This window comes from Peijinzhouia sedimentorum (genome assembly GCF_049340005.1).
Taxonomy (GTDB): Bacteria; Bacteroidota; Bacteroidia; order Cytophagales; family Cyclobacteriaceae; genus CAXBDP01.
On record NZ_JBMPIY010000001.1, the window covers coordinates 1 to 115,110 of the forward strand.

The following is a 115,110-nucleotide window of genomic DNA, read 5'->3' on the forward strand; positions in this document are numbered from 1 at the left end:
TAACAGGATTATTTTAAATTTGTAAATCTATTCTAGGACTTCATTTCAAACCTGTAAACTTATTTCAGGACGACACAATCTGTGAAATCTTTTAATCCGTCTAATCCGTGATTCAGACAGTTTTCCTCTTCACTGTTACACTTTTGCAATTGTGCCGATCTATTTTCTTTTCTACCTAATCACTGTAATTAGCTAAATAGAATCTTCCTCGCGCACATCAAGCTCCTGATTACAAATCCTGCAATTAAATGATCAGGTTATGCAAAAGTGCGCTAGAGGGTAGGCGACTGCGTTGCACTTCCCTGTCAAATAACAGAAAAGTTGAAGCGGGCTACAACCCTTGAAATTACTACTGTTTCGGCTATGATTTTTATAGATTTATTATCCTGCGTTTGATTTCATCAAGCATTCAATTGTTTTTTATTGTTCTTTCTTTTACGCCTTCAGTTGTCATTTTCACTGGCTTGATGCTACCGTCATTATTAAATTCAAGAATATCTATACAAGTTACCCGATGATCACGTCCTTCGTTTGGGATAGGGCGTCTATGATAAATAATATACCAATTGTCGGTATTCGGTGTGTTAATTACAGAGTGATGTCCTGCTCCAGTTGCAATACTCTTATCCGATTCCAGAATGGTACCAATTCTTTTAAATGGTCCAGTCACTTTTTCTGCCATTGCGTATGCTACTTTATAAGAGTCATTTCCCCACGAACCTTCAGACCACATGAAATAGTAAATTCCGTTTCTTCGGAACATAAACGGGCCTTCCACATATCCTTCGGGTGTAACTTCTTTAAATAATTCACCGTCAGTCCAGGGAATAAATCCTGTAAAATCATCATTTAGGATGGTCATATTGCAATGCCTCCAGCCTCCGTAAAACATATAATAAGTATTGTCAATATCTTTAAATACAAACTGATCGATGGGTTGAGCACCATTATGAAATTCACTTAATAATGGCTTTCCAAGGTAATCTTTAAATGTTCCTGAAGGAGAATCTGACACGGCTATGCCTATACCTCCGTAATGATTAATGGTATTCTTTTCGTCCCAGTAAGGTCCATCGGGATTTTGAACATCATTTGCTGAAAAAAACAGATAATACTTATCGTTTTTCTCTATGATTGAGGGTGCCCAAAGCGCTTGTTTTGCCCATTTAATAATTGATGTATCTAAAACATGGGAATGTTTTTTCCAGGAAATCAAATCTTTTGATGAGAATGCATCGAAGAATACTTGATTCTTATATTCAGCTGAATAGGTAGGAAACACCCAGTATTCATCATTAAAAACAATTCCTTCCGGATCGGCATACCAACCAGAAAATATCGGATTCCCTGAATAGGCTAAGCTTTCATCTTGCTTTTTCTTGAAATGACAAGATGTAACAATTAAACCTAAAAGAATAAGTGCTAACGACTGTATTTTCATATAATCTATTTTTGTCCTTAATGAGCTATAACGGTCAATATGAAAAGAAGCGGATTTTTGAACACTAACTCTTCAGTTTATAACCGACCTCTATTTTATTAAATATCTTTCGTTTAATCACCTAAACCGCTATTTTTTATATACGTTGTGTGTGCTTTCGTATTTTTCCAATGTAGAAGCTCTACTGTTTCATTTCCACTCTAATCAGACGTATTGTTTTAGTATCACTTAAATTTTCTACGGAATGTGGCGCTTCTGGATTTTTATACATTGTCAATGGAAAAACAAGAGGTTCAGGTATCTTTCGAGTATCCATAATTACATTACCGTCTGCATCACGGTCAATGAAATCTCCTGCTTCCATAATATAAAGTACACTTGGCCATTGATGATGGTGAACAGGTTCTATTTCATTTGGCGCAATAGTTACTTCCAAAACTCTAACCTTATCGTTTTCCAACAAAATTTTATGATTATTCGGCGCAGAAACTACTGCATCTTGGTCTTTTGGCCAATCCGCTGGATTTCCTGTTTTGTACAAGAGTTTTTGTTCTTCAGTTTTTTGTCCGAAAACTGAAATAGTCGAAAATGCTGTCAAGAAAACCACAGCCATCAGAAGTTTAAAAGTTGATTTCATATTTGGTCAGTTTTAGTTTTATTGCTTACTCTAATCGGTTTTCAGCTTTCCCGTTTTCTTTATTACGGCTACGAAGAAAAGGATATGAATCGATGCTTTCCTATTATCTTAAAACCTGCCATGCCGGCAGGCTGGCACAACCAATAATCCAATGAACCGCCGTATACGATAATGAACAATTGTGTGAAATTACCAAGCGTAGCTCTCGTACGGTGGTCATGCCTTCGGCAGATAAATGTAAGACTTGACTGCCGATAAGGCAGTGGCGCACCGTAGGCTTATGGCTCACGGCCGTCTACTCGATTAGTGGCTGGCGTTCTTTTGTTTATTAATAAATTTCTAATTGTCGAGCCTGTTGTCATTTCCAAATAATATTGCTATTCCGTCTTCATTCATTGCCAAATGCCGAAGTTCTTTTTGAAAGTTGTCGATAGCACTTGGTTCAACAACTATTTCAATTTTTAGCTTGTTTTTTTCTTCAGGTCTGTAAACAGTTGATACGTTACTTTCAATATTTATTTCAACTCCAATATGTCCACTATTGTCAATAGGATAATATTTCATTGAAAAATATGAGTAACTGTCTTTTTCTCCTGCTTCGTAAAATAGTACTTTGTCGTTTTTCGGATACTCAATCAATTCTTTTGCAAAGTCAGAAATACATTCATATTGGTCGTAAACTTCTGTTTCTCCTGTAAATTTATTGTTTGATACTGTCACCTTTAATTCAAACATATCTTCGTCTTTCCAAATAGATTTTAGCTCAAGAAAAGATTTACGATTGTTTGATGTCATATTGTAATTTCCTGTCAATTGTTACGGTCTGTTTTACGCTTGCCATTAACTAGTTCATTAACGCAAAGTTTGCGTCTATTTCCCATTTGATGGAGTGTAAATTATCAATTTTTTTCCTTCTTTGCTTATAAACCTACACATACTCAACTAATTTTCCAATCTGCGTACTTTTAATTTTTAAGGCGGTACTAAGTATTTATCCTCCCGTCGTATTTGCCTAATCTTGTTTAGAGAAAATCACAAGCACACGTTCGAACTGTTGAGCTAGTCAACTAGTGTGCTTTTGTAAAGCGTGCTGTTTTAATTTGAGGATTTGTAATCCGAGGGTCGATTGAAACGATAAATGAAAAATGGTATTAGGTGGCTAATTGCATTTATTATATAGGAAAATAGATGGGCACGCTTTATAAAAGCGCGCCAGTGCGGGTAGCCTTATCTTAGAAGTAGCGGAAAGAGGTTGTTGGTGTAAAGAGCGGCAGCTTTTGGCTTTACGAACCCCTATACGAGACCCGTACGTACGGTGATGTGAGAGCCTCAACCTGAGCCATTTGGCTCAGGTTGGGCTACTCGAGTGTGCGGTCGTTTTTTCCCTAAGTTTATATCGCATCAGATTTATTTAGGTCTGAGTAACGTCAATCAAGTAAAGTTCCATAAAACTCTTTGCATTTCAAGTTCATTTGGGATTCAAAATCCGTAATGAAAATTGCACAAACCTCTCGCATTGTTACTCCTTTTGCCTTGATTTCAATTCCTTTCTCAACTTTTTATGGTCCAAAATAAAGGTTATTAACATTGGAATAAATGCGAATGGTAATATCTTGGAAGCAATAGATGTTTCTGGTTTAATTACAAAGGCAACCAGGAACATTACGACAACAATTACAGTTAGTAGTCCGTTTATAAATCTATGGCTTTTGATCTTTTTTTTAAGCTCTACAACATTCATTTTAGCTAACTGTTCCTCTTTCATTCTATCGTTTTTATTATTTAATATGATTTTTGGAATTTCCATATTAAAAAAAATTAGTGTCAATTTTTTATCCATGTAATAACTATGAATAGTCCGAATTTTTTTTGTTCAAAATGCCGCACAACTAGTTCGTTAACGCAATTATTGCATTAACCCCACCATTTTAGAGGGATTAACGCAAATGTTGCGTCTATTTCCCAATTGTCTGTGGTGGTATTTTTATTAATTTTCATTGTTTGCTTATAAACATACGTTATTCCAACAAATTATCCAATCAGCTTGATTACAATTTCTTATGGAGAGAAAAACCTACAGCCTCAAAATATGATATTTTGATAAAAATATGCTTAAGATTATTTATAAAGCAATAGATAATATAGTTTATATGATGTTTTCATTTCGCTTTTACCTCCAATATCAAGGTATAGGCGAACTTTCACTGAATTATTAATTAGTTTCATGAAAGAAAACAAAAAGAAGTTCCAATTGCTTTGAGTAAGGCATATTTATCCTCCCGCTAAATTTGTCTAATCTTGTTTAGAGAAAACTTCAAGCACACGTTCGAACTTGTGAGCTAGCCAACTAGTGCGCTTTTGTAAAACGTGCTGTTTTAATTTTAGGATTTGTAATCCGAGAGTCGATTGAAGCGATAAATGGAAAAAGGTTTAGGTGGCTAATTGCATTTATTATATAGATAGGAAAATAGATGGGCACGCTTTATAAAAGCACGCCAGTGGGTCTTTTCAGACTGATTTTATTATGTCACCATGGACTGACTTATGGATCAAAGTCACTTATGCGCTGGGAGTATCAAACTTCAATTGAAATATTGACTTTCCCACCTAAACCTTTTTCTACGATGTCAAATAGGGTTTTTAGGGTTAAGTTGCTGCCATTGTTTTCCACCCGTGAAATGTAGCTTCTCTTTTTGTCTAAAAGTGTGGCGAGCTGTTCTTGAGTCAGCTGTTTTTCTTCCCGGGCTTTCTTAAGGATCAAACCAATTTTAAATGATTCAAAGTCTCTCTCCAATTCATCTCTGCGTGCTGTGCCTTTTTGTCCATACACATTATCTTTTATTTCTTTCCAACTTTTAGTATTCATGGTTTTTTCGTTTTTCTAATTCCTTTTCTTCAAAATAGACATCCATTAGCTTACTTGCCTTATCGATCTCTTTTTGCGGTGTTTTTTGTGATTTCTTTTGAAAGCCGTTAAGTAAAATCACTAATTGTCCTTTGTCAAAGAAGCAAAATACCCTCCATATGTTTGAGCCAAGTTGAATTCGAGCTTCATAAAGTCCTTTTTGGGTCTTTATTGGTTTCATGTAGTTCTCAGGTACTCGCTCAAGTGTTTCAATTGCTTCAATCACTTTAAAGATTTTGTTCTGGACTTTCTCGGTCTGTTTTTTCAGAAATTTCTCAAAGTGATTTTTATACGCTATGACTTCCCTGACTTTTTGCATCAACGCAAATGTAACTTAAAAGTTACTAATGTCAAATTTTAGAAAGGTGATTTTTTAGTGGTATGAGTTTATCGATATGCACTCCATTGGTTTATTGCTTGTATAATAGGAGCCGTAAGAATTGAGAGGTTCACCTACGGTTCTGTGAGAGGTTTAGGGGTGATATTCCCCTTTACCTACTCGATTGTGGCCAGTTTTTTCATTTTTATTTCGGTTCTATTCCAATGTTTTTCTTGAATAGTACACAAAAGCTCTCTTCTGCTGTTCCGTAAAATTTCTCGTATTTGTCTATTTCGCTTAGATAGTGGTTCAGATCTTGGTTAGTCAAGGTGCTCTTCTTTTTCAAGCTGTCGTACTTGAAGGGAAAATTCTCTTTGTTTGGGTTTGGTGTGTGTAGGAACAAAGCGTCACTCGCACTATCGTAGTCGAGAACTACTGCATATAGTTGAAAGTCCTTTTCAAGCTTTTTAGTTTCTTCTTCAAGGAGGTCAAAGTGACGGAAAAGTTTGTCCAAGTGCGGTTTTCGTCTTTTGAAACTGTTATTTCCAAATCCTTTCCAGTCAAAGTGTAAATGCCAGTTGTCGAACCAAGCTTTCGGGTCGTCAAGGACCAACCAAGTCGCTTTTTCTAAGTCATTCTCGGTTTTGAGTCTTTTGTAGTACTTTTTAAGTCCGCGTTGTTTCTTCATTTTTAAATTGGCCACAACTAGTTCATTAACGTAATTATTACGTCTATTTCCCATTTGATGGAGTGTAAATTATCAATTTTTTTCCTTCTTTGCTTATAAACCTACACATACACAACTATTTTTCCAATCTATTCACTGCCGCAATTTGCAATTGTGCCGATCTATTTTCTTTTCTACATAATCACTTTGATTAGCTACATAAATCCTTCGTCGCGCACATCAAGCTCCGGATTACAAATCCTAGAATTAAAGGAGAACGCTTTGTGAAAGGGTGCTAGAGGATAATTGAAAGGTTCATTTACGTTTCTGTGAGAGGTTTAGGTGTGAGATTCCCCATTACCTAATTTAACTAAGCTTAGTCTTAATTAAATTCCAAACTCCAAAAACTATGAATAGTCCGCCACCAATAGCACCATATAAGCCATTCATTTTTCTTGAGTTATTCCTTTTGGTTTGGTCTATATATGAAACTCCTTGATGTGTCAGTTGAGCGATTTCATTTGAGTCTTTACTATTGACCAAATACAATTCAATCTTGTCTCCTTTTTCCACTTGAGCAATAAACGCTTCATAATTAAAGGATTTCCGAGTAAAACTTAAAATCTTGTATTCAACACTTTGCTCAATAGTTTTTATACGATATTCTATTCTTCCACTCTTTTGATTTTCTTTTCTGATGTAATCAAAGATACCTGATTCAAATATAGTATTGTCATAAAAACTCCTTGCTTCATACTGCTTTAATCCGGAATAAAGAAGTATTAATCCAGTGGTCAATAGGAGTATTGATAATAGGGGAGTTTTCATTTTAAAACTAAGGGCAACTGTTTGCAGTGTTTGGATTGTAAATCCAAATTATCTGTGAGTTCGACTTTACAAATGTTGAAAAGGTGCTAATGAAAGGTATTTTCAGAGCTGCTTACTTGCCAAGAGGGTCATAGCTTCCTGAGTACCCTTAGCTTGTTAAAACCAAACTTTCCTAAATGTTTTACTTCTGTTGTCATGTGCAGAGTTTTATACTGTTTTGGCTTTCAGTTCTCTAACGAAAATTTGTTTAATATTTTTATTCAAATCCCTCATATTTTTAAATTTTGTCACATTAATTTGCCTGATAACTTCATATTTGAAGTTGTCATCTAAAACATTAGCAACATTTTTATTAAATTTTCGAGTTATGCTATTCAATCTAAACTCAACAAATTTTCTTTTGTCCTCTGTTTTTAGAATTGAAAAATATCCTTTGTAATCAAATCGTGAGCGTAGTTCAGGTGAAATAACCTTTTTGAAATTTTCCTTTGACACATTTGAAGTGAATATAATTATGAAACCATTTAGGTCAATTTCGTGAGCTAAAGAACTAATCATTTTTCCATTTTCTAAAACATCAAGAAAATAATTGAAAAGTGTTGAGTTAGATTTTTCAAACTCGTCAATTAATATTATTCCTGTATCAGCTTCCGCAACTCTTATAAAAATCTCCCCATCTTCACTACCAATATAACCTCTGGGGCTACCGATTAATGAGTTTAAAGAATTATCGCTACTGTAATTTCCAAAATTTATTTTAGCCATTTTGGTTTCACCTCCAAGTGCTTTATGAATGGCTCTAGCTACTTCGGTTTTTCCGACACCAGAATCACCCATTAAAAAAAGTGACAATATCAAGTGTTCACCTAGTTTATTAAAAACTCTAAAATTTGTGATTAATCTTTTAAAGTCATCTTTAAACTTTTGATGACCATAAAGAGACTGATCAATTTTTTGAAAAAACAAATTCAATTGATCTTGCCCAATATCAATAATTTTTTTGTGTTTTTTTATGGATTGGTTTTTTCTAATGTCAGAATCCTCTTCCTCGACATAATCGCTAAAAACTGTAAATTTCTTAAAGCAAAATCTTAATTCTTCTTCAAAAAATCGTGTGTTTTTTATATTTCCTATAAATGTGTAAGTGTTATCAAATAAGTTTATTATTGTTTCGGTGTTAAACTGATTGATGTTTGTTAAAGCAGTAACATCTATTACATATTCAAATCCATTCAATTCTGCAAATAAGGATTCTTTATGAATGAAATCAGTTATGCTTAAAATCTCCTTTCCTTGCTCAGAGTAATAAGACTTTAGTTCTTTGTATTTTGAAAGGTCATACAAATACAATTCTTCTTTACTAATCATCCTTTTTTGGTGTATTTATAATTTGAATGATAGATAGAATGTCTATGTAATGATATTGCTTATCATCTTGTAAGCTGCTCAAAAAAGGATTGTACGTGCTAGTGTTTTTCATATCCTCATATTGACTATTTTGGATTTCATCGTCTTCACTTTGAGGATTTAACATATTTTGCATATTTCCAATTTCTTGAAAAAATTCTAGTGAATTTTTCAATTCTCTAAGTTTGATTTTACCCTTATAAAGACCAACTAAAGAAACCTTTCCGATAAATAAATCATCTACACTGTAAGAGCTTTCAAATTCATTCTCAAATGTCATCGGAATTTTAATAAGGATATTTTCTTCCAAACTTGAAATTGTACCTTTTAATTTATATGCATAATCTTTAAACATTGAATTGAAAAGATTATTCATATCAAATCCTTGCACACCTGGTACCGTCATCCCTTTAAAAGCATCACTTGTAAATAATTTTACAACTCTTAATTCAGGTTCGTTTTCTAAAGCCAAAGAAACATTATCTATTCTAACAAGTTCACCTTCGACAACTTTGTCAAATGAATTAATTGCTTTAGAATTTTCTATTACATCATTTAGAATAACTGATTTAGTAGTTTTAACTTCAAAAGTTTCAAGTACTTTTTGTGCTGAACTTCCAGAAACCCGACCTTTTCCTTCGCCTTCTAAATTAAATAATTTGAAAAATTTATTTCCAATATCAATTTTGGCTCCAAGTTCAGCTTCTCCTTCAGTGGTTTTATTTTTCTCTAATTCTTTATTGAGTAAAATGATATTCCCTAACATCATTTTAATTTCATATACTTTAGGAAAATTTATGTAGTAAATGTTGAATATCATTTTTTTCGTTTAGAGGGTCATACAAGACAAAACCTTTTTTCAAGAACCTTAATTTAGCATATAAAATCTTTAGAAGAAGTAGACTTAACTATTGCAGCTGATCCCCCATTTATCAAAAATTGAATTATCAACTTTTTTCCTTCTTTGCTTATAAACCTACACATACTCAACTAATTTTCCAATCTATTCACTGGCGCACTTTTGTACTTACGCCGATCTATTTTCTTTTCTCCATAAATTCTTCGTCGCGCACATCAAGCTCCCGATTAAATTCCTACAATTAAATGATCACGCCTAGCAAAAGCGCGCTATAGGAATGTTGGTGTAAAGAGCGGCATTCCTATGCTTTGCGAACCGCCGTATACGAGACCCGTACGTACGGTGGTGTGAGAGGCGCACCGTGGGCTTATGGCTCACGGCCGTCTACTCGATTGGTGTTTCGTTGTTTTTTCTGTAAAGGAGTCTTTATGCTCTTTACGTAAATTTGGAGGTGCGTTAGGTATTTGTATTTACTTAATATGCATGGCTTAGGATTCAGGCAAAACATTTAATGCAACAGGGCCTTTATAGTTAAAACCTATATTAAATTTAACTCGTGTGCCCCTCCGATATGTTGAAAAACGAGAATCATCAGCTGGCATTCCTTCGTCTTCAATTCCGAATCTGTTGTGTACAAAGAAATAAATCGTATCACCCAAACCATCTCTTTTTACAAATCCATAATTTGTGTGCAAACTATAAATTTCACCTTTAAATATTTTCATATCCTGAGAATCCTTTATGATACCACGTATACTTGTTTTAATTTTAGGATCTAAATTTGCACTCGTAAGTTCTTCAAAGAACTTTTTTGATTCAGGAAACTCATTATTCAAATACAATATTCTTGCAAACCAAAATTGAGCATGATACCTATTATCTCTTGGTGAAAAACTTCTTCTTAAGTAATGCTTAATATTATTAAGTTCACTTTCCTCATTCTTCTTTGCCAATAAAAGAGCCAATTTAAAGTTTAAATCCTTGTTGCCTGCATTCGTATTTAAGGTATCTTTTATTGTTATTATAGCCTTTTCAATTTTATCTTGCGATTCATATACAGATGCTAATCTTCGAGATAAGTATGGGCTGTTTTTATTTATCTCAAAAGCTTTTTCTAATAAGCTTATTGCCCGAGGTTGATTATTAATTAATTCATTAAAATTTGACTCTGCTTCAATAATATGCGGCTCATCAGGAAATTGTTGAATAGCGAATGATATCAAACTTTCCGTTTCCTTAATTAATTTATCAAATGCGTAATCATCCGAATTTTCAATGTATTCACTTAAAAGCATTAGTTTAGCTTTTATTGCTGTATGAAAAGGGTGAGCTGAGAAATTTCTCTTTTTAATCAAACTGTTACATATTTTATCAACTTCTATAAGTAGTCTTTTTTTCTCAATCAATGATTTGGCGCTTGTTGCTTTCGTAAATAGTAGTTCCGAAAGTGAATGTCTTATTAAATTATCTTTATGGTCAGTAAGTTCATCAGCCTTAAATAGTAGAGATTCTGCTTTATCAATACTACCGCCATTGCTTTCCATTTCAAAAATAGCTTCTTGTTGAAATAGTTTTGCATCTTCATAACTAAGTTCTTTTGCGGTTTTATAAATTTCTCTTATTTTCTCAGGATTTCTGAAGAATTTTAAAAGCTTTTTAGCGTTAGTCAGATATAAAAAAACATTCCTATCAGAGTCATAGTCAATATCTAAATTGCTTAACAAAGAAATGTATTCATCAAAACGCATTTGTTCTGTTGATAATACACTTTCAACAACAAATTCTGCAATTAAGGGATGCCTCGATTCATAAACATAGTCATTGATATAATAATCACGTCTATCAAAAACTAGAAATTCTAAAGGTTTAAAGAACTGATCTTTAAAATCATTGAAATTAATTCCGTGAACCCTAGCTAGTAAACCAGCTCTCGTATATGAACCTAGACTATGAAGTAAACATACAGTTAAATAAAGTATTTTTGCTTTTTCGTCTGGTATGGATAAGTATTCATCATGAACAATTTCTTGAAAAGACCTGCCCTGTGTTGCTTCATATAACGCAACCAATAATTCTCGTCCAGCCCGTTCCTCAAATTCCTTAATCTGAGTTTCTCTAGTTTTTCCTTTTAAATGGTTTAAACAATCATATATCTCCAATAAGTCCAATAAATCTTCTATTTCTTTTCGAGTCAAATATTTTAAGTAATACGAGTGCGATAAGTAATTCTTGATTCTATTGCATTCAACATTCCAAATATTAGTTCTTTCGCATGTTAATATGGTTAACGGAATACTTTCCTTATGTGCTTTGTCAACCAAATTTGTCAATTCAATCTCATTGTTGTTTGCATTGTCTACACACAAATAAATCCTCTCTTTTAGAAAAGAATATAGTTCAATTAATGCATCTGTATTAATTAAAACATCCTTTTTAAGTATATAACAAGATTTCCCCAAGGAATTTGTAGCTTCCCACGCAAGTCGATTTAGAAAGACAGTTTTACCTGAACCTGCATGACCAAGTATTGAATAAAGTTTAACACTATGGTCTTCCTTAGATAAATCTACAAATACTTCTGACAATACTCCTGATTCAATATCCCGCCTTACATCAAGTTCATTCACAATTGGATTCAAACCATTCATGTAGCCTTTGTAAAAGTTGATTGGAGAAATTGAATCTATATCAATGTTGCTAATAGAAGGATAAATTACATCGTTAGATAAAAAATTAATTAATAATTCACTTGGTTTGTTTGAAGATTCAAATAATCTCTTAATTATTGGGTGGCTATTATTTTCACTAATGTTCATTGAAATACCATCCGGTATAGAATTCACATCAATTCTCCCAGCAATTTCATCAATAAATTCAGAAAACTTACAGTTTATAGTTGTTATCTTTTTAGTGCCCCAAAGTCTTTCCATTGCAGGCTTAACATTTGGAGCTATAATATATGACCTCATTCTTGCTGCCAAATCATCACCGAGATTAAGTAATATTTCTCGAATATCACTATCCTCGAGACTATGGCCTGCAAAAATGAAAGTATGTTGTTTCGCTAAATCATTCACTCGCTCAAAAAGTCGAGTTCGATTTTTCTTATGTGTGACATATTGGTCTATGGTCAATATTAAAGGTAAATTTTTATCATTAATCTCCGCAATACAACCATGAAGTTTAATGTAAGGTAAATCATTCGTAGTTTTAATTTTATCATTTATCCTTTCATCTCTGATAAACTTTACTAATGTCTGTTTAGGTGTCGTACATTGGCTATATGATTTCTCAACAACCAAATCGTAATTAGTAGTTATTATTGCTTTCCAGCGAAATAAAGGAATAAATTTATGATGGGTATTTGGCTCAAATCCATCAAATAAATCAGCTATAAATTGTTGTACTGGTAAAAGTCCAGTATCTGACATTGCCATTTCCGATATGACAGATAAAGAAGAATCTGAATAACCCTCATCTAAGAACTTATTGGCAATTAATTTACCAAGTTGAACACCTGTAGGAGCGTCAATATTATTTCTATGAATTGCACCTTTTAATGCTCCTGAGCCTAAAAAAAGAACAATATTACCTTCCTTTATTTGTTCAATTAATGCTTTGGGTATGTCTATCATATCAAGTTGTTTTATGTTTGTAAAATTTGGCTCTTTTGCAGGTTTTGGTTGTGTTTCAAACTATGCTACCTTTAAATGTGCCAAATATGTGTCGGCTATCTTTTACAATGAACGCCAACTAGTTCATTAACGCAACTCAGTTGCGTTAACCCCTCCAGTTTATAAGGATTAACGCAAATGTTGCGTCAATTTCCCATTTGTCTGTGGTGGTATTTTTATTAATTTTCATTGTTTGCTTATAAACATACGTTATTCCAACAAATTATCCTATCTGTACACTTATAATTTATTGGGCGGTGCTAAGTATTTATCCTCCCGCTATATTTGCCTAATCTTGTTTAGAGAAAATTACAAGCACACGTTCGAACTGGTGAGCTAGTCAACTAGCGCGCTTTTGTAAAGCGTACAGTTTTAATTTTAGGATTTGTAATCCGAGGGTCGATAGAAGCGATAAATGGAAAAAGGTATTAGGTAGCTAATTGCATTTATTATATAAATAGGAAAATAGATGGGCACTCTTTATGAAAGTGCGCCAGTGCGGGTAGCCTTATCTTAGAAGTAGCGGAAAGAGGTTGTTGGTGTAAAGAGCGGCAGCTTTTGGCTTTACGAACCCCTATACGAGACCCGTACGTACGGTGATGTGAGAGCCTCAACCTGAGCCATTTGGCTCAGGTTGGGCTACTCGAGTGTGCGGTCGTTTTTTCCCTAAGTTTATATCGCATCAGATTTATTTAGGTCTGAGTAACGTCAATCAAGTAAAGTTCCATAAAACTCTTTGCATTTCAAGTTCATTTGGGATTCAAAATCCGTAATGAAAATTGCACAAACCTCTCGCATTGTTACTCCTTTTGCCTTGATTTCAATTCCTTTCTCAACTTTTTATGGTCCAAAATAAAGGTTATTAACATTGGAATAAATGCGAATGGTAATATCTTGGAAGCAATAGATGTTTCTGGTTTAATTACAAAGGCAACCAGGAACATTACGACAACAATTACAGTTAGTAGTCCGTTTATAAATCTATGGCTTTTGATCTTTTTTTTAAGCTCTACAACATTCATTTTAGCTAACTGTTCCTCTTTCATTCTATCGTTTTTATTATTTAATATGATTTTTGGAATTTCCATATTAAAAAAAATTAGTGTCAATTTTTTATCCATGTAATAACTATGAATAGTCCGAATTTTTTTTGTTCAAAATGCCGCACAACTAGTTCGTTAACGCAATTATTGCATTAACCCCACCATTTCAGAGAGATTAACGCAATTGTCGCGTCTATTCTCCATTTGTCTGTGGTGGTATTTTTATTAATTTTCATTGTTTGCTTATAAACATACGTTATTCCAACTAATTTTCCTATCTGTGCACTTATAATTTTTGAGGAGGTGCTAAGCATTTATCCTCCCGCTATTTTTCTATAATAAGCTTCAAGGATTTCCTTTAATGCCAATCACCCTCAAAATCAAATTTAAAAAAACTCCATTCCCTTTTTCCATGTTACCTTTGCGCAACCAGATTATCGATTTAGATGCGTTTATTAATAGCTGTTATATTTAGTTTTTTGTTAATTAGTTGTGGCGAGACGCCGGACACCAAGAAGCAGCGTTTTTTGCTGAAAGGAAACGAAAAACTCAATGAAAGAGAATATAGAGAGGCTATTCGCTATTATGATGAGGCGATATTGATTGATCCACAATATGCGGATGCGCTGAATAATCGTGGAGTAGCTTACAGCAGATTGGGCCAAGATGCACAGGCTGTTGCGGACTTCACCAATGCCACGATGGCCGAGCCGGATAGAATGGATGTGCTGTACAATCGGGCATTGTCTTCTATACAAATAAAGGAATATTACAGCGCATTAGCCGATTTGGAAGTGATCAAAAAAGTGTATCCAGATACGCCTACGGTGCATTTTACCGAAGGCTTGGCGCAGTGGCAGCTCAAGCAATATCCTGAGGCCATTGCGGCATTCGATATTGCCGAGAGTCAGGATCCATACAATGCCGAGATTTTTATCAATAGAGCCACACTTTTTTATTATTTGGGCGATTTCGAAAAGGCACAAATAGATTTGAACAAAGGCTTGGTGCTCAACCCAAATGAAGCCAATGCTTACAATGTAAAAGGGCTAATCGCCGAAAAACAGGGCAAAATTGATTCGGCTTTTTATTGGGTAAACAAAGCGCTGGATTTAGCGCCCAATCAGCCGTATTACTTAAATAATAGAGGCTATTACCATATAGTGCAGGAAAATTGGGAAGCTGCCGAGAAGGATATTAATCTGAGTATTCGTGGCGATTCCGAGAATCCTTGGGCATATCGCAATAAGGGTATTTTATACTATTATGAAGGTCGATATAATGAGGCAATGAGGAATTTGCAGGTTTCCCAACAGATGGATCCTGAGGTGGAAGAGTTGGACAATTATATTGGTTTGGTCTTATGGCGTTTGGATAGACAAACAGAAGCATGCGAAACCTGGCGGGAGGGAGCTGCTAAGGGCGACCAAAAAGCAGCTGAAGCTTTGGCTGCTAATTGTAACTAGTCTGTTTTATTTCTTAGTAATATAAATAATCTGCATCGAGTCTATTTGAACACTTAGCTTCAGATTACGGATTTGAGGGTCATTATTTACTGCATTCTTTAGCTGCTTAGGATCATCCATTTGGGCAAGCATAAATCCTTCAAACTGATCGCTCACGAGCCATTGAGTGTTTTCTATTTGTGAATTCAGCCGATCTCTAAACGCACTTCCATCATCTGCTGGATCGATCATTTTGATGCCATATTCCAAAAAATGATAGCGCAGCGTTTGGATTGTATCTCTTTCGGCTAGGTGTACATTGCCAATCTCATGTACCTGAAATAGCTCGGTTTGATTATCCACTTCTACAGAATTGCTTATAGCAGATTGTATTTTCTGCATCTCGTCCCAGCTCTTGGCGTGTATCAGCCACCAAGATTCGCTGTTGGAATTATGCGCAATCCATTGGATATTGGGAAGGGTCTCAAGCTCATTATCAAAAGTCCATTCAGCTTCGGTTTTCAGAATTAGCAAAAACTTCAATTCCTGTCCATTGGCTTTTTGGCCAAAGGAGAATGAAAATAAAATGCATAAAAGGCTAATGAAAAGGTTCAATCGGCTATTTTTAGATACAACAATAAAGCTATGAAGGATATTTTAGATAAAGTACTCAACTAGCGCGCTTTTGTAAAGCATGCTGTTTTAATTTTAGGATTTGTAATCCGAGGGTCGATTGAAGCGATAAATGGAAAAAGGTATTAGGTTGCTAATTACATTTATTATATAGATAAGAAAATAGATGGGCACGCTTTATAAAAGCGCGCCAGTGGGAAGAACGAGTACTCATAGACCAAGATGGGCACAGGTGAAAAATGCTCTTGAAAATGGAAATCTATTACCTATAAACTGTAATTAAGATGAGAAAGTCGATTAAAGCGTGGCTACATGAGGTGCTTCTTCTTTGGCCTGCATTCACAGTTTTACTATTGTTTATTGGATTAGTAGTTAATAATCATTGGGTAGACACTTGGCAAGAGTTGATTGGTTACATGATTTTCTACGGGGGTGGGTCAATGATAGGGCATTTCTTTCTCTATTTACAAAATGCTCTAGTATTGCTAATATTGAGGCGTATATTTTTTCGATTTCTAGCTTTATCAAGCAAGGGTTATGTGTTTTTGTTCGGGGCAATCTCAGGGACTTTCTCCTTCTTTTTTTGTAATTGCTTTAACAAATCAGTTAAAAGGCTTTATGAAATTGTTTTTGAGGAATATTATTACATATTTGGATTTGCCCTTATTGGCGGCCTTTTTTTCCTTTTGGGGCATTGGAAAAGGCGTAAGACGCTAAAGTGTGGAATGAGTTCATAAAAAGATGTCGCTGAAGAAGTGAATAGGCTAGGAGGTGTGGCAAGTAAAGGAAGCACGATTACTCATAGACCAAGATGGGCACAGGTTGAAAATGCTCTTGAAAATGGAAATCCATTACCCATAAACTGTAATTAAATGAGAAGGTCACTCAAATCTAAGATAATAGAATGCCTCCTTTTATGGCCTTTTCTTTCAATGAGCTTATTTTTGGTAACGGTTATTTTTAAGCCTGACCCATGGTGGTTTGAAAGTTGGGATATTACATTGACAGCTATATTATACTATACACTATTATCAATGTACCTTCAGTTTTTTCTTTATCTACTCAATGCTTTAGTAATGATTTGTCTAAGAAGTATTTTCTATCGTTTTTCATATTTGACAAAGCCAATCTACACTTTCTTTTTTGGTTCATTAGCAGGTAGTTTCTCTTACTTTCTTTGTCAATGGTTTAATAAATCTGTTATTGGGCTTTACGAAAGTATTTTTGATGACAATCATTACATCTATGGTTTTGCGCTAATCGGGGGACTCTTTTTCCTTTTGGGTCAAAAGTTTAAAAAATGAGAAAGTTGTGATTTGAAATCGATAAGATGTAAAATTACAGGAAGCAGTTTGAAGAATTTCACAAGCTCGCTTTTTGAAATTTAAATTATGGAAAAAAGCATCATTACTGAACTCAATAACTCTACAGAGCAAACTTGGGCATATCTTGTCCACATTCATTCTGGATTAGTAGGGCTGTGTTTTTATGAAAATATTGGTTCTTATGAGAGTTCAATTGAAGGTCTTTTTCAGGACTTTTACTTTCTTGAACTCTTAAATAATGAATGGGGAGACTGCTTAAGTGATAAAACGCGTGAAAGCCTGAGTATATTCTACAAAAGTTGGAGGGAATACATCAAGAATACGCCCTATGGAGAAAGCAGCTTTGTGTTTTTTGATCCGGATTATCAAAAATTGGTTCGAGCTAAATTAATACCTGCTATCAAATTGTTAGAAGGTGATCTCGATGAATTAGAAAGAAATAATGATTTTGTATCGAAGCCAATAAAAAGAAAGCCAATAATCGAAATCTTTCAGCCTGAGAATCGTCCTAAGGATGAAGATCTACTATGGAGGGTTTCAAATTTGTATTCCTTGCTTCTAAAGCATGATATTATTGAAAGAAAAGTTCCTGATGTAAAGTAGAATTAAATTCTTTGATTTATGAAGATAGCCGATCAGTTAGAAAATTTCTGGCTTGTTTATAGTAACCTTTGTGACCTTAGGAAGTCCTATGTCTTTCATGACATGGTTATGGAGGATGTTTATGATGTGGACATGCTGTCTGGGTTCAAGACACTAGATTTTGTTAACTCGAAGACTATCGAACGTATGAATGTCTTTCAAAATAAGTTTAACCATTTTATTAATACTAAAATTTATAGTAAAGACAGAGCTTTTGCTTACTTGGATAAAGAGTTTATTTCCATTCTTGACAATGAGTTAAAAGATTTTCTTGAATCTCTCAATGCTGATTTACTTGCAGCTGGTTTTACTGATGTTGAATCTTTGGAAGTAAAGGAGAGAGAATTTCCTAGTAATGAGCTTATACTTGAAAGGGTAAGCATATTGTTCGAAATGACCGAGAAAAAAAATAGATTCATTTTCTAATTGTCCACTAGCGCGCTTTTATAAAGCGTGCTGTTTTAATTTTAGGATTTGTAATCCGAGGGTCGATTGAAGCGATAAATGGAAAAAGGTATTAGGTGGCTAATTGCATTGATTATATAGATAGGAATATAGATGGGAAACGCTTTACAAAAGCGCGCCAGTGAATGAAAATAAAATGCACAAAAGGCTAATGAAAACTTTCAATCGGCTATTTTTAGATTTACCAATAAAGCTATGAAGGATATTTTAGATAAAGTACCCCCTTGTTTTGAATTTCTAAAAGCAACCATGCTGGAATATGGTGGCGGCAAAGCCAAAGTGAAATTCTTGCCTACCGAGGAAATGTTAAATCCCTTTGGAATTATTCAAGGGGGCATTTTGGCTGGGATGCTCGATAATATTATTGGCCCGGCCATATTTACCCTTGCGCCTAAGCGACCTACCAGTACGCTACAAATGAATGTGAATTACCTAGCTGCTGTAAAAGTGGGAGATGAACTAATCGGCACTGCCGAAGTGATCCATATGGGCAGAAGCCAAGTGTATGTTGAGGCGCAATTGATGCGTGGAGATAAATTGATTGCCAAGGCTACTTGTACCAATCTATTTTTGGATATAGTGCCTAAGCAATAGCGTCTTTTCTAAAGCGTATTTGCTCAGGGTAAGGGAAGGCATGAAGAAATTGACCTTCCTTTATTTTATTTTGCATATCTATCCAATAGCCTGCTTTGAAGAGATCGCCGTGAGTTTCTTCAAATGTGGCTTTTATATCCTCCCGCCCAATCATAAAGTAGCGAAACTCTTCAGGGAAAATATCATCAGGCGCAATCTCATACCAAGGACTTGAAGCATAAATTTGCTCGTAGGTTTCTGCTTTTGGCTTATCTCTAAAATTACATTGGGTGAGCAAAGTGATTTCATCATAATCGTAAAATATACATCGACCATGCCGTGTCAAACCAAAATTTTTGGTCAGCATATCTCCAGGAAAAATATTCGCAGCAGCCATTTCTTTGATGGATTGCCCATAATCAAGTGCCGCTTTTAAGGCGGTTTCCGTGTCAGCTTCCTCCAATAATATATTTAATGGAATACTTTTTCTCTCTGAGTATAAGTGCTTGAATATAATTTGATTATCTTCTATACTAAATTGACTGGGAATGCAATCTCTCAACTCTTGCAGCAATTCCTCTGAAAAGCGATTGGCGGGCAACACGAAATTTTCAAACTCATGTGTATCTGCCATTCTGCCCACTCGATCAAGCTTTTTCACCAGTTTATACTTCTCCAACACTTCTCTTCTTGTAATAGCTTTTGGCGGCTCAAAGGTGTCTTTGATAATCTTGAAAACGATATTGTAGGAGGGAAGCGTAAAGACCGTCATCACCAAACCTTTCACTCCCGGAGCTAATTCAAATTGATCAGTGGAATGCTCGATATGCTCTAACAAAAGTCGGTATTGTTCGGTTTTGCCATGTTTATGATAGCCGATAGAATTATAAACTTCGCCCAAATCTTTGCCCGGCATTAATGACAATAAAAAAGCAATCATCTGTGATGGAGCTTCCGTTTCCACCATAAAATAGGAGCGGGTGTAGCTGAAAATAATCCGCACATATTCGGGATTAGTTACCAGCGCATCTATATACAAACCCTCTTTGCCATGAATAACAGGCAGTATAAACGGGATCACCTGATTACCACTCAATATTCGCCCAATGACATAAGCTGCCTTGTTGCGATAGAATAAAGTATCAATAATTTGCAAATGGGAATTCGCGGCGAGTTCCGGCACGTTTTGAGCGAAAGCTTGCTCAATAAATTGCCCATCTCGCTCAATATTCTCGAAGGAGTAGTTTGGGAAAAAGTCTTTTAAAATGCTTTTAATTAAGTGGTTGAGCTTCGAATCTAAACTATATTCCTTCCAAAGATTGCTGTCATTGGCAATTTGACATGAGCCGTATCCTGCCTTTACAAACATATAATCATCATCTACCGGTTGGTTTAGGAAGATTTTTCGGCTTACGGAATTGAAATAAGTTTCGGCTAATTCCTTATCATCAGATTGCTCACTGATTTCACTAAAGGCGCTTTTGATTTCCTTCCAAAAGGCTTTTTGAAAAGTGATTTCCGGAAATGAATTTTCAAGATGAGAAAGTGTGTTTTTTAGCTTTTTCTTATACAAATCGAGCCGTTTTACACTGTCCATTTGCAGCTTTCGCCATTCACGTTTGAAAAAGCGGGAGGATGCCTTCCTTGTAATTTTCTTAAACTCTCGATGATATTCTTCGAAACCATCTAATATGATGGATGCAATTACAAGTGACTGTTTCGGCTCCCCCATCTACTATTTTCCTAATTTACTATCCAAAGAAAATTTGCCTGGCCCTGCAAAGAAAATAGCCATGAATGATGCTAAATATAGCAAAGGCAATTCTTGTCTTGACCAACCATCATCAGCATGAACAATTAGTGCAATTACTGCCATAGCAATCATAAGTGGAATAGTTGCCAATCGGGTAAATAGTCCGAGTATTAATAAGATTGCACAAAAGAACTCGGCAAATATGGCCATTTGCAGGGATAGGGCAGAAGATCCTAGTCCTAATGGATCGCGAAAACTTTCGGCTCTGCTAGCGTAAGATGAAAGCTTCGGCCAGCCGTGAGTCATAATCATGGCGCCGGAGGCTATTCTCAAAATCAATAGACTTATGTCTAATGAAATGGATTTTGTGTTGAAGAGTAATTTTTTCATGATATGTGAATTTGAATAGAATGATACGAAATTTTAAGCTAAAGCCATTACCGAACAATGGAGATATAAAAAAGAAGCCTCCAATTAGGAGGCTTCTTTAATAAAATTCAGCCAAAAGGCCGGTTACTCTCTTTTTTCTAAGTCAATCTTTATTGCATCTGGTCCTGCCAATTTCGCATTAATTTGGGCAAGTTCAGTTTCAATAAAGTCCTGCAACATTCTAGTTACCATTTTGGTATCTGCTTGCAATTCAACTATTCTTCCAACCTGCTGATCTGTAGGACGAGCTGTTGCTCCATCAATGGCATTCATGATAGCCATGATTTCCTCTCTCAGTCTAGGCTTCGTACGATAGGTCATGGAGTTTGGCGGTCTGCGTAACTCCTCATCCAAGTCAAGTACCTTTTGTAGAGCTGATTTCACATCACTAAGCACATTGCTGCGGTTTTCAATCGAGCCAGCTTCAAGACCTTTGTTCAGTTCGCCCAATTGCTCATTAATAGCTGTTGTCGCATTTATCATTTCATTGGCGGAACCAAGCAAAATCATAAACTCCTTTAAAGTTTGATCTTTTTGAGCATAATAGTTTGGCTGCAAATTGATACGAGGATCAGCTTTCACTTCAATTTTCACTGCTTGGCTTTGACCATTTGCAGTCAATTTAGCTGTATACATTCCAGGTGGCACTCTTGGACCTGATGTAAATGAACCCCATCCAGTGGTAGGTGCTCCAGATAATGGCGTCGGACCATTGTATCTCAAATCCCAAATCACTCTATTGAGTCCAGCATCACCTTTATCAAAGGTCAAATCTCTTACCAATTCACCTTTAGCATTGGTGATACTTACAGTTACATCTTCGCTTGGTTTATTCGCTAAATAGAAATTGATATAAGCACCAAATTCAGGGTTTGGAGCTCTATATACCTTTTCACCCAAATCCTCAATTTGTGTATAATAGTGCCATAATGTAGCTGGCTTTGGATCAAATACATGCAGTGACTTGTTGCCAACATTATTGTAGTTTTCAAGTGCTTTCGCATCATCCAAAATCCAAATGCCACGACCGTGAGTTGCTACTACAATATCACTTTCTCTTTTCTGGAATTGTAAATCATGTACTGAAGCAGAAGGAAGATTGTTATTCATTTTTACCCAGTTTTTGCCATAGTCCCAGCTACCGTAAATTGCTGTTTCCATTCCGGCAACAAGGAAGTTTGGATTGTTAGGGTTTTGTCTAACTACACGTACATAATCATCTTCCGGCAAGCCATTTACAGCTTTCGTCCAAGTCTCACCAAAATCAGTCGTGATGAAAATATATGGTTTGAAATCGTCTAATCTGTGTTGATCAACCGCAATAAATGCTGTACCTGGCGTATGAACAGAAGCATCTATTTTGCTGATCCATGAGAATGCCGGTAAGCCTGGGATTTTATCATTTAGCTTCGTCCAGGTTTTACCACCATCTTTCGTTAGTTGGATATTGCCATCATCTGTACCTACCCAAATTACATTTTTATCTAGTGGAGATTCTGCAATTGCTAATATGGTACAATGGAATTCGGCTGCGGTGTTATCAGAATAGATTTCACCACCAGAGGATTGTTGTTTGCTCTTATCGTTGGTCGTCAAATCAGGACTGATTTCCTCCCATGTATAACCTCTATCCGTAGAGCGGAAAAGTACGTTACCACCGAAGTAAACGGTGTTTGGATCGTTAGGAGAAACGTGAATAGGAGAGTCCCAATTGAAGCGATACTTGTGATCGAAAATGGCATCACCTGCAGAACCAATGATTTTTGGATATGGGTGTATATTTCTAATATTACCATAGCGAGTATCCACGTGGAAGATCACACCGCCTTGTAAGTTGGAGTAAACTTCATGCTCTTCGCCCGGAATTGGCACAGCGTAATATCCATCACCTCCCGCTAATTTTCTCCAGTGGCGTTTCATGATACCAGCATTATCTAGCGAGTTGCTTGGGCCATACCAGGTACCATTATCTTGCAATCCACCATAAATATTATAAGGCTCTTTATCATCTAAGAATATCTGATAATACTGTGAAAGCACTACATTATTAATAATATCGAAAGTCTCACCACCATCAAATGATAGCTGATATCCACCGTCACTTCCACTGATTATTCTGTTGGAATTTGTTGGGTCAATCCAAAGTGCTTGGTGATCTCCGTGAACGCTTCCACCAATTCTTTCGAAGGTTTTTCCTCCATCAACACTTTTTGAAAGCCTTCCGGATAAAGTGTAGAGCACATCAGGATTGTTTGGATCTACGCGTACATCTGAGTAGTAGAATGGACGGAAGTTCAAGTTTGGATCAGGATTTACCATGGTCCATTCTTCGCCTCTATTCTCAGATTTGAATAGAATACCAGCGTCTTTGAATTCGGTAATCATATACACGATATTCGGGCTGCTTTTAGAAACTGAAAAACCTATTCTAGCCATAGGCTGATCTGGTAATCCATTCATGATTTTCTTCCAAGTTTCACCGCCATCAGTTGATTTGTAAGCAGCAGTTTGGTGGCCACCATCAGTAAATAACCAAGGCTTACGACGGAAATACCACATGCCAGCATACAACACATCAGGATTGCCCGGCTCCATTGCTACATCGGAGCAACCGTGATCTTCATCAATGTGAAGTACTTTTTTCCAGTTTTTACCTCCATCAGTTGTTTTGAAAACACCTCTTTCTGGGTTTGGTCCCCATTCTCTACCCAAGGCACACACACAAGCCCAATCTGGGTTAGTAGGGTGCACAAGGATTCGCTTAATACGCTCTGTTTTAGGAAGGCCACGATGATCCCACGTTTTGCCACCATCATCAGAACGATAGACGCCATTGCCATACTGCACACTATTACGAGGGTCTCCCTCGCCAGTGCCAATATAAATGATATCAGTATTTGAAGGAGCAAGTCCGATCGCACCTACAGATAGTACTCGCTCATTTTGGAATAGCGCATCGAATGTGACACCACCATTTGTTGTCTTGAAAATACCACCATCGGCACCTGCAAAATAGAAAGTGCTATAATCGCCTGGGATACCTGCTACATCGGTGACTCTACCACCCATATTTGCTGGCCCAACGGATCGCCATTTCATGGATTTCATTGCCTCTTGAGGAGGAATGCTTTGTGCATTTATTAATGTACCTGAAAAAATCAGGATAATTAATGTGCACCATTTCATTGAATTTTTCAGCATGATTGAAATAGTTTAAGGTTATGGATAATAAGCTATTTCAAAGCCGATTGGAAAGCAAATAAAATGTGATGGGAGGATGAAATGACCAATATTTCGGAAGTGGAATTGAATTTTGACCAACAATATTTTGATCGATCAGTTATTTCTGGGGCCAGATATTTGAAGTATTTTCCAAGAAAGATGAAGGAGCTAGCAGGGTGTAGCTCAAAATTGGGCATAAAAAAAGGTGGAAACTTTCGAGTCCACCTTTTTAAGAAATTTATATAGAACTTAATCTGCTACTACGTCAAAAGGAATAGTAGATTTCACTTCTTTATGTAGATCGATTTCAACTTCGTAAGAACCTAAGAACTTAACTTCTGAGTTGAAAGCAATTTTCTTTCTGTCAATCTCAATACCTTTTTCTCTCAAAGCGTCAGAAATTTGAAGAGTTGTCACCGCTCCAAATATTTTACCGCTTTCTCCAGCTTTAGCTTTGATAGTAAGCGATACTCCGTTCAGCTTGTCAGCGATATCTTGCGCATCTTGCTTAACTTTTTCTGCTTTGTGAGCTGCTTGTTTTACGTTTTCAGCTAACATTTTTCTGTTAGACTGATTTGCCAAAACTGCAAAACCTTGAGGGATTAGGTAATTACGACCATAACCAGGCTTTACTGATATTACATCATTTTTATAGCCTAGCCCTTTGATGTCATCTTTAAGAATTACTTCCATTGTGTTTCAAATTTTAAAAGGGTAGACAAATTATTTCAATGAATCAGTTACGTAAGGAAGCATACCCAAATGGCGCGCTCTCTTTACGGCAGTAGCTACTTTCTTTTGGAATTTAGCACTTGTACCTGTTAATCTTCTTGGAAGGATTTTACCTTGCTCATTTACAAATTTCAACAAGAAATCGCTGTCTTTGTAATCGATATACTTAATGCCATGCTTGCGAAAGCGGCAGTATTTCTTTTTGATTTCACTTCCGTGAATTGGTTCGTTTACGAGTGTCATTATACTTTTTCCTCCTTAACTGCTTTTTTGTTAAAATCACCATTTCTTCTTCTTTTGTTGAAGTCAATTGCATGCTTATCACAAGCAACCGTCAAGAAACGAAGTACTTTCTCATCTCTGCGGAATTCAGTTTCCAACGCATTCACAATGTTCGTAGGAGCTGCGTACTCAAACAGATGATAAAAACCAGTTGATTTCTTTTGAATAGGGTAAGCTAGTTTGCGAAGTCCCCAGTTCTCGTCGTTCACGATTTCAGCGCCACGCTCTGTAAGCACTGTTTTGAATTTTTCAACGGCATCCTTCATCTGAGCGTCAGATAAAACGGGAGTTAAAATGAATACCGTTTCGTAATGATTGTTCATAATTTAATTTAAAATTGAAAAGAATAATTTTTCGAGTCGCAAAAATAGCTATTTGTATTGATTATGCCAAAAGCTACGACAAATATTTACTTGATAATAAAGCTTTGTCTGCCAAGTAGATAATCATCTTCGAATATAGAAATAGTGTATGAGCCAGGATCCAAATTGTTCATCCTGTCCAGTTCTATTTCAATTTTCATTTCATCGAGATCATAGTAAATGTCTTTTTTGGCGGTATAAAACTGCTCTAGTCCTTCGTACATAAATGTGCCTGAACCATGATTAATATCAAAAACGACCTTATTTTCTGGGTTTTGTACCTGAACAAGGATGGTTTTGTTTTCGGGAATAGCTACGTAATTTGCTGCGATAGTAAATCGGACAATTAGCTTTTCAATTTGTCTCTCACGCAAATCGGCACTTTCTGCGCCTCTTCTATTCACCCCAAAAAGAGAGATTTCCTGCGTTTTTAATCGACCAGCCAATCCTGCTTTTTCTTTTAGCTCTTCTTGCGCTTTTTCATATTCTGATACAGATTCTTCTAAGCGCTCTTTCTCAGTTTTTAAATCTACATTTTCGCTTGATAACACTCGTGTAGCCGTTTGTAAGGAATTTATCTCATTTTCCTTTTCTCTAATAGTGGCTTCAAAGGTTCTGATTCTTCTATTTAAATCAGTGATTTTTAAAAGGTTTATGGTATTGTTTTCTTGCAGGTTTGTAATTTCTTCTTCAAGCTCTTCCTTAATCTCAAGCAGCGTTTCAACCCTCCCGCCCAATCTGCGGATGTTTTCTATTTTCTCATCCAATTCGCGACTTATTACCAATAAGTCATTGCTTATATTGGCAACTACCAAGGCATTTTCATTTTTCTCCTCTATACGCTCAGTTTTTTCTTCATTCAAATTGAAAAACAAATAAGCTATAACTAATGCTAAGGCTACATTTAAAATGAAGCTTATAATAAATTTCAAATCATTCATAGATGTTACCTTTATTAATAATTTTACAAAAATAGATCAAATACCAAGCTTTCACAAAGGTTTGGGAATTTTGGCAAATGCAATTAAATGAACAAGAATAAACTAGACTCTAGCTATTGGAGCGAGCGATACCGCAGCCAGCAGATTGGCTGGGATGCGGGAGGAATTACCATACCGCTAAAGGCATACTTCGATCAGCTGAAAAATAAGGATATTGAGATTTTGATTCCGGGCTGCGGTAATGGCTATGAAGCCGAATACCTGTTCAATAGTGGTTTTCGCAATGTTTGGGTAATTGATTTGGCCATTGAACCATTGCAGAATTTGAAGCTTAGGTGCCCATCATTTCCAGAGAATCACTTGATCCAAGGAGATTTTTTTGAATTGGAAAAGCGCTTTGATTTGATTGTGGAGCAAACTTTTTTTTGTGCCTTGCCACTAACAATGCGCTCTGACTATGCCAAAAAGATGCATCAATTGTTGAAGCCCAATGGAAAATTGATGGGATTGCTTTTCAATTGTCCGCTCAATTTGGAATTCCCGCCTTATGGTGGTTCAGCTGAGGAGTACGAGAAATATTTTGCTCCATATTTTGAATTCGAGGTTTTTGATGAAGCTTATAATTCCATAAAACCGAGAGCAGGTAGAGAGCTATTTATCTTGCTTCGGAGAATCTGATTGTCTGCGCAACTCCCAAACTTGTTGTGATTTGGGCAATTCAGGATTGGTAAATATCAGCCCAATCTTAAAAAGATCAATACTAAGCTGAGCTTTTGGATGCTGGACGATTTCCTGCCAAGCTCTGTGCATACCACTTGACCAATGTATATCATCAAAAATCAAGATTGAATCGGCAGTTGAATTCGAAATTATTAGCTCGAAATATCTCTTGGTTGCTTCGTAAGTATGGTTTGCATCGATATAAAAGAAGCTGCAATCCGCTTGCTTTTGCAATAATAGCGGGAGGGTTTGGTCGATATTCCCTTGGATGATTTGGATATCCAAATTGGGAAACTTATTGAAGTTACTTAGCGCTATTCTCGCAATTTCCGGACAACCTTCGAAGCTGATGGTTTTTGCATTTGGATTAGCTGAAGCAAGATACAGCGTATTTATGCCAAGGGAAGTGCCTAGTTCTACAATAGTCGAAGGCTTGAAATGCTCAATTAGGTTGAAAATTGTCTCACTCCAAAAAGCCGTATTAAGACTGCTCTTCGCGATGCTGCTTATTTTACGTTTATTCGAAAGCTTCATTTTGCTTCCGGCGCCGAGGTCAGTTACTTCAATTGTTTGCTTATCCTCGCGTAGTTGTTTTCTGATTTTTTCTATCTCATCAAATGAAGCAGAATTCTTTTTTGCGAGAATTTGGTAGAGCTGAAATAAACTCGGACTGTGTAGAGACTGCTCATCAACAGCCTTTAGCCAATGCTGAATACGGTATTGGAGAACTTCAAAGGCCATTAATTGAGCAAATGTGGAACAAACATGACGAATTCCGGTATTTGCACTTCAAATTGCTTTCCATCTACCAATCGCTCCATTACAAAATAGCCGTACATTTTGCCCATGCCTGAATGTAAATTACAACCGGAAACGTACTGATGTATTTGTCCACTTTCAAGTATGGGTTGTTGGCCAACGACTCCTTCGCCTTCTACCTCTCGCTTTGGCCAATTGGTATCGTGAATGTACCATTGTCTTCTGAGAAGCTGGATGGTGTTGTCACTATGATTTTCGATGGTTATCTTATAGGTAAAAACATGATGATTCTGAGCCGGGCTGGAATATTCAGCTTGGTACTCGGTTTCTACACTTACTTTTATGCCATTTGTAATTTGCGTAACCATTTTAATCCCGATTATTGTATCCTAAAACTAGATTTACAGCTACTAAGTTTATCAGCGACAAAAGATATTTGAAATATGAATGTAAAAATAGCAGAATCGTGGAAGAACAAGCTAAATGATGAATTTAAAAAAGACTATTTCCTTCGTCTGGCCGAATTTGTGAAAGCTGAGTATAAAACTAAAACGGTTTATCCTCCAGGAAATGCCATTTTCAAAGCATTTGACGCTTGTCCATTCGATGATGTCAAAGTCGTAATTCTTGGACAAGATCCATATCACGGGCCAGGTCAGGCGAATGGATTATGCTTTTCGGTAAAAAATGGAGTTCCTTTTCCGCCATCATTGGTTAATATTTTCAAAGAGATTAAGAACGATTTGGGAATTGAAATCCCAGCCAATGGAGATTTGGAGCGTTGGGCAAAGCAGGGAGTTTTGTTGCTAAATGCTACGCTCACGGTGCAAGCTCATCAAGCCGGTTCACACCAAAATAAAGGTTGGGAGACCTTCACTGATTCAGCCATTCGCCAATTGGCAGAGCAAAGAGAAAATCTAGTATTTATGCTCTGGGGAGCGTATGCACAAAAGAAGGGAAGCTTTATTGATAGACAAAAGCATTTGGTGCTCGAATCACCTCATCCATCTCCGCTTTCAGCTCATCGAGGTTTTTTTGGAAATGGCCATTTCAGTAAAACCAATGCTTATTTAAAGCAAAATGGGTTTACTGAAATAGCTTGGTAAATCCTTAACGGATGATATTAAATAGTCTTTCAAATCTGATTTTCTTGAAGAAACTTTCATTTGCATCTATGGACATCCAAATGAAAAGTGCTTTGCCGACAACGTGATCTTCAGGCACAAATCCCCAGAATCTTGAGTCTTCAGAGTTGTGGCGATTGTCACCCATCATAAAGTAATAGTTCTGCTTGAAGGTATATTCTGTAATCGGCTGATCATCAATCCAAAGCTTATCACCTTCAATACGGACATTTTCGTGGCCTTCGTATTTGGTGATCACCATTTCATATTTCACCAAATTCTCCTCGTTGATTTCAATCGTAATTCCTTCACCTGGAATCATTAATGGACCATAGTAATCCTCATTCCAATTGAAGCTTCGTGCACTTGGGAATATACGCGGATTTGCTTCGCCTTCAGGCCACTTATCTACCGTCACATTTTCAATAAATGGTAACGCCTTCAGTTGATCTGCAGTAGAGGGTAAAGAAGAAATCATATAGCCGCCAGGCAATGTTCTTGTTTCAGCCAAACTGATATCGTACGAATTAAACACACGCTGATTAATCTGATCTTTGGTCTGTAGGAAATACCTAAATTGTAATTGTGGCGGAGTTTCTCCTAGCTCGCCGTTGATATACACTTGCATATCTTTAATCTCAATTACGTCGCCCGGCACAGCTACACAGCGCTTTATGTAATGGGTTTTCAAGTCGGTGGGGTGCTCGAATTCAACTGGATAATTGAACACAACCACATCATTTCTTTTTACTTTTGACAAACCAGGGACTCTCCAAGATGGTAATTGAATCCAATCTAAATAAGAAGGAATTTCTGTTCCCCAAATATATTGATGAGTGAGAGGCACTTGTAATGGAGTTTGTGGTGTTCTTGCTCCATAATGCATTTTACTTACAAATAGGAAATCACCTACTAGCAGGGATTTCTCCATAGATGGTGTAGGAATGGTGTATGCTTCTAAAAATAACCAACGGATAATGGTAGCGGCAATTACTGCAAATAAAATAGCGTCAAGCCATTCTCTTGCTGCCGACTTTTTCTTCTTGTTATTTTTTGTACTCATCTATTTCAAGTCTTAATTGGGTCTTTTTAATTTTTTACAACGATAAAGCTAAGGCTATTTGTTGAAAATGGTATCAATTAACAAGAAAATCAGAATGAAAGGAAATTTTCCATGCTAAGCATTCCCTTTTTGTCTTTGATCCACTCAGAAACTAATACAGCACCCAAAGCGAATCCTTCTCTACCAAATGCCTCATGCTCTATGGTAATTTGGTCTATGCGGGAGGTATAAGTGATGCTATGCGTTCCAGGTACTTTTCCTTCTCTTATCGATTCTATTGGCAGTTTATCTGTTGGTTTTTCATGTGTTTCAACCCACCCGCTCAGTTTTGGCTGATGCGGCAAAATATCGTTTATCAATGTCAACGCAGTTCCACTAGGAGAATCCTTTTTCTCAGTGTGATGAATTTCCTTCATACTCACATTGTAGTCGCTTTGTCCATTCATCAATTTGGCTAAGTACTTATTTAGCTTGAAGAAGATATTTACCCCAATGCTGTAATTTGAAGCGTAAAAGAAGGTTCCATTATTCTCTTTGCAAGCTTGTTCAACTTCGGGTAATTTATCCAACCAACCTGTGGTGCCGCTAATGATAGGTACACCTTGATGCAAACATGACAAAATGTTTTGAAGAGCAGATTCTGGTTGTGAAAATTCAATAGCTACATCTGTATTTTCAGGCTGTAGAACTTCAATACCCTTTGCAGAATCTTTTTCAATGATGTGGCTAATTGTATGGCCTCTTTCTTTGGCAATTTTCTCGATGGTTTTACCCATTTTGCCATATCCTATAAGTGCTATCTTCATTTGGTTATAATCTAAGCGATAATGAAATGCCAACTACAGGCATGCCATTAGGGAGTGTCATAAATGTAGGTTTGCTATTGAAGGTTACATCTTCACTGATATCGAAGGTATACAAATGCGCATCCACGTGCGCATCTACGATATTGAGCAAATATATAATTCCAGAAGTGATAAATAAGAGGTCTCTGTTCCGACGGAAGTAATCGAGGTTCCGCTGTAGGCCTTCGGCATTGAATCTAGGAACGAGGTTTACTGTTTCGGGATCGTCATCAATCTCTGCAAAGTAGGAGCGACGGAATAGTAGGTAGCGACGATTGTTGAAATTAATAAAATAACCAGTGACAACAGCAGCGCCACCTATTATTGGTAATTTCCAGTATTTGTCATTGTAGATTTGGCCTAAGCCAGGTAAAGCAGCTGAATAAAGAGCGGCTTTGTTTGGCGAGTGTAATCCGAGTAATTCCTCCCGCCACAATTGCAATTCCCTTTTTGCTCTCTCGAGTTTTTTATCAACTTCCACTAGTCCTGTAGTATCCTGTTGCCTATTTTGATTGTTCGATCCAGGTGGTTGATTGACCTGAGCTACAACGGATTGCGACATCCATATCAAACAAATGGAAATAAGAAGGAGACGAAGCATAAAAAGATTAAATATCTAGAATTTCCAAAATCCTATTTAAGTCTTCAGCAGATACAAAAGGGATTTTGATGTCACCTTTGTAGCCTTGATCAGACTTTATGTTCACTTTAGTTCCAAAATGAGAACTCAATTTCTGTTGAACGGATTTCAAATCGCCTTGCAAAGAAGGTGCCTGTTTTGTGGTGTCTTGCTTTTTTGGACTTCTTGCCGTCATCATCTCACGCACCAAGCTTTCTACCTTTCGAACAGAAAGCTCTTCTTCCAATATTTTTCGATAAATAGCCAGCTGATTATCGACTTTTTCTACATTGATCAACGCCCTTGCATGTCCCATACTTATGAGATTATCTCTAAGTCCGGCTTGAATGTCTGGTGGGAGTCTTAAAAGTCTTAAGTAGTTGTTTACGGTGGTTCTATTTTTACCGACTCTATCACCCAATTCTTCTTGCTTCAGATCGCATTCGGAAAGCAATCTTTGGTAGCTGAGAGCGATTTCAATTGCATTGAGGTTTTCCCTTTGGATATTCTCGATCAAAGCCATTTCCAGCATTTGCTGATCATTGGCTACTCGAATATATGCTGGTATTTTCTCTAATCCAGCAATTTTCGACGCTTGTAATCTACGCTCACCAGAAATCAATTGATAGGAATTGCTTCCTAATTGACGAACTGTAATTGGCTGAATGATTCCTTGAACCCTGATAGATTCGGCTAATTCTTGAAGAGCCTCTTGATCGAAATAAGTTCTTGGCTGATAGGGATTTACCTGAATATGGCGAAGTGGAATCTCGCGCATTGTTCCCAAGGGATTCTCGGTGCTGTCTGCACTTGTATCACGGCTTTCTTGCTGATTGTCTGATAATAAGGCGCTAAGTCCTCTACCTAATGCATTACGTCTTTTTGGGTTTGATTTATCGCTCATGGTTGATTTCTTAAGCCATTCCGTTCTTTTGCAGAATTTCTTGCGCTAAGTTAATATAGGCAATGGCACCTTTACTTTCTGCATCATGCAGGATCACAGGCAATCCAAAACTTGGAGCCTCGCTAAGTTTTACGTTTCTTGGGATAATGGAGCTGAATACCATATCCTTAAAGTGAAGGTTTACTTCATCTACAATTTGATTGGATAAACGAAGGCGTGCATCATACATTGTGAGCAAAATGCCTTCGATTTCTAAATCTTTATTTAATCTACTCTGAATTATTTTGATGGTATTCAGCAATTTACCTAATCCTTCTAAAGCAAAGTATTCGCATTGCACTGGAATAATTACGGAATGAGATGCTGTAAGAGCATTTACAGTGATGATGCCCAAAGAAGGAGAGCAATCGATAATTATAAAGTCATAATCATCTTTTACCTCAGCTAAAGATTCCCTCATCTTTTCTTCTCGATTCTCGAGGCTGATCATCTCCACTTCAGCACCTACTAAATCGATATTGGAAGGCACCAAGTCTAAATCTTTGATTTCAGTTTTGAGGATGGCATCCTTTACGGCTGAGTTGCCGAGCATACACTCATATATACTCAAATGGCCAGCTCGTGGATCTTGTCCCAAGCCTGAAGTAGAATTAGCTTGCGGATCAGCATCAACCAAAAGGGTTTTCTTATCCAATGCTGCCAAAGAAGCAGCCAAGTTCATTGCCGTAGTGGTTTTTCCTACTCCTCCTTTTTGATTGGCTATTGCTATTATTTTGCTCATATCTAAATCCTAATCATTACAGCTGAACTGAGGCGCCGATTTCTAATATTTGTAAATCTATTCCGTTTTTCGAAGCTTCTTCTAAAGCCGCTTCATGGCTTATTTTAATGTATGGAAAGGTATCGAAATGCATTCCTATTACCTTTTTGGTGTCTACAAATTTTGCTGCTTTTATTGCATCTTTATAATCCATTGTGAAATTGCTACCAATTGGCATAAATGCGAAATCAATATTGAATTCTTCACCAATTAATTTCATATCCAATGTCAAAGCTGTATCACCTGCGTAATAGAAAGTTTTGCCACCCGATTCGATTACAAAGCCACCTGGATTTCCTCCATAGCTACCATCAGGCATGCAGCTAGAATGGACTGCATTTACATATTTTACTCTCCCAAAATCAAAATCCCAACTACCTCCATGATTCATTGGATGCGTTTTTTCTACACCCTTGTTTTCAAACCAAGTTGCTACTTCAAAATTGGCAACAATTGTTGCACCTGTTTTCTTGGCAATTTCTTCGGCATCTGCTACGTGGTCGGCATGGCCATGGGATAGTAAAATATAATCAGGTTTTAGCTCATCAATGTTGATGTCCTTTGCCAGCGGATTTGGTGTAATAAAGGGATCAAATAATAGCCTTTTTCCTGTTGTTTCGATCAAAAATGAAGAATGTCCTAGAAAAGTTATTTTCATAATAATTGTAAATTTTCTAAACAGATGTACTGCAAATATATAAGTTTAAGCTCAATGCAAAGGATTTCATACGCTAGCTTTTGAAGCTAATTTGACCAATTTCGATTATCAATTCATTATCAAATCTTTAGTAAAATGAATTATATCAAATATTAACCGACTTATTGAGCATTTTCTTTTTTAGGAATTAGTTTTTCTTTTCCCAAAATAATGTCAAAAAACAACTTGAAGTCTGAGGCTAAACTGTAGCCTGGGTATTGGAAAGTCGCTGGCTTGTTTTTCTCGAAGAAAAAGTGACCAACCCAAGCGAAGCCATATCCAATAAATGGAATTACAGCAAATCCCCACCACCATTGAGTAGCGATAGTCCAAAAGAAAACTACAAATACGAAGAAAGTGCCAATGAAATGAAGCACTCTACATGTTGCGTCTTGATGCTCAGACAAGTAGTATGGATAAAATTCCTTGAAGCTTTTATAGTCTTTGTCGGTAGCCATAAATGTATGCATAGAATGAACCCTAAGCTAACCAAATATTATGGTTTAATCAATAGATTTTAGTCAATGAGTATAACCATTTGTAACACAATATGAGCAGATTCGAAAGTTAACTAAACCATGATTACTCAGAAGCTAAACCAATCCTGGGAAATTCCTTTCATTCATCGGGAATGGCTAAGGGCTACTTAATTTCCAATCAAGTTTTTTCATTCCTTTGTTTTAATCATCAATTTCTATTTTATCAATCAATAACTCGATTTGCAGAATGAAGGTTCTTTAGCTGAAAATTTTTCCGAAAAGAGGATTTTAATGTGCTAGGCAAGATTGAATGCGCTAATTTAGCCGACCTATGAGCAAACCGCATTTCGACGATATATTTATGGAATTGGCTGTAAACTTGGCCAAACGTTCTCATTGTGTAAAGCGCCATGTGGGAGCAGTGCTAACGAAGGATACGCGTATTATCTCTATCGGCTATAATGGTCCACCTGCTGGCACGCACAATTGTGACGAGGAATTTCCAGGTGTTGGTTGCGATCGCGATTCCAAAGGCTCCTGTTCACTTGCCTTACACGCCGAGCAAAATGCCATTTTGTATGCAGTGAAAAACAAAACAGATGTTGCTGGATCTACGCTTTATGTTACTCTTGCGCCTTGTCTGGCATGTTCAAGGGTAATTTTTACTATTGGGATCAAAAAGGTGATTTTCCTCAATAGCTATGCCGAATTCAAGGGATTGGACAAGGAAGAAGGAGTGGAGTTTTTGAAGAAGTTCGGCGTAGAAGTAGAGAAATATCAGGGCAATCTCAATAATGTCACCCATTTGATTTGAGGCATCAATGAAAAGGATTCTTCCATTAATAGCTTTCCTTTTGATTTCTACGTCCTCTTTTGCGCAGAAAATACCCACTTATTTTTCATCAGATTTTGGCTATTTAGCTTATCGATTCAATACAATAGATGTGGATCCCGGTCCAAATTGGAAAGGTCATTATTTATCCGATAAGGATGGCTTTGATATAAAAGTTAATGCCGGACTGATTCTGAAAGAGCGGTATAATGTAGGAGTTGGTCTGAGCTATATGAATTTTGAAGGCGTAAATGGCTTGGGAAGTTATGCTGATTTGGGTTTAGCCATTTTGAAGAATAGGAAATTTACACCTATCGTTTATTGGAATATTGGTTACTCACATCTTTGGAATCAATATGCGGGAGGAACAGGTACTTTTCTTTCCGATTTGGGTATTCGGTTGAAATATCAGATTAGCCCTAAACTTGGTATTCAAGCGAGCACTGGTTTATTTAATACGCAGCAGTCATTTATTAGGCCATATCGGATAGGTGTAGTCTTTAATTAGATTTATTGAACTGGAAGGGTTCTTTTTTGGTCAGCATCTTCAATTGAAAGGACCTCAAAAACAACGTAATTCGAAGCTCCTCTCCAAGGCAAAGCACCAAAATATTCCTTGTATCTCACTTCTATAAATTTGCCACTTGCGCGCTCAAGTTGAGTGGCCACCTCGCCACCAATAGTACTGAATCGGAACTCATTGCTTTGCAATGCTCCAGCTGTAGGGCTTTGGAAACCTGCTTGTACCAATCTGCCTTCGTAGGTTTTGAAGATTATTCCTTTTTTCTCATAGTAATTTAATTCACCAGCCTTTACCCCTTCGCTAAAAACGAAGAAGAATCGAACGTAAATGAAAATAGCCAAAGAGATGAAAAGTATGATGCCGATTGTTTTTCCGTATTTTTTCATGGTCGAAGAAATTGCTGCTTGAAAATTGAAGAAAGATTCAATAATTACTCAGTAAATATACCTATAAACAATCAGTCCAAACCGAATTATCAAAGAATATAAATCAGCTATAAACTTGAATGGTAAGGAAAATGACCGTGACAATAAATAAAATCAGCATTAGTGGCCAAACAAACCTTAAAAAGCGATTGTAACCAATTTTCACCACAGCCAAGCCAGGCAATACCAAGGATGTAGGATTTATAATATTGAATAGTCCATTGCCAAATTGGAATGTATTTACAATTACCTCCCGCCCAAAACCAGCAGTATCTGCCAGAGGTGCAAAAACTGGAATAGTGAGTACAGCCATTCCTGTAGATGATGGAATAAGAAAAGACAAACCATTGTAAATGATGAACATCACATTTACAAAGACACCTTTATCTAGGCCATCAGTAAGGGAAGCTGAATAGTACAGAATGGTATCATTGATCATTCCATCTTGCATCAAGATCGACACTCCGCGTGCAATCCCAATAATAAAGGCCACACTAAGTAATTCACCCGCTCCTTTCATAAAGGTTTCTAGAAATTCGGTTTCCTTCATGCGGGCAATTATTCCAACAATAATAGTCGTACACAGAAAAAGTGTGGTGATTTCCACAAACCACCAATCCAAAATGCTTACGCCAAAAATCATTAAAACAAAGCTGCTCATGAAAATGAGTAAAATCAAAATACGCTGAGTATTCAGTGGTGCAATTTCTTTTTCCGCATTTATACCCATGTATTCTTCCAGAATTTCTTTTTCAGAAAATACAATCGAGGAAGAAGGTTTTTTCTTCACTTTACTGGCGTATCTAAGAATGTAAATGATGGTAATACTCACGCAAATAATAAACATGGCAAGTCGTCCATACAATCCAGTTGTCCATACTATTCCAGCTGCATCTGAAGCTATTATCGTCATAAATGGACTAATAGTGGAGCACATAATCCCAACACAAGAGCCCAAGAAAACACATGCGAAACCTACAAGGGCATCGTAGCCGGCAGCCATAAATACGGGCACAATGATCAAATAGAGCGCAATTGCTTCTTCTCCAAAACTAAATGTAGTGCCACCTAAAGCAACCAGAAAGGTGGTTAAAATAATAAGCAAAAACTCTTTATTCTTCAGTAAATGGGTAAGCCATGCAATACCGGCGGTGAATGAGCCTGAAGCGTTCATCACACCAATCAATCCGCCCATAATCAACACCAAGAATATTATATCGGCTGCTTGGATAATTCCTTTCATAGGAGACAGCACAAAAGCTGCAAATCCTTGCGGTTTAGCTGTTACATTTTGATAGGTTCCCGGGATACTTACGGGTCGGTAAATTGCCCCGCTGGTGAATTTTTCAACTGGGATTTTTACGTTTAATTCGTCAAGTGTTGCTTGAGTTGCAGGAAGAGTTGTAGTGGAATGAATTCCTTTTCTGATAAAGCTTTGTTCATCCGCATTGTAGGAAATGCTGTCGAAACTACCAGCAGGAATTAGCCAAGTGGAAATCGCAACCAATCCTGCGATAACAAGCAGAATGGTAATTGCAGAGGGAAACTTCATTCATTTTGTCAGTTAAGGTTAACTAATTAGATTTTATACTAATAGCTTCCTAAATATATCTGCAATAAAGGGAATTTCCTAAACCTAAAATTGATATCCTAGATTATTAAAACCACTATTTCTCTTTAAATACACCTGCTAAATAAAGAGTCATAGATGTAATTGCAACCAGAAAATAGTCCACAAGATCATAGTCACTGTAATTATAAAACAAATAGGGATTTAAACTACATGTACAGCTTTATCAGCTTTAGCAGTAAATTGGCCTATATGAAAGGCATCATTTTTAGTTTGTTTCATTAGGGCTTCAAATTCAGCCTTAGCATTGGGATCTACTGAAATGAGTAAACCGCCGCTGGTTTGCGGATCACATAGCTGAACCAGCTGCAGTCCCGCACTACCTCCCGCTTTTTGGCCGAATGCATTCCAGTTTCTATAAGTATTGTCTGGAAAAATCATCTGTTCCAGATACTTCTGAATTCCATCTAATACGGGCAAATCTGCCGCATTTATTTGAGCGGAAATATCTGCACCTTCACACATTTCAATCAAATGCCCCAAAAGCCCAAAACCTGTAACGTCGGTCATTGCATGCACATATTTTTGATCACCCAATTCAATCCCTACTGAATTTAATTTACAAGTTGTTGCAAGCATGTTTTCCAAATCTTGAGACTCAATTTTATTTCGTTTGAGGGCTGTAGCCAATACGCCAATTCCAAGTTTCTTAGTTAGATAAATCAAATCGCCAGCTTTTGCAGAACTATTACTTTTGATGTTTTTAGGATGAACCGTACCACAAACAGACAAACCAAAAATAGGATCTTTTGCAGCAATACTATGTCCGCCAGCTATAGTTACTCCCGCTTCCTGACAGATTTGTTTGGCACCTTCTAGCACTTGTGCCGCTAAAGCGGGAGGAAGCTTATCAACGGGCCAACTTAAAATTGCATTTGCAAAAATTGGCCTACCACCCATTGCAAATACATCGGAAAGGGCATTTGCCGCAGCGATTCTACCAAAATCAAATGCATCGTTAACGATGGGTGTAAAGAAATCAACTGTATTAATAATGGCAATATCCTCACTAAGCTGATAAACTGCTGCATCGTCTTTCTGATGATTGCCAACCAATAAATTTTTATCTGGCTTTTGCCAGGTATTGCTAGCAGATAGAATTTCCTCTAAAATTGCCGGAGCTATCTTGCACCCGCAACCTGATCCTTCGCTATATTCTGTCAATCTAATTTCATTCTTCTCCATAAACTTCCTCCTTTTTCCTGATTAGCATTTTACATGCTTGCTCCACAGATTTTCCGTCAATATTGATAGGCTTGTATTGTTGATTGTTTTGACGTTTCATTCCATGCGCATACGTGGCATCATAGTATATCAAAAGATTACTGATCCACTCCCTATTTTGTTGATTTTTGATGGCTTCAATAGCCTCATTTGTTCTTTGAATACCAAGTCTTTTACGAAGTTTTATGACTGCGTCAATTAATTCTTTTTGAGGGAGATAGCCATATTCGGCTGCAATATGTGCAATGCGATTTTCATCACTTTTTTCAATTTCAATAAGTGGAGCATTTTGCATTTGATAAAAAAACTCAGTAGGGATTATATTGAGCCCAATTGACCTACTTTCATTTTCAACCCAAATTGCTTTTTTGAAATTCAGAACTCTAAGATCTTCAGCAAGTAAATTTTCAAATTGTTCTACACTAGGCTGCTCACCTTGCCCAATTCCACCAAAGGCAGATCCCTTATGATTAGCAATTTTTTCAAGGTCAATAACCTGCTCACCCATTTTAGACAGGTGTTGCAATAGCACCGTTTTCCCAGTGCCGGTTTTGCCACCCAATATCAATAATTTAAAGGATGATCTTACCAATTGAAAAGTGTAACTGCGGTAAACTTTGTAGCCACCTTTGAGCCTAAATACTTCAAAGCCAGCCATCGACAAAAGCCACGAAAGAATTTGGCTTCGCATTCCTCCACGCCAACAATAGATGATCACTTTCTTATCAGGAACTAATGAAATAGCCTCCTTTATGATTTCATGAAAGCGAGGGCCAACTAATTCAAAGCCCTTTAAAACAGCATTTTCACTTCCTTCTTCCTTATAAATAGTGCCAACGATTTTCCTTTCCTCATTATTCAAAATGGGCAAATTAATAGCTCTTAGAATATGGCTTTGCGCAAATTCGGCCTCACTACGAGCATCGACTATGGGGTGTATTAGCCTTAATTTCCAAAGTTCTTCAAGAGAGATTAATTTTTCTGACATCCGATGGAATCCTAGTTCTGTTTGATTTAAGTCTTAAGCTATCTGCAAGGTAAAAGTTTATAATGCTTTACATAATTTTCTACAGTAATATAAATCCAATGATGATTGAAGTGGGAGGATGATCTTCCATCAAATCCTCGCTTGGTAAGTATAGAGTTGATAATACCTTCCTTCTTTTGCAATCAATTCGTCATGCTTGCCTCTTTCTACAATATTTCCTTGCTCAATCACCAATATTTGGTCAGCTTGGCGGATTGTGCTGAGCCTGTGGGCAATTACAAATGTGGTTCGGCCTTTCATTAGCTCCTTCAAGCTCGCTTGGATAAGAGTTTCACTTTCTGTGTCCAGATTGGAAGTGGCTTCATCCAAAATCAAGATTCTTGGATTCGCTAACACCGCTCTAGCAATGGCAATTCGCTGTCTTTGGCCACCCGATAGTTTCACTCCACGCTCGCCAATCAGAGTATCCAAACCATCCTCAAATCTATTGGTAAATTCCTGCACATGGGCTGCATGAACAGCCTGCTGCAGTTGTTCCTCAGTAGCGTCAGGTCTTGGGAATAATATGTTTTCCTTGATAGTACCTTCGAATAGGAAATCATCTTGCAGTACCACACCTAATTGGCTTCGAAAACTCTCCAGACTGATTTGCTGCAAATCGTGACCGTCTACAGTAATAATTCCACTATCTGGGTTGAGGAATGAAGCAGCCAAACCGGCAATAGTTGTTTTCCCAGATCCGGAAGTACCAACCAAAGCAGTTACTGATCCAGCAGGAGCTTCGAAACTGATTTCTTTTACAACTTCTTTTCCTTCTTCATAGGCAAATGCCACATTATCGAAAACAATATCACCTTTGATATTCGGGATTCTTAAATTTCGCTTAGTACCATCATCTTCTAGCGGGAGGTTCATTATTTCTTCAGTTCGATCCAAGCCTGCAAAAGCTTCGGTCAATTGGCTTCCAATATTGCTCATTTGCAATATTGGCGCAATCATAAATCCTAGATAAAGTGTAAATGCCAAGAAATCACCAAAAGTCAGCTCATTGTTCATAATCATATAGCCACCCAAGCCCATGATGCCGACAGAAGCTAAACCAAGCAATAAGGTAGCTGAACTAGTGACCATACTAGTGGTAGTTAAGCTTTGCTTCACATTTAGGAATAGCCGATTCACGCCGTCTTCGAAGGTCTTGATTTCTTGTGCTTCGGCATTGAATCCTTTGATAACTCTTACTCCACCAAGTGTTTCCGTCAATCGGCCGGTAACTTGAGCATTTATAACTCCGCGTTCTCTGAATATCGGGCGAATTTTACCAAATGCTTTTAAGGAGATAAGACCAAAAATGGCTACTGGCACAAGCACGTAAAGGGTCATCATTGGGCTTATTAAGATTAACAGCACCAAACAGATAATTGCCGTAATAATTCCACCAACCATTTGTGCCAAGCCGGTGCCAACAAGATTTCTAACACCTTCCACATCGCTCATGATGCGCGAAACCAATTCTCCAGTCTTAGTATTGTCAAAAAATCGGATAGGTAGCTGAATTATATGACGCTGTACTTTTGCACGTAATTTCGCGATCAGGTTTTGAGCTTCTACACTTAGAATTTGAGTTAATGCAAATGATGTAACTGATTGAACAACAATGGCTATAACAACAGCAATAATCAGCCATTTAAGCATTTCTAAATCTCCTTCTGGTATTACTTCATCCATAAGGAGCTTACTTGCGTAAGGCAAAACCAGCCCAGATAACCTGCTAATGATAATTAAAAACAAGCCACCAAGGAGATAATTTTTTCGTGGCCAGATAATTGTCTTAAATACATGACTGATACTAACCTTTCCTTGAGATTTGGAGTTTGCCATAATTTATAAATGTATTGAGGAGAGAATCCTTGATTTTTAACCTAATTTTAAAGATCGAATGAATTCTTAAAATATTTTGCAAGGTAAGCTATCAAAGATTATTTGATTCAATTTTTTTTAATACTGAGCGTTTTCGTTCATCTTTTTTATTCTATTATTTTTACTATTATTTGCTCAATCTTGATTTCTATATTATGAAAAAATACATCTTATTCTCGGCCTTTATATTGTCTTTTTCAATTTGGGCAATTAGTAGCTGTGCAGTAAATCCTGTTACGGGTAAAAAGCAATTGGTTTTTATGTCCGAAGCACAGGAAATTGCAATGGGACAAGAAGCTGATCCGGAAATTATTGCTTTTTTTGGCTTGTATGAAAATCCGCAATTGCAGCAATTTATAGATCAAAAAGGCCAAGAGATGGCGGCTGTTTCGCATAGGCCAGATTTAAATTATGAATTCAAGATTGTGGATTCGCCGGTGCTAAATGCATTTGCAGTGCCTGGTGGCTATGTGTATTTCACACGTGGTATTATGGCGCATTTCAATAATGAAGCAGAATTTGCTGGAGTACTTGGTCATGAGATTGGGCACGTTACTGCAAGACATAGCGTAATCCAACAGAGAAATTCACTATTGGGTCAGATTGGCTTAATTGCAGGTGTTGTATTTGTTCCGGAGTTAGCTCAATTTGCAGAACCGTTATCACAAGGAATGCAATTGGTTTTAATGAGCTTTGGGCGTGAAGCTGAGCGAGAATCGGATGAGCTAGGAGTGGAGTATTCCTCCCGCATTGGATATGACGCAAGTGAAATGGCAGGCTTTTTTAATACGCTAGAACGGAAGAGTGGAGGAGCTGGCAATATTCCTGATTTCTTATCTACTCACCCTTCGCCTTCTGAAAGAAATGCTACCGTAGCTCAATTAGCTAAAGAATGGAAAGCGAAATTGAATCTTACTGATGCTCAAGTTAATAGAAATAGTTATTTACAGAAAATTGATGGGTTGATTTACGGCGAAGACCCAAAACAAGGCTTTGTAGAAGGTGGTATTTTTTATCATCCTGAACTGAAATTTGAATTCCCAATTCCAAGTAGCTGGAGTCACCAAAATACGCCGCAGCAAGTACAAATGGCGCCAGAAAGTGGTGATGCTGTGATGTCTTTTTCATTAGCACAAGGTACATCTGTAGATGCTGCCGCAGCGCAAATAGTTGAACAATATGGTCTTGAATTGGTAGAATCGAATAAAGTGACTGTGAATGGATTGCCTGCAATTGCTATGATTGCTGATCAAAAGCAGGAGGAAGGTACTATTAGAGCTCAAGCTTACGTGATAAGCTATGGAGGGAATACCTATAATATTATGGGTGTGTCTACTTTGGCCAACTTCACTAAGTATCGCCCAGCATTCCTTTCTACTATGCAGAATTTCAAAGAGCTGAAGGATACAGAAAAGTTAAATCGCAAACCTGAATTGGTAAGAATTAAAACGCTAAATCAAACTACTACCTTGCAATCGGCATTGAGTTCATTTGGTGTGCCAAGCGACCGATTTGAGGAATTAGCTATTTTGAATGGAATGCAATTGTCTCAAAGCATCCAAGCCGGTACAATGATTAAAGTTATAGAGAAATAAAGTTTATTTAATCACTTCTGTTTTGGTAGATAAGGCTTTGCTTTGAAATATGTACCAAACCAATGGCACAATAATAATAAGCGAAAAACCTCCCGCTACGCCAAAAATATTCGCAATACCATATTCACTCAGCGGTTCGGTGAAAATGGGAGAGAAGAATTGCCCTATAAATACACTTGAGCTCATCAAACCGACAGCTGCACCTCGGGTAGACTCAGGTGTTACTGACAAAAGCCAAGTGTTTAAATTTGGCATTAAAAGACCCATTCCCATGCCTACAAGAATCATAGAGCCAATTACTTGTGAAAAGCTATCAGTAAATGGAATGATAAAAAAGCCCAATGCCATAAATGTAAATACGATATAGAATATGGCTTTAATGGATAAAAACTGCTTGATTTTTCCGTACGATAAACCCAAGACTGATGCTGAAAGAGTAGTAACTGCAATGGCAATTCCAGCATAACTTGCTTCTTGAATACCTATCGATTTGATTACAAAAGGTATTTGTGTTGGTACCATGTAAAAAATGACCATCGCCAAAAATGCCAACAGAAAGATATTCCAAATCTCCTTAGGGATTTTACTTTCGTCCATATCCACTGCATCTGCTGAATCGGCGATAGGCTTTTTCAATAGTATCACGCTCATGATGAGTACGACAAGTGAAAAAGCATAAATCAAAAATGGATAACGCCAGCTGATATCAGCTAAAAAACCTCCTCCACTCACGAAAATCACTCCACCCATCGCCATAAATGCCGCCTGCAATCCCATAAACTGATCGCGCTCTTTTCCTTTGAAATAATCGCCAGATAGCGTAATGGCCATTGTGACGATTCCTGCAACGGCTATTCCTAATACAGCACGACCTACCAAAATCAAGTAAATATTGTCTAGGAAAAAACCTGAAATTCCTCCAAATGCATAAAATACCAATGAGATATTGAGGATGGAAAGCCGACCAATTTTATCTGCCAATCTGCCAAATATGGGTGAAAATACGGCAATAAATAGGGCAGGGATGGTGAGAATTAGTTTTGCGAGAAAGTCTGAATTAGGCACATTAGAAAAGACAGCAGCCATTTTTGGTAGTGATGCCGCAATAGTTGCACTTGACATTACCGTAAGACTGCTTGCAAGTAAAAGTGTGAATTTTATCCAGTTTTTCAATTTCCCTCAATTGGTTATTAAATGAAGATAGAGTAGAAAATTGAGAAATGGAACAGGATGAGAAATTGCGATTGAGTTTTCTGAGAATAGCGTAATTAACTATTGGATCGATTAAAAAAGAACGTCTGAATATTCATCAGATTTATTGAGTTGCTTTTTAGTATAAGGGCAAAGCGGGAGGATTTTTACTTTTGATTCACGAGCAAATTTTACCGCTTCTTCTAACAGTATTTTACCAAGTCCTTCTCCGGCATAATTTGGGTTTATCTCAGTATGGTCAATGATGAACTTGTTTTCACCAGCCCACACATAAGTCATTTCACCAATTTTATGCTCATTATCATAAAGATCAAATGATCCTTTTTTACCATTTTTTGTATGCTTTACATTCATCTCTTTGCTCAGTATTTAGAATTTTTTAGCTGGCCGATCGCTGTTTTCGCTCTATTAGCAACTTCATAATTTTACTTCTGAGCTCTTCTGCATCCACAGGCTTACTCATATAATCATCCATGCCAATTGTGAAAACTCTCTGCCTTGTAGTTTCCATCACATCAGCTGTAACCGCAATGATAGGGATGTGTATTTTATGTTTCCCTACACTACCATTACGAATGGAGAGAGTAGTTTCGTAACCATCCATTACAGGCATTTGTAAATCCATTAACACTATATCAAAATCATTTTGAGCTAAAAGCGTAAGCCCTTCTTCGCCATTATTGGCAAATTGGACTTCGCAATCCTCCCAATTCTTGGCAATAATTTTAATGACCATCTGATTAATCGGATTGTCTTCCACTACCAAAATGGAAATATTTCCCAATTCTTTGAAGTCCTTCTGCAAGTAAGTGGTTGTTTCCAATTTGGTTTCATGGAGAGGTATTTCATAGTCAAGCAAAATTTTGCATTGAGTGCCTACATGTTGTTTACTTGTGATTTCAATTTTACCACCATGTAAATCCACCAGTGATTTCACGATGCTTAAGCCAAGCCCAACACCACCGAATTTACGCTTATCATCAATTCGCTCCTGCGTAAATAAATTAAATATGGTTTCGATTTTTGATTCTGGAATGCCAACACCAGAGTCGCTAATGTTAATTTCTACTGTAGCCTTTGTTCCTCCTGCATTTTTTCGGACTTGCAAGTCGAAATGCACAAATCCTTCGAGTGTAAACTTGATAGCATTATTCAATACATTATTGATTATTTGCGCAAGCCTTAATGGGTCTCCAAGTAATTCATTGGGTAATTCATCATCAATAGTAAAAATAAATTCCAAGCCTTTTTCTTTTGCTTGTTGTTGAGCATTTTTCTCAATTACCTTCAGCATCTTTCTTGGCTCAAATTGAATAATGTCCAAGTTTAGCTGCCCTTTTTCTATTTGCGAAAAATCAAGAATATCATTCACAGAACTAAGCAAACCGATCGAAGCATATTTTATTACATCAGCATTTCTTCTGGTTTCATCGTCTTTAGCCTCTCGTGAAAGTTCTGCAGCCATGCTCATAATCGCATTCAATGGTGTACGCAATTCATGACTCATATTAGAAAGGAAATAGGATTTATGCTCATTCATTTCCTCAGCTTTTTGTAAGGCAAGTGCCTGCATTTCTTCCTTTTCACTTCTCAATTGCCGAATTCTATTGCCCATAGAAAGGGATAGGAATATTATCTCGAGTCCAGTTCCAAACTTGGGACTATTTTCTGTCCAAAAGGAATTTTCGATTACACTGAAGTTATTGAGTATAAAAATGACAAAGCCCAATACTAAAAAGGCAATACCAGTGATAAAGAAGCCATCGACTTTTACTTTTTTGAGGCGTAAATTCACAATGGCGCCGATTATTATTCCTAAGAGAATTAATCCAAGGGCATTGGCTACAGGATAGGAAAACTCGAGAAAAGCAGGAATAAATAGCGTACCAAAAATGGCTAAGCCTACAAATACGAAAAAGCCATAGTATGTTTTTTGAAAAAATGGACTATGCTGCTTTATATTCAAAAAGAGCTGTGAATATCGTCCAAGGAAGAAGGTGGAAATGCCAGCAAATAAAATTACAGCTCGCAATGAAAGCCAACCACCATCAGGCGTAAGGTATTGATAGAAATAGCCATCTAATGCGAATTGCATTAGACCAATTGAAATTACATATAAGCTATAATACAAGAAGCTTTTTTCTCGTAAAGCAAAAAAGAAGAAGAGGTAAGTGATTGCAGCTAAAGCAAGAATTCCGTAAAAGAAGCCAAAAACCAATTGGTCTAAATAAGTGGTTTTGAGAAATTCCAGATTGGAATATAAAATAAGCGGGAGGTTAATTACTTCGCCGTCACTACCCAAGTGCAAATAGGCTTGGAGCGTTTCTCCCGGTTCTATTTCTACTTCGAAGATACTTTTACGGTGTTCAACACTTCTATTATCAAATGGCATATTATCGCCACTTTTCTGGATAGATATTTTACCATTTCCATCTACGAGGTATAAATCCACCAGATCCGTAATTGGCCTTGCCGTTTCTAAAATATAGTATTGCTTTTGAGCAGTTTCATTTTTTATAGCAAAATCTAGCCAGTAGTAATTTTTGGTGAAACCTACATTGGTATTGGCTCCAGTAAGTTTGCTAAACTGAAACTCATTTTTTCTTGCTAAGAAATCTTCAAGGCTTAATTCAACTAAACCTACATCTGCAATTGTTGCAAACTCATGAAGCGATTGTTTCTCTACCTGATTATCAGATTGGACGATGAATTGCGCAGAAGCCTGCGAAATAAATACTGATAGCAAGATTGTGAAACAGAGGCGTATCATTTGCTTAAGGTTTTACAGCACTTTTTGTGATTCGATTGACATAGGCTTCTACATATACGACTAAAAACCATCAATAGATTGTAACTGCTACAACCTCGAAAGTTTATAATTGTTAATCTCCTATATTATTTTCAAAAAGCGGAAGGAATTATGATGGAAGGTGAGTTTCTTGTTAATATTCACCTTTTACTCATAGAATGATAATTTCTATTCCTCCCGCCTCTTTGGAAAATCACTTAAGCAAAGAATTTACAATGGGATTAGTATCTCCTTCTTTTTTGTCCTTGAGGTTTTTCACCACCTGTACCTTGATTTCTATTTGCAGGTCTTTTCTGCTTCTGTTTTGGCGCAGGTTCTACTTCATGATTCATCAGCGGATATGGATGATCTTTGATGACAGCAATCGATTTGGAAATAAGCTTTTCAATATCTTTCAGATATGGTTTTTCACTTGCGTCGCAAAAAGATAAGGCAATTCCATTTTTACCAGCTCTGCCAGTTCGCCCAATTCGGTGAACGTAGGTTTCTGAGATATTTGGTAATTCAAAATTGACTACGAATTGCAAATCGTCAATATCGATACCTCGAGAGGCAATGTCGGTTGCTACAAGGACTCTTGTGGTTTGCGCTTTAAAGTTGGCCAAAGCCCTTTGCCTTGCATTTTGCTCTTTATTTCCATGAATAGCTTCGGCTGTGATATTGCTCTTTTTCAAAAATCGAACGACCTTATCTGCACCGTGCTTGGTTCGGGTAAAAACTAGTGCAGTTGGAATGTCCTTTTCGTTAAGAATATCTACCAAAAGCTTCATTTTATTGCCTTTATCTACAAAATAGATAAACTGCTGCACTGTGTCAGCTGTAGAAGATGGAGGTGTTACTTCCACTCTCATTGGATTATGCAAAATGCTGTTAGCCAATTGTACAATGGCTTGTGGCATGGTAGCTGAGAAAAATAGTGACTGTCTTTTTTGCGGGAGGAGTTTTACGATTTTGCGCACATCATTCACAAAACCCATATCCAACATTCTGTCGGCTTCGTCTAACACAAATAGCTCAATCTTACTCAAGGAAATAATCCCTTGTCCAATCAAATCAAGCAATCGGCCAGGAGTAGCTACAAGAATATCAATCCCGCTATTTATTCTATTTACTTGCTTGAATTGCTTTACTCCACCAAAAATCACCGTAGTGCGGAGCTCAGTATTCTTACCATAGGCTTTAAAACTCTCGTCAATTTGTATGGCGAGTTCTCTAGTAGGGGTTACAATTAAACTTCTGATTTGACCAGGACCAATTTTGCCCGGTCTTTTATTTAAGAGTTCTATAATTGGAATGGCGAATGCGGCAGTTTTACCTGTGCCTGTTTGGGCTACACCCATCAAATCTTTTCCAGAAAGTACAATTGGGATAGCTTTTTCTTGTATAGGAGTTGGGTTTGTATAACCTTCTTCTATTAAAGCATTTAGAATAGGTTGGGAAAGATTAAGTTCTTGAAATTGCATGAAATAAATTATTGATCGCCAAGAATTTTATGGCATTTTTGAATACAAATGGGATCAAAGGTACCATTAATTAATGGATAATTGGTTCTAGGTTATTTCTGAGATGATTTTTGAGTACCCGGAATATATTGGAGCGATTTGCTATGGAGATTTGATAAATCATTAAAATGATTGGAATGAGTTCTAAATTGAAGTCCCACGGTTGAAACCGTAGGCTATGGTTAAGAAATCTCAGGGTTGAAATCTGGAGTATAGTAGCCTTTTGTTTGGAAGGAGTATTTTTAATAGAGACTGAAATTTGGGTTGTTTATGCCTATTGTATGATGGTTAGAAAATGTAAATCCAATAATGTTTTGAGTACATCATTTCGATGGGTTATTATGAGCCTTTTTATTGTAGCAATTCTTTCTTGTAAATCGAATACAAAATACAAGGCTCCAATTACCTATAGTGCTGAAAAGATTAGTATTTCTATTGATTCGGTTACTACAAGATCCAGTGGAGGGATGCAACAGATTTGGCATCATAAAGGGAAAGAGTATTATATCCACGGTGATAAAGCAAAATCCGTTTTACTGTTTTTTGATCTTGAAAGTGGAAAGTTGGATTACAAAATTCCAATGGAAAGACAGGGACCAAACGGGATTCCCAGTTTTAATGGCTTTTTTGTTAAAAGTCTTGATTCTGTTTATGTCTATCATGGATACTCCTATATTATGTGGCATATCAATCAATCAGGAGAAGTCAAAAGACGGTATCGATGGTCGATGGATAACTCGATAGATGGCATTTTGCTAAACCCTTATGGCGAGGACGCTATTTTTAAAGGAGATCTAGTGTATTTACCATCATCTCCGAATCTTGGGATGTCGGAATTTTGGCAAGGCTATGTAAGTCAAAGCATTGATTTGGAAACAGGAGAAGTCAATTTCACTACCAAATATTCTCCGATTTTTGAAAAAGGAAACTATGTCTATGCGCATTCGAATGTTTCTAGAACCTTGACTCCAGACGGAAAGCTTGTTTATTCCTTTGGTGCAGAGGATTATTTGTATGTCACTGATTTAGTAACAGGAAAGGTCTTGGATAAAAAGTTGGCAAAATCGGATCATATAACTGTTCAAATGGCTGGAGACTACCTTGAACCCTTTGATGATGAAAGATGGAATGAAGATGCTGCAACCTTAGGATATTATAAAAAGGTACTCTATGATAAATACAGAAATTATTATTATCGAATTGTCAAGCTTGAAAGTCATGACTTTTATGATTCTCAAAGTTCAAACAATCCATACCGAGTAATGATAAATAAGTATTCAGTTATAGTGTTAGATGAAGATTTAAATGTATTAGGAGAAGTTGTGCTTGATGATTTAGGTTTAACAGACAAATGGTTTATCACCAGCAAAGGCTTGTGTTCTCCAGTGAGTGATTATTCACCTGAGGCAATTGAAAATGAGATACTGTTCTATTGTTATAGTTTTTCTATTAGTTATGAATAACCAGTTAAAATGGTTAGCAATGATCATATAATTGAGTTGAGTCCACAAAAAAAGGTCGACCCATAAGTAATCGACCTTTCCTTGAATTTTTATTTTAGAGATTATTTTGACTTTATTTCTGCAATCAACTTCTCATTCAATCTTACATAATCGGGGTTGTTAGCTTCTTTGGCTAGAGCCATAGATTTTTGGGCTGTAGCAATAGCGGCTTCATCTTGATTTAATTCATACTGAATTTTGGCTTTCAAATGTAGTACCCAGTATTGAGCTTGTGTTTCAGCTGATTTTGAAACCCATTCTAATGCCTGTCCCAGATCTTCGCCTTTTTCGTACAAGAATGAGCCTGCCTGAAATAATATGCCTGGATTTTCAGATTTACCATCAATTACTTGTTCTTTGATTTGTGCCATCACTTTGCTGTCAACTTCTGCAACTATTGGAAATTCCACCAATGTGTTTTCCCATGACAAACGCAAATGTGCTGTGCTCATATTGATATTTGCGATATCGATGGTAAAAGTCTCCACAGTTGGGCTGGCTTGCTGAGCCGGAACTGTAAATCTGAATGCATCATCAGCATCCGTATAGCCCATGCTACCCCATAGTTCTGTGTTTTTACTGATAATTATCGTCCATTCATTTGCATTCGGAATGGTATAAAGGGCATAAGTACCAGCCGGCAAATCGTTACCAGCAATTGTTACTGCATCACCAAAAGTCAGTTTGGTTGGTTCATTGGCTCCTGTGCGCCATACTTCGCCAAATGGAACTAGCTCACCAAATATGGCTCTACCTTTCATGCTTGGTCTGGAGTATACCACAGTGAAATCAGTAAGACCAATTTTCTGTTCTAAAGTTGCCGTAGGACTTGGAGCTGGCATGGCAATTTGCGCATGACTTTCGGCTACTAATAAAATAGCCAATGCTGCCAAAAAGAATGATTTAATGGTTTTCATATTATTTTTTGGTTTTATATGTTTAAAAAGAATCTAAGCCAACATTTTTCAGAGAGCACAATTACTAATACAAAAAATGTGTGAAATCGTTTCAGAGCTTGTGAATTTTTGCAAAAATAAATCTTCACAATTTAGCTAAGTTTCGGCATTAAATTGATTTTTCTGAAGGCAATGTAGAAAGCGTACATAAATGAAGAAATTAAGTAAGGAGTTTTATTTAAATCCTTCTGTTACAGAAATAAGCAGGCAATTACTAGGGAAAGTACTTTGTACTCAAGTGGATGGAGAATTCACCTCAGGCAGAATTGTGGAAGTAGAAGCGTATAGCGGGAGGGATGATAAGGCATGTCATGCTAATAATAATAGAAGGACTAAGCGAACTGAGATAATGTATAGTGCCGGTGGGGTAGCCTATGTTTATCTGATTTATGGAATGTATCATTTGTTCAATGTCGTAAGCAACCAACAGGATAGGGCAGATGCAGTACTGATTCGTGCTCTTGAACCCATTGCGGGACTTGAAATTATGATGGAGCGTATGAAAGTAAAAACGGCAAAAAAGATAACGGCAGGTCCAGGCAAATTGAGTAAAGCAATGGGTATCACCAAGAATTTGTACGGTGCTGATTTGGTAGGAAACGATATTTGGATTGCAGATGATGGAATTGAATTTAATCAGCAACAAATCATCGAAACCTCCCGCATTGGCGTAGAATATGCAGAAGAAGATGCACTAAAGCCTTGGCGATTTTATATAGATGGCAACCCTTTTGTTAGCCGCATTAAATCCTTTAGCTAAATTGCAACCATATTTTTTAATTCTTGATTTTAAGTAAACCATGTCAATAGCTATAATTGCGCCTCCAAGAAATGTAGATTCTTGGCTTATCCATTTCACCGAATTATATCCTGGCGAAACTGTTGAAGTTTGGCCTAATATTACCAAGCCTGATGAAGTGGAATGCGCTCTTGTTTGGTATCATCCTGAAGGCTGTTTGCAGGATTTCCCAAATTTGAAAATGATTTGCTCAATGGGTGCTGGTGTGGATCACATTATGCGTGATCATGCTTTGCCGGTGGGCATTCCCATCACTCGAATAGTGGATGACTTGCTTGCCAAATCCATGACTCGGTATATTATTACCTGCGTACTTAATTTTCATAGAAGGTTTCTAAAATATGCAGAAGATAAAAAGGAAAGAGTTTGGGATATGAAAAACCCGGAAATTGATGTAAAAGTAGGGATATTGGGAATTGGTCAATTGGGTCAAGATTTAGCAAGAAAATTGCAATTACTTGATATAGATGTGATTGGATTCTCACGAGGAGCTAAATCAATAGATAATATCCCAACACTGCATGGTGAAAATGAGATGGATGAATTCTTAAGTCAAATCAATATATTAGTTTGTTTACTTCCACTTACTAAGGAAACAGAAGGGATTTTAAATCGCGATTTGTTTAGGAAAATGAATAAAAATACCTGCTTGATAAATGTAGCAAGAGGCAAGCATTTGATTGAAAATGACTTGATTTGGGCAATTGAAAATGAAATAATTTCTGAAGCTTATTTGGATGTATTCAATGAGGAACCTTTGGATATAAGACATCCATTTTGGAATAAGCGGGAGGTATTTATCACACCGCATATTGCCAGCGTAACCAATCCATTAGCAGCTATTCCACAAGTAGTTAATAATCTGAATAATGCCCGTCACAATAAACCACTTTCACATCAAGTGGATATGTCCAAAGGATATTGAACCAAGTTAACTGAAAAAATATTCTCTTGTATAGAAGCAATTTGTAAGTAAATTTCACAAAAATAACCTGCCACCAAAGCCATGAACGATATACTCTGTCCAATAGATTTTTCTGATTGCTCACTCAATGCAATGGAATATGCTGCGCGTTATGCAAAAACTTATAGCGGCAGAATACATTTGTTGCATGTGGAAATCAGCAGCCTAGCATCCTTTTCTGAAGAGCAAAAGAAAATCAATCTAAATAAGCTGAAAGCATTGCATGATGAATTAAGCAAAATGATTGAAGGTGTTCCTATAGATTTCTCCATTGTTAATGATCCTGATGAAGCTTCAAGTGGTATTTCAGATTTTGTGAAGGACAAAGATTTCGACATTATCATAATGGGTACCAATGGCATAAGCGATGTGGAGGAAGCTTTTTTTGGAAGTAATACCTCTCGCCTTATCAAATCTAGCCAGTTGCCAGTAATTGCCGTTCCTTTGGGAGTGACTTTTGAACCTTTTAAAAAGATTGTTTATGCGACAGAATATCGAAGTGAGGACAAGGAATTTATTCAGAAGTTGCAGAGCAAATTCAATAGTGAAACCATTATCCATGTGGTGAACGTAACTCACAATGCTGGCTTAGTAAATAAGGCTGGAATGGAGCTTTTTAAATCAGAAGTATTGGAGCTAGTAGATCATAAAAACATGGTCTTTTCATTGATCCAAAGTTCGGAAGAAATAGATCATGCATTAGATAAATTTATCACAGATCAAAAAGCAGATATTCTAGTGCTTTTGGCACATGAGAGTAATTTCTTGGCGAGAATATTTGATAGGAGTGTTACTAGAGAAATGGTATATTTTGCCAAATTCCCAATACTGATTTTCAAATCTAAAGCGTAGTATAGCCACTCACTGTAGGATAATAAGGGAAATAGGATTTAAGACTTATTTCCCAATTTCTGGCGCCAAAAATCACCAAATTCTTTCCATCCTTTTTTGGTAGAAATAGTTTCCCACATCACGTTGATGTAGTCAGAGGCTTTGGGTTTTGTTACAGCTTGCTTTGGACTTGGTACTTCCTCCCGCTCATTTTTGGCGATAAATTCAGCCTTGTTATCTGATTGTACTTGAGCTTTCTTGGCAGGATCTTTTTTATCTGCTTTGGCAAAACTCTCTTCTGATTTTTCTTTCCATCCTAATTTCTCTTCTACCAAGCCTTTGTTGTTATAGGAAATTGCATCTTCCGGATCTAGTTCTATGGCTTTTTCATAATCTGCAATTGCTCCATAGTAATCGCCCAATTTATCTTTAACAAAAGCACGGCTCGCATAGCGGTATGGATTATTTGGCTCTAATTCAGCAGCGTTATTCAAATCCGTAAGAGCCAATTCACCTTGACTAGTCAGTAAATAGGCTACAGCTCGCTCACTCAAAATATGTGCATCTGATGGATGCTGTTGGATTAAAATTTCAAAATCTGCCAGACATTCTTCAAATCGCTGAAGTTTGAAAAATGCTTTGGCGCGGCTATATCTTGCTTTGCTAAAATCGACATTGCTGATTAGGATTTCATCGAAAATTGAAAGTGCTTTTTCGAATTGCTCTTCCTGGCATAATTGATTGGCTTGCGATAATAATGCTTGTTCTCTGTCCATTGCTTATAGAACTGTAGGGTCTCTTTTGAGTTCGATTTATTTGCAAAATTCTTTCTTTCTGATTGCCCATCCAAAAATTTGTAATAAAACCCATTCCTCCCGCTTTCTTCTTGTATATTCGCAATAGCTATGAAGCAAAGTCCAGAAGCTGTAATTAAAGATATTAAAGCAGGTAAGTTTGCACCTGTTTATTTTCTCCAAGGTGAAGAGTCATTCTACATCGACCAAGTAGCCGACTACATAGAAAATCATGCATTGCCTGAGCACGAAAGAGGGTTTAATCAAGTAGTACTTTATGGAAAGGATGTTGATTTTGCCGCCGTATTGAACAATGCAAGACGCTATCCTATGATGGCCGAACGACAAGTTGTCATTGTGAAGGAAGCGCAAGAAATACAGGACTTCAAAAAGGAAGATAAAATCGCCATGCTGATGGCTTATTTGAAAGAACCGCTTGCTTCTACCATCTTAGTTTTTTGCCATAAGCATAAGTCCTTAGACAAGCGGAAGTCTATTTCCAAGACGATTTATGAGCATGCCGTAGTTGTTGAAAGTGGTAAAATTTACGATAACAAATTGCCGGATTTCATCGAAAGCTATGTGGCGAGTAGAGGACGGAAAATTGATATTGCTGCTACAAGAGTTATTGCTGAATATATTGGAAATAATCTCGATCGTATTTCAGGTGAAATCAACAAAATACTAATTAACCTAAAAGAGGATGAGAAAATAACTGAAGCACATGTGCAGCGATATGTGGGTATCAGCAAAGAGTACAATGTATTTGAGCTCCAAAAGGCCGTTGGATTTTTGGAGGTAGAAAAGGCCTTTCGGATTGTGAATTTTTTTGCAGCCAATCCAAAAAACTATCCGGCTATTCCAGTCATTATTACACTATTCACTTATTTCAATAAGATCGTTTTATTTCATCGCAGTCCATCCAAAGCAGACAGAGATTTATCATCACTTTTAAGTATTAATCCATTTTTTTTAAGGGAATACAGAGTTGCTGCTGAGAAGCATCCATTGGCTAAGGCACTTCGGAATATTCATTATTTGCGGGAGGCTGATTTGCAAACAAAGGGTGTAACGACCAGCAATATGACGGATGGAGAAATTCTAAAAGAATTAGTTTATAAATTGATGCATTAAATAAAATCGCAAATGCAACGTTTTTTAGCTGTTCATACGTCTTCTATTTATACTAAATGCATTTAGAATTAAGTTAACAATATTGTGAATATCAAAAATCGAATAATAATCATATTAAGTCTTGTTATTGGTGTGGCAAGCCAAGGCTTTGCACAGGATCAACTGGCTACAGCTGAGAGCGAAAAGCTATTTGCAAAAGGTTTGCAGTTAATGAATAACAAGCAATATGGTGCTGCACGTGAGGCTTTTGAGAATTATGCACAAACCACTGGCGAAAGTGCACGTCGTGATGAAGCAGAATTTTATATTGCTTATAGTGGTTTATTTCTTGAAAATTTGGGAAGCGACACCAAGGTTGAGGAATTTGCAAATAAGTTTCCTGAACACCCATTAGCCAAAGGAGCTTTTGCTGAATTGGGCAATCATTATTTCGAAAGAGGTGATTACGAACGTGCAATTAAATATTACACTTCAGCAGATTTGTATATTCTGGGCGATGAGGAATTAGGGAAAGCCAATTATCAATTAGGCTTAAGCTATTACCAGCAAAAGCAATTAGATCAGTCGCTAGTCTATTTTGACCGAGTAAAAGGCGGGAGGAGCAGCTACTCCGAAAGTGCGTATTTCTATGCAGGCATTGTTGCCTTTCAAAATGGAAATTACTTCCGTGCACAGCAAGATTTACAGCGAATAGCCAATCATCCGGATTACCGCATTCAGGTGCCATATTATCTGGCAAGAATTTATGCTGAGCAGGAAAATTATCAGGAGCTTGCCACATATACGGCTCAAGCATTAGATATTCCAAGAGTAAATAGCCGATTAGAGATCTTGCTGCTCTCTGCTGAGGCTTCTTTTCAACTGAAAGATTATCGCACCTCAATCGAGCGATTCGAAACCTATGCAACTGCACTAAGAGCTCGCCCTGCCGACGATATTCGATTCAAAATGGGTTATGCTCATTTGCAAGTTGGCAATACAGAACAGGCCATTGAGCAATTGAAAACCATAAGCAGTAATGATTTGAAAGGCCAAATGGCATCTTACTATCTAGGCCACTTATACATACAGCAGGAAAATCCTCAATTTGCAATAACAGCATTTGATAGAGCTTCCAAGATGACATTTAATCCCGAAGCAGCTGAAAATGCTGCATTTAATTTCGCGAAGGTGAGTTTTGAATTAGGTCGCTTTCGCGATGCACTCAATACGCTGGAAGCATTCTCTAGAAATTATCCGGGTAGTAATTTAATCAGCGAGGCAAATGATTTAATAATTGAAGCTTTGCTTAATACAAATGACTATGCAAAAGCCATTGAGTATATAGAAGGCTTACCGAATCGAACAGAAAGGATTAATCGAGTTTACCAAAAGGTGACTTTCTATAGAGGAACAGAATACTTCAATGATCAGCGATTCCCATTGGCGGTGCAGTTGTTTAAGAAATCGCTAGAAAACCCAATTGATAAAGGATTAGTCGCTGAGGCTCATTTTTGGGCTGGAGAAGCCTATTCTACTGGCAATAGATATGACGATGCAATCAAGGAATATCAGCAAGTATTAAGAAACAACCCTCCCGCCGATTTACGCTTAAAGACTGCGTATGGACTTGGTTATGCACTTTACAATACAAAAGAATATACACAAGCCTTAACTCAGTTTAGAACCTATGTTCAAGCATTAGAAAGGGCAGATGATAAGCTCAATTATAATGATGCTTTATTGAGGCTGGCAGATTGCTATTTCGTTGGAAAAAATTATCAAGAAGCAGTAAGAACTTATGATAAAGCAATTCAGCAAAACAACCCTGAGATTGATTATGCTTACTATCAAAAAGGCCTGGTTTATAGCTATATGAACAATAGCTTAGCAGCCAAAGAGAATTTAGATATAGTTGTGAAAAGATATCCACAGAGCAGAATTCACGATAATGCTATACTTCAATTAGGTCAGGTAGATTTTGAGGATGGAAATTATGAAGAGGCAATAAGAACCTACAGTTTGTTAATCGAACGAAAAGCGAATAGTCCGTTGGTGCCATTTGCTTTGCTCAATAGAGCAGTTTCTAATGTGAATTTACAACGATATGCTCAAGCCGAGAGCGATTATAAAGCCATTCTCGATAAGTATTTGAATCACCGTACAGCAGGTAGTGCCATTTTAGGTCTGCAGGAAGTTAGTGCGCAAACGGGTAATCAGGACTTTCAACGCTATTTGTCAAGATATAGAAATGCTAATCCAGACAAACAGGCACTTGAAAGTATAGAGTTCGAATCGGGCAAAGCCTTGTATTTCAATCTAGAATATCCACGAGCAATTACAGCCTTCCAAGAGTTTTTGAGGACATATCCGCAGAGTGCATTTATTATGGAAGCGAGATTTTACTTGGCTGAATCCTACTATCGTAGCAATGAGTTTGCGAAGTCATTGGAGTTACACAATATTTTGGCAAATACGCCTGCTTTTCCTCAGCAGAATAGAGCAATCAATAGAGTGGCTGAATTGGAGTATGATTTAAAGAATTTTCAAAGAGCCATTGAGTATTACGACAAGTTATTACAAATAGCACAAAATAGGAGAGATGAATACACTGCATTGGAGGGGATGATGTTGAGTTATTATCAACTAAATAATTTCGATAAGACAACTGAATATGCACAGAAAATTTTGGATCAAGGAAGTGTATCGGCAAATGCTGAAGGCAAGGCAAATTTATTCCTAGGCAAGGCTGCAGAAGGGCGGGAAGAATTTGCTGCTGCAAAGGATTTCTATCTCAACACTTTTACTTCAGCAAAAGATGAAAACGGTGCAGAAGCACAATATTTACTAGCTAGACTTGAATACAGAGAAAAGAATTACCCTAAGTCAATCGAAACATTATTCGATTTGAATAATCAATTTGGTGGCTATGAAGAATGGTTGGGTAAGTCATTTCTGTTGTTGGCAGATAACTATATCGCACAAAAGGAATGGTTACAGGCTAGAGCAACATTAAATTCAGTATCCGAAAACTCACCAAGTAGAGAAATTCGGGATGAAGCAAGAGAGAAATTATTGTTAATTGATAAGCTCGAAAATGAATCAGATGATAATGAATAATATGGCAAGAGCTTCAGTATACGGAAAAATCCTTTTGGTCACTTGTGTATTGGTATTTGGGTTTCTGCAACACTCTCATGCCCAAGAAACGTGGGAAACGAAAGAGGGCGAAATTGAATCTGCTGAAGTGGTCATCAGCAAGGAGCGTGAATTGACATTGCCAATTGCCAACCGAAATTTTCAGAAGATTCCACCAATTGCGATAAGTGAGGCATTCGGAAAGCAGCAATATAATTTTGTGGATGTACCATTCAAAATTCCAGTGTCCGTAACCAGAACGAGATATCCAAGCGTAAATCCGGAACGGACTACAGAGGACAATCTTTATAATCATGTGAAATTAGGCTTTGGCAATTTCCTCAGTCCTTTAGCTGAAATATCAGTCAATTCTACAGAAAATGAACAGCTGGCCGCAGGCATAGAAATAAATCATCGATCCTCATTACTTGGGCCAGTAGATGAGAGGAATTCTGGAAATGGAGAAACTTCAGGTAGAATTTACGGTAAAGTATTTTCTGGGACAGAAGTATTAAGTGGTTCGCTTTCATATAGTAATAGATTTCTTCATTACTATGGCTATCCGGAAGGCTTCGAAATAGATCGTGACTCGATTAGACAAACCTTTCAAACGCTAAATGTGGATTTAGGAATCGAAAGTGTTGGTGATGAATATCCCATCGATTACAAGCTCAGAGGCTTTGGAATTAATCACCGGGATGCTTTTGATGTCGCAGAAACTACTTATGGAGTCAATGGAATGATTGGTGCCGAACTGATTGAAGGTTTTAAATTCAATTTGTATGCAGGGGTTTTGGGAAGCAATTATGAAGGAGAATATACCTACAAGAGAAATTTGATCGACTTGAAACCAACTGTTTCATTCGAGACAAGTGGAGTGCTTATAGAAGCTGGAGTTAAGGCTGTACTTCAATCCGATAGCAGTGAAAATAGTAAAACGAGCCTATTTCCATTTGCCAATGCTGAGTTTGCTCCATTTGATGAATTGAAAGTATATGCAAATGTAGATGGCGGGGTAGAAATGAATACCTATTACAGCTTGAGCAATCAAAATATGTTTGTTTCAGGCAAAACGGAACTGCAAAACACCATCAAGAAAATTGGTTTTGGTGGTGGTGCAAAAGCCTATTTCAACCCTGGCTTTAGCTTTCATGCTGGTTTTGATTTTGGTCTTTATGAGCAAATGCCATTTTTTGGAGGAAGTACTAATTTATCATCAGTTCCATCAGATAGATTTAGCTATACAACTTATTACTACAATGGAGATGTGCAGCTTTTAAATGGCTTTGGAGAAATTAGTTATTCTCGATTAGGAAATGTTTCCGTGTCACTTCGAGCCGATTATTACAACTACACTTTGGAGCAAGATGATGTTCCTTGGCATATGCCAAACCTTAAATTGAGTAGCATACTTTCTTGGCAAATTGTGCCTTCCTTTACCTTAAGCTCCCAGATTTATTATCTAGGAGGAATTCAAGCACCAGATTTTGGATTTGAAACTTGTTTTGAATGCATACTAGATGGTACGGATCCTCCTTTTACGATTGTTGATTTAGATGATATTATTGATGTGAATTTAAACCTTGAATATAAAATCAACACACAATTTTCAGCGTTTTTGATGGGCAATAATTTACTTGGAAAAAACTATGAGAGGTATCTAAACTATCCGGTTCGTGGCTTGCAAATAACCGGTGGAATAATTTGGAGATTTTAGCATATTGTCAAAGCCTAAATTTAGATTAGATTTACAAAGCAATAATTATTGAATGTCAGAAGATAGTACTTCATATAATAGACCTAAAGATGTGGATTTTGGACTGCCGGATATCCATCTCAAACCACTTTCAAAGAAAAAGGAATCCTTTGACTCGGAGCCTACAGTTCCTACTTCTCAGGTAGTATCTAGATCGAGTAAAGGAAATGGCTCAAGGAATTTAGTGATAGGATTGATTTTAGTATTAGTCGTGATTGCTGCAGGTGGGTATTACGCTTATGAGGAAGGTTATATATTCCAACCAAAACAAGCATTGAACGATGCTATAACTCCTTCTGCAATTTCTACAGATAATAATGCGAGTGAGAAAACAACACTGAATGATAATGAAGGCTGGGGTAGTGAGGGGTTTGTTCAGTCAGATACGGTTACAATTTTAGAAGGAGATAGTTTGGAAAGTAGCGAAGCCTTTGAACCACTTGGTTCAGCTACACAAGAAGCTATGAAGCTTCAAGAGTTTGAAAAGCCAACAGGTGAATATCATATGATAATTGCTAGCGTAGTTACATTAGAAGCAGCGCGGGAGGATGGTAATAAATTACTTGCAGATGACGTTAGCATTGCAATACTTTATCCTAGAGCTGGTAGAAACGAGAATTTCCGTCTATCGGCAGCAAGCTTTGCGACCTTGGATGAAGCCAAAAATCAACTAAACTTTTACAGACAAAAATTCGGAGAATCCGTTTGGGTATTGAGATATTAAACTATGATCCTACTACAATTATCAACTTTAAATGCAGAAGATTCTACAGCGGTTGAATCGACTGAAAACACGCTTTCATTGCTAGAGCTTTTGACAAAGGGTGGTTATATGATGGTGCCCATCATTCTGATGTCAATCGTTGCAATATATATCTTCGTGGAGCGTATTAGAACTATCAGGCAGGCCGATAAAGCTCCTACACAGTTCATGGAGAAAATCAAAAATTTGGTGCTCCAAGGTGATATTAACGGAGGTAGATTGCTTTGTGCTCAGTCTGAATCGCCCATGGCCAAGATGATTGAAAAGGGACTTAGCCGAATTGGGCAGCCCTTGAAAAATATTGAAGTTGCCATTGAGAATGTAGGTAAAATTGAAGTTTACAAGCTGGAGAAGAACATGGGTGTATTAGCAACCATTGCAGGAGCTGCGCCAATGACAGGCTTTTTGGGAACTGTAACGGGTATGATTCAGGCATTTATCGCCATTGCACAGGAAGAAGGTTCGGTTAGTCCCAAACTTCTCTCTACGGGTATTTATGAAGCAATGGTAACCACAGCTACTGGCTTGGTTGTTGGTATAATAGCTTACTTGGGATACAACTATTTAGTATCGCAGATGCAAAAGGTCATTCACAAAATGGAATATACATCTATTGATTTTATAGACTTGCTCCAAGAACCAAGATAATATGGATTTCAAATCAAAATATAAGGTCGATTCAGCATTCAGCATGTCATCAATGACGGATATTATATTTCTGTTATTGATCTTTTTTATGCTTACCGCCTCATTTGTCACTCCATCTGGTTTACCCGTATCTTTACCTTCTAGTCAGGCTTCTACCATTGTAATGCAAAAAGTGAGTGTAACTATTACCAAGGATTTAGAATATTATCTGAATGATAGAAAAATCAATATTAATGATTTGGAACGGGAATTGGGTAAGGAATTGTTAGGTAAAGAAGGAGTGGTAGTTTTACATGCTGATAAATCCGTTCCGGTAGAACATGTAGTAAGAATTGCAGGAATTGCCACTAGCCTAGAAGCTAAAGTAACTCTCGCAACTAGACCCGAATAAGATGACTGAAAAGGAAAAGAAAAATAAACGAGTAGCAATGATAATGAGTGGCAGTCTTCATGCCGCATTAGTCATACTATTCCTTTTCCTCTTAGCTTGGAGAGAGCCAAATCCTCCACTTCCGGAATATGGTATTGAATTGAATTTCGGTTTAGATCAGCAAGGATCCGGCGATGTTCAGGGTACAAGTCCGCAAAGAGTATCACCTTCACAGGAAGAAGATGCGCGCCCAAATACTCCACCTCCCGCCCAAGTTCAGAAAATAGAGCAAGCTCAAGTGGAAGCTGCTACGCCACCAACAAGGCAAGTTACTCCAGTTGAGCAAGTAAAAGTTGAATCTAAAGCAGAAGCAATTCGAACTGAAACTCCTCCTGTTACTCAAACAGAGGCATCTGTAAAAGTAGAAGAGAAAGCTGCTGAGACAAAAACAGAGGAAGTTGTAGAGAAAAAGGTGGAGAAAGTAGAGGAAGTTGTTAAGAAAACCGAACCTCCAAAAGAGGTAAAAAAGGAAACAGAAGCTCAAAAGTCGGCAGAAACTGAGAGTAAAACTACTGGAACTGCTGCAGGTGGAGAAAAAGGCACTGCAGAAACCGCTGCTGCCAATAATCAAGGTGATGACAAAAATGTAAAGGGTGACAAAGGCGATCCGAAAGGATCAATTGATGCTCGTTCGCTTTATGGAAACCAAGGTGGTGGAGGTGATGGCACTAGCCTAGATTTAGCGGGTTGGCAGTGGGATTTTATTCCTCGTCCAAAAGATGACACCAATGAAAGCGGAAAGATCGTGTTTGAAATTAAAGTGGATGCTGATGGTTATATCACTGGTATAAAAACCCTCGAAAAATCTATAAGTCCGGCATTAGAAAAAATTTATAGAGATGAAGTTACTAAACTGAGTTTTAGCAAGACTTCCGACAATACTCGTCCGGCTCCGACATCTACCGGCAAAATTACTTTTATCCTTCGAGCTCGTTAATTTATCTTTGTAGATGAATTTTACTGAAGTTGTAGAGTATCTCTACAGTCAATTACCCATGTTTCAAAGAGTGGGTGCCTCAGCATTTAAAAAAGATCTAAGCAATACCATTGCCCTTTGTAATTATTTGGGCAATCCACATCGTAAATTCAAAACCGTCCATATAGCAGGTACCAATGGTAAAGGAAGTACTGCTCATAGTCTTGCGGCAGTTTTGCAAGCAGCAGGTTATAAAACCGGGCTTTACACTAGTCCTCATTTGAAATCATTTACGGAAAGAATCCGGGTAAATGGAATAGAAATTCCAGAAGAAAAGGTAATTGAGTTTGTCGAAAAGCATAAGCCATTTATAGAGGAATTAAAGCCTAGCTTCTTTGAGCTGACTGTTGCAATGGCTTTTGATCATTTCGCCAAAGAGCAGGTGGATATTGCTGTAATAGAAGTTGGAATGGGCGGGAGGTTAGATTCTACCAATGTAATTGATCCACTACTTTCAGTAATTACCAATATCGGTTTGGATCATAAGGAGTTTTTAGGGAATACATTACCAGAAATTGCTTTTGAAAAAGCAGGAATAATTAAGCCAAATAAACCCGTTGTAATTTCCCAAACACAATCAGAAACAAAGGAAGTTTTTCTAAAGAAGGCTCGGGAAGGCAATTCACCAATTCAATTTGCAGATACAATTTATAAGGTTGATAAACTTTTAGACCAAGTAGAATCAGGACTTTATTCTGTTCATACATTCGCTTCAAATAGTAAAGAAGTAATTCCTTTTCAATTACTGGGAGATTATCAAACTTATAATTTGCCAGGAATTTTATTAGCAATTGATGAATTACAAAAACTTGGGTTCTCTATTGCTAAAGAAGCAATTCATCATGGGCTCGCAAATGTGACCAGCCTTACGGGATTAAAAGGCCGTTGGCAAACACTTTCAGAATCCCCATTGACAATATGTGATACCGGACATAATGAAGACGGAATAAGGATGGTAATGGCTCAACTTAAAGCTTTGCCCAAAGCCAAACTACATATTGTGATTGGAATGGTAAGAGATAAGGATATTGATGGTGTGTTGAATCTATTACCAAAGGATGCGACTTATTATTTTACTCAAGCCCAAATACCACGGGCAATGGAAGCTGAAGAATTGTGTGAAAAAGCCAGTAAATTCCAGTTGTCGGGAGAGGCTTATCAAGATATAAACGAAGCAATACGAGCTGCAAAATCGAATGCAACAAAGGATGATGTGATTTTCATTGGAGGTAGTACCTTTGTGGTTGCTGAAATTGATGAATTGAATGGCTCGACAGAAGAAAAAACGATTTGAGGAAAATGCCTCCCGCTATAATATTGTTGATTTCCCTTATGGAGAAATCAATCCGATAAAAGGTAATTGGGCCAAAACTCACTTCAAAAATAATAACGATTTAGTGCTAGAGCTCGCTTGCGGTAGAGGCGAGTATAGTACAGGCTTAGCACCTCATTTTCCAGATAAAAATTTTATAGGTATTGATATAAAAGGCTCTAGAATTTGGTACGGAAGCTCTGTGGCTATTGACAATAATTTGGAGAATGTCGCTTTCCTCCGAACCAAAATTGATTTACTGAAAGAGCACTTTATCGAAAATGAAGTATCTGAGATTTGGATTACATTTCCAGATCCTCGCCCACGTGACCGTGATATTAAACGTAGATTAACAAGCCCAAATTTTCTTGATTTGTATAAGCAAGTTCTTAAGCCTGGTGGATGGATATTTTTCAAAACAGACAACGGTCCTTTGTTTGAATACACACTAGAAGTGCTAAAGGATTATCCCGGTATCGCCGATTTAGAATATACTTTCGACTTGTATAATTCGCCACTTCTTGCTGAACATTTCGACATCAAGACTAAATATGAGCTTAAGTTTCATGCAGAAGGAAACGACATTAAGTATATGAAATTTAGATTATTATAATTGATGGATAGAAGAAAGACAATCTTATCATTTATCAAATCTTCTACATTCATAGCAATGACGATTTATTTGATAGTCGTATCTATTGTATTGATAATGAATGATAAGGGAGCCATTGAGCTTTGGATAAATGAAAGACATCATCCTTTTTTCGATCAGTTTTTTAAGTATTGGACTTATCTCGGCGACGGCAGATTATACGCAGTTTTGGGAATAATTTTCCTTTGCTATCGATATTCATGGTTGCTTTTAACTTTAGCTGTGATTTTGATTCAGACGCTACTTATTCAAATTCCCAAGCGAATAATTTTTGACGATTTACGTCCTAGCTTATACTTTGAAGGAATGAATTTGCACTTTGTAGAAGGCGTCAAAATTTATGGGTACAATGCCTTTCCATCAGGCCATACGGCTACTGGGTTTGCAATTTTCGCTTTGCTTTTCTTCCTTTTTCAAAAAGCTACCAAATGGCATTTGTTCTTTGGTATTGCCGCCGGTTTGGTAGGCTTAAGTAGAGTTTATCTTATGCTTCATTTCTTTGAGGATACATTGATGGGAGGAATTTTAGGTGTGATGTCTGTACTTATAGCCTATTACTTTTTCTCTTTTCTATTGGAAAAACCCAAACTCCAAAAAGGTTTACTAAACAAATAGAATCAATTACCATTCACCTCATAAATGGTAGTGAATGGGGTTTCGAAAATATCTTTGGCTTCCAAAATTTTCTCAAGCCCAACAATACCTGCTAATTCTTCATCATAACTTCTTCTAGTAATCAGGTAAAAGCTTTTCCCGCTATCAATTAGAGATTGAATTTCGGCAGTTTCAGAGAGCTGTGGGACTGGCTTTTTCAAATAGAATATATAGGCAGCATTCACCCTTTTGTAGTGGTAAAAGTCCTTGTCCAAATCTAGTTCAGGCAATGTCTTAGCCACAGGATTTTCCTGATCAATTAGGGGATATGCCCAGCCAAAAAACAAGCAAGCCGTAATGATCCAACTCAAAGTAATGGTAATAAGCGACCGCTGTATTCTCTGGTTTTTCAAATAAACTAAACTCAAAATCCCACCTAAAGCCAAAGGAATAAATGCTGCTGCCACAAAGGGAATATGGCTTAAATATTTATCTCCTTGCAATACGACATATCCTCCAATAGGCAACGCAAAGCCTAAAACAGTAAGAAAAATGGTGGCAATTTTATTAAGTTGGTTTTTGCTAATTGCTTGAGAAAAGTAATAACCCAAAATAAGTGCAAAAAACGGATAGGAGGGCATAGTGTAATTTGGAAGCTTTGTGCCTGACGTAGAAAAGAAAACTACGACAGTTAGCGTCACGATGCTTACAAAAAGGATCGCCGGCTCTTTTCGTCTTTGCCAAGCCAATTTAAAGCTTTGAATAAAAAATGCTGAGGCTGGCAACATTCCCACAAGTACGATCATTGGAGTGATCAGAAAAATCCCACCATGACCTTCCATTGGCGCAGCGTAGCGATTGAGATTATGCTTGAAGAAGAACTCCTGTGTCCATTGTCCATCTGTTTGAAAGTGCACTGCCAAGTACCAAGGCAGGCAGATTATCAATATAAATAACAGTCCGTGAAAAGGCTTAAAGCTTAATATTTTCTTAAGAGAAAGATTTTTTGTGAAAATCAAGAAAAGTAAAATGGCTAGGCCTGGTAGAGCAATAGCGACAGGGCCTTTGCTCATGACTCCCAATGCCATGAATAAGTAAAAAGCCCACAGAAATTTACTTTTTTGTTCATTCCAGAATGCATAGAAGAAAAATAGTGAAGCTGTGAAGAAGCAAATCAAGTATGGATCGGGCACAGACATATGGAACTGTATATTGAAATGCAAAGAGGCTAAAAGTGCCATTGCCGCCCATACGCCAGTTTGTCTATTGAAATATCTAGCGCCAAACCAAAAAGTCAAGAGAATGGTAGCTGAACCCATTATTGCTGAAAAAAAACGAGCAGCCCATTCGTTCACTCCAAAAATGGAGTAGGAGAGCATCATGAAATAATAATGAGCGGGAGGTTTATCAGTGCGCAATTCATAATTGAAAGTAGGAACTACCCATTCACCTTGTTCAAGCATTTCCCTTGCTGCTTCTGCATTTTTAGCTTCATCTAAGGAGTAAAGCATCAATCCTCCCGCATTATATGACAGAACAATAAAGCTGATGAGGAACAAAAGAAGATAGAAATACGTATTTTTCATTCTTTGAATTAATGCCAATTTGCTGGCAAATTTTAAATTAATTGTGATTTTGCCAAGCTTCTGTATTTCTTTGCATCATAAAATTTTCAAATGAAGGTCTCCGTTGTAGTTTCCGTTTATAATGAAGAGGATAATGTCGAACCATTAATCCAACAAGTTCATACTGCTTTAAAAGACATCGACTACGAATTGATATTGGTGGACGATGGCTCCAAAGATAAAACAGTCGCTAAAATCAAAGCCGCTTCAAATGTGCATACAAAGTTGGTGATTTTTCGCAAGAATTATGGCCAAAGTACTGCAATGATGGCTGGAATTGATTACGCTATTGGCGAATATATTGTGACGATGGATGGCGATTTGCAAAACGACCCTGCCGATATTCCTGCAATGATTCAAAAGCTGGAAAGTGATGATTGGGATGTAGTTGCCGGCCGACGAGCTAATAGAAAAGATGGCTTTATTTTAAGAAAATTTCCTAGCAAAATTGCGAACTGGATTATCCGAAATACTACTGATGTCCATTTGAGTGATTATGGTTGCTCATTGAGAATATATAAATCTGATATTGCCAAAAATCTTGGTTTATACGGTGAGCTTCATCGATTTATTCCTGTTCTTGCTGCGGCACAAGGTGCTAAAATGACCGAAGTAGATGTACGCCATCATGCACGAATTCATGGCGAATCGAAATATGGCATTAACCGTACTTTCAAGGTTATTGTAGATTTGTTATTGATGCTTTTCTTCCAAAAGTATTTCCGTAGACCAATGCACTTATTTGGCGGAATTGGCTTATTGTTTTTTGGTTTAGGCCTTTTGATAAATCTTTATCTTCTGATTATTAAAATTGGTGGTGCTGATATTTGGGGCAGACCAATATTGATTTTAGGAGCCATTCTACTTTTTGCAGGGATTCAATTTATCACAATAGGTATCTCCATGGAATTGATGATGCGGACTTATTTCGAATCCCAAGCCAAGAAAACGTATGTGGTAAGAGAAGTATTCAACGGTGAAGCCAAGGCTTAAAAAACTTTTAACTACCACGCTAAAGCTAGTTTTGACTGGCGTAGCACTGTGGATAGTATTCAGGAAAATAGATCCTGCAGAAACTTGGGCTACTTTCAAAAGCGCTTCGCCATTTTGGCTGTTGGCTGCTTTTGCACTTTTTAATTTCTCAAAAATTCTAAGTGCATTAAGATTAAATATCTTTTTCAGGGATACCGGCCTCCAATTGCCTGAGCTTTATAATCTGAAAGTGTATTACATAGGGATGTTTTATAACCTATTTTTACCAGGAGGGATCGGTGGCGATGGTTACAAAGTTTATCTTTTGAATAAACATTATAATCATCCGGTAAAGCCACTAATTCAAGCTAGCCTGATGGATCGTTTTAGTGGCCTGATTGCACTTTTATTTCTTGCTATTTGCTTCGCATTTTTTCCATCCATTTATCCAATATTTGTGGATTGGAATATTGCATGGCTTCTTTGGCTGGGTTTAATTGGTCTATTGCCAGTTTGGTATATTGCTGTAAAACTCATCCTGCCAGTTTTCTTTAAAAGTTTAAACCAGAGTAACTTACAATCCCTCGGTGTACAAGGATTTCAGGTTGTATGCGCGCTTTTCATTTTGGTGAGTTTAGGTGTAGATTCTTTGTTTCCAGCATATATGCTGTTGTTCTTAGTTTCTTCGGTGGTGGCGGTTTTGCCTTTTACGATTGGAGGTGTGGGTGCTCGTGAATTAGTTTTTGTGCTGGGTCATTCCTATTTAGGAATTGATCAAAACACAGCTGTAGCCTTTAGTCTTTTATTTTTTGTGATTACAGCAATTAGCTCACTGATAGGTGCAATGCTCAAGGCTGAGCCAACTTCTTAATCTTCGATTTCAAGTGGTTCCAGTATATCAGCAAGTTCGTCATAGTCCTTGTAGCCAGGTTTGATCTCGTCACCTCCCGCCATTGCTATGCCGCTGATATTTCCGGAATCTACCAGCTCGATAATATTATCTGGTGTAATGCCGTAGCCTAATAATACTGGACATTTTTCATTCAATTTACCAAGCTGATCTAAATCTATTTCTGCATCAAAATCATTTGAGTAAACATGTATATAATCCGATGCTAGGTTGTCTGCAGACAGTAATTTAGGAACGGAGTCATTTGAAATTTTGAGAATAACAGAAAGACCATCATTTTTTAATTGAGCCACAATTTGCGGGTGGATGGTTTCTACTATTTGAATATCATATGCTTTTGCAGTTTCAATTATTTGAGTAGCATCATCAGAAATAAACTCTCCAACAAAGTCAACACCAGCCAGCCAAGATGAAATCGCTGTAAATTCATCCACATTGATTGCTTTAGAGCTAGAAGAGTCAATATTGAAACCCATATAATTAACTAACATTCCAGCGCAATATCTTGCGTCTGAAAGGTTGCTTACGTCACTAATTTTCACAAATGTCTTTAATGCCATGCCTTGTTTGAATTTACGAACAAATTAAAAGATTATATTGTTGACCTCCATATCATTTCTGATACATTTATACATTTTAAGATATAATGGCAATAGAACTAGTTACCGACGAGGACTTTAAAGCAAAAATTACTGATAACGAAAAAGTAGTAGTAAAATATCATGCTGACTGGTGTGACATCTGTAAAATAATTAAGCCGAAGTTTAAAAGATTGAGTTCAGATGAACGCTACGAAGGAATAAAATTTTTGGATGTGAATTCAGAAACTAGTCCAGAAGCATCAAAATTGGCAGAACTAAAAAAGTTACCAACATTTGCTATTTTCAAAGATGGGAAATTGGTTGAAAGTATCTCCACAGAGAAAGAAGAAACAATAGTGGAATTACTTGACAAGTTAATTGCTAAATAAGCTGATTCGTTTTAGAATCATTTATTTTTCTATTTTGCATCTATAAAGGAGTTTTTCACCCGTATATGCTATTATGGCTAATTTTTTGAAATTTGCACTATTTTTTTGCTTGACTTGCGGAGTTTTGGCTTGTACTGAAGAACCTGATGGAACCGAACCAATTAATTTAGATACAAATTATTTTCCTTTAACTTCAGGCAGTTACAGAGATTTTGTTGTCACAGAAAAGATCTATTTTACTAGTACAGATATAGAAACCAGAGTTTATCAAATTCGTGAAGAGATAGGGCAGGAGTTTCAAAATATGCAAGGTGGAAAATCATTTGAATTGAAAAGATATTCTAGGACTGGAGCCAATGAAGAATGGAACTTAGATTCACTTTGGATTAGTCGAATTGATACGAAACCAGTTTTGCGCTCAGTACAAGTTGAGAACAACCTTCCATTTATCAAGTTAGTATTTCCAGTTAGTGTAGGTAAAACTTGGGATGGAAATGCCTTGAATAATAGAGTAGCAGAAAATTATATGATTACAGAAATTTTCGATAGCTATAGTCCACCGGTTAGTAGTTTAAGTTTGCCCAACTGTGTAAAAGTGTTACAACAAGAGGATGATGATGAACTTACTATTCGTGACATTAGATATGAAGTATATTCAGCGGAAATTGGCATGATACACCGATATAATGAAACCTTAAAATATTGTAGTAAGCCGGAATGTTTGGGTCAAAAAATTGTAGAAAGTGGTAGATTTATTGAAATGAGACTAATAGGATATGGTGAGCTATAAAAGAGTACTATTTCTGATATTTTTATTTCCTTTTGGTTTATTTGCTCAGGATGGTCATTACATGGTCTTTTTCAAAGATAAGACCAATACACCATTTTCAGTGGATGAACCTGAATCCTTTTTGAGTGAAAGATCATTGGCTCGTAGATCAAAGAGTGGTGCTTTAGTAAATACACAAGATTTACCTGTTGATCCGGCCTATGTGCAAGAAATTAAGGATTTGGATGTGTTGACATATTACACTACAAAGTGGATGAATGGGTTATTGGTAGAAGCTACACAGGCGGATATGATGACTATAGCTGCTTTGCCTTTTGTAGATTCTATTTCCTTTGTAGCCCCTCCCAGAAATTTGACGGGAGCGAGAATTGATGATGGTGAAAATGCCAAATTCAAAATCAATCTAAGTTCAGTTAAAAATATATTCAGAAGTCAGAGTATTGACGATCAATTGAATTTACATAATATCAAGTTAATGCATGAAAATGGTTTTTCTGGTGAAGGAATTATCATTGGAGTTTTTGATGATGGCTTTCGTGGCTATGCAGATATCAGTGCTTATAATCATCTCACCCAGAATAATAAGATACTTGATACTTATGATTTTGCTATACACCAAAGGGATGTGAATGTTGGTTTTTCTCATGGTGTTCAAGTATTTTCAATTATTGCTGCTAATTCACCAGAATTATTAGTTGGTTCTTCCCCTAATGCTGATTTCGTATTGTTCGTGACAGAAGATAGCCGCTGGGAAACATGGCTTGAGGAATACAATTGGCTTTTCGCTGCAGAACGAGCGGATAGTGTTGGAGTTGATGTAATTAATACGTCATTAGGTTACTCCAATGGAATGACCCTAGCATCGATGAATTATACAACTGCACAAATGGATGGTAAAACCAGTATAATTGCTCGGGCAGCGGAAATAGCCTTTACCAAAGGAATGTTTTTGGTGAATAGTGCGGGTAATTACGGAGGGAGTTCTTGGAATATAGTTGCTACACCTGCTGATGTTCCTAATGTATTAGCCGTAGGTGCTACAAATGCTTCGGGAACAATTGCCGGATTTAGCTCCCGTGGTCCAAATGCAGATGGAGTACTTAAGCCGGATGTTTCTGCATTAGGAAATGGCACATTTTTGTTGCGTAATAATGGTACCAGAACCTCGACTACAGGAACCTCATTTTCATCTCCAGTGATGGCAGGTTTTGTGGCTAATTTGTGGCAGGAATTTCCTTGGCTTAGCAATGCTCAATTATTAGATATAATTCGTAAATCTGGTGACAGATTTGAAAATCCAGATAATGATTATGGTTATGGTATTCCAGACTATGAAAGAGCTCGATCCTTAATAATTACTAGCACAGAGCAAGTAAAAGATAAAGGAATTTTAATATTTCCAAACCCAGCCTTTGATAGAGTAACTGTAAGTACTGGACCAATTTTCAGGAAAAGTTCTAATGTTGAAATATCAATTGTTGACCTTAAAGGAAAAACTCTAAATAGGGAAAACTTCCAAACTGAAAATGGAAGTGTGATTACAGAATTAGATGTAAGTAATCTGCAAAGAGGGATTTATATTGTAAATTTAAGTGAAGGTAAAAAACACATCAGTCTTCGATTGATTAGAAAATAAAGGGTGAAAATGAGATTTACAGGACTAATATTCATATTGATTACATTATGCATAAGCTCTTGTAATAGACCTACAGCTTCGCAAAAACTAGAAAGAGTTGCAGAAGAATTAAATAAGCAGCTTTACCCAGAAGTGGTAGAATTAGAAAATGACCCAGTGCTGTCCAATGGACTTGTCCTCCCGCCTGTTTTTATCAAGCAAATGGGCGAGTATTCCCGAACTGAGGTAAACAATCCAAAGGAAATTACAATGGCTGGCGAGATGTACACCAGTTACAGCTGTCTGTACAAAAGTGAAAAAGGAAAATCATTCGTTTTTCGCCTATCTGATATGAATCAAACAGATGTGCTGCTCGACAACAGAAAAAGACGAGTGGAAAATATTATTGCTTCTGATACAGACGAATTGAAAACAGTTGTATTGCCATTCGATACGAAGTCGATTTCGGGAAATTATCAATTTCACAAAAAGGAGAAATCCTCTATTGTTTCTATTTTTGCCTACAATCGGTACTTCGTCGAAATAGAATCTGTAGATGAGGTTTCCGAAAATGATGTACTTTCATTTATAGTCCATCTGTCTTTTGATGCCTTAAAAAATTGAAATACCTTTTTTAGGCTCATATTGCCTATTGTTTAGCCATCTTTTCTCTTTTCTATATTTATCTCAGATATTCATGTTTGCCTTTTTATATTTGCGACATGAGTTCAATTATCGTTTCTCCCTCAATCCTAGCCTCAGACTTTGCTAATCTTCAAAGTGAAGTAGAAATGCTTAATGCAAGTGATGCAGACTGGCTACACATAGATATTATGGATGGCCTATTTGTACCAAATATTTCTTTTGGATTACCAGTTTGCCAAGCTATTCACAAGCATGCTCAGAAACCACTTGATGTGCATTTGATGATTGAGTCTCCAGAGAAATACTTAGAGGCTTTCAAAGATGCTGGTGCTTGGCAAATAGCTGTTCATATTGAAGCTTGTAAACATTTACATCGTACAATCCAGCAAATAAAATCCCTCGGTTGCAAAGCAGGTGTCGCTATTAATCCTCATAATCCAATTAGCTTATTATCAGATATTATTGCCGATATCGATTTGGTTCTAATCATGTCTGTAAACCCAGGTTTTGGTGGGCAAAAATTTATCGAAAATACCTTTCGTAAAGTGGAAGAGGCCAAGGAATTGATTCTTCGCAAAAACAGCCAAGCACTCATCGAAGTAGATGGTGGAGTCAACCTTCAAAACGCCCGCTTACTCAAAGATGCAGGCGCAGATGCGCTAGTTGCAGGTAATTTTGTTTTTTCTTCGGCAAATCCAACTGCTACCATAGCGGAATTGAAGTCTATATAAGGCTTGGCAGGGGATTTGAATAAGAAAGTTCAAATCATAATTACTAAGCAATGAAAGCATTCTTCAAATCCCTTTTTATGGTACTTTTTCTAAGTGCCGTTCTGATATCATGTAACCGTAAGACGGTGACTAGGGTGTCTCCAGATCAACAAATTGACCTCTCAGGTAGGTGGAATGATACTGACTCTAGACTTGTCGCTCAAGAGATGATCTCTGATGTGCTGAGCAGACAATGGTTAGCTAGATTTGAAGCTACACACAATAGAAAGCCTGTAATTATTGTAGGTAATATTGCGAATAGAAGCACTGAACATATCGAAAGTGAAACTTTCATTAGAGATATGGAACGTGAGTTTATCAATACTGGAGCCATCCGAGTAGTTCAGAATGCTGTGTTCCGTGAAAAACTGAGGGAGGAAAGAGCCGATCAACAGGAATTTTCATCGCCAGAAAGTCAAAAGCGCTGGGGACGTGAATTGGGTGCGGACTTTATGATCTTTGGTACTCTCAATTCAATTATCGATCGTGAAGGCAAACGTCAAGTAAGATTTTATCAAATTAATCTTGACCTAACCAATATCGAAACCAATGAAATGGTATGGGTAGGCGAGAAAAAAATCAAGAAGTACGTTGTTAACTAATTCTGAAAATGAAAGCCTGGAAAAAAGTTGCTGCATTATTAATGATGCTTATGCTACTTGTTTTTACAAGTAGCTGTGCAACATTTTATCAGCGCTATCAGGCTTTTAATTCAAAATTCGAACAAGGACAACTTTTTACTGCCGACCAAGCCTTAGCAAATGACAAGAAGCTAAGGGAAGGTAGAGCTCGCTTGTTGTATTTTCTCAATAGAGGAGCAGTCAATTCTATTTTGGGTAACTACGAATTGAGTAATGAGCTTTTCGAAGAAGCTTATCTGATGGTGGAAGATTACCAAACAGATTATTTGCAAGAAGCCTTAGCCTTGGTTAGCAATCCAAATGTAATCACTTATAAAGGCGAACTTCATGAAGTATTACTTATCCACTACTATAAATCCCTCAACTACCTAAAGCTGGGAAATTACGAAGCCGCACTAGTTGAAAGCCGTCGGTTGAATTTGAAGTTACAAGAGGCATCGGACAAGATAAATTCCGATAAGAAATATAAGCGAGATGCATTTAGTCATTTGATGATGGGCATTAGTTATGATGCATCCGAAGACTATAATAATGCATTTATTGCTTACAGAAATGCTGTTGATATTTACTTAGATGATTATTCTGAATTATTCAATGTACAAGTTCCCAATCAATTGAAGCAAGACTTATTACATATGGCGGCATTGAATGGCTTTGATGATGAAAAGGAGAGATACGAAAGAATATTAGGAGTGAAATACCAACCAAGAAAAGTTGGAGATGGTGGGCAAATGGTTTTTTTCTGGAACAATGGATTGGGGCCTGTAAAGTCTGAATGGAGTATCAACTTTGCAGTAGTGGAAGGGGCGGGAGGCTATGTGAATTTTACCAATGAGCAATATGGGTGGGACTTCCCATTTTACCTCGACAATAATGTAGATGAAGAAGAGAAAAATGGTTTGGCGGCACTTTCAGTAATTAGAGTTGCCTTTCCCAAATACGTTGAAAGATCAACTGTATTTGAATCTGCTGTATTGAATGGTGCTTTAGGTTCTGCAGAATTGGATAAAGTTTCAGATATCAATGCCATTGCATTTAAAGTTTTAGAACAACGAATGGTTGCTGAATTCGGGAAAGCGCTTTTAAGAGTTGCTTTAAAGAAAGTAGCTGAGCAACAAATGAAAAAGGAGGACAAAAACATAGGTGCTATTATCGGGTTAATAAATGCTGCATCGGAGAAGGCAGACACTAGAAATTGGCAAAGTTTACCTCATAGCGTTTATTATTCAAGACTACCATTACAGCAAGGAGAGAATGAAATAGAGTTTAATACCAAAGCAGTAAATGGTAGAAATCAAAAGCACATAATTAAAGCTTTTGGCACAAGTGGGGAAACCTATTTTCACTCCTTTCATTCACTAGAGCATCAAAATAAAATGCCTTCTTACTTCCAATAAGTATTTTAGTTTTCACCTCCCGCATTTTTATTGGCAGGGCAATGGCAGAGAAATTATTCTTTTATCTGAGGTATACTTTCGAGAAAGATTATCAATAAAATTCTCTATTGGTCTATTTTTTGTTTGGATTGCGGAGAAATATGTTTTTAATTGGAACTTGTTTTTTGAAAACATTAGCCTAAAACTAAACTTAACTATTATGAAATCAATGAACTTTACAGGTAAATCAGTGCTGTTTGGCCTATTAATTATGTTTTTCTTTACTGGAGTTGCTAGCGCTCAAGATGAGGTAGAAGAGGTGACAGATGAAGAATTAAGAAAATATGCTATAGTGGAGGATTCTGTACAGAGAGTTCTGAAATCCAAAACTGCCGATTTCAATGATGCATTACGAGATGCAGAATTGATGAATGGTGGGAGAAGATATGTGGAAATTAAAGGTGCTGGTGAAGATGAAGCAAAATTAGCTGAACTAGAGGTGACGGAAGAAGAAATGGCCGAATATAATGGACTTCGCGATATGGAATTGGCTATAATGACAGATGTAACAGAGCTTAAAAAGTCATTAGTAACGAATGATGAAATTTTAGGTATTCCTATCTACAACAAGGTCAATAGGTTAATTAAATCTGACGCTGATGTGAAAGCAAGGCTGGATGTGATAATGGCAGCTGTTGTAGCTGAGAATGCTGACGAAGAAGATACAGCTGAAGATGGTGAGTAATCATATTTTTAATTTTTGATGAGAGAGGGACTATTTTGTCCCTCTTTTCGTTTGAATTAAAGAAGGTTTTGAAAGAAGAGCATTTTTTATATATTTAAGTATCCCATTAATTTATTTTTTTCAATGAAAATCAGGGCTTCATTAATTTTAATTTTACTACTCTCATCTTTCTTTTCAATAGCGCAAAACCCTCTAAACCCTGATGTACAATACATTCGGGAAGGAAGCAAGGCTAGAGCCATTGCAAGTCTTTTTACATTCAGCTTATCTAGTGGTTATACATTTACAAATTATAAAACAGAATTATCTGACTTTGCCATCCTGAAACAACCTACTAATTCTTATTTGACTTTAGGAAGTCAGCAAAATTCCTCCAACATATTTGGCTATGATCAATGGTTGGGTAACCCTCAACGGCTTGAGGATATTCAAAGAGTAAGTGATGATCAATTTATTCACAGTGACACACTTTCTATGGCATACAAAGGAATTGGTAGCGGTGTTCCAATACAATTATCTATTCATTATACTGCATTGGATAGAATAAGAATCGGATTCGGAGCTTCTCAGGAGTTTATCTCTTTTCCAGAAAATATGAGTATGAAAGGGTCTAGTACTGAAATAACTGATATAAGCTTGGCGAGCAATAAGGGAGTAATTAGACGATATTTTGTAATGCTAGGAGCTAAAATAATCGATTATGGCCGTTATACAATTGCAGCAGATTTGCAATATGGGAAAGTTGATTATAGGAAGGGCTTTGCTCAGGAAGGTTTCGAGTCTGAAAATATGGCTAATCTAGGATTAAATTTCGAATACAATCTCTCGATTTATTCTGCATTATTTATAAGACCAGCTGTAGAATCACGTTCATATAAAATAACGCTTACAGATATTCCAACATACACAGTGAATACCCCTTCTTATGGCATCCAGTTTGGATTGAGATTTAAATATCCTGCTGTTAAAAGATGCCCAATTTCAAGTTGTAATGTTCGATATATGCATCATCACAGTGGTGTAGAATTTAGAGGAGTTTCTATTTTTAGAAAGCAAACCCTGAGATATGGTGAGGCTTATAAGCAAAAGTCCAGATATGATAATTAGAGGCTAATTAAAGCCTTTCAAAGACTAAGTTTAAGAAGGAATTTTCGTCTATTTTAGCTAACTTGCCAGCTTATTCCTAAGGCTGAATTAACAAAAATGGCGAAAGAAGAAAACGAAGAATTTGAAAGTGCGGGAGACAACATAATCCCCATTAATATTGAAGATGAAATGCGTGGAGCTTACATTGATTATTCAATGTCGGTTATTATTTCCCGCGCCCTTCCTGATGTTCGTGATGGCTTAAAACCAGTTCATAGAAGAGTGCTCTACGGCATGCTTGAACTTGGTGTCACTTACAACAAATCCTATAAAAAATCTGCTAGAATTGTCGGTGAAGTGTTGGGTAAATATCACCCGCATGGTGACTCTTCTGTTTATGATACGATGGTGCGTATGGCGCAACCATGGTCCCTAAGATATATGCTTGTAGATGGACAAGGAAACTTCGGTTCAATCGATGGTGATAGTCCTGCAGCAATGCGTTATACAGAGGCAAGGCTCAAAAGGATTTCGGATGAAATGCTTAATGATATCAACAAAAACACAGTTGACTTTAAGCCAAATTTTGATGATTCACTCGAAGAGCCCTCAGTAGTTCCAGCAAAGCTCCCAAACTTATTAGTGAATGGTACTTCTGGGATTGCAGTAGGTATGGCCACAAATATGGCTCCTCATAATCTAACAGAAGTTATCAATGGCATAGTAGCCTTCATTGATAATAGAGAAATTACTATCCCTGAATTGATGGAGCATATTACAGCGCCAGATTTTCCTACTGGAGGAACTATTTATGGTTACCAAGGAGTAAAGTCAGCATTCGAAACAGGTAGAGGTAGAGTGGTTGTTCGAGCTAAATCTACTTTTGAGACCACAAAGACTGGTCGTGAGATGATTGTAGTTACCGAAATTCCCTATATGGTGAATAAGGCAAATATGATTGAGAAAACTGCCCAGTTAATTAATGAAAAGAAAATTGAAGGTATATCTGATCTCCGAGATGAGTCTGATAGAGATGGTTTGAGAATCGTATATGAACTTAAGAAAGATGCTATTCCAAATATAGTTTTAAACAATTTATTCAAATACACTCAATTACAAAATTCATTTAGTGTAAATAATGTGGCTCTCGTAAAAGGCCGCCCGCATACATTAAATCTCAAGGAGCTAATTCATCATTTTGTTGAGCATCGTCATGAAGTAGTGGTTCGTCGCACACAATATGATTTGAATGAAGCAGAGAAAAGAGCTCATATTCTCGAAGGGTACTTAATAGCTCTAGATAATCTTGATGAAGTAATAAAACTGATTAGAGCTTCCAGAGATGGAGATGAAGCAAAAGCAGGCTTAGTTGCTAATTTTGGATTAACCGAAATCCAAGCGCGCGCAATTTTAGATATGCGTTTGCAGAGGCTTACAGGACTTGAAAGAGAAAAAATTCAGGCTGAGTATACTGAAATAATGGCTTTAATAGAACATTATAGGGCTATTTTGGCAGATGAAGGTTTGAGAATGAATATCATTAAGGATGAATTAACTGAGCTAAGAGATAAATTTGGAGATGATAGAAGAACGGATATTGTTCACAGCTCTGATGATATTTCCATAGAAGATATGATTCCTGATGATGAAATGGTTATCACAATCAGCCATCATGGATACGTAAAGAGAACACCATTGGTTGATTATCGAGTGCAAGGTAGAGGTGGAGTTGGTTCAAGGGCGGTTTCTACAAAGGATGATGATTTTACAGAGTACCTATTCGTAGCTACGGCTCACAATTATATTCTGATTTTCACAGAAAAAGGAAAAGTATTCTGGAAGAAAGTTTATGAATTACCTGAAGGAAGTAAAACATCTAAAGGTAGGCCAATTCAAAATCTGATCAATATAGAACCAGATGATAAAGTAAAAGCCTTCATTAATGTAAAAACACTTGCAGATGAAGACTACATTAACAATAATTACCTAATTATGTGTACCGAGAAGGGTACAATTAAAAAGACCACTTTAGAAGCGTATTCAAGGCCAAGACAAAATGGTATTAATGCGATCACTATTAATGAAGGTGATCAGCTTTTAGAAGTGAAGCTTACTAACGGTTCTAATGATATAGTTATTGCTCTACAATCGGGCCGTGCAATTAGGTTTAACGAGGGTGATGTGAGGCCAATGGGAAGAAATGCAGCTGGTGTGAGAGGAATAACTTTAGCTAATGAAAATGACAAAGTCGTTGGCATGGTGTGCATTAGCAATTTGGAATCAAATTTGTTGGTTGTGTCAGAGAAAGGATACGGAAAACGTTCTGCAATTGATGAATACCGGATTACAAGAAGAGGTGGAAAAGGAGTGAAAACTTTGAATATCACTGAGAAAACCGGAAATCTAGTAGCAATAAAAGAAGTATCTGATCTTGATGATTTGATGATTATCAATCGTTCAGGCGTTTTAATAAGACTTGCTGTTTCAAATTTAAGAGTGATGGGTAGAGCTACCCAAGGCGTTCGACTAATTAGACTCAATGAAGATGATATAATTTCATCTGTAGAAAAAATTGAGAATGTAGAGGTTGAAGTTGAAGATGAAAACGCGGGAGGTGAAGAAAACCCTACGAATGATAACACTCAAGAATCATAAATTACTTAAACCAATTTTGAAAAACCTATTCTACTGAAATCAAAACTGTTATGAAAAAATTAATCACCTATTTATTTGTATGTTTCATTAGCTTTTCGGCATTCGCTCAGAATTCTAATGTAAACAAGGCAGAAAGGTCTTTAAAAGAAGGAGACCTTGCAACTGCGAAAGAAGCTATTGATGAGGCTCAAGCCAATGAGAAAACAAAAGATGCTGCTAGGACTTTATATACAATGGCTCAAGTTTATCAGGCTATTGCAACATCTGATGATGCGCAATATGCAAGCATGAAATCTGATGCTTTTGATAAAGCACTCGAAGGATTTAAGAAAATAATTGCTAGTGAAAATGAGAATAGTACTTATTACATTTTAGCTACAGAAGGTCTTAATTCTTTTTGGGGAGCTCATTTTAATAAAGCAGCAGAATTATTTAATGAGGGCGAATACGAAGAATCATCGTCATATTTTAAGAAAGCTGCATTAATTCAACCCAATGATACAACAACATTATTGTTTGGTGGATTTGCTGCACAACAGTCTGATGATAATGATCTGGCTTTAAAAAATTTCAATAAACTAGTTGAGATGGATTATGAAGATTTGGATGTTTACAGATCTCTAATCTACATGCAAAGAGTTCATTTGGAGGATAATGAAAAAGCATTGATTACGGTAAAAAAAGCAAAAGAAGCTTTCCCTAATGACATCGATTTGGCAAGAGAAGAAATTAATATACTAGTAGAGCTTGATAGATTGGATGAAGCACTTGGGAGCTTGGAAGCTGCTGTTAAAAATGACCCAACCAATGAGTTGTATTTTTATAATATTGGGATCATCTATGATAATCAGGAAGAATTTGACAAAGCTGAAGCTAATTACAAAAAAGTGATTGAACTTAAGCCAGACCATTTTGAAGCAAATTTCAACTTAGCCGCAATTTATTATAATAGAGCCGTTGAAATACTTGGGGAAGCTAACGCAATGGACTTGGATGAATATCAAGCAAAAGGAAAAGAAGTAGAAGCTAAAGCTAAAGTAGAATTTGAAAGAGCTTTGCCATACTTGGAAAAAGCCCATCAAATTACTGCTGATGATATTTCTGCAGCCCAAACTTTACAAACTGTATATGCCCAACTTGGTATGACAGAAAAATCAGAAGCAATGGCTGCTAAAATTGCTGCAATGGGTGGAGGTAACTAAAATTTGCCTTAAAATCTTGAACATAATAAAAATCCAAATCGGTATTCCGATTTGGATTTTTTTATTTTAAACAATGTCCCGTCCTGAAATAGCGTTACATAAAAAGTAATGTTATGAAAGAAGAGAATGAATCAGAGTATGTTAAGCGTACCCAACGCGACTACAGTTACGCTTTTAAATTGAGTGTAGTTAGCGAGATCGAAAAGGGAGAGTTAGGGATAAAGGCCGCGGCCAGGAAGTATGGTATTCAGTCCCACTCGACTGTTAGTAATTGGTTGAGAAAATTTGGTAGTTTTGATTGGGTGAACAAATCAACTATGCGGATGCCTAAATCAAAAGATCAACGAATTTTAGAACTAGAGCAAAAAGTGCTTTTACTTGAAAAGCAGAAAAAGGAACTTGAAAAGCGGGCCGAAACATCAGATAAGAAAGTGATTTTCTTTGATATGATGATAGACATTGCTGAGGAGGAGTTTAAAATTCCTATCAGAAAAAAGTCCTTACCCGAACAATTGATCGATTCAAAGTCGAGCAAAAAGAAGGTTTGACGGCCACCTGTAGGTTGTTCGGGATTGGTAGGCAGGTTTACTATCGCAGTATTAGTAAAGAAAGGAATAGGCAGCAAATAGCCACTGATGTGGTGCTGATGGTCGAACAAGTCCGGATGAGAATGCCTCGTTTGGGCACAAGGAAGCTATATCATCTGCTAGAAGAAAAGCTAAAGCCTCTTGGGGTTGGCAGAGATAGATTGTTTGCTATTATGAAGGCCAATAACCTTCAAATCACTCCTAAAAGACACTATCATATTACAACGAACTCTCACCATCGTTTCAGGAAACATAAAAACTTGATCCAATCATTAGAGATTAATAGACCTGAACAGGTTTGGGTGTCTGACATTACCTATATCGGCACCAGAGTCAGCCCAATGTACTTGTCGTTGGTTACTGATGCTTATTCCAAAAGAATAATGGGGTTCAATGTATCAAGGAGTCTAGATGCATCAGGAGCAGTATCTGCAATGGAACAGGCACTTAAAAAGCGTGTGTGTCCCAAAGAGAGACTTATTCATCATTCTGACAGAGGCTTGCAATATTGCTGTGACACCTATCAAGAGCTGCTGAGTAAACACAAGGTGGCTTGTAGCATGACGGAAACTTATGACCCTTACCAAAACGCCATTGCTGAAAGAGTCAATGGAATATTGAAACACGAATTTATCCTAGGTATTACAACAGGTGACCTAAAACTAATGCAGAAACTCATGGATCAATCTATCTATATCTATAATGTAGAAAGGCCTCATTTAAGTTGTTTTATGAAAACACCAAACACAATGCACAGACAGAAAACAATAAAAATCAAAAACTATAAATAATAATAGCCAATGGGTCATGACCCATTGGCTATTATTATTTATCCTTGTAAAACTGTATCGCTTATTTAGGACGAGACACAAATAAGTTGTTAAGGCTTAAATTTTAAAAAATCCGCTGCAACTCGTTCCACAGACCTACTTTCAGAGCTTTGCTTTGATTAAGTTCACTTACTGGATTAGATACTAAATGAATCTTACCTGCTGACTTTATTGATTCAAATAAATTTCCATCAATACTAAATTTCAAGGTGGGAAGCTTACCTGTAAATGCCAACAAGAATTTATAATCATAGCTATTAATGAAATCTTGTAAATCTTGCTTATAATTTACAAGACTATTAATATTAACTGCTGCTACATCCGGCCAAGTGAGTTTTATAGCTGGAATAAGTTTATTAAAAAAATCTTTTTCTTCCTCAGTGATTCCATCGCTTTGAGGATTGTTTACCAGAATTAATACTTGCTTTCGAAATTCTCCAATCTGAGGAAGTTTAGGAATAATTTCTTCAGATTGAGCTAAATCTGCGACAGGTGGATTTTCCTCCCGCCTTTCTTCAATGATAGAGGTCATAGAAACAATTTGTTCTTCAGGTAATACGTAAATCCCTTCTTGAATAAATTGACCTAAAAAATGAATGTTAATTTCTTCTCTATTATTCATCCAGCTTGAATATTGATTTTAATTCTGTCGCATCTTCCGGCTTCATTCTCTTTGCCAAAACCAATCGTAATTGTCTTCTCCTCAATGCTCCTGCAAATAATTCTTTTTCTTGATCAGTTTCAGGTATTAGTTCCGGAACGTCTATAGGTCTACCAGACTGATCTACAGCAACAAATGTAAAAAATGCACTGTGCGAAGTGAATTTCTTGGCGCTAGGAATATCCTCAGCACTTACTTCTACATGTACTTCCATGGATGAACTAAATGCTCTTGTAACTTTGGCAGTTAATGTAACCACATTGCCTAGTTGGATCGGCTTGCCAAAATGGATATTATCTGCTGAAGCAGTTACCACAATTCTGTTGGAGTGTTTTTGTGCAGCAATGGCAGAAACTATATCCATCCAGTGCATAAGACGTCCTCCCATCAAATTATTCAAGGTATTGGTATCGTTGGGAAGCACTAATTCCGTCATTATAGTGTAGGAATCTTGCGGTCTTTTTTGTTTTGGAGGCATAGTTATTTCTTTTTACAAATATAGCCATTTAGCTTGGCTTAGGCGCCAAGTCCCCAGCCATCTTTGCCTAATAAAGGCACAAAACTGAAATTATGATATTCTTCTTTACTAAGTTTAGTGTCTGATTCTTTATGAAGACAAATCATCGTTTGGGAGGATCGATCACCAATAGGTATCACCAACCTACCCCCAATCTTCAATTGCTCAATAAGATTTTTGGGTATAAAGGGTGCTCCTGCAGTGACAATTATTCCATCGAATGGGGCGAATTGAGGTAAGCCTAAAGTACCATCTCCTTGAAAGAAATGCGGTCTATAGCCCATCTTTGGGAGGAATTTACGTGTACGTTCATAAAGTTTCTTGTTATACTCAATAGTATAAACTGTACATCCTAATTCGAGTAAAATACAGGCTTGATAGCCACTGCCTGTTCCCACTTCGAGGACTTTACTTCCGGGCTTCAAGTTGAGTAACTCTGTTTGAAAAGCCACTGTGTAAGGTTGACTAATTGTTTGCCCTTCGCCAATTGGGAATGCCTTATCTTCGTAGGCATGCTCTACAAAAGCAGGGTCGAAAAAATTATGTCTGGGCACTTTGCCGATGGCATTCAATACAGCGGGATCTTTTATTCCCTTTTCTTTGATGGTTTTTACTAATGTCTTTCGTAAACCTCGGTGCCTGTAACTATCTTCCTGAATAAGCATCATTTGTCAAATATATAGTATATTTTCGGCTTTGAAAGTCAAATTTTGCATGTTTTGAACATTGTATCCCTTGTAATGTTCTTTTGCAGAAATACCGATTTGGAATGAGCTATTTTCTTTTTTTGCTTACTTATTTATTGATAAAATTGAAATTATGTTTACTGGAATAATTGAGGGTTTAGGCAAAGTATTAGATATTAAATCAAAAGGACGCAATACCGATTTTGTTTTGGCTTGTAACTTTTTGCATGAGTTAAAAATTGACCAAAGTTTGAGTCATAATGGTGTGTGTCTTACTGTAGTGGATATTAGCAAAGATTCTTACACTGTAACGGCTGTAGAGGAAACGTTGAAAAAGACAAATTTGAGTGAAGTAGCCATAGGTGATTTAGTAAATCTTGAGCGATGTATGTCAGCTAATGGCCGTTTTGATGGGCATATTGTACAAGGTCATGTAGATACTGTTGGAAAGGTGCAAAGTATCGAAAATAGAGATGGAAGTTGGTTGATAGATTTTAAATTGATAGGAGAGCAGAGTCATCTAATCGTGGAGAAAGGTTCCATCACTATTAATGGCGTAAGCCTTACCTGCTTTGATGTGCGGGAGGATGGTTTCAAAGTGACCATCATTCCATATACTTGGGAGCATACCACTTTTCATGCTTTGAAAACCGGTGATAGTGTAAACCTAGAGTTCGATATCGTGGGCAAGTATATCCAAAAAATGATGAGCAAGCGAGTGCATTGATTATCCTCTCGCTTTTTTCAAGTTTACTAAGCGTAAGAGGGTTGGGCTACTTTACCTGAGTTTTATAAAGTGTGAAAAAATCCTCTTCTTCTTCCAGATTGATATTTTTGATAAACCAGATATCCCTGCCTTTTGCTAAGCCGCTAAATATATTTAGATCATTCTCATTGTCTAAATCAGTAAGGAAATTTCCATCTTTATCTAAAATATGAATTCTATTGCCATATTTTTTTCCCAACTCTTGGTATAAGGCCGAAAGTTCTTTTTGATCGCCTTTCGCTTGTTGTTGAGCTATTCGGTCTCTATCTACTTGACTGAAGCCCGGGTAGTATAGTAAGAGGATGTTTTCTCCCGTACTTAGAATGTTTCTGGTTGAGCCATCTTCAGACGAAAAGTTGATGGAGCCAGGTTGTTTTTTACTTAGTTCTTCTCCTTGGCTAGGGTAGAATTCTTGGTACTTTAGCTCTTTAATATCCTGTAAATCATATGTATTAAGGTCATACTCATAAAGTTTGACTTCTGAACCAAAGGTGACTAGCAGCTTACCATTGTGTATAGTGTAATAGGGTTGAATATCAGGAATTTCATAGCCTAAACCATCCCTTAATCTACTTTCTGCAGGAATATTTAAAAATGGAGAATGTGTATTTTCCGATGAATCAAGTTCTGTTAAAGTAGTTAGTTGCTGATAATATTCGACTTGGTTGTTTTGCTTCCCCTTGAAATCAAAATAGGCAGTAATGAATTTTCCTTGATTTGGTATTAGTTTAGTATTTTGATTTGTAGAAGTCATAAATATATCATAGTCTTCTGGTAATTTTTTACTACTCAGTACTTCACCATCTAAGTTGTAGGTGAAAAAGCCTCTCATGCCGACTATAAAAATATTACCATCTGTGGTGAATCTCCCTGGCCCTAACATTCTGCCATAGGAGTTTGGCGAGTCGCCTTCTAATTGCAACTCATTAAGAATTATACCCTGCATATCACTCAGCACAATCTTGTTTGTGGCTCTGTCATATAGCATTATTTTCTCATGCTCCTCAGATACATCTAACAATGCTAGGGTGCCTAGATATTCTATTCGGACTGAATCTGTAATTTGGAGGGTCACATTTTTTTCTGATGTGTCAATAGGTGTATTCTTTTCTTCGATAGAACAGCCAATAATTAGCAGACTGATTGATGTTAATAATATAAAGGTCTTCATTCTTGTGTCTTTGACTAAGGATGGCTAAAGTAATAAAATAGTTTAAGTAGGTATAAGAAATTGCTTCCTATTTTTCATTGGTATAAAATTAAATAAATAGGTTGTGAGCATAACAGAGTTAGTAAGTGGTTTACTTTTTGAATTAATGTTGCTTCAACCCTTAAAAGCATTATTATCCCTCTTTATCCTTGGGTTTAAGTCTAGCGTCACGGCTCTGCCTATGGCATCAGGTCCGTGTTTGCTGCGTAGTTTATCCATTACTTGGTATAGCTTGATCATCTCTTCGGTATCTTCAAAGAGATTGATTTGATAGTTACCATGAACCAAATTGCTCAAGCGGAGCCCAATAAGTCGAACACGCATACGGCGCGGAAATAGCTTCTCAAACAACTCATGTGCATAGCGAATAATTGTTTGGTCTGATGAGGTATAGGGTACTTGTATTTGCTTGCTCTCAGTATCGAAATTGGCATAGCGAATTTTTACAGCAATACATGAGCAGAGTTTTTGTTTACTGCGCAGTTTGTAAGCGAGTTTCTCAGCCATAGCTGTAAGCAGTGAACGCATCATCTTCGTATCTATACTGTCCGAATCGAAAGTGCATTCTGTCGAAATAGATTTTTGCTCGGTAAATGGCACTACGGGAGTTTCGTCTATAGCATTGGCACGTCTCCAGAGTAGGATACCATTTTTACCCAATACAGATTCGAGCATTTCTACAGGCATATCGCTTAGTACTTTTACGGTGCGTATGCCCATATCAAACAGGAATCGGCTGGTTTTTTCGCCTACCATTGGAATTCTATTTACTGGCAAAGGAGCTAAAAAACCCTTTTCCATGCCTTTTTCTATATGTTTGGATCCATTAGGTTTCGACTCCCCTGTAGCAACTTTGGAGACCAACTTATTGATAGATAAGCCCATGGAAATAGGCAGTCCACTTTCATGAATGATTTTTTGACGGAGCTCACCTGCCCATTGGTAGCAGCCAAAAAACTTGTCCATACCGCTGATATCCATATAAAACTCATCAATTGATGATTTCTCGAATAAAGGGGCATTTTCGGCAATAATCTGCGTAACCTCCCGCGAATGTTTACTGTAGGCATCCATGTCGCCAGATATTACTAGCGCATCTGGACATAGCTGTAAAGCAAGTCGCACGGGCATAGCTGAGCGCACACCATATCGTCGCGCTTCGTAGCTGCATGAGGCTACCACACCACGGTCGCCGCTTCCTCCTATAATCAATGGCTTCCCTTTCAGTCTAGAGTCACGTAAGCATTCTACGGATACAAAAAATGCATCCAAATCCATATGAACAATTGTGCGCGAAATATTTTGCTCCAACATATCTAACTCCTCTTTTCACAAAATTACTAAATATTTTAGTTTTAATTTGTATTTAAAAATCTTATTACTAATTTTATGATCATAAATGCTAAAATAAGTAGTTAAATACTAAAGTCATGAACATAGAAAACAATTCATTGAAGCTTAAGGCAAGAAAATTAAGCTCAGGCAGATGCCAAGTGAAATTCAGTTTCACAGCAAAAGCAGAAGAAAACTGGTATGGGTATATGCTAACAGAGCCAGGAGACACGCTCAAAGAAGTGGTGAATAAAATCACTGAAGATTTGGGTAAAATAATTTCTACAGATCCATTTTATGGACTGCAAGCTCATTTATATTCATTGGACGGTAAGGATCTAAGCCAGCAAAAGCGAATCTATCTATTTAGAAACCGCAAATAGAAAATTAAAGTAACATAAAGCGGGAGGTTTTACGTTTGACCAGAAATAATCAAATCGATTACATTTGCGTCAAAAATTAATTTGGAGATATGACCTACGTTTTGAAAACAACTTTATTACTAACGGTTTTAGGATTGACATTACTGTCATGTACCCGTGAACTACCCAACCCAGTATCTACGGTACAATTGCGAATGGATTTCTCGTCCAATGCAACGGGGAATATGGGCTGGATAGCAGACTATAGCGACTACGAAATTCCACAAGAAGACCTTATGGAGTTTGAATCTGGCAGATCGCAACTTCCAGCTCCTCTACCAAGCAGTCAGTATGGCTTCAAGCTATCTGGACATAATCGCAGTGATGATATGTTTATGTTCATGTATTATAGTGTTACTGGTTTACGACCTAATAGTGAATATACAATTTCATTTGATTTGGAAATTGCATCGAAATATGCTTCCAATAGCTTTGGAGCAGGAGGGTCACCAGGTAGCTCTGTTTACTTAAAAGTAGGTGCCGTAGACAAGGAACCCAAAGTAGAACTACTTGGAGATTATTACGCAATAAATGTTGAGAAAGGTCAACAGTCACAAGGTGGGTCAGAGATGGAGGTAATTGGAGATATTGCAATAGGAGATGATAAGACAGAATACGAATTGATAAATCGTAACAATTTGGATAATCCTTTCAAAGCTACTACCGATGCTAATGGAAATCTTTGGTTGATAATTGGTACCGACTCAGCATTTGAAGGATTAACAACCATATATTTTAATAAGATAAATATTGATGTAGAACTTTAATAGATGATGGATTTGCTAAAATGTTCAAATTTTGCTAAATCGATTGTCGAAATACTAATATAATGAGCATTTTAAGCAATAACATTAAATTCCTTCGCAAAAAGCTAGGTTTTACTCAAGAGCAATTTGCTGAAAAAATTGGGATAAAAAGATCTTTGGTTGGTGCTTATGAGGAAGGTCGCGCTGATCCAAGACTTAATAATCTTCAAAACATGGCTAATTTGTTTGGCTTTAGCGTAGATGCATTATTGGCAAAGGATTTTAGCAATTTACCAGAAGACAAATGGCATAGTGATGAGATTGTAAAAGATTCAACTTCAGTGAAAGTGCTTTCTATTACTGTTGACAAGCAAGATAGAGAGAATATTGAGCTGGTGCCTCAAAAGGCTGCGGCGGGTTATTTGAATGGATATGCAGATCCTGAATACTTGGAAGACCTTCCCAAATTTCAGATCCCAACTCTTAATGGAACAGGTACTTACAGAGCCTTCGAGATTAATGGTGACTCCATGCTTCCTTTGCAGTCTGGAACCATAGTGGTAGGCAAATATGTAGAGCAATGGCAGGATGTGAAAAGTGGCAAAACCTATGTGCTTATTACCAAAGATGAAGGTGTAGTTTATAAGCGTGTTTTTAATTATGGTGCCGAGAATGGGAAACTCTTTCTTGTAAGTGATAATCAAAGTTACACGCCTTATGATGTTAAATTAGAAGATATTATGGAAATTTGGGAAGCAAAGGTTTTTATTAGCTCCAGTTTTCCAGAGCCAGAATCTGAAAAGGAGATTAGCCTAGAAAAACTCACTGGAATCGTCTTGAGCTTACAGCAAGATGTGATCAAATTGAAAGATAAAAAGTGATAAGATTATTGGATCACTAAGAATCAAAAGCTTTGCTCGTTCAAGGCTTTTTTCATTTTAATAGCTTTCTAATTCTTCTGAATTGAAATTAGCTAAATTTGCAATCATTTTATGGATATAAACGAACACATTGCAGATTGCCTCGCTGAGAAGGGCTATGCTGTTATCAATAATTATTTCGCTGATTCTTTTTGTCAAGAATTGCGGGTGGAACAAGAAAGCCTTTTTGAAGAAGGTGCATTCCGTAGTGCTGGCATTGGTCGTGGACAAGACTTTAAATTGGCTCCTGAAATACGTGGGGATAAAGTATTGTGGCTTCAAGAAGCAAATCTTACTGAGCTTCAAAGAAAATATTGGGAGCAAATCTCTGTTTTGAGAGAATATTTGAATGAGGCTCTTTTTATTTCTGTTAATGGTTTTGAAGCGCATTATGCTGTATATCCTCCCGCTTCATTCTACAAATCACATTTGGATCAACATGCCAAAACAAGGCATCGAATTATAAGCTGTATTCTTTATTTGAATCCTGATTGGCAGTCTAAGGATGAAGGAATGCTGCGAATTTATAATCCTGATGGTAGTTTTGCTCTTGATGTTGCTCCTGTAATTGGGACTTTTGTTTGCTTCAGAAGTGCAGATATTCCTCATGAGGTTCTGCCAACCAAAACTGATCGATATAGTATTACAGGTTGGATGAGGAATGACACTTTTATGCTCTAGTTGCCAAGTGCTTTCTCAACAGTCTGTTTTCGTTGAGTTTTTCCGTTTGTGGTTCTTTCAAATTCATCAACTAATATGATTTCCTTTGGGCATTTAATGGAGCCAATAACCGTCTTAATTTGAGTTAATAAATCCATCGGAGCTTCCTTTGTTTCTAAGAAAAGCACTGCTTTTTGTCCCCATTTTTGATCATCTAAACCATAAATGAAATAGGAAAGATTTGGTGGAATTAGGCTTGAAATTTCTGATTCTATTTCCTCAGGATAAAGCTTTATTCCACCGCTGTTTATTACATTATCGTATCTACCAATCCAACTGAATTCCGCCGGACTTATCAATTCGACAATGTCATTGCTTTGGATTTTAGTGTGATTTGTAATTGCTCCTTCGATCCATAAACAGCCTCTTTTGTCCGTTCCAATTTCGATGCCTTCCATGCATTTATAATTGGTCTCTCCATTACCTAAATTTCTAAGAGCAATATGCGACACCGTTTCTGTCATCCCAAAAGTTTGCCAAATTGGAAGTTTATGAATAATGCATAACTCTCTTATATTTTGCGATATAGTTGCACCTCCAATAAGTATTGCTTTGAATGATTTCAATTGTTCGATGCCATTCTCTCTTTTCAAAATTTCTTGCAATTGTGTAGGCACAAGAGCGGTAAAAGTAAACTTATGTTGAGTTGGATATTTAACTAATGGATCTTTTTGACTTGGAACAATTGTGCACTTATTGCCAAGTTCCATTGCTCTTACCATCATCATTTTTCCGCCAATGTACTGAGTGCTTAAGCAGAGTAGAGAATGGTCGACATTGGTTAAATGCAATGCATTGATAGTACTTTGTGCACTGGCAATCATTTGTGCTCTAGTCACTACAATGGTTTTGGATCTGCCAGTGCTACCAGAGGTTTTTAGTTCAAATGTTAATTTGCCTGAATACCAGTCAGCAGCAAAGGCAAGTGCATCAATTATCTCCCGCGATTTAGTGCTTCTAGCGAGCTTAGGATTAATTAATTCTAAAGGATTAATTCCACCATTTTTAGTGAGTATCTCTCCTTTAAATTCAAATCCATATGATTCACTTTTATCCAAAACTGCTTGCTAGGTTTTTACATTTACATCCACTTTTTATTGGAGGTTTCTATCTTATACAATAGAAAATTGGCCAATGTATGTGCGTAATACTTCTTAAGAAACGGCATTTCAAATGATCCAGATGCTGTATGAATTACCACCGTAGCCAAATCGCGCCGCTCCTGAAATATGCTTTGTGTTAGTTCTACATTTTGAACCTTGAATAACTTTAAATCAACCGTATTTGGAAAAATCCAGCCTTTACTAATTTTCAACCCTTCAGGATAAATTCTCAAAAGGAAAGTTTGATAATACTTAACTGAAACTATAATGCCTAAAACTAACCAGATTACTGCGACTGCATATATCCAAGGGTGGAGAAAGAAACCAAATGCAGCAAAGATAATTGAAGGAATAAAGGCCTTGAACAGGATGAACCGATATCGTAAAAACAGGTCTGGTTTATAGTGTGCGCTTGCTTCTCCCAATGTTTCTGGGAAATAATCGTGATACAGGGTTTGTATTGATTCCGCTTTGCAACCTGGTATTTCTACAAGGCTATTTTTATCTTCTGCTACACTTGAGGCTTGGGCAATTTGAATGGTTCGTAAGCCTAATAATTTCCTTAAAGGATTACTTGACCAAGTGATTGTTTGGATCTTATTTTGAGGTACTTGATACTCTTTTATTGATAATAAACCTGATCGAATTTTTAACCCTCTACTGTCCGTTGTTGCTTCGAAGTTGAAGAATTTGAGGAATGTGCGTATCAGACTTAAAAGAACGCTTAACAATAAAAAGATGATGATTAAGGTTACAATGAGGCTAATGCCTGATTGCATTATCAGGTTGGTAGATTCTGCCACATATTCATCTACTTGATCTTCCACATATTGAGTTAACTGCTGCCCATAGCCAAATATTACAGCTAAGGCCACAAAGCCTGTTTTGATATGATTTTCACTAATACCTATTAGAAAGACTTCTTTTGGGCTTAGTTTTAATAGGGTTTTAGCTTTTTGTGGCTCAGGCTTTACCACTTCCTCGATTCCTTCTGTTTCAGGATCTTTTTCAGCTTCAAGTAATTCATCTTTGATTTCATAAAGGAAATCTCTCAAGCCTCTGGCGTAAGGCTTACTTAGGGCCTTAATCTCTAATTCAGATGATTTGGAGCCTGCACTGTCAACTTCTAATGCCGTAATATTAAAGATCCTATGGAAGATATTCTGCTTGAGGTGAATGCTTTGAATCCGCTCTATGGGAATGCTTAGACGAGTTCTTTGTAGCACACCCTGCTGCAATACAAATTGCCCATCTTGAATATAAAAAAGGAAGTTCCGGTATTCTATAAATGAATAGGACAGGAACAACACTAGAACCAAAAGGAAAATACCAATAATCAGCATTATGTAGAAAATGCTGAAATCTAGATCTCTGCCTAAGAAATAGATTAATGGGATAAATACACCGATTGCTTTCCTCAAGTTATTTAATAACATGAGTAGTACGCCTATCGAGTTCTGTCGAGTAGGGGTGGAGTAATCAATCTTCTGTGATGTCTGAGACAATGTTTGTGATATGAGAGCGTAATGATTTTGCTTTGTCGGGACTGAGGCCAGGGATTTTCATGTCACTGCCACTTCCACCTGCTGTAAATACTTTCAATGATGCCATTCCAAACAAACTTTCAATTGGTCCTTGCTTTACTTCACAATGCTGTACTCTATTGAAAGGAATGGATAGCAAACTTCTAAAAAACCAACCTTTGCGGTAACTGATATCATGCTTGCGCAATGCATACCCTTTTCTGAAATAGGACAGAATCGTTTCAACTAAAATAAAAAGCATAAGTGCAGCCCATCCCAAACTCGCATAAAGCTGAGCTTCTCGCGGAAATTCATCAGTATTGTTTGCAATAATTGCCAGAATAACGGGCACTGGAACAGAATAGAGCACCCATATAAGAAGGGACATCCATAGATATCCCTTCTTTATTTTTGTATAGTTAAGTTCCTCTATTTTCGGGAGCTCTGAGTCATCTATTTGATCATTTTCGAACATGGCTTATGGGAAAAGAGGATATTTACCAAAGTCTGGATCGCGTTTTTCTAGGAAAGCAGTTTTTCCTTCTTGCGCTTCTTCCATCAGGTAATACATCAAGGTAGCATCTCCAGCCATTTCTTGCAAGCCTACTTGGCCGTCAAGCTCAGCATTCAATCCACGTTTGATCATTCTAATTGCCAATGGACTGCGCATCATAATCATTCTACACCATTCTACTGTAGTTTCTTCAAGCTTTTCTAACGGTACTACTGTATTTACCATTCCCATAGCTTCGGCTTCGGCAGCGGTATATTGCTTGCATAGAAACCATATTTCACGAGCTTTCTTTTGGCCAACGTGACGAGCTAGATAGGAAGAACCAAAACCTGCATCGAAACTACCTACTTTTGGCCCTGTTTGGCCAAAGCGTGCGTTATCTGATGCGATGGTCATATCACAAACTACGTGTAATACATGGCCGCCACCAATTGCATAGCCATTTACCATAGCAATTACCGGCTTAGGTAGTGAGCGGATTTTCTTTTGTAGATCCAAAACGTTGAGTCTTGGCACACCATCTTCCCCAATATATCCGCCTTTGCCCTTTACATTTTGGTCGCCGCCTGAGCAAAATGCCTTATCGCCAGCACCAGTAAATACGACTACTCGAACATCTTGGCGCTCACGGCAAATATCCATTGCGTCCATCATTTCGATGTTTGTTTCAGGACGGAATGCATTATACACCTCAGGTCTATTGATGGTGATTTTGGCTATTCCTTCAAAAAACTCAAATTTGATGTCTTCATACTCCTTTATCGGAGTCCACGAAAATTTACTTTCCATATAATTTATTCATGTAGGTTTTAAAAGAATTGAAAACTTCTTGGTTCGCAAATCTATCAGTTTGTACTTCCAATAGCTTTGCTTGATTGCTTGGCTCATAGAAATGCTCCAAACAATTGGTTAACTCATCAAAGTTAGTACAGTTATGATAAATCATCCCAAACTCCTTTGCCGTTGATTCTGCAGTATGTTTTTGCTTGGTTTCAAACCAATCGTCTAACTCTGGTAGAGAAGAAGGGCCATCAATCAATCGAAATATCCCGCCACCCGCATTATTGATAACGATAATTCTCAGATTCGGAATGGAGTAATTATGCCAAAAGGCGTTTTTATCGTACAAAAAGGCCATATCACCAGTAATCAGCGTATTGATCTTATTGTCTTTTAAAGCAAAACCAACCGCTGAAGAATTGGAACCATCAATTCCACTTGTGCCTCTATTGGCAACTACTTCAATGGATTTGCCAGCTAATAAAAAAGAAAAGAAATTGATATAGCGAACTGCCATACTATTAGCCAAATGCAAGGTAGAATGAGGCGGGAGGAATGGTAGACATTTCCATAATGCAGCCCATTCTGTAAACGGTAAATTTTTCGCGAAATGAGCTAAACCTTTACGTGCTTTTAAGTCTATATTTTTCCAATCTGATTGATAGTTAGAGTTTTTAGGCTCTAATATTTCAAGTAAATATTCAAAGAAATGTACTTCATTGTAATTGATACTTTGACTTAAACAATCAAATGGATCAGGGGTATTTTCTCTTATGCCCACATACCAATGTTCATTAGGCTTATTGTTACGAATGTATATTTTGAGATTTTTTGAAATTACGCTTTTGCCAAAACTTATCATCAAATCGGGCTTCAAAAGTTCTTTATCAGAATCACTTATCCGAGCAAGAAAAACATCTTGGCTTAAAATCGCATTTTCTACATCTTGAAAATTGCTGATAATATCACTTACTATACTTACTTGTGGAAATTTCACTAATTGATGGAATAGTGAATTTAGTTTTTCTGAGGGTTTATGCTGTCCGGAAAGGATTAATATTCTGTCACTTGAATTGATTCTTTTGATGAGGTCTACAGGGAGGACATCATTACTTTCAATTTTTGATTTTACTTCTGGTATTGCTTGAATGCTTTCCCAAGTTTCACCTTTTGCAGGATAAAAGGGCTCAGCAATTGGTACATTTATATGCACAGGTCCCATTGGTAATCGATGAGCAATTTCTAATGCTTTATGAATGATTGATTTCGCAGTACCCAAATTTTCTAATGTAGAACAATCCTCCGGTAGGTTGAAGCTTGCTTTCACATGTTGGCCGTACATTCCTACTTGCCTAATTGTTTGCCCATCCCATTGATCAATCCATTCAGCAGGTCTATCTGCTGTGAGAATAAGTAATGGTACTTCTTGATAATAGGCTTCTGCTACTGCGGGAGAATAGTTTAGTCCCGCCGTTCCACTTGTGCAAATTAGGACAGATGCCTTTTGGCTTTGTTGAGCCATTCCTAATGCGATAAAACTGGCTGAGCGTTCGTCTGGGATGCTGTAAGCTTGCATACCTTCTTGCCTCACAAATGACATAGTGAGCGGAGCGCAACGAGAGCCTGGAGAGAGAACCGCATTATGGACATTGTGTCCTAGACAGATTGCTGAGATGTACGGAATATGATCCAAATGCTTCCTCATTAGGTCAATAGACTATTGAGGGTTTCCATTTTTATTTTGGTTTCAATCCATTCTTTTTCTGGAACAGAATCTTGTGTAACGCCAGCTCCAGCATAAAAGGTTACGGAGTTTTCATTCACCTGCATGCATCTTAGATTTACGAAAACATGCATTTCATTATTGATTCCAATGGGACCAAGAAAGCCACTAAAGAATTCTCGATCAAAACCTTCATACTCTTTTAGGAAAGCCAATGCTGGTTCTTTTGGCATTCCACAAATAGCTGAAGTCGGATGAAGTAATTCTAACATTATTTGAGGTAGATCGGGAAAATTAGTCCTTACAGTATCCACTCTAAATTCTGTTTTGAGGTGAATTAGATTTCCTGAAATACTGGATTTTGGACCGATTTCATCAAATTCTCTGAGCCTAATTTTCTTAAAGCAATTGATGATATATCTACTTACAAATGCCTGTTCTTCAATCTCTTTTTGCGTCCAATTTACATCACGTAAATCTTGATTTTGAAAAGCTTGAGTTCCCGCCAACGCCACAGTTTTGAATATGGAATTTTGATCCATTTGGATAAGCGTTTCGGGTGATGCACCCAGCCAAGTTCCAACTTTAGGAATGCTCACCAAGCTTACCATTGCTCGTGGATATTTATTCGCAGCCTTTTGATAAATATCTAGTAAATCGAAATTTTCGCCAATTTTTCTAGACCATTTACGAGCTGGTACTACCTTTTCGAATTGACCATCTTTGATTCTTTGAATGGTATTTTCCACAATATTCTTGAAGTGATCTGCGTCTGTATCTAAGGGCTTGGCATTATGGCCAGTATGGTAGTTCGTTTTTGCTTTTACGTGTTTTTTCTTTTCTGAAAGTGATGTACTTTTCGGCCAATCAGCAGGTTCACCTTCAATTATTTCTAAGTCACTATTATTGAATTTTAGTCGAAGTACAGTCAGCGACTGTAAATAATACCAATCACTATCAGCATTAAAAGGTGCGAAAAGAAAGCCTTTTCGAGATTCAAAGTTATTTATCCTCCCGCTTCCTTTTTCTACATTACTATCTACTATTACATTGATTTCATCGGAGTGAGGCAATTTCCAAATAGCCAAAGCTGCTCCTTCTTCTAATTTACCACTTACCCAATCCCTCCATTTTTCAAGGGTAATGGCCTCTTTTGTATAGCTAATCGTTTTTTCCACTATTTTCTGTCAATTACCATCATGGTGATACGGCTCACACACACAAGTCGATCTTTTTCGTCCGTAATCTTAATTTCCCATACTTGAGTAGAGCCGCCAATGTGAAACGGTCGAGCAATGCCATAGACAAAACCATTGCTGACAGATCTGATGTGATTTGCATTGATTTCAAGACCCACACAAGCTTTTTTGCTCAAATCCAGCGTAGCAGCTGAAGCAATGCTTCCAAGTGTTTCTGCTAACGCTACAGAAGCTCCACCATGCAATATGCCAAATGGTTGCTTGGTGCGATTGTCTACTGGCATTCTGGCTTTGATATAGTCTGAACCTAGCTCCAAAAACTCAATACCTAAATGATCTTGCATGGAATTTTGGCCAAACTTGGCGAGCTCTTCAAGCTTAATATTATCCTTAAACATGATGTGACAAGGGATGGTTTTATTATTTATTGGTGCTTTATTGCACAAAAATTAATTTTTCAAAAATAGGCCTAATTTGATGAGCAAAAAAATATTTATCCTGAGGCATGGACAAACTGAATACAACCGAATGGGTATCGTGCAAGGTAGCGGTATTGATGCCAGTTTGAATGATGAAGGTAGGAGACAAGCAGCATTGTTTTTTGAAAAGTTTAAATCAGAACCTTTCCAGAAGATTTATGTTTCGGGTTTGAAGCGGACTTATGAGTCAGTAGAAAAATTTATTGAATTAGGAGTACCATTTGAAAAACTATCAGATTTGAATGAAATCCATTGGGGTAGAAAGGAAGGCCAAGCATTTACTACTGAGGAAAATGCATATTACCATCAAATGCTTGATTCTTGGAAAAGCGGGAGGGTGGACTATGCCATAGATGGAGGCGAAAGTCCAGTGGATGTAAGTGTGCGGATGAAACGAGCCATGGATTGTATAATGAATGACCCAGCAGAGACTATTCTGATATGCATGCATGGTAGAGCAATGCGCGTATTATTATGTGTGCTGCTGAATATTCCACTTCATTGCATGGACAATTTTTTACATAGTAATTTATGTTTGTATGAGCTTGTTTGGACAGGTAGTATGTTTAGACTTGCTCGCTACAATGATATCGAGCACTTAATGGATAGAGGCTAGTCCTGCCTTTGCTTTGGTATCTATACTGTTTTTGTAAACATGCGATTTGTAGCTAAGAGCTTTTTCGTACATCACTTTTGCTGCATGAAATTGCTTTTTGACTTTCAAGATATTTCCAGCCATTAATGCTGAATTCGGTGCGAAATACCATGTTTCACCATTGGTCTTTGAAATTACATCTTTGTATAGGCTCAAGGCTTTTTCATCTTCGCCTGTCAAATCATAAATCCTAGCCAGTCTGTATTGCTTTTCAATCTTATCCTTTTTTGACGGAAAATCAGATGCTTGGCTATTAGCTAAGGTTTGTAAAGCAATGTCATAAAATCCACCATCAGTAGCCAACCGTGATTTCATTAGAATTTTGTTGACATTAGGATCCTCCAATTCTCTTTCAGCATTTTTGTCGGGTTCCACATTTACAGTTCCTTCGCTTTTGGCACTAGCTAAATATTGAGTTACTTTTGCTTTGTTATCACTCAATAAAGCTGTTAAGTACAATTTATACCAGCTGTCTTTTAAATAGTTATCTCCTTCTCGCTCTTTTAAAAATTTCAAAAAGAGTGATTCGGCTTGGCTATAATTTCCTTTTTGGAGTTGAATATTTGCTCTTTGATATTCTAAAAAAGTGAATTTGAATGTAGGTTTTACTTCGTTGAGTACTTTTTCGGCTTTAGCGCTTTCATTATTTCTGAGGTAGGAAGTCGAAAGCAAATATGCGAGTAAAACACTTTCCTTATCTTGCTCATATTTCTTCTTTAATGCCGCTTCTCCAACTTCATATTCTTCTAAAAGGAATATTTGAATCAAGGAATACATGGTTTCAGATTCATCCCTAAATAACTCAGAATTGGTGGCCTTTTCTTTAAGGTTTCTAAGTCCTTCTTCTGCAGATGCGTCCATTCCAAGCAATTTCAATATCCATTGGAATTGATCTGGGACAGTACTTAATAGAATTTGTAAAATACCAAAGCTTTTGTAATGAGGCCAAAATTGAGGGAATGAAGCTTGGTTTTTCTTTAACCCGCCATAAGCTGAGCGGAGCTGATTGCCACCAGAAAATGATTCGCCTCGTTTTAATTTCACAAAGGCCAATTGTATTTTCATTTCGTTTTCAAAAAATCCACGCCAAGGATTATCTGAGGGTAGATTTGTGACAATTTTTAGTAAGTCTTTATGTTCGTCATATAGTAAGTCTGTAAGCTCTTCATTTTCTGTAATCAGTACATTGAGTGTAAGATTTAGATGCTTGAGATATGCCCAGACAGGTTCGTTAATGGGTGTATTTTGCTCGATTAGCGAAGAAGCGTGAGGAAGCTTTAGTCTGAATAATTCTTGATAAGCGAGCTTGGCTTGAGGATCAAAAATTTCCTCTTCGGTTTGAGCCTGCAAACCGATTGCTGGCATTACTAGAAGCCAGATAAAAAAAATTGGGTGAGCCTTGCAGCTCACCCATGGTAGTAAGACCTTTTTTAACCACCAAATCACAGGAAGACTTAATTGTGGTGAAATATAAAAATATTTTTCAATTTTAAAAAATATTTGAATTATCTTCTTGTTTTTCTTTTTGGTTCTTCTTCAATTATGTCTTCAACATCAGCGAAAATTCTTCCGCAATGTTCGCAAACGATGATTTTTTTCTTTTCTCTGATATCAGCTTGGCGTTGTGGAGGAACTACGTTGAAACAGCCACCACAAGCATCTCTCTTCACTTCAACTACTGCTAGTCCATTTACAGCGTTTTCACGAATTTTATTGTAAGACTTCAGAAGTCTATCTTCAATTATTTTCGCAGCTTTTTCACGGTCGTTTAATAGTTTCTTTTCTTCATCGTGAGACTCGGATGTAATTTGGCTTAATTCACCTTTTTTAGCATCTAAATCTTTCTGTCTTTCGCTAGCCGATTCTTTCGTTTTGGCTAACTCATCTTTTTTCAATTCGATCTTATGACCATGCTCTTTAATTTTCTTTTGGAAAATTTCGATTTCAAGGCTTTGAAGTTCGGTTTCTTTTGTGATAGCATCGTATTCGCGGTTGTTGCGAACATTCATTTGCTGTTCCTGATATTTCTTTATCAGTTTTTCGGACTCTTTAATTCCTTGCTTGAAACCATCGATTTCAGCATTAAGGTCTTTTATATCCTGATTATACTTTCCGATTCTAGTATCGAATCCGATAATTTCATCTTCTAAATCACTTACTTCTTCAGGCAGGGCACCTCTTATTTTGATAAGGGCATCTAGTTTTGAATCTATTTCCTGTAACTTAAGGAGTGATTCTAATTTTTGGGCAACGGTACTTTCCATGAACTTATTTGAAATATTTAATTGGATTGGTACTCACTTCAGACAAATAGGCTGCAATATTACTAAATTTCTGAGTCAAATACTCATAAATTAAGTCTTTCGTGAAAATTTCGCTTTCGTAGTGGCCAATATCTGCTATCAATATTTGATTTTCTGCATCAAAAAATTCGTGATATTTGAAATCACTGGTTACAAAGGCATCGGCTCCTGCGGACTTTGCTTTATGGATAAGGAAACTTCCTGCGCCACCACATACTGCAACTTTCTTTATTGTCTTTGCCAAAGGTGTGAATTTTATCAGTTCTAAATTCATTGCCTTTTTTAAATGGCTCAAAAATTCCTGTTCAGCCATTGGCTGGTCTAGTACACCAATCATTCCGCTACCAATTTCTTGATGCTTATTTTCTAATAACTGGATATAATAGGCAACTTCTTCGTATGGATGGGCTTGTTTCAGTGTATTGACTATTGAAGACTGCAAATAGGAAGGGTACATAATTTCCACCCTGTTTTCAGTAACTTCCTGAGGTGTGTTTTGATCGCCAATTGTTGGGTTAGCATCATTATTTGGCGTAAAAGTACCCGTGCCTGCAACTCTAAAACTACAGCCACTATAATTCCCAATTGCTCCACCTCCCGCTTTAAATATACTTGCTAATACAGCATCTGTATTTTCAATGGGAATAAAAGTGGTCAATTTCTCAAGTTTCCCCTTTTTCTTGTCTAGAATTTGCTGCTTGTTTAAGCCAATTCTATCACAGATTTTCTTGTTTACACCTGCATTTATATTATCCAAATTGGTATGGATGGCATAAATTGCAATATCATTTTTTATAGCCTTGATAATTGTTTTCTCTACATAATTGGCTCCGGTTAGTTTTTTCAAACCTTTGAATACTATTGGGTGATGTGCAATTATCAATTCGCAATTTTTCTCAATTGCTTCATCTACAATCGCTTCTGTACAGTCTAGGGAGATTAAGACCCTATTTATACTTTGTTGGCGATTTCCTGTAATTAGCCCACTATTATCGTAACTTTCCTGCAAGGATGGGTTTGCCCAAGTTTCGAGACTGGTAATTATATCTTTTAGTTTGGTCATAGACATATTTTTAGGCACTTTCGCACATTCAATATTTACAAATATAGGCTTGTTTTAGGCTTATGCATTTATCTCAACTTATACTTTCACCATTTTCTTGGCTTTATGGTCTGGGTGTCCGTTTGCGCAATCACCTTTATGATATTGATTATACAAAATCGCATGAATTTGACTTGCCAATAATAGCTGTGGGTAATTTGAGCGTAGGTGGCACTGGAAAAAGTCCGATGGTAGAATGGCTTGCTACTTGGCTTCAAAGTAATTACAATTTGGCCATACTAAGTCGTGGGTATGGCAGAAAAACAAGAGGATTTCACTTAGCGAACAAAGCGTCTAGTGCTAAGCAATTAGGAGACGAACCATTTCAGTTTTACAGAAAGTTTGGCGGGAGGGTTAGCGTTGCTGTAGGAGAGGAGCGTGCTTTAGCCATTCCCGAAATTCTATATCACGAGCCAGATACAAATCTTATTATCCTTGACGATGCATTTCAGCATAGAAAAGTAAAAGCTGATGCGTACATATTACTTACGGATTTTAGCTATCCATTTTACGAGGATTACTTAATGCCTTCTGGCCGTTTGAGAGAGCCAAAAGAAGGAGCGATTAGAGCAGATGTTGTTGTTGTAACCAAATGTCCGAAAGATCTTTCTGTAGAAAAGAGAATATCAATTATCAATGAGATAAACAAGTTCACAAAAAAAGGTACCTCAGTATTCTTTACCACTCTTTCTTATGGTTTGCCATATCCATTGTTTGATATTAGTCAATCTGAAATGTCGAATTCGGTAATTCCTGTAAGTGGCTTGGCAAATGCTTCGGCTTTTAATGCTTACCTCAAAGAAAAATATCATGTGGCTGAGTATTTCAATTTTCGTGATCATTATGAATACAAAGAGATTGATATAAAGAGAATTTCGGAAATTGCGCAAAAGAAAAATGCAAGCATTGTAATTACTGAAAAGGATGCTTCCAAATGGGTGGAAAAAGATTTATCAGAATTGGCAAAAGAATTGCCTGTCTTCGTGTTGCCAGTTAGGCATCAGTTTTTGGCAGAAGAAGAAAGCTTTAAGCAAATTTTAATAAGAATGATTGAAAAAAACTGAGTTACTAAAGGATTCCTTTTCCGTATTTTTGACCGTGAATTTAAAACACTTTCTAGTTCTATTTTTTATTTTGGTTTTGGGCCTAGCTCAAAATTCCTTTGGGCAGATTCTTAACGATTCGGCACAAAGCGTATATGGGCCAAAAACAACCACCTACACCACTGGCAAAGCTATCAGATTGAGCGATATTCATTATCAGCCTGTGGATACTTCTATGCATGCCTTCCATCGATTTCAGAAGGTTCATCAACTTGGAAATAAATATCAGGATTTAGGAAATCATGGCACGGCTATGTGGCCAATATTTTTTGAAATGCCCACCACAGTTGGAATTTCATCTGGTTATAATGCTTATGATTTATACTTCAAAGATAAATCTAAAATTAAGTACTTCGATACCAAATCGCCATATACCAATTTAGCTCCTGTGTTTGCCGGAGCTGGTCGTAGTTTGCTCGATATTGACTTCAGCCGAAATGTTTCTGAATATTGGAATGTAGGTTTTAATTTCAATACCATCCGAATGGATAAACAGTTGGCAGCAGCTGGAAGAGGAGATAGGAATGTTGAGTCTAACAGCTACGATATTTACACCCATTATCGTGATTCTTCAGAGCGATATCAAGCTGTAGCCTTTTTCTCACGTATGTCGCATGGAGTTTCTGAGTCTGGAGGAATTATACCACCCGAAGTAAATGAAGAATCTGAATATTTTTTATACCGAGATTCACGAGTTTATCTTAGTAATGGAGGTAGTCAAGAAGTCAGACAAAACTATCATTTATATCAGGAATATATGCTGAAACCATTATTTGGAATTTTCACAGAGTTTGATCGCCAAAATCAGGTTGTGAAATTTCTCGATGGTACAAGTGGTTCAAATGAATTCAATTACTACCCTGAATATATCATCAGTACAAGTTTAACTGCGGACAGAAGTAAAATGAGTCAGACTGAATTAACTGGTGGTGTAAAAGGGAAGTCTAAGAATCTATTTTATTCATTTTATTACAAAAATAGAAATCTCGTTTTTCAACCAAAATACCTTGATGAATCCCGTTTTATTGAACATTATGTGGGCACAGATTTAAGGTGGGAATTCGATTCCTTATTTCGAATAGAGGCGGGAGGTGAATACACGATTGAAGGTAATTATCGATTGGAAGGAAAGTTATCTTTATTCAATTTCGAAGCTGAAGCTAAACAAACCTTGAGTGCTCCAAATATGCTACAAAGGCAATATCTAGGGAACCATTATGCTTGGGAAAACTCATTTTCAAACCAATTTTCGAATCAATTGAACCTTGGATATCGCTGGACTAATGAAACAATGATGATTAAACCTAAGGTTTCCTTCACTAGCATTTCTAACTATATCTATTTCAATCAAATGAAAGTACCAGAACAAGCAACTGGCAACATCAGTATGCTTTCGCCTGGAATAGATTTTAGTATCAATTTTTGGGAAAACATGAATTTCAATGCTGAAGTTATTTATTCAAAAGTGGCGGGTGAATCAGCTGATAAATATCGTTTGCCTACTTATTTTGCTAATGGACAGCTTTATTATTTGAATAACCTATTTAATGGAAAATTAACGATACAGACCGGTATTGATCTTCATTATAAGTCTGCATGGTTTGCCAATGGATATGATCCTATTACTCAGCAATACCACCTGCAAAATGAATTTGAAATTCCTTCCTATGTGTGGGCTGACTTTTTCATTAATTTTAAAATTAACAGGACACGTATTTTCATGAAGCTTACACACCTTAATCAAGGTTTGATGGCCGAGGATGGATATTTTGTTACTCCGTACTACACTGGAATGCCTCGAATATTCGACTTAGGACTTAGCTGGATGTTTTTTGATTAATTATGGAAACCTTAGGTTTAGAGTTACCCACTGATCCGAGGTGGGTAAATATTGTTGAAATGGACATCAGAGAGATTCTGATAGATCATGCTTATTGTGAGCAAAAAGCAGCATCCTCGTGCATTTCACTCATTTGTTTGTATCCTGAAAAAACTAAAATGATTGAAGCACTTACTCCGGTTGTTGCAGAGGAATGGAGTCATTTTGAAAGGGTGATGGAGCATTTGAAAAGGCGTGGATTTGAGTTTGGTAAGCAGCGCAAAGATGAATACGTAAATCAACTTCTAAAGCTTGAGCGAAAAGGAGGAAACCGTGATCAACAGCTTTGTGAAAAACTGCTCTTCAATGCGCTAATCGAAGCTCGAAGTTGTGAGAGGTTTAAGCTTTTATGGAAACATATCCAAGACGAAGAGTTATCCAAATTTTATTATGAATTGATGGTTTCCGAAGCTAGTCATTATCGAAACTTCATTGAGCTGGCAAAAGAATACCAACCCGAGGATGTAGTTTGGGAAAGGTGGAAAGAAATACTGCAAGCAGAAGCAGAGATTATAAAAAATCTCGAATTAAGAGGGGATCGAATGCACTAATTGTAAGTCCAATTAATTAGCAATTACTACAAATTAAGTCTTTAATTTTTTCTTCTTTGCCGCTGGAAATAAAAGATTGTTTAGTATTAATCTGTATCCAGGTGAGTTTGGGAATAAATTCATGTCTGTAGGTTCTTCTCCAACAAAGTGCTGATAATCTTCTGGATCATGGCCGCCATAGAAAGTCCAAAATCCTTTGCCAAATTCACCGTGCAAATATCTGGCTTCATCGATATCCTTCGTTTCACCAAGTATTACTACATCTGATTTCACGAGATTTTTCTTATAGGCGGTACTTTGTCCCATAAATCCTTTGATAATTCTTTGATGGTTTTGTGTAAGCATGGTAGGTATTGGATCCCATTTGGCTGAGAATTGAAATAATGAGAAGAAGTCATTTCTTTCAGATAGTCCACGTTCTATTTGCTTATTGTCAATGTTGGAATATGCGTATTCGACCGGATCCATTTTCAATCTAAAATTCTCAAAAGCAAACGTTTTAGAAAAATCCAGTTTATCGTTTGCTCTTGGATCTGCTCCATCACCATCGTACATGCGTTCAATAAAATCCACATTTTGAGCTGCAAGAGCCACATCAAAGGTCTCAGTTGCTGAACACATGGCAAAAAGAAAGCCTCCTCCCGCCACAAATTCTTGCACAGTTTTAACAACACCCAATTTCATTTCAGAGACCTTTTTGTAGCCAAAATTACTAGCTACTTCTTCATATTCTCTAACCATTTCTTGGTACCAAGGGAAATCTTTAAAGCTTCTGTAAAACTTACCATATTGCCCAGTAAAATCTTCATGGTGTAAGTGAAGCCAATCGTAATTTGCTAATTCACCTTCTAGTACTTCAGTATCGAAAATTATGTCGTAGGGAATTTCTGCATAGCTCATTACCAAGGTTACTGCATCATCCCAAGGTTGTTTACTTTTAGGAGAGTAAACTGCAACTTTTGGCGCTTTATCCAATTGCATTACATCTGCATTGGATGAAGGACTTCGAATTTCATTTCTTATCTGATTGGCTTGTGCGCTACTTATGACTTGGTACGAAACATTGCGAATAATACATTCATCTTCAAACTTTGATGTATAGGGCATCATGAAACTTCCACCTCTATAATTGAGTAGCCATTCTACAGATGTTTCTCTCTCTAAAACCCAAAATGCAATACCATATGCCTTTAAATGGTTGCTTTGCGTATCGTCCATTGGAATAAGGATTTCATTGGCATTTGCAGCAAAAACCATTAAGAAAAAGGTGCAGACTATAATTATTATCTTTCTCATCATTCTTATCAACTGTATTTAAAACCTTTTAGGCGTTTCAACCCTCAATTTACGTAAATATCCATCGTGTTGGTAACGGCATTGTGTAGGTTTACGAAGTTATTATAAAAATGGTATGGATTTTTCAGAAAATGTAAGAGAAGGCCTTCGATCTATGAAGGGCAGTATGTTGAGAACAACACTTACTGCATTGATTGTAGCTATTGGTATCACATCGCTAGTAGGAATGTTGACAGCGATCGATGGTATTCGTGCATCTGTAGAAGATAGCTTTTCGACCTTTGGTGTAAATACATTCGATGTAGTATCTAAGCGAGTAGAGCGTGGAAGAAATGTAGGTGGAATTCAAGAAAAACGGGTGCCTCCATTAAAGATAAGAGATGTAAAGGCATTTACTCAGGAATTCCAATTTGCAGACGCAATGACCATTACGACCAACGTGGGCGGTGCTGTTGAAGTAACTCATCAATCATTGAAAACGAACCCAAATAGTAGAATTATGGGCACGGATGAGAACTATATTTCTATTAATGGTTTAGAATTAGCGCTAGGAAGGAATTTTACACCTGATGAAATAGCAAGTGGTGCTCCAGTGGCAATAATTGGAAGTGAAATTAGGAATACATTATTCCCAAATAATGCTGATCCTATAAATAAGCAAGTAAGCTTCTACGGAAGAAAATATAATGTAATTGGTGTATTAGACAAGCAAGGTGGTTTAGGTGGAGGCGGGGGCGCTGATCGAAATATATTGATATCATTTGAAAACGCTTCGAAATTAGATAGAAATGGCACTTTCACCTATGCGATTAAAAATATGGTAAGCTCGCCTGAAGTTACTCCTTTTGCAATGGGAGAGGCTACTGCATTGATGAGAAAAATTCGTCGTGATGAAGTGCTAGATTTCGAATCTTTTGAAGTTGTGAAAAGTGAATCACTTTCAGAAAGTTTGGATGAAATTTCAGGTTATTTAAGAATCGGTGGCTTTGGGATTGGGTTCATTACTTTATTAGGTGCTTCTATAGGTTTGATGAATATAATGATGGTGACCGTAACTGAGCGTACTAGAGAAATCGGAATCAGGAAGGCTATGGGTGCCACACCTCTAAAAATTCGAGAGCAGTTCTTAATCGAAGCTATCGTGATCTGTTTAGCGGGAGGATTCTTGGGTATTTTGCTGGGAATTGGAATTGGAAATGGTGTCTCGAATGTAATATCACCTGGCACCTTTGTAATGCCTTGGCTTTGGATGATGGTAGGTTTGGTTGTGTGTGTGGTTGTAGGTCTTATTTCCGGATTTATTCCAGCAAATAAAGCTTCTAAATTGGATCCGATAGAATCCCTTCGTTACGAATAATAAAGTTTAATAATCCATTAGTTCCATTCATGTAAGGTTGATTTGATATAGTAATTAATTCAATTACATTAGGTTTAGTAAATAACCCAAAATAATCAACCTATGAAACGTCTATTAAATTACTCCAAAATTCTGAGCTTGTTTTTTGCCAGTGCCTTGTTATTTAGTTGTGGTGAAACAAGTACTGAAAGTACTACCGAAGTAGAAGAAACAACCGAAGAAGTAGCGGATGCGCCGAATATTCAAGGTGCTTGGAAATTACAATCCACAAATGGTGTAGCTGAGGAAAATGAAGTTGTGGCGATCGTTTCTCCAAGCTTTACTGCATTTTCTGTAGGAGCGGCTGAAACAGGTGAATTTATAGCAGCAGGTGGTGGATTCTATAATTTTGATAATGGTAAACTCAATGTGGAAGTAGCCTTTGATACAGAAGATAGTACAATGGTGGGTACAACTATAGCATATGACTATTCTTTAGACGGCAATACTTTCACTACAATGCACGATGGTAATACCTATGTTTATTCAAAAATTGATGACTCTGTAACCGACTTAACAGGAAACTGGAGAATGCTAGGTAGACCAAATGCCGATGGTGTCTTGGAGGAAAGAAGACCAGTAGGTGATAGAGTTACAATAAAAATATTATCGGGAACAAGATTTCAGTGGGCTGCAATCAATACAGGCACAAAGCAGTTTTTGGGAACGGGTGCTGGCACTTACACAATTGAAGATAGTACATACACAGAGCATATTACAGTATTCTCAAGAAACAATGATAGAGTTGGAGCAGTTTTGCCATTTAATTATAGAATTCAAGATGGCGATTGGTATCATTCTGGCAATAATAGTTCAGGAGAACCTATGGCAGAAGTTTGGGCGAGATACGAAAGATAATTTATTTATATCTTTAAGGCTTTAGCCCGGTTTTTGCCGGGCTTTTTTCGTTTTATTCAAATAGCATAGAAAGGAAATCGTATATGAAAAATATCAAGTTTGCATTAATATTCACACTCATTTTTAGTGGCTCTGCTATGGCTCAGCAATCTGAAGAAGAAAAGATGAATGTTGCTTATGATAAGTATATAGAAGGAGAGTACCATGCTGCCATTCAGGATTTTACAGCCATCATTAAGAGCAATTCTAAAAATGCTGAAGCACTCTTTATCAGAGGAATTTGTCTGTCAAGTATTGGCTCAGAAGAGCCTGCAATTGAGGATTTCACTAAAGCATTAGCAATCAATCCAAAATACAAAGAGGCATATTTGGAAAGAGCTTATTCTAAAAATAATTTGGAAGATTATACAGGAGCGCTTGTAGATTATGGAAAGGCGCTTGAAATTGATCCAGATTATGCGGAGGCCTATCTGAATAGAGGTACTTTATATTATGAAATGGATCGTGATGCAGAAGCCTGTAAGGATTGGCGAAAAGCCATGAACTTAGGTTTCAAAATTGCCGAGCAAGTGGTTGAGGCTAATTGCAAGGAATGTAATCCATAATTAGCCATCAATCTTCCATTGCTTCTTCTCTTAGGGCTTTTTTTAGCTGGTGTGGTAATGGCGATTTACCTCGAATTGCCCAGACTAGCGACCAAATCCAGCCAATAATGGTCCAACCAAAAAAGAGGTTTAAAAGTAAAACCTCCCTCAAATTCTTTTTGGAGAAGGCGAGTAAAGTAGGTAAGAAGTAAAGCAGGACAAATAAGAGGTTGAGCAAAAGTGATTTTGTGGTCATTTGAAGAGAATTTTAGCCAGACTTTTTTAAGCCTGGCTATTTATTTTTAAAACAATGGTTTGGCAGGAGTATTATCCAGAATCTCCTCGATCTTAGTTATAACTTCATCAGTCAATTTTGGTAAGACATCAAGACTTTTAAGATTTTCTTCAAGCTGACTTAGTTTTGATGCGCCTAGGATTACTGTACTAACATTCGGATTTTTAAGGCACCAAGCTATTGCAAGGTTTGCCATTGAGATTCCAATTTCTTTTGCAAAAGCAGTCATTCTTCTAATTTTTTGCAAATTTTCTTCTCTCAGTGTTCTGTCCTTTAGCCATTCCATACCTTCAATTCCCAATCGAGTATCATCCAGAAATCCATCATTGTATTTGCCAGTAAGGATTCCAGAAGCCAATGGTGACCAAATAGTTGTACCTAAACCTACAGTTTTATAAATCTGGCTAAATTCTACCTCAACCTTATCTCTTACAAGCATATTGTATTGTGGCTGCTCCATTACTGGGCCGATCAAGTTGTAACGCTGGGCAATCATATGAGCTTCCATAATTTCTTGTGCACTCCACTCAGATGTACCCCAATAAAGCACTTTGCCTTGCTGGATCAAGTTGTGCATAGTCCAGACGGTTTCCTCAATAGGCGTTTCCTTATCAGGTCTATGGCAGAAGAATAAATCTAAGTAATCTACTTGCAGTCTTTCGAGTGCAGCGTGGCATGCTTCAATGAGATGTTTTCTGTTTAGGCCTTTTTGAGTGGGGGTGAGTTCTCCACCAAGACCAAAAAAGGCTTTGGAGCTTACCACATAGGAATCTCTACGCCAGTCCATTTTTTTGAGAATTTCACCCATTACAATCTCTGATTGCCCACGAGCGTAGATTTCTGCGTTGTCGAAGAAATTGACACCATTGTCATAGGCCATTGCCATCAAATTCTCGGCAGTATTATCTCCAATTTGTTTGCCGAATGTTAGCCAAGAACCAAATGAAAGAGCACTTACTTGAAGTCCTGATTTTCCTAGTCTTCTATATTCCATATTTCATTTTGTATAATATATTTCCTTTTCATGATTATGCTCACGAAGCATTCCTTCATGCAACAAGTTAACGATAATCTTTGTTGCTCTTCGCTTCGATACATTTATCAATTTACAAAACCTTTTGAGCGTAATCCGTTCATTTTCCTGCAAAAAATCCATCAATTTTTTTTCATTTTTATCTAAAGCTCTATCTGTTTTATTAGTAGAATCTATAAGACCCTTTTCCATCATTTTTATTAATTTCTTGGAAGCTGGAAGACTTTTATCTGCTATTCTAGTATATACTTTCCATTCGTCGTTTGCATCTAGTGTTTTTACGGGTTTTACAATAGCTTCTGAGATTTCTGCTATCAATATGTATTTTGGTTCATCATATTCATTTTCAGCTTCTTGCTCCAATACTTGAAATGAAAATCCGACTGGAGGATCGCATAATTCACCTCCCGCTTTTTCCAGCATATACTTCTCTTCTTCTGGATCTATCCCAATTATTCGCTTATTATCACTTATGCCAATCACTAATTTTCCGCCCTTAGTATTTGCAAATGCACCAATCGATTTAGCAATTTTATGTAAATTATTGATCGATTGTTTGAAGTCTAAAACCTCACTTTCATTCTGTTTTACTAAATATTCTAACATCAATAGTGGGAAATTTAAATTCTTTTATAATTTGGATTGTCGAAACGATTTATTCAATAGCAAAAGGCACTGAAAGATTCAGTTTTTTTACGTCATCATAATCAATTTAATTACTTTTTCAATCTATTGTTATGTCCAATACCAACAAAGGTTTTGATCCTGAAAAAATAGAAGAATTCCGCAACAAGCTGAAAGATTCTGGCAAGTCTTTTTTATTAGTAAATGCTCAAGATAATTCTGATGAGTATATGAACTTTCAATTCCTTGGCATTTATGAAGGGCGGGAGGTTATATACGATGCCGTGATTTATACTTTAAGACTACAGCATAGCAGTGAGATATATGAGATTGCTGAACACAAAGCTGCGAAGAAATTTAAAAACTTCAAGCCTATAAAATATCAGGAAGATGAAAATGGAAATTTGATCCCACTGACAGCAGAAGACGAAGAAATGGGTTTATACATGGCTGAAGTAATGGCTGACTTGGAAGAAGAAGAAGCTGTAAAAGTACAAGAACATGTAGAAATCGATGATAATGTGGATTTTGGTGTGGCCTTGGATATTGGGTTAAATATTGAAAAAGTCACGGAAAGAGTAATTAATAAATTTATTAAAGACTTTAATGAGGATACATTATCGCTTGACACTACTATGTATTCTTTTATAAATGAAGATGACGAAGAAGAATAATTTCTTAACATATCGTCAACTTTACTGTTAGTAATTTATGCTTAAAATAGCTTGGGCACCAATTTATGCTCATTCGTTACCAGTAGGACACCGATTTCCGATGATCAAATACGAGCTGCTTCCTGAGCAGCTTTTGTATGAAGGCACCATCCAATCTCAAAATCTATTTGAACCAAAGCCTATGTCCGAAGAAATAATTCTTCAAGTACATGATATAGCATATTGGCAAAAGTTGATTGATTTGAATCTAAGTAGAAAAGAAGAGCGAAAAACTGGATTTCCTTTAAGTAAAGGATTAGTAGAAAGAGAAATTACTATATTGGACGGAACGCTCCAAGCTTCTATTTATGCACTAAAGTACGGTGTGGGTATAAATGTGGCGGGAGGTACACATCATGCATACCGTGATAGAGGTGAGGGCTTTTGTTTACTCAATGATGTTGCCGTTTCAGCCCAATATCTTTTAGATCATTACTTAGCAAAGCAGATCTTGGTAGTAGACTTGGATGTTCATCAGGGAAATGGCACTGCCAAAATATTTGAAAATGAATCTAGGGTTTTTACTTTCAGTATGCATGGAGCCAAAAATTATCCAATGCACAAAGAAAAATCTGATTTGGACGTAGAGTTAGCCGATGGAACGGGTGATACAGAATATCTTAAAAAGCTAAATTTTCATCTTGATAAAATAGTTGAAGCAGTAAATCCAGATTTCGTATTTTTTGTATCTGGAGTAGACATTTTGGCTACTGATAAATTAGGCAGATTGGGTGTGAGCTTAGAGGGTTGTAAGGGAAGAGATCGCATGGTAATTGAAATGTGCAAAAGCCTGAAATTGCCATTAGTAATTAGCATGGGAGGAGGATATTCTGAGAAAATCCAACATATCGTAGAAGCCCATGCAAATACATTTAGATTGACACAAGAAATTTACTTTTAAGCAAGTGGATTTTAACCATGAATCAACTCAATCAAAATTTATGAAAACTAACCAAAGCAAGCTCAAGCGGAAATGGCTTTCCTTGTCTATTGGAGGTCTTATTTTAAACGGAGCAGGTCTGTCCATAATGGGAGAAGGCTTGATTTTAAAATATGAACAAGCTCCATTTATTGACTGGTTTATAATGGGCACTTTGGGTTTAACATTAATCAATGCGGGGATTTCTCTAATTGGAGGAGCAGTAATTACTAGGGTAAAAATGAAAAGCTAATTGCTCGAAAACTTACTTTCAGTATATTTGCCCAAATTTAAACCGAAACAAAACGTGAAAAACCTTTCTTTAATCCTCAACATCGTCTTGCTAATAGCAGTAATTTACCTTTATGTAGATAAATTCTCTGGAAACTCATCAGAAACAACCATTGCTTCAATGGAAGAGTCAGGTGACATGGCTTTAGCTTCAGACTTAAATATTGCCTATATCAATTCTGATACTTTGTTGGCTAAGTACGATTACTTTACAGAGATAACTGGAATTCTTGAAGAAAAAAGAAATAGTGCTCAAGCAGAATACAGCAATAGAGCTCAAGGCTTACAA

115 protein-coding genes (1 of these 115 only partly in view) are annotated in these 115,110 nt (G+C 37.0%); 54 read left to right on the forward strand and 61 right to left on the reverse strand.

The window, feature by feature from the left end:
• Positions 1-409 precede the first annotated feature (409 nt).
• The 12 genes from ACOXY8_RS00005 to ACOXY8_RS00060 form a co-directional block, all read right to left on the reverse strand.
• Complete coding sequence (locus ACOXY8_RS00005; protein ID WP_458329496.1) at positions 410-1,441, reverse strand: glycoside hydrolase family 43 protein; 1,032 nt, start codon at positions 1,439-1,441, stop codon at positions 410-412.
• A gap of 181 nt (positions 1,442-1,622) precedes the next feature.
• Positions 1,623-2,078: a hypothetical protein gene (locus ACOXY8_RS00010; protein ID WP_458329497.1), complete on the reverse strand. Its 456-nt coding sequence runs from the start codon at positions 2,076-2,078 to the stop codon at positions 1,623-1,625.
• 339 nt (positions 2,079-2,417) lie between these two features.
• Positions 2,418-2,873, reverse strand: coding sequence for a hypothetical protein (locus tag ACOXY8_RS00015; protein ID WP_458329498.1), 456 nt, complete (start codon positions 2,871-2,873; stop codon positions 2,418-2,420).
• 724 nt (positions 2,874-3,597) lie between these two features.
• A complete protein-coding gene (locus ACOXY8_RS00020; RefSeq protein ID WP_458329499.1) occupies positions 3,598-3,885 on the reverse strand; it encodes a hypothetical protein in 288 nt (95 codons plus the stop codon).
• 768 nt (positions 3,886-4,653) lie between these two features.
• On the reverse strand, positions 4,654-4,944 hold the full coding sequence (locus tag ACOXY8_RS00025) for a helix-turn-helix domain-containing protein (protein WP_458329500.1): 291 nt from the start codon (positions 4,942-4,944) through the stop codon (positions 4,654-4,656).
• Complete coding sequence (locus tag ACOXY8_RS00030) at positions 4,934-5,302, reverse strand: type II toxin-antitoxin system RelE/ParE family toxin (RefSeq protein ID WP_458329501.1); 369 nt, start codon at positions 5,300-5,302, stop codon at positions 4,934-4,936. The genes ACOXY8_RS00025 and ACOXY8_RS00030 overlap by 11 nt, the downstream gene beginning before the upstream one ends.
• Positions 5,303-5,507: 205 nt before the next feature.
• Positions 5,508-5,990 carry a hypothetical protein gene (locus ACOXY8_RS00035; RefSeq protein ID WP_458329502.1) on the reverse strand — a complete coding sequence of 161 codons (483 nt, stop codon included), beginning with the start codon at positions 5,988-5,990 and terminating at the stop codon, positions 5,508-5,510.
• Between the two features lie 345 nt (positions 5,991-6,335).
• Positions 6,336-6,767 (reverse strand): hypothetical protein, encoded by a 432-nt coding sequence (locus tag ACOXY8_RS00040; protein ID WP_458329503.1) that lies wholly within the window; start codon positions 6,765-6,767, stop codon positions 6,336-6,338.
• A gap of 237 nt (positions 6,768-7,004) precedes the next feature.
• Complete coding sequence (locus ACOXY8_RS00045) at positions 7,005-8,165, reverse strand: AAA family ATPase (protein ID WP_458329504.1); 1,161 nt, start codon at positions 8,163-8,165, stop codon at positions 7,005-7,007.
• Positions 8,158-9,024, reverse strand: coding sequence for a hypothetical protein (locus tag ACOXY8_RS00050; RefSeq protein ID WP_458329505.1), 867 nt, complete (start codon positions 9,022-9,024; stop codon positions 8,158-8,160). The genes ACOXY8_RS00045 and ACOXY8_RS00050 overlap by 8 nt, the downstream gene beginning before the upstream one ends.
• A 527-nt stretch (positions 9,025-9,551) precedes the next feature.
• Positions 9,552-12,698, reverse strand: coding sequence for a P-loop NTPase (locus ACOXY8_RS00055; RefSeq protein ID WP_458329506.1), 3,147 nt, complete (start codon positions 12,696-12,698; stop codon positions 9,552-9,554).
• A gap of 839 nt (positions 12,699-13,537) precedes the next feature.
• Entirely contained in the window at positions 13,538-13,825 is a 288-nt protein-coding gene (locus ACOXY8_RS00060) for a hypothetical protein (protein ID WP_458329499.1), read from the reverse strand.
• Positions 13,826-14,226: 401 nt separating this feature from the next.
• Here ACOXY8_RS00060 and ACOXY8_RS00065 point away from each other — a divergent pair, with 401 nt between their 5' ends.
• A complete protein-coding gene (locus ACOXY8_RS00065; protein ID WP_458329507.1) occupies positions 14,227-15,246 on the forward strand; it encodes a tetratricopeptide repeat protein in 1,020 nt (339 codons plus the stop codon).
• Between the two features lie 6 nt (positions 15,247-15,252).
• On the opposite strand, the gene ACOXY8_RS00070 is transcribed toward ACOXY8_RS00065, so the two are convergent.
• Positions 15,253-15,840 carry a hypothetical protein gene (locus ACOXY8_RS00070; protein WP_458329508.1) on the reverse strand — a complete coding sequence of 196 codons (588 nt, stop codon included), beginning with the start codon at positions 15,838-15,840 and terminating at the stop codon, positions 15,253-15,255.
• 1,409 nt (positions 15,841-17,249) lie between these two features.
• Here ACOXY8_RS00070 and ACOXY8_RS00075 point away from each other — a divergent pair.
• The 3 genes from ACOXY8_RS00075 to ACOXY8_RS00085 all read left to right on the forward strand — a co-directional run bounded on the left by ACOXY8_RS00075 (position 17,250) and on the right by ACOXY8_RS00085 (position 18,884).
• Entirely contained in the window at positions 17,250-17,786 is a 537-nt protein-coding gene (locus tag ACOXY8_RS00075; RefSeq protein WP_458329509.1) for a hypothetical protein, read from the forward strand.
• An 18-nt stretch (positions 17,787-17,804) separates the two neighbouring features.
• A complete protein-coding gene (locus tag ACOXY8_RS00080; RefSeq protein WP_458329510.1) occupies positions 17,805-18,251 on the forward strand; it encodes a hypothetical protein in 447 nt (148 codons plus the stop codon).
• Positions 18,252-18,485: 234 nt separating this feature from the next.
• Positions 18,486-18,884 (forward strand): PaaI family thioesterase, encoded by a 399-nt coding sequence (locus ACOXY8_RS00085; RefSeq protein ID WP_458329511.1) that lies wholly within the window; start codon positions 18,486-18,488, stop codon positions 18,882-18,884.
• On the opposite strand, the gene aceK is transcribed toward ACOXY8_RS00085, so the two are convergent.
• The 7 genes from aceK to ACOXY8_RS00120 form a co-directional block, all read right to left on the reverse strand.
• The gene (gene aceK, locus ACOXY8_RS00090; protein ID WP_458329512.1) at positions 18,874-20,595 is read right to left on the reverse strand and encodes a bifunctional isocitrate dehydrogenase kinase/phosphatase; all 1,722 of its coding nucleotides are present in this window, start codon (positions 20,593-20,595) and stop codon (positions 18,874-18,876) included. The two genes, ACOXY8_RS00085 and aceK, sit on opposite strands and share 11 nt — an antisense overlap.
• Positions 20,596-20,598: 3 nt before the next feature.
• On the reverse strand, positions 20,599-21,006 hold the full coding sequence (locus tag ACOXY8_RS00095; protein ID WP_458329513.1) for a DoxX family protein: 408 nt from the start codon (positions 21,004-21,006) through the stop codon (positions 20,599-20,601).
• Between the two features lie 123 nt (positions 21,007-21,129).
• Positions 21,130-24,246, reverse strand: coding sequence for a VPS10 domain-containing protein (locus ACOXY8_RS00100; RefSeq protein ID WP_458329514.1), 3,117 nt, complete (start codon positions 24,244-24,246; stop codon positions 21,130-21,132).
• 270 nt (positions 24,247-24,516) lie between these two features.
• Positions 24,517-24,960, reverse strand: coding sequence for a 50S ribosomal protein L9 (gene rplI, locus ACOXY8_RS00105; RefSeq protein WP_458329515.1), 444 nt, complete (start codon positions 24,958-24,960; stop codon positions 24,517-24,519).
• 30 nt (positions 24,961-24,990) lie between these two features.
• Positions 24,991-25,242: a 30S ribosomal protein S18 gene (rpsR, locus tag ACOXY8_RS00110; RefSeq protein ID WP_458329516.1), complete on the reverse strand. Its 252-nt coding sequence runs from the start codon at positions 25,240-25,242 to the stop codon at positions 24,991-24,993.
• The gene (gene rpsF / locus ACOXY8_RS00115; RefSeq protein WP_458329517.1) at positions 25,242-25,604 is read right to left on the reverse strand and encodes a 30S ribosomal protein S6; all 363 of its coding nucleotides are present in this window, start codon (positions 25,602-25,604) and stop codon (positions 25,242-25,244) included. Before rpsF ends, rpsR begins: the two co-directional genes overlap by 1 nt.
• 86 nt (positions 25,605-25,690) lie before the next feature.
• Complete coding sequence (locus tag ACOXY8_RS00120; protein WP_458329518.1) at positions 25,691-26,584, reverse strand: hypothetical protein; 894 nt, start codon at positions 26,582-26,584, stop codon at positions 25,691-25,693.
• 87 nt (positions 26,585-26,671) lie between these two features.
• Between ACOXY8_RS00120 and ACOXY8_RS00125 the strand changes: the two genes are divergently transcribed.
• Positions 26,672-27,262, forward strand: a complete 591-nt coding sequence (locus ACOXY8_RS00125) for a methyltransferase domain-containing protein (protein ID WP_458329519.1) — start codon at positions 26,672-26,674, stop codon at positions 27,260-27,262.
• Here ACOXY8_RS00125 and ACOXY8_RS00130 read toward each other — a convergent pair.
• Positions 27,236-28,045 (reverse strand): O-methyltransferase, encoded by an 810-nt coding sequence (locus ACOXY8_RS00130; RefSeq protein ID WP_458329520.1) that lies wholly within the window; start codon positions 28,043-28,045, stop codon positions 27,236-27,238. The genes ACOXY8_RS00125 and ACOXY8_RS00130 overlap by 27 nt on opposite strands.
• Complete coding sequence (gene apaG / locus ACOXY8_RS00135; protein WP_458329521.1) at positions 28,045-28,431, reverse strand: Co2+/Mg2+ efflux protein ApaG; 387 nt, start codon at positions 28,429-28,431, stop codon at positions 28,045-28,047. Before apaG ends, ACOXY8_RS00130 begins: the two co-directional genes overlap by 1 nt.
• Before the next feature lie 75 nt (positions 28,432-28,506).
• On the opposite strand from apaG, the gene ung reads away from it, so the two are divergent.
• Positions 28,507-29,169, forward strand: coding sequence for a uracil-DNA glycosylase (gene ung, locus ACOXY8_RS00140; protein ID WP_458329522.1), 663 nt, complete (start codon positions 28,507-28,509; stop codon positions 29,167-29,169).
• 4 nt (positions 29,170-29,173) lie between these two features.
• Here the strand turns inward: ung and lepB are convergent, their stop codons facing one another.
• From lepB to ACOXY8_RS00175, 7 genes are all read right to left on the reverse strand, one after another.
• Positions 29,174-30,250 (reverse strand): signal peptidase I, encoded by a 1,077-nt coding sequence (gene lepB / locus ACOXY8_RS00145; RefSeq protein WP_458329523.1) that lies wholly within the window; start codon positions 30,248-30,250, stop codon positions 29,174-29,176.
• 89 nt (positions 30,251-30,339) lie between these two features.
• Positions 30,340-31,056, reverse strand: a complete 717-nt coding sequence (gene dapB / locus ACOXY8_RS00150; protein ID WP_458329524.1) for a 4-hydroxy-tetrahydrodipicolinate reductase — start codon at positions 31,054-31,056, stop codon at positions 30,340-30,342.
• A gap of 4 nt (positions 31,057-31,060) precedes the next feature.
• Positions 31,061-31,657 (reverse strand): DUF5683 domain-containing protein, encoded by a 597-nt coding sequence (locus tag ACOXY8_RS00155; RefSeq protein WP_458329525.1) that lies wholly within the window; start codon positions 31,655-31,657, stop codon positions 31,061-31,063.
• Positions 31,658-31,703: 46 nt separating this feature from the next.
• Positions 31,704-32,618 (reverse strand): ParB/RepB/Spo0J family partition protein, encoded by a 915-nt coding sequence (locus ACOXY8_RS00160; RefSeq protein WP_458329526.1) that lies wholly within the window; start codon positions 32,616-32,618, stop codon positions 31,704-31,706.
• Between the two features lie 10 nt (positions 32,619-32,628).
• A complete protein-coding gene (locus ACOXY8_RS00165; RefSeq protein ID WP_458329527.1) occupies positions 32,629-33,399 on the reverse strand; it encodes a ParA family protein in 771 nt (256 codons plus the stop codon).
• A gap of 16 nt (positions 33,400-33,415) precedes the next feature.
• Positions 33,416-34,096 carry a metal-dependent hydrolase gene (locus ACOXY8_RS00170; protein ID WP_458329528.1) on the reverse strand — a complete coding sequence of 227 codons (681 nt, stop codon included), beginning with the start codon at positions 34,094-34,096 and terminating at the stop codon, positions 33,416-33,418.
• Positions 34,097-34,257: 161 nt separating this feature from the next.
• On the reverse strand, positions 34,258-34,593 hold the full coding sequence (locus ACOXY8_RS00175) for an Mpo1-like protein (RefSeq protein WP_458329529.1): 336 nt from the start codon (positions 34,591-34,593) through the stop codon (positions 34,258-34,260).
• 352 nt (positions 34,594-34,945) lie between these two features.
• On the opposite strand from ACOXY8_RS00175, the gene ACOXY8_RS00180 reads away from it, so the two are divergent.
• Complete coding sequence (locus ACOXY8_RS00180; RefSeq protein WP_458329530.1) at positions 34,946-35,428, forward strand: deoxycytidylate deaminase; 483 nt, start codon at positions 34,946-34,948, stop codon at positions 35,426-35,428.
• Between the two features lie 7 nt (positions 35,429-35,435).
• Complete coding sequence (locus ACOXY8_RS00185; protein WP_458329531.1) at positions 35,436-35,954, forward strand: hypothetical protein; 519 nt, start codon at positions 35,436-35,438, stop codon at positions 35,952-35,954.
• Between the two features lie 2 nt (positions 35,955-35,956).
• On the opposite strand, the gene ACOXY8_RS00190 is transcribed toward ACOXY8_RS00185, so the two are convergent.
• From ACOXY8_RS00190 to ACOXY8_RS00210, 5 genes are all read right to left on the reverse strand, one after another.
• Entirely contained in the window at positions 35,957-36,355 is a 399-nt protein-coding gene (locus ACOXY8_RS00190) for a hypothetical protein (RefSeq protein WP_458329532.1), read from the reverse strand.
• A gap of 103 nt (positions 36,356-36,458) precedes the next feature.
• On the reverse strand, positions 36,459-37,946 hold the full coding sequence (locus tag ACOXY8_RS00195; RefSeq protein ID WP_458329533.1) for a YfcC family protein: 1,488 nt from the start codon (positions 37,944-37,946) through the stop codon (positions 36,459-36,461).
• 222 nt (positions 37,947-38,168) lie between these two features.
• A complete protein-coding gene (gene selD, locus ACOXY8_RS00200) occupies positions 38,169-39,209 on the reverse strand; it encodes a selenide, water dikinase SelD (RefSeq protein ID WP_458329534.1) in 1,041 nt (346 codons plus the stop codon).
• Positions 39,196-40,236 carry a tRNA 2-selenouridine(34) synthase MnmH gene (mnmH, locus tag ACOXY8_RS00205; protein WP_458329535.1) on the reverse strand — a complete coding sequence of 347 codons (1,041 nt, stop codon included), beginning with the start codon at positions 40,234-40,236 and terminating at the stop codon, positions 39,196-39,198. Before mnmH ends, selD begins: the two co-directional genes overlap by 14 nt.
• Positions 40,237-40,365: 129 nt before the next feature.
• A complete protein-coding gene (locus ACOXY8_RS00210) occupies positions 40,366-42,114 on the reverse strand; it encodes an ABC transporter ATP-binding protein (RefSeq protein ID WP_458329536.1) in 1,749 nt (582 codons plus the stop codon).
• Positions 42,115-42,308: 194 nt separating this feature from the next.
• Here ACOXY8_RS00210 and ACOXY8_RS00215 point away from each other — a divergent pair, with 194 nt between their 5' ends.
• Positions 42,309-43,748: a M48 family metalloprotease gene (locus ACOXY8_RS00215; protein WP_458329537.1), complete on the forward strand. Its 1,440-nt coding sequence runs from the start codon at positions 42,309-42,311 to the stop codon at positions 43,746-43,748.
• A gap of 3 nt (positions 43,749-43,751) precedes the next feature.
• On the opposite strand, the gene ACOXY8_RS00220 is transcribed toward ACOXY8_RS00215, so the two are convergent.
• The 4 genes from ACOXY8_RS00220 to ACOXY8_RS00235 all read right to left on the reverse strand — a co-directional run bounded on the left by ACOXY8_RS00220 (position 43,752) and on the right by ACOXY8_RS00235 (position 49,232).
• Positions 43,752-44,921, reverse strand: coding sequence for an MFS transporter (locus ACOXY8_RS00220; protein ID WP_458329538.1), 1,170 nt, complete (start codon positions 44,919-44,921; stop codon positions 43,752-43,754).
• A gap of 111 nt (positions 44,922-45,032) precedes the next feature.
• Complete coding sequence (locus ACOXY8_RS00225; RefSeq protein ID WP_458329539.1) at positions 45,033-45,314, reverse strand: GNAT family N-acetyltransferase; 282 nt, start codon at positions 45,312-45,314, stop codon at positions 45,033-45,035.
• Between the two features lie 25 nt (positions 45,315-45,339).
• Positions 45,340-47,730, reverse strand: a complete 2,391-nt coding sequence (locus tag ACOXY8_RS00230) for a 7TM diverse intracellular signaling domain-containing protein (protein WP_458329540.1) — start codon at positions 47,728-47,730, stop codon at positions 45,340-45,342.
• A gap of 260 nt (positions 47,731-47,990) precedes the next feature.
• On the reverse strand, positions 47,991-49,232 hold the full coding sequence (locus ACOXY8_RS00235; RefSeq protein WP_458329541.1) for a DEAD/DEAH box helicase: 1,242 nt from the start codon (positions 49,230-49,232) through the stop codon (positions 47,991-47,993).
• Between the two features lie 353 nt (positions 49,233-49,585).
• Here ACOXY8_RS00235 and ACOXY8_RS00240 point away from each other — a divergent pair, with 353 nt between their 5' ends.
• Positions 49,586-50,734 (forward strand): DUF4221 family protein, encoded by a 1,149-nt coding sequence (locus tag ACOXY8_RS00240; protein WP_458329542.1) that lies wholly within the window; start codon positions 49,586-49,588, stop codon positions 50,732-50,734.
• 101 nt (positions 50,735-50,835) lie between these two features.
• On the opposite strand, the gene ACOXY8_RS00245 is transcribed toward ACOXY8_RS00240, so the two are convergent.
• Positions 50,836-51,690 (reverse strand): DUF2911 domain-containing protein, encoded by an 855-nt coding sequence (locus ACOXY8_RS00245; protein WP_458329543.1) that lies wholly within the window; start codon positions 51,688-51,690, stop codon positions 50,836-50,838.
• A gap of 190 nt (positions 51,691-51,880) precedes the next feature.
• On the opposite strand from ACOXY8_RS00245, the gene ACOXY8_RS00250 reads away from it, so the two are divergent.
• The 3 genes from ACOXY8_RS00250 (at position 51,881) to ACOXY8_RS00260 (ending at position 54,344) form a co-directional block, all read left to right on the forward strand.
• Positions 51,881-52,489, forward strand: coding sequence for a DNA-3-methyladenine glycosylase (locus ACOXY8_RS00250; protein WP_458329544.1), 609 nt, complete (start codon positions 51,881-51,883; stop codon positions 52,487-52,489).
• A gap of 40 nt (positions 52,490-52,529) precedes the next feature.
• Positions 52,530-53,453, forward strand: a complete 924-nt coding sequence (locus ACOXY8_RS00255) for a 2-hydroxyacid dehydrogenase (protein ID WP_458329545.1) — start codon at positions 52,530-52,532, stop codon at positions 53,451-53,453.
• 81 nt (positions 53,454-53,534) lie between these two features.
• The gene (locus ACOXY8_RS00260) at positions 53,535-54,344 is read left to right on the forward strand and encodes a universal stress protein (RefSeq protein ID WP_458329546.1); all 810 of its coding nucleotides are present in this window, start codon (positions 53,535-53,537) and stop codon (positions 54,342-54,344) included.
• A 38-nt stretch (positions 54,345-54,382) separates the two neighbouring features.
• Here the strand turns inward: ACOXY8_RS00260 and ACOXY8_RS00265 are convergent, their stop codons facing one another.
• Positions 54,383-55,099, reverse strand: a complete 717-nt coding sequence (locus ACOXY8_RS00265) for a tetratricopeptide repeat protein (protein WP_458329547.1) — start codon at positions 55,097-55,099, stop codon at positions 54,383-54,385.
• Positions 55,100-55,228: 129 nt separating this feature from the next.
• On the opposite strand from ACOXY8_RS00265, the gene holA reads away from it, so the two are divergent.
• From holA to ACOXY8_RS00315, 10 genes are all read left to right on the forward strand, one after another.
• Entirely contained in the window at positions 55,229-56,251 is a 1,023-nt protein-coding gene (holA, locus tag ACOXY8_RS00270; RefSeq protein WP_458329548.1) for a DNA polymerase III subunit delta, read from the forward strand.
• A gap of 84 nt (positions 56,252-56,335) precedes the next feature.
• The gene (locus ACOXY8_RS00275; RefSeq protein ID WP_458329549.1) at positions 56,336-59,350 is read left to right on the forward strand and encodes a tetratricopeptide repeat protein; all 3,015 of its coding nucleotides are present in this window, start codon (positions 56,336-56,338) and stop codon (positions 59,348-59,350) included.
• Positions 59,337-61,085, forward strand: a complete 1,749-nt coding sequence (locus ACOXY8_RS00280) for a hypothetical protein (protein ID WP_458329550.1) — start codon at positions 59,337-59,339, stop codon at positions 61,083-61,085. The genes ACOXY8_RS00275 and ACOXY8_RS00280 overlap by 14 nt, the downstream gene beginning before the upstream one ends.
• Positions 61,086-61,137: 52 nt before the next feature.
• Positions 61,138-61,848: a hypothetical protein gene (locus ACOXY8_RS00285; protein WP_458329551.1), complete on the forward strand. Its 711-nt coding sequence runs from the start codon at positions 61,138-61,140 to the stop codon at positions 61,846-61,848.
• A 3-nt stretch (positions 61,849-61,851) separates the two neighbouring features.
• Entirely contained in the window at positions 61,852-62,535 is a 684-nt protein-coding gene (locus ACOXY8_RS00290; RefSeq protein ID WP_458329552.1) for a MotA/TolQ/ExbB proton channel family protein, read from the forward strand.
• Position 62,536: 1 nt separating this feature from the next.
• Positions 62,537-62,926: an ExbD/TolR family protein gene (locus tag ACOXY8_RS00295; protein WP_458329553.1), complete on the forward strand. Its 390-nt coding sequence runs from the start codon at positions 62,537-62,539 to the stop codon at positions 62,924-62,926.
• A gap of 1 nt (position 62,927) precedes the next feature.
• Positions 62,928-63,902 (forward strand): hypothetical protein, encoded by a 975-nt coding sequence (locus tag ACOXY8_RS00300; RefSeq protein ID WP_458329554.1) that lies wholly within the window; start codon positions 62,928-62,930, stop codon positions 63,900-63,902.
• 13 nt (positions 63,903-63,915) lie between these two features.
• A complete protein-coding gene (locus tag ACOXY8_RS00305; protein ID WP_458329555.1) occupies positions 63,916-65,235 on the forward strand; it encodes a bifunctional folylpolyglutamate synthase/dihydrofolate synthase in 1,320 nt (439 codons plus the stop codon).
• Positions 65,207-65,866, forward strand: a complete 660-nt coding sequence (trmB, locus tag ACOXY8_RS00310; RefSeq protein WP_458329556.1) for a tRNA (guanosine(46)-N7)-methyltransferase TrmB — start codon at positions 65,207-65,209, stop codon at positions 65,864-65,866. The genes ACOXY8_RS00305 and trmB overlap by 29 nt, the downstream gene beginning before the upstream one ends.
• Before the next feature lie 3 nt (positions 65,867-65,869).
• On the forward strand, positions 65,870-66,520 hold the full coding sequence (locus tag ACOXY8_RS00315; RefSeq protein WP_458329557.1) for a phosphatase PAP2 family protein: 651 nt from the start codon (positions 65,870-65,872) through the stop codon (positions 66,518-66,520).
• Between the two features lie 2 nt (positions 66,521-66,522).
• Here ACOXY8_RS00315 and ACOXY8_RS00320 read toward each other — a convergent pair whose 3' ends face one another.
• Positions 66,523-68,085 (reverse strand): ArnT family glycosyltransferase, encoded by a 1,563-nt coding sequence (locus ACOXY8_RS00320; protein ID WP_458329558.1) that lies wholly within the window; start codon positions 68,083-68,085, stop codon positions 66,523-66,525.
• Between the two features lie 90 nt (positions 68,086-68,175).
• Between ACOXY8_RS00320 and ACOXY8_RS00325 the strand changes: the two genes are divergently transcribed.
• Together ACOXY8_RS00325 and ACOXY8_RS00330 are read left to right on the forward strand one after the other, a co-directional pair.
• Positions 68,176-69,117, forward strand: a complete 942-nt coding sequence (locus tag ACOXY8_RS00325) for a glycosyltransferase family 2 protein (RefSeq protein ID WP_458329559.1) — start codon at positions 68,176-68,178, stop codon at positions 69,115-69,117.
• On the forward strand, positions 69,101-69,967 hold the full coding sequence (locus ACOXY8_RS00330; protein ID WP_458329560.1) for a lysylphosphatidylglycerol synthase transmembrane domain-containing protein: 867 nt from the start codon (positions 69,101-69,103) through the stop codon (positions 69,965-69,967). Before ACOXY8_RS00325 ends, ACOXY8_RS00330 begins: the two co-directional genes overlap by 17 nt.
• On the opposite strand, the gene trpF is transcribed toward ACOXY8_RS00330, so the two are convergent.
• A complete protein-coding gene (gene trpF / locus ACOXY8_RS00335; RefSeq protein WP_458329561.1) occupies positions 69,964-70,566 on the reverse strand; it encodes a phosphoribosylanthranilate isomerase in 603 nt (200 codons plus the stop codon). The two genes, ACOXY8_RS00330 and trpF, sit on opposite strands and share 4 nt — an antisense overlap.
• A gap of 86 nt (positions 70,567-70,652) precedes the next feature.
• Between trpF and ACOXY8_RS00340 the strand changes: the two genes are divergently transcribed.
• From ACOXY8_RS00340 to ACOXY8_RS00400, 13 genes are all read left to right on the forward strand, one after another.
• Positions 70,653-70,976: a thioredoxin family protein gene (locus ACOXY8_RS00340; RefSeq protein ID WP_458329562.1), complete on the forward strand. Its 324-nt coding sequence runs from the start codon at positions 70,653-70,655 to the stop codon at positions 70,974-70,976.
• 85 nt (positions 70,977-71,061) lie between these two features.
• Positions 71,062-71,766, forward strand: a complete 705-nt coding sequence (locus ACOXY8_RS00345; RefSeq protein ID WP_458329563.1) for a hypothetical protein — start codon at positions 71,062-71,064, stop codon at positions 71,764-71,766.
• A complete protein-coding gene (locus tag ACOXY8_RS00350; RefSeq protein ID WP_458329564.1) occupies positions 71,753-73,402 on the forward strand; it encodes a S8/S53 family peptidase in 1,650 nt (549 codons plus the stop codon). The genes ACOXY8_RS00345 and ACOXY8_RS00350 overlap by 14 nt, the downstream gene beginning before the upstream one ends.
• Before the next feature lie 9 nt (positions 73,403-73,411).
• Complete coding sequence (locus ACOXY8_RS00355; RefSeq protein ID WP_458329565.1) at positions 73,412-74,005, forward strand: hypothetical protein; 594 nt, start codon at positions 73,412-73,414, stop codon at positions 74,003-74,005.
• Between the two features lie 98 nt (positions 74,006-74,103).
• Positions 74,104-74,757: a ribulose-phosphate 3-epimerase gene (gene rpe / locus ACOXY8_RS00360; RefSeq protein WP_458329566.1), complete on the forward strand. Its 654-nt coding sequence runs from the start codon at positions 74,104-74,106 to the stop codon at positions 74,755-74,757.
• Between the two features lie 50 nt (positions 74,758-74,807).
• A complete protein-coding gene (locus tag ACOXY8_RS00365) occupies positions 74,808-75,398 on the forward strand; it encodes a penicillin-binding protein activator LpoB (protein ID WP_458329567.1) in 591 nt (196 codons plus the stop codon).
• 8 nt (positions 75,399-75,406) lie between these two features.
• Positions 75,407-76,834 (forward strand): COG3014 family protein, encoded by a 1,428-nt coding sequence (locus tag ACOXY8_RS00370; protein ID WP_458329568.1) that lies wholly within the window; start codon positions 75,407-75,409, stop codon positions 76,832-76,834.
• Between the two features lie 199 nt (positions 76,835-77,033).
• A complete protein-coding gene (locus ACOXY8_RS00375) occupies positions 77,034-77,558 on the forward strand; it encodes a hypothetical protein (protein ID WP_458329569.1) in 525 nt (174 codons plus the stop codon).
• A 123-nt stretch (positions 77,559-77,681) separates the two neighbouring features.
• Positions 77,682-78,665: a hypothetical protein gene (locus tag ACOXY8_RS00380; RefSeq protein ID WP_458329570.1), complete on the forward strand. Its 984-nt coding sequence runs from the start codon at positions 77,682-77,684 to the stop codon at positions 78,663-78,665.
• Positions 78,666-78,761: 96 nt separating this feature from the next.
• A complete protein-coding gene (gene gyrA / locus ACOXY8_RS00385; RefSeq protein ID WP_458329571.1) occupies positions 78,762-81,299 on the forward strand; it encodes a DNA gyrase subunit A in 2,538 nt (845 codons plus the stop codon).
• A 50-nt stretch (positions 81,300-81,349) separates the two neighbouring features.
• The gene (locus ACOXY8_RS00390) at positions 81,350-82,501 is read left to right on the forward strand and encodes a tetratricopeptide repeat protein (RefSeq protein ID WP_458329572.1); all 1,152 of its coding nucleotides are present in this window, start codon (positions 81,350-81,352) and stop codon (positions 82,499-82,501) included.
• A gap of 113 nt (positions 82,502-82,614) precedes the next feature.
• Positions 82,615-83,049, forward strand: coding sequence for a transposase (locus ACOXY8_RS00395; RefSeq protein ID WP_458329573.1), 435 nt, complete (start codon positions 82,615-82,617; stop codon positions 83,047-83,049).
• The gene (locus tag ACOXY8_RS00400; protein ID WP_458329574.1) at positions 83,046-83,879 is read left to right on the forward strand and encodes an IS3 family transposase; all 834 of its coding nucleotides are present in this window, start codon (positions 83,046-83,048) and stop codon (positions 83,877-83,879) included. Before ACOXY8_RS00395 ends, ACOXY8_RS00400 begins: the two co-directional genes overlap by 4 nt.
• Before the next feature lie 103 nt (positions 83,880-83,982).
• On the opposite strand, the gene ACOXY8_RS00405 is transcribed toward ACOXY8_RS00400, so the two are convergent.
• Genes ACOXY8_RS00405 through ACOXY8_RS00415 form a run of 3 tightly spaced genes read right to left on the reverse strand, consistent with a single transcriptional unit; the run spans position 83,983 to position 85,761 of the window.
• The gene (locus ACOXY8_RS00405; RefSeq protein ID WP_458329575.1) at positions 83,983-84,540 is read right to left on the reverse strand and encodes a hypothetical protein; all 558 of its coding nucleotides are present in this window, start codon (positions 84,538-84,540) and stop codon (positions 83,983-83,985) included.
• Positions 84,533-85,057, reverse strand: a complete 525-nt coding sequence (locus tag ACOXY8_RS00410) for an acyl-CoA thioesterase (RefSeq protein ID WP_458329576.1) — start codon at positions 85,055-85,057, stop codon at positions 84,533-84,535. Before ACOXY8_RS00410 ends, ACOXY8_RS00405 begins: the two co-directional genes overlap by 8 nt.
• A gap of 38 nt (positions 85,058-85,095) precedes the next feature.
• Positions 85,096-85,761, reverse strand: a complete 666-nt coding sequence (locus ACOXY8_RS00415) for a protein-L-isoaspartate(D-aspartate) O-methyltransferase (RefSeq protein ID WP_458330089.1) — start codon at positions 85,759-85,761, stop codon at positions 85,096-85,098.
• A 154-nt stretch (positions 85,762-85,915) separates the two neighbouring features.
• On the opposite strand from ACOXY8_RS00415, the gene ACOXY8_RS00420 reads away from it, so the two are divergent.
• On the forward strand, positions 85,916-86,509 hold the full coding sequence (locus ACOXY8_RS00420; protein WP_458329577.1) for a riboflavin synthase: 594 nt from the start codon (positions 85,916-85,918) through the stop codon (positions 86,507-86,509).
• Positions 86,510-86,555: 46 nt separating this feature from the next.
• Here the strand turns inward: ACOXY8_RS00420 and ACOXY8_RS00425 are convergent, their stop codons facing one another.
• Both ACOXY8_RS00425 and dinB read right to left on the reverse strand, forming a co-directional pair.
• Positions 86,556-87,719, reverse strand: coding sequence for a hypothetical protein (locus tag ACOXY8_RS00425; RefSeq protein WP_458329578.1), 1,164 nt, complete (start codon positions 87,717-87,719; stop codon positions 86,556-86,558).
• Positions 87,720-87,872: 153 nt separating this feature from the next.
• Positions 87,873-89,072: a DNA polymerase IV gene (gene dinB / locus ACOXY8_RS00430; RefSeq protein ID WP_458329579.1), complete on the reverse strand. Its 1,200-nt coding sequence runs from the start codon at positions 89,070-89,072 to the stop codon at positions 87,873-87,875.
• Positions 89,073-89,188: 116 nt separating this feature from the next.
• Between dinB and ACOXY8_RS00435 the strand changes: the two genes are divergently transcribed.
• From ACOXY8_RS00435 to ACOXY8_RS00450, 4 genes are all read left to right on the forward strand, one after another.
• A complete protein-coding gene (locus tag ACOXY8_RS00435; protein WP_458329580.1) occupies positions 89,189-89,473 on the forward strand; it encodes a hypothetical protein in 285 nt (94 codons plus the stop codon).
• An 89-nt stretch (positions 89,474-89,562) separates the two neighbouring features.
• On the forward strand, positions 89,563-90,279 hold the full coding sequence (locus tag ACOXY8_RS00440; protein ID WP_458329581.1) for a hypothetical protein: 717 nt from the start codon (positions 89,563-89,565) through the stop codon (positions 90,277-90,279).
• A 62-nt stretch (positions 90,280-90,341) separates the two neighbouring features.
• Positions 90,342-91,139 carry an XRE family transcriptional regulator gene (locus ACOXY8_RS00445; protein WP_458329582.1) on the forward strand — a complete coding sequence of 266 codons (798 nt, stop codon included), beginning with the start codon at positions 90,342-90,344 and terminating at the stop codon, positions 91,137-91,139.
• 111 nt (positions 91,140-91,250) lie between these two features.
• Entirely contained in the window at positions 91,251-91,859 is a 609-nt protein-coding gene (locus ACOXY8_RS00450) for a 2OG-Fe(II) oxygenase (protein WP_458329583.1), read from the forward strand.
• Here ACOXY8_RS00450 and ACOXY8_RS00455 read toward each other — a convergent pair.
• From ACOXY8_RS00455 to ACOXY8_RS00485, 7 genes are read right to left on the reverse strand one after another with little or no spacing between them, the layout of a single operon-like run.
• Positions 91,856-92,956, reverse strand: a complete 1,101-nt coding sequence (locus ACOXY8_RS00455) for an AMP-binding protein (RefSeq protein WP_458329584.1) — start codon at positions 92,954-92,956, stop codon at positions 91,856-91,858. The two genes, ACOXY8_RS00450 and ACOXY8_RS00455, sit on opposite strands and share 4 nt — an antisense overlap.
• A gap of 23 nt (positions 92,957-92,979) precedes the next feature.
• On the reverse strand, positions 92,980-94,422 hold the full coding sequence (locus ACOXY8_RS00460; protein WP_458329585.1) for a PH domain-containing protein: 1,443 nt from the start codon (positions 94,420-94,422) through the stop codon (positions 92,980-92,982).
• 58 nt (positions 94,423-94,480) lie between these two features.
• Entirely contained in the window at positions 94,481-94,999 is a 519-nt protein-coding gene (locus tag ACOXY8_RS00465) for a PH domain-containing protein (RefSeq protein WP_458329586.1), read from the reverse strand.
• A 3-nt stretch (positions 95,000-95,002) separates the two neighbouring features.
• Positions 95,003-95,827 carry a 1,4-dihydroxy-2-naphthoyl-CoA synthase gene (gene menB, locus ACOXY8_RS00470; protein WP_458329587.1) on the reverse strand — a complete coding sequence of 275 codons (825 nt, stop codon included), beginning with the start codon at positions 95,825-95,827 and terminating at the stop codon, positions 95,003-95,005.
• Entirely contained in the window at positions 95,817-97,523 is a 1,707-nt protein-coding gene (menD, locus tag ACOXY8_RS00475; RefSeq protein WP_458329588.1) for a 2-succinyl-5-enolpyruvyl-6-hydroxy-3-cyclohexene-1-carboxylic-acid synthase, read from the reverse strand. Before menD ends, menB begins: the two co-directional genes overlap by 11 nt.
• Positions 97,523-98,719, reverse strand: a complete 1,197-nt coding sequence (locus ACOXY8_RS00480) for a chorismate-binding protein (RefSeq protein WP_458329589.1) — start codon at positions 98,717-98,719, stop codon at positions 97,523-97,525. The genes menD and ACOXY8_RS00480 overlap by 1 nt, the downstream gene beginning before the upstream one ends.
• Entirely contained in the window at positions 98,719-99,186 is a 468-nt protein-coding gene (locus ACOXY8_RS00485; protein ID WP_458329590.1) for a hotdog fold thioesterase, read from the reverse strand. Before ACOXY8_RS00485 ends, ACOXY8_RS00480 begins: the two co-directional genes overlap by 1 nt.
• Positions 99,187-99,217: 31 nt before the next feature.
• On the opposite strand from ACOXY8_RS00485, the gene ACOXY8_RS00490 reads away from it, so the two are divergent.
• On the forward strand, positions 99,218-99,835 hold the full coding sequence (locus tag ACOXY8_RS00490) for a histidine phosphatase family protein (RefSeq protein WP_458329591.1): 618 nt from the start codon (positions 99,218-99,220) through the stop codon (positions 99,833-99,835).
• Here ACOXY8_RS00490 and ACOXY8_RS00495 read toward each other — a convergent pair.
• The 3 genes from ACOXY8_RS00495 to ACOXY8_RS00505 form a co-directional block, all read right to left on the reverse strand.
• A complete protein-coding gene (locus ACOXY8_RS00495) occupies positions 99,818-101,239 on the reverse strand; it encodes a tetratricopeptide repeat protein (RefSeq protein WP_458329592.1) in 1,422 nt (473 codons plus the stop codon). The genes ACOXY8_RS00490 and ACOXY8_RS00495 overlap by 18 nt on opposite strands.
• 140 nt (positions 101,240-101,379) lie before the next feature.
• Positions 101,380-102,138: a zinc ribbon domain-containing protein gene (locus tag ACOXY8_RS00500; RefSeq protein ID WP_458329593.1), complete on the reverse strand. Its 759-nt coding sequence runs from the start codon at positions 102,136-102,138 to the stop codon at positions 101,380-101,382.
• Between the two features lie 4 nt (positions 102,139-102,142).
• Complete coding sequence (locus tag ACOXY8_RS00505) at positions 102,143-103,240, reverse strand: Nif3-like dinuclear metal center hexameric protein (protein WP_458329594.1); 1,098 nt, start codon at positions 103,238-103,240, stop codon at positions 102,143-102,145.
• Between the two features lie 62 nt (positions 103,241-103,302).
• Between ACOXY8_RS00505 and lpxK the strand changes: the two genes are divergently transcribed.
• From lpxK to miaE, 3 genes are read left to right on the forward strand one after another with little or no spacing between them, the layout of a single operon-like run.
• A complete protein-coding gene (gene lpxK, locus ACOXY8_RS00510; RefSeq protein WP_458329595.1) occupies positions 103,303-104,343 on the forward strand; it encodes a tetraacyldisaccharide 4'-kinase in 1,041 nt (346 codons plus the stop codon).
• A complete protein-coding gene (locus ACOXY8_RS00515; RefSeq protein ID WP_458329596.1) occupies positions 104,330-106,222 on the forward strand; it encodes a putative porin in 1,893 nt (630 codons plus the stop codon). Before lpxK ends, ACOXY8_RS00515 begins: the two co-directional genes overlap by 14 nt.
• A gap of 2 nt (positions 106,223-106,224) precedes the next feature.
• The gene (miaE, locus tag ACOXY8_RS00520) at positions 106,225-106,812 is read left to right on the forward strand and encodes a tRNA isopentenyl-2-thiomethyl-A-37 hydroxylase MiaE (RefSeq protein WP_458329597.1); all 588 of its coding nucleotides are present in this window, start codon (positions 106,225-106,227) and stop codon (positions 106,810-106,812) included.
• Between the two features lie 33 nt (positions 106,813-106,845).
• Here miaE and ACOXY8_RS00525 read toward each other — a convergent pair whose 3' ends face one another.
• Positions 106,846-108,108 (reverse strand): asparagine synthetase B, encoded by a 1,263-nt coding sequence (locus tag ACOXY8_RS00525; RefSeq protein ID WP_458330090.1) that lies wholly within the window; start codon positions 108,106-108,108, stop codon positions 106,846-106,848.
• A gap of 115 nt (positions 108,109-108,223) precedes the next feature.
• On the opposite strand from ACOXY8_RS00525, the gene ACOXY8_RS00530 reads away from it, so the two are divergent.
• The 3 genes from ACOXY8_RS00530 to ACOXY8_RS00540 all read left to right on the forward strand — a co-directional run bounded on the left by ACOXY8_RS00530 (position 108,224) and on the right by ACOXY8_RS00540 (position 110,967).
• Positions 108,224-109,465 (forward strand): ABC transporter permease, encoded by a 1,242-nt coding sequence (locus ACOXY8_RS00530; protein ID WP_458329598.1) that lies wholly within the window; start codon positions 108,224-108,226, stop codon positions 109,463-109,465.
• 102 nt (positions 109,466-109,567) lie between these two features.
• Positions 109,568-110,362, forward strand: coding sequence for a membrane or secreted protein (locus ACOXY8_RS00535; RefSeq protein ID WP_458329599.1), 795 nt, complete (start codon positions 109,568-109,570; stop codon positions 110,360-110,362).
• A gap of 83 nt (positions 110,363-110,445) precedes the next feature.
• Positions 110,446-110,967: a tetratricopeptide repeat protein gene (locus ACOXY8_RS00540; RefSeq protein WP_458329600.1), complete on the forward strand. Its 522-nt coding sequence runs from the start codon at positions 110,446-110,448 to the stop codon at positions 110,965-110,967.
• Positions 110,968-110,974: 7 nt separating this feature from the next.
• Here the strand turns inward: ACOXY8_RS00540 and ACOXY8_RS00545 are convergent, their stop codons facing one another.
• Genes ACOXY8_RS00545 through ACOXY8_RS00555 form a run of 3 tightly spaced genes read right to left on the reverse strand, consistent with a single transcriptional unit; the run spans position 110,975 to position 112,880 of the window.
• Positions 110,975-111,202 carry a superinfection immunity protein gene (locus tag ACOXY8_RS00545; RefSeq protein ID WP_458329601.1) on the reverse strand — a complete coding sequence of 76 codons (228 nt, stop codon included), beginning with the start codon at positions 111,200-111,202 and terminating at the stop codon, positions 110,975-110,977.
• A 46-nt stretch (positions 111,203-111,248) separates the two neighbouring features.
• Entirely contained in the window at positions 111,249-112,235 is a 987-nt protein-coding gene (locus ACOXY8_RS00550) for a potassium channel beta subunit family protein (protein WP_458329602.1), read from the reverse strand.
• Between the two features lie 3 nt (positions 112,236-112,238).
• Complete coding sequence (locus ACOXY8_RS00555) at positions 112,239-112,880, reverse strand: AlbA family DNA-binding domain-containing protein (protein WP_458329603.1); 642 nt, start codon at positions 112,878-112,880, stop codon at positions 112,239-112,241.
• A 131-nt stretch (positions 112,881-113,011) separates the two neighbouring features.
• Here ACOXY8_RS00555 and ACOXY8_RS00560 point away from each other — a divergent pair, with 131 nt between their 5' ends.
• The 4 genes in view from ACOXY8_RS00560 to ACOXY8_RS00575 are tightly spaced (at most 54 nt apart) and all read left to right on the forward strand, a layout consistent with a single transcriptional unit that may run on beyond the window.
• A complete protein-coding gene (locus ACOXY8_RS00560) occupies positions 113,012-113,572 on the forward strand; it encodes a hypothetical protein (protein WP_458329604.1) in 561 nt (186 codons plus the stop codon).
• Between the two features lie 37 nt (positions 113,573-113,609).
• Entirely contained in the window at positions 113,610-114,512 is a 903-nt protein-coding gene (locus tag ACOXY8_RS00565; protein WP_458329605.1) for a histone deacetylase family protein, read from the forward strand.
• 40 nt (positions 114,513-114,552) lie between these two features.
• Entirely contained in the window at positions 114,553-114,783 is a 231-nt protein-coding gene (locus ACOXY8_RS00570) for a hypothetical protein (RefSeq protein ID WP_458329606.1), read from the forward strand.
• 54 nt (positions 114,784-114,837) lie between these two features.
• Positions 114,838-115,110, forward strand: partial view of an OmpH family outer membrane protein gene (locus ACOXY8_RS00575; RefSeq protein WP_458329607.1) — the 5' end (the start) only. It continues 330 nt past the right edge of the window; the window shows 273 of its 603 coding nt (coding positions 1-273); its start codon is at positions 114,838-114,840; its stop codon lies beyond the right edge, outside the window.

What these genes read in the sequence shown, in the direction of transcription:
- trmB (WP_458329556.1), top strand. Translation starts at nt 65,207, where the DNA reads ATGGCTCGACAGAAGAAAAAACGATTTGAGGAAAATGCCTCCCGCTAT.
- trpF (WP_458329561.1), bottom strand. Translation starts at nt 70,566, where the DNA reads ATGGCATTAAAGACATTTGTGAAAATTAGTGACGTAAGCAACCTTTCA.
- ACOXY8_RS00085 (WP_458329511.1), top strand. Translation starts at nt 18,486, where the DNA reads ATGAAGGATATTTTAGATAAAGTACCCCCTTGTTTTGAATTTCTAAAA.
- ACOXY8_RS00380 (WP_458329570.1), top strand. Translation starts at nt 77,682, where the DNA reads ATGAAAATCAGGGCTTCATTAATTTTAATTTTACTACTCTCATCTTTC.
- ACOXY8_RS00020 (WP_458329499.1), bottom strand. Translation starts at nt 3,885, where the DNA reads ATGGAAATTCCAAAAATCATATTAAATAATAAAAACGATAGAATGAAA.
- ACOXY8_RS00300 (WP_458329554.1), top strand. Translation starts at nt 62,928, where the DNA reads ATGACTGAAAAGGAAAAGAAAAATAAACGAGTAGCAATGATAATGAGT.
- ACOXY8_RS00340 (WP_458329562.1), top strand. Translation starts at nt 70,653, where the DNA reads ATGGCAATAGAACTAGTTACCGACGAGGACTTTAAAGCAAAAATTACT.
- ACOXY8_RS00375 (WP_458329569.1), top strand. Translation starts at nt 77,034, where the DNA reads ATGAAATCAATGAACTTTACAGGTAAATCAGTGCTGTTTGGCCTATTA.
- ACOXY8_RS00395 (WP_458329573.1), top strand. Translation starts at nt 82,615, where the DNA reads ATGAAAGAAGAGAATGAATCAGAGTATGTTAAGCGTACCCAACGCGAC.
- ACOXY8_RS00175 (WP_458329529.1), bottom strand. Translation starts at nt 34,593, where the DNA reads ATGGCTACCGACAAAGACTATAAAAGCTTCAAGGAATTTTATCCATAC.
- ACOXY8_RS00120 (WP_458329518.1), bottom strand. Translation starts at nt 26,584, where the DNA reads ATGAATGATTTGAAATTTATTATAAGCTTCATTTTAAATGTAGCCTTA.
- ACOXY8_RS00065 (WP_458329507.1), top strand. Translation starts at nt 14,227, where the DNA reads ATGCGTTTATTAATAGCTGTTATATTTAGTTTTTTGTTAATTAGTTGT.
- ACOXY8_RS00445 (WP_458329582.1), top strand. Translation starts at nt 90,342, where the DNA reads ATGAGCATTTTAAGCAATAACATTAAATTCCTTCGCAAAAAGCTAGGT.
- ACOXY8_RS00060 (WP_458329499.1), bottom strand. Translation starts at nt 13,825, where the DNA reads ATGGAAATTCCAAAAATCATATTAAATAATAAAAACGATAGAATGAAA.
- ACOXY8_RS00290 (WP_458329552.1), top strand. Translation starts at nt 61,852, where the DNA reads ATGATCCTACTACAATTATCAACTTTAAATGCAGAAGATTCTACAGCG.
- ACOXY8_RS00215 (WP_458329537.1), top strand. Translation starts at nt 42,309, where the DNA reads ATGAAAAAATACATCTTATTCTCGGCCTTTATATTGTCTTTTTCAATT.
- ACOXY8_RS00250 (WP_458329544.1), top strand. Translation starts at nt 51,881, where the DNA reads ATGAAGAAATTAAGTAAGGAGTTTTATTTAAATCCTTCTGTTACAGAA.
- ACOXY8_RS00490 (WP_458329591.1), top strand. Translation starts at nt 99,218, where the DNA reads ATGAGCAAAAAAATATTTATCCTGAGGCATGGACAAACTGAATACAAC.
- ACOXY8_RS00495 (WP_458329592.1), bottom strand. Translation starts at nt 101,239, where the DNA reads ATGCCAGCAATCGGTTTGCAGGCTCAAACCGAAGAGGAAATTTTTGAT.
- rpe (WP_458329566.1), top strand. Translation starts at nt 74,104, where the DNA reads ATGAGTTCAATTATCGTTTCTCCCTCAATCCTAGCCTCAGACTTTGCT.
- ACOXY8_RS00055 (WP_458329506.1), bottom strand. Translation starts at nt 12,698, where the DNA reads ATGATAGACATACCCAAAGCATTAATTGAACAAATAAAGGAAGGTAAT.
- ACOXY8_RS00160 (WP_458329526.1), bottom strand. Translation starts at nt 32,618, where the DNA reads ATGAGCGATAAATCAAACCCAAAAAGACGTAATGCATTAGGTAGAGGA.
- ACOXY8_RS00425 (WP_458329578.1), bottom strand. Translation starts at nt 87,719, where the DNA reads ATGAAGACCTTTATATTATTAACATCAATCAGTCTGCTAATTATTGGC.
- ACOXY8_RS00230 (WP_458329540.1), bottom strand. Translation starts at nt 47,730, where the DNA reads ATGATACGCCTCTGTTTCACAATCTTGCTATCAGTATTTATTTCGCAG.
- ACOXY8_RS00190 (WP_458329532.1), bottom strand. Translation starts at nt 36,355, where the DNA reads ATGAAAAAATACGGAAAAACAATCGGCATCATACTTTTCATCTCTTTG.
- ACOXY8_RS00170 (WP_458329528.1), bottom strand. Translation starts at nt 34,096, where the DNA reads ATGAAAATAACTTTTCTAGGACATTCTTCATTTTTGATCGAAACAACA.
- miaE (WP_458329597.1), top strand. Translation starts at nt 106,225, where the DNA reads ATGGAAACCTTAGGTTTAGAGTTACCCACTGATCCGAGGTGGGTAAAT.
- ACOXY8_RS00560 (WP_458329604.1), top strand. Translation starts at nt 113,012, where the DNA reads ATGTCCAATACCAACAAAGGTTTTGATCCTGAAAAAATAGAAGAATTC.
- ACOXY8_RS00355 (WP_458329565.1), top strand. Translation starts at nt 73,412, where the DNA reads ATGAGATTTACAGGACTAATATTCATATTGATTACATTATGCATAAGC.
- ACOXY8_RS00440 (WP_458329581.1), top strand. Translation starts at nt 89,563, where the DNA reads ATGACCTACGTTTTGAAAACAACTTTATTACTAACGGTTTTAGGATTG.
- aceK (WP_458329512.1), bottom strand. Translation starts at nt 20,595, where the DNA reads ATGGGGGAGCCGAAACAGTCACTTGTAATTGCATCCATCATATTAGAT.
- ACOXY8_RS00155 (WP_458329525.1), bottom strand. Translation starts at nt 31,657, where the DNA reads ATGTCGCAATCCGTTGTAGCTCAGGTCAATCAACCACCTGGATCGAAC.
- ACOXY8_RS00465 (WP_458329586.1), bottom strand. Translation starts at nt 94,999, where the DNA reads ATGTTCGAAAATGATCAAATAGATGACTCAGAGCTCCCGAAAATAGAG.
- ACOXY8_RS00260 (WP_458329546.1), top strand. Translation starts at nt 53,535, where the DNA reads ATGAACGATATACTCTGTCCAATAGATTTTTCTGATTGCTCACTCAAT.
- ACOXY8_RS00005 (WP_458329496.1), bottom strand. Translation starts at nt 1,441, where the DNA reads ATGAAAATACAGTCGTTAGCACTTATTCTTTTAGGTTTAATTGTTACA.
- ACOXY8_RS00265 (WP_458329547.1), bottom strand. Translation starts at nt 55,099, where the DNA reads ATGGACAGAGAACAAGCATTATTATCGCAAGCCAATCAATTATGCCAG.
- ACOXY8_RS00315 (WP_458329557.1), top strand. Translation starts at nt 65,870, where the DNA reads ATGGATAGAAGAAAGACAATCTTATCATTTATCAAATCTTCTACATTC.
- ACOXY8_RS00050 (WP_458329505.1), bottom strand. Translation starts at nt 9,024, where the DNA reads ATGATATTCAACATTTACTACATAAATTTTCCTAAAGTATATGAAATT.
- ACOXY8_RS00030 (WP_458329501.1), bottom strand. Translation starts at nt 5,302, where the DNA reads ATGCAAAAAGTCAGGGAAGTCATAGCGTATAAAAATCACTTTGAGAAA.
- ACOXY8_RS00185 (WP_458329531.1), top strand. Translation starts at nt 35,436, where the DNA reads ATGAAAAGGATTCTTCCATTAATAGCTTTCCTTTTGATTTCTACGTCC.
- ACOXY8_RS00565 (WP_458329605.1), top strand. Translation starts at nt 113,610, where the DNA reads ATGCTTAAAATAGCTTGGGCACCAATTTATGCTCATTCGTTACCAGTA.
- ACOXY8_RS00235 (WP_458329541.1), bottom strand. Translation starts at nt 49,232, where the DNA reads ATGCAATTTCAAGAACTTAATCTTTCCCAACCTATTCTAAATGCTTTA.
- ACOXY8_RS00550 (WP_458329602.1), bottom strand. Translation starts at nt 112,235, where the DNA reads ATGGAATATAGAAGACTAGGAAAATCAGGACTTCAAGTAAGTGCTCTT.
- ACOXY8_RS00450 (WP_458329583.1), top strand. Translation starts at nt 91,251, where the DNA reads ATGGATATAAACGAACACATTGCAGATTGCCTCGCTGAGAAGGGCTAT.
- ACOXY8_RS00505 (WP_458329594.1), bottom strand. Translation starts at nt 103,240, where the DNA reads ATGACCAAACTAAAAGATATAATTACCAGTCTCGAAACTTGGGCAAAC.
- ACOXY8_RS00500 (WP_458329593.1), bottom strand. Translation starts at nt 102,138, where the DNA reads ATGGAAAGTACCGTTGCCCAAAAATTAGAATCACTCCTTAAGTTACAG.
- ACOXY8_RS00525 (WP_458330090.1), bottom strand. Translation starts at nt 108,108, where the DNA reads ATGAGAAAGATAATAATTATAGTCTGCACCTTTTTCTTAATGGTTTTT.
- ACOXY8_RS00405 (WP_458329575.1), bottom strand. Translation starts at nt 84,540, where the DNA reads ATGAATAATAGAGAAGAAATTAACATTCATTTTTTAGGTCAATTTATT.
- menD (WP_458329588.1), bottom strand. Translation starts at nt 97,523, where the DNA reads ATGAGGAAGCATTTGGATCATATTCCGTACATCTCAGCAATCTGTCTA.
- ung (WP_458329522.1), top strand. Translation starts at nt 28,507, where the DNA reads ATGAATGTAAAAATAGCAGAATCGTGGAAGAACAAGCTAAATGATGAA.
- ACOXY8_RS00015 (WP_458329498.1), bottom strand. Translation starts at nt 2,873, where the DNA reads ATGACATCAAACAATCGTAAATCTTTTCTTGAGCTAAAATCTATTTGG.
- ACOXY8_RS00390 (WP_458329572.1), top strand. Translation starts at nt 81,350, where the DNA reads ATGAAAAAATTAATCACCTATTTATTTGTATGTTTCATTAGCTTTTCG.
- ACOXY8_RS00305 (WP_458329555.1), top strand. Translation starts at nt 63,916, where the DNA reads ATGAATTTTACTGAAGTTGTAGAGTATCTCTACAGTCAATTACCCATG.
- ACOXY8_RS00100 (WP_458329514.1), bottom strand. Translation starts at nt 24,246, where the DNA reads ATGCTGAAAAATTCAATGAAATGGTGCACATTAATTATCCTGATTTTT.
- ACOXY8_RS00075 (WP_458329509.1), top strand. Translation starts at nt 17,250, where the DNA reads ATGGAAAAAAGCATCATTACTGAACTCAATAACTCTACAGAGCAAACT.
- ACOXY8_RS00555 (WP_458329603.1), bottom strand. Translation starts at nt 112,880, where the DNA reads ATGTTAGAATATTTAGTAAAACAGAATGAAAGTGAGGTTTTAGACTTC.
- ACOXY8_RS00095 (WP_458329513.1), bottom strand. Translation starts at nt 21,006, where the DNA reads ATGAAAAAATTACTCTTCAACACAAAATCCATTTCATTAGACATAAGT.
- ACOXY8_RS00010 (WP_458329497.1), bottom strand. Translation starts at nt 2,078, where the DNA reads ATGAAATCAACTTTTAAACTTCTGATGGCTGTGGTTTTCTTGACAGCA.
- selD (WP_458329534.1), bottom strand. Translation starts at nt 39,209, where the DNA reads ATGGAGAAGAATGAAATTAGATTGACAGAATATAGCGAAGGATCAGGT.
- ACOXY8_RS00370 (WP_458329568.1), top strand. Translation starts at nt 75,407, where the DNA reads ATGAAAGCCTGGAAAAAAGTTGCTGCATTATTAATGATGCTTATGCTA.
- ACOXY8_RS00295 (WP_458329553.1), top strand. Translation starts at nt 62,537, where the DNA reads ATGGATTTCAAATCAAAATATAAGGTCGATTCAGCATTCAGCATGTCA.
- ACOXY8_RS00210 (WP_458329536.1), bottom strand. Translation starts at nt 42,114, where the DNA reads ATGGCAAACTCCAAATCTCAAGGAAAGGTTAGTATCAGTCATGTATTT.
- ACOXY8_RS00540 (WP_458329600.1), top strand. Translation starts at nt 110,446, where the DNA reads ATGAAAAATATCAAGTTTGCATTAATATTCACACTCATTTTTAGTGGC.
- ACOXY8_RS00130 (WP_458329520.1), bottom strand. Translation starts at nt 28,045, where the DNA reads ATGGCCTTTGAAGTTCTCCAATACCGTATTCAGCATTGGCTAAAGGCT.
- ACOXY8_RS00280 (WP_458329550.1), top strand. Translation starts at nt 59,337, where the DNA reads ATGATAATGAATAATATGGCAAGAGCTTCAGTATACGGAAAAATCCTT.
- ACOXY8_RS00225 (WP_458329539.1), bottom strand. Translation starts at nt 45,314, where the DNA reads ATGAATGTAAAGCATACAAAAAATGGTAAAAAAGGATCATTTGATCTT.
- ACOXY8_RS00035 (WP_458329502.1), bottom strand. Translation starts at nt 5,990, where the DNA reads ATGAAGAAACAACGCGGACTTAAAAAGTACTACAAAAGACTCAAAACC.
- ACOXY8_RS00350 (WP_458329564.1), top strand. Translation starts at nt 71,753, where the DNA reads ATGGTGAGCTATAAAAGAGTACTATTTCTGATATTTTTATTTCCTTTT.
- ACOXY8_RS00080 (WP_458329510.1), top strand. Translation starts at nt 17,805, where the DNA reads ATGAAGATAGCCGATCAGTTAGAAAATTTCTGGCTTGTTTATAGTAAC.
- ACOXY8_RS00255 (WP_458329545.1), top strand. Translation starts at nt 52,530, where the DNA reads ATGTCAATAGCTATAATTGCGCCTCCAAGAAATGTAGATTCTTGGCTT.
- lpxK (WP_458329595.1), top strand. Translation starts at nt 103,303, where the DNA reads ATGCATTTATCTCAACTTATACTTTCACCATTTTCTTGGCTTTATGGT.
- dapB (WP_458329524.1), bottom strand. Translation starts at nt 31,056, where the DNA reads ATGAAGATAGCACTTATAGGATATGGCAAAATGGGTAAAACCATCGAG.
- ACOXY8_RS00435 (WP_458329580.1), top strand. Translation starts at nt 89,189, where the DNA reads ATGAACATAGAAAACAATTCATTGAAGCTTAAGGCAAGAAAATTAAGC.
- ACOXY8_RS00545 (WP_458329601.1), bottom strand. Translation starts at nt 111,202, where the DNA reads ATGACCACAAAATCACTTTTGCTCAACCTCTTATTTGTCCTGCTTTAC.
- menB (WP_458329587.1), bottom strand. Translation starts at nt 95,827, where the DNA reads ATGGAAAGTAAATTTTCGTGGACTCCGATAAAGGAGTATGAAGACATC.
- ACOXY8_RS00045 (WP_458329504.1), bottom strand. Translation starts at nt 8,165, where the DNA reads ATGATTAGTAAAGAAGAATTGTATTTGTATGACCTTTCAAAATACAAA.
- mnmH (WP_458329535.1), bottom strand. Translation starts at nt 40,236, where the DNA reads ATGTCAGAAAAATTAATCTCTCTTGAAGAACTTTGGAAATTAAGGCTA.
- ACOXY8_RS00320 (WP_458329558.1), bottom strand. Translation starts at nt 68,085, where the DNA reads ATGAAAAATACGTATTTCTATCTTCTTTTGTTCCTCATCAGCTTTATT.
- apaG (WP_458329521.1), bottom strand. Translation starts at nt 28,431, where the DNA reads ATGGTTACGCAAATTACAAATGGCATAAAAGTAAGTGTAGAAACCGAG.
- ACOXY8_RS00420 (WP_458329577.1), top strand. Translation starts at nt 85,916, where the DNA reads ATGTTTACTGGAATAATTGAGGGTTTAGGCAAAGTATTAGATATTAAA.
- ACOXY8_RS00365 (WP_458329567.1), top strand. Translation starts at nt 74,808, where the DNA reads ATGAAAGCATTCTTCAAATCCCTTTTTATGGTACTTTTTCTAAGTGCC.
- ACOXY8_RS00530 (WP_458329598.1), top strand. Translation starts at nt 108,224, where the DNA reads ATGGATTTTTCAGAAAATGTAAGAGAAGGCCTTCGATCTATGAAGGGC.
- ACOXY8_RS00125 (WP_458329519.1), top strand. Translation starts at nt 26,672, where the DNA reads ATGAACAAGAATAAACTAGACTCTAGCTATTGGAGCGAGCGATACCGC.
- rpsF (WP_458329517.1), bottom strand. Translation starts at nt 25,604, where the DNA reads ATGAACAATCATTACGAAACGGTATTCATTTTAACTCCCGTTTTATCT.
- dinB (WP_458329579.1), bottom strand. Translation starts at nt 89,072, where the DNA reads ATGTTGGAGCAAAATATTTCGCGCACAATTGTTCATATGGATTTGGAT.
- ACOXY8_RS00570 (WP_458329606.1), top strand. Translation starts at nt 114,553, where the DNA reads ATGAAAACTAACCAAAGCAAGCTCAAGCGGAAATGGCTTTCCTTGTCT.
- ACOXY8_RS00025 (WP_458329500.1), bottom strand. Translation starts at nt 4,944, where the DNA reads ATGAATACTAAAAGTTGGAAAGAAATAAAAGATAATGTGTATGGACAA.
- ACOXY8_RS00325 (WP_458329559.1), top strand. Translation starts at nt 68,176, where the DNA reads ATGAAGGTCTCCGTTGTAGTTTCCGTTTATAATGAAGAGGATAATGTC.
- rpsR (WP_458329516.1), bottom strand. Translation starts at nt 25,242, where the DNA reads ATGACACTCGTAAACGAACCAATTCACGGAAGTGAAATCAAAAAGAAA.
- rplI (WP_458329515.1), bottom strand. Translation starts at nt 24,960, where the DNA reads ATGGAAGTAATTCTTAAAGATGACATCAAAGGGCTAGGCTATAAAAAT.
- ACOXY8_RS00195 (WP_458329533.1), bottom strand. Translation starts at nt 37,946, where the DNA reads ATGAAGTTTCCCTCTGCAATTACCATTCTGCTTGTTATCGCAGGATTG.
- lepB (WP_458329523.1), bottom strand. Translation starts at nt 30,250, where the DNA reads ATGAGTACAAAAAATAACAAGAAGAAAAAGTCGGCAGCAAGAGAATGG.
- ACOXY8_RS00535 (WP_458329599.1), top strand. Translation starts at nt 109,568, where the DNA reads ATGAAACGTCTATTAAATTACTCCAAAATTCTGAGCTTGTTTTTTGCC.
- ACOXY8_RS00165 (WP_458329527.1), bottom strand. Translation starts at nt 33,399, where the DNA reads ATGAGCAAAATAATAGCAATAGCCAATCAAAAAGGAGGAGTAGGAAAA.
- ACOXY8_RS00285 (WP_458329551.1), top strand. Translation starts at nt 61,138, where the DNA reads ATGTCAGAAGATAGTACTTCATATAATAGACCTAAAGATGTGGATTTT.
- holA (WP_458329548.1), top strand. Translation starts at nt 55,229, where the DNA reads ATGAAGCAAAGTCCAGAAGCTGTAATTAAAGATATTAAAGCAGGTAAG.
- gyrA (WP_458329571.1), top strand. Translation starts at nt 78,762, where the DNA reads ATGGCGAAAGAAGAAAACGAAGAATTTGAAAGTGCGGGAGACAACATA.
- ACOXY8_RS00410 (WP_458329576.1), bottom strand. Translation starts at nt 85,057, where the DNA reads ATGCCTCCAAAACAAAAAAGACCGCAAGATTCCTACACTATAATGACG.
- ACOXY8_RS00415 (WP_458330089.1), bottom strand. Translation starts at nt 85,761, where the DNA reads ATGCTTATTCAGGAAGATAGTTACAGGCACCGAGGTTTACGAAAGACA.
- ACOXY8_RS00245 (WP_458329543.1), bottom strand. Translation starts at nt 51,690, where the DNA reads ATGAAAACCATTAAATCATTCTTTTTGGCAGCATTGGCTATTTTATTA.
- ACOXY8_RS00180 (WP_458329530.1), top strand. Translation starts at nt 34,946, where the DNA reads ATGAGCAAACCGCATTTCGACGATATATTTATGGAATTGGCTGTAAAC.